General features: G+C 71.9%; 64 protein-coding genes, 2 tRNA genes and 1 riboswitch. Of the genes, 21 read left to right on the top strand and 45 right to left on the bottom strand.

Features of this window, described 5'->3' with window-relative positions; translation table 11 throughout:
* From BL253_RS18200 to BL253_RS18175, 6 genes are all read right to left on the bottom strand, one after another.
* A partial coding sequence (locus BL253_RS18200; protein WP_241834905.1) for a sugar transferase occupies nucleotides 1-1,329 on the bottom strand: 1,329 nt, incomplete at its 3' end.
* Nucleotides 1,330-2,740: 1,411 nt separating this feature from the next.
* Nucleotides 2,741-3,493, bottom strand: coding sequence for a type III pantothenate kinase (locus tag BL253_RS18195; protein WP_076818316.1), 753 nt, complete (start codon nucleotides 3,491-3,493; stop codon nucleotides 2,741-2,743).
* Nucleotides 3,493-4,503: a carboxylating nicotinate-nucleotide diphosphorylase gene (gene nadC / locus BL253_RS18190; protein WP_476644114.1), complete on the bottom strand. Its 1,011-nt coding sequence runs from the start codon at nucleotides 4,501-4,503 to the stop codon at nucleotides 3,493-3,495. The genes BL253_RS18195 and nadC overlap by 1 nt, the downstream gene beginning before the upstream one ends.
* Entirely contained in the window at nucleotides 4,500-6,203 is a 1,704-nt protein-coding gene (locus tag BL253_RS18185) for an L-aspartate oxidase (RefSeq protein ID WP_076818325.1), read from the bottom strand. Before BL253_RS18185 ends, nadC begins: the two co-directional genes overlap by 4 nt.
* A 71-nt stretch (nucleotides 6,204-6,274) precedes the next feature.
* Nucleotides 6,275-7,156: a pantoate--beta-alanine ligase gene (panC, locus tag BL253_RS18180; RefSeq protein WP_076818315.1), complete on the bottom strand. Its 882-nt coding sequence runs from the start codon at nucleotides 7,154-7,156 to the stop codon at nucleotides 6,275-6,277.
* Nucleotides 7,157-7,364: 208 nt separating this feature from the next.
* Nucleotides 7,365-8,783: a hypothetical protein gene (locus BL253_RS18175; RefSeq protein WP_158230372.1), complete on the bottom strand. Its 1,419-nt coding sequence runs from the start codon at nucleotides 8,781-8,783 to the stop codon at nucleotides 7,365-7,367.
* Nucleotides 8,784-9,325: 542 nt separating this feature from the next.
* Between BL253_RS18175 and BL253_RS18170 the strand changes: the two genes are divergently transcribed.
* Both BL253_RS18170 and BL253_RS18165 read left to right on the top strand, forming a co-directional pair.
* Nucleotides 9,326-11,875: an MMPL family transporter gene (locus BL253_RS18170; protein WP_076818313.1), complete on the top strand. Its 2,550-nt coding sequence runs from the start codon at nucleotides 9,326-9,328 to the stop codon at nucleotides 11,873-11,875.
* A 219-nt stretch (nucleotides 11,876-12,094) separates the two neighbouring features.
* On the top strand, nucleotides 12,095-13,489 hold the full coding sequence (locus tag BL253_RS18165) for a hypothetical protein (protein ID WP_076818312.1): 1,395 nt from the start codon (nucleotides 12,095-12,097) through the stop codon (nucleotides 13,487-13,489).
* Between the two features lie 10 nt (nucleotides 13,490-13,499).
* On the opposite strand, the gene BL253_RS18160 is transcribed toward BL253_RS18165, so the two are convergent.
* The 10 genes from BL253_RS18160 to fbaA all read right to left on the bottom strand — a co-directional run bounded on the left by BL253_RS18160 (nucleotide 13,500) and on the right by fbaA (nucleotide 25,841).
* Nucleotides 13,500-14,411, bottom strand: a complete 912-nt coding sequence (locus BL253_RS18160) for a phosphoribosylaminoimidazolesuccinocarboxamide synthase (RefSeq protein ID WP_076818311.1) — start codon at nucleotides 14,409-14,411, stop codon at nucleotides 13,500-13,502.
* A gap of 28 nt (nucleotides 14,412-14,439) precedes the next feature.
* A complete protein-coding gene (gene purB, locus BL253_RS18155) occupies nucleotides 14,440-15,747 on the bottom strand; it encodes an adenylosuccinate lyase (RefSeq protein ID WP_076818310.1) in 1,308 nt (435 codons plus the stop codon).
* The gene (gene purE, locus BL253_RS18150; RefSeq protein ID WP_076818309.1) at nucleotides 15,744-16,289 is read right to left on the bottom strand and encodes a 5-(carboxyamino)imidazole ribonucleotide mutase; all 546 of its coding nucleotides are present in this window, start codon (nucleotides 16,287-16,289) and stop codon (nucleotides 15,744-15,746) included. Before purE ends, purB begins: the two co-directional genes overlap by 4 nt.
* Before the next feature lie 94 nt (nucleotides 16,290-16,383).
* Nucleotides 16,384-17,754 (bottom strand): phosphoribosylamine--glycine ligase, encoded by a 1,371-nt coding sequence (gene purD / locus BL253_RS18145; RefSeq protein WP_241834899.1) that lies wholly within the window; start codon nucleotides 17,752-17,754, stop codon nucleotides 16,384-16,386.
* 206 nt (nucleotides 17,755-17,960) lie between these two features.
* On the bottom strand, nucleotides 17,961-18,944 hold the full coding sequence (locus tag BL253_RS18140) for a hypothetical protein (protein ID WP_338013725.1): 984 nt from the start codon (nucleotides 18,942-18,944) through the stop codon (nucleotides 17,961-17,963).
* A 192-nt stretch (nucleotides 18,945-19,136) separates the two neighbouring features.
* The gene (locus tag BL253_RS18135) at nucleotides 19,137-20,420 is read right to left on the bottom strand and encodes an adenylosuccinate synthase (RefSeq protein WP_076818307.1); all 1,284 of its coding nucleotides are present in this window, start codon (nucleotides 20,418-20,420) and stop codon (nucleotides 19,137-19,139) included.
* A gap of 167 nt (nucleotides 20,421-20,587) precedes the next feature.
* A complete protein-coding gene (locus BL253_RS18130; protein ID WP_076818306.1) occupies nucleotides 20,588-21,016 on the bottom strand; it encodes a DUF3151 domain-containing protein in 429 nt (142 codons plus the stop codon).
* Nucleotides 21,017-21,076: 60 nt separating this feature from the next.
* Entirely contained in the window at nucleotides 21,077-21,826 is a 750-nt protein-coding gene (locus tag BL253_RS18125; RefSeq protein ID WP_076818305.1) for a transglycosylase family protein, read from the bottom strand.
* Nucleotide 21,827: 1 nt separating this feature from the next.
* Nucleotides 21,828-22,006, bottom strand: a riboswitch (cyclic di-AMP (ydaO/yuaA leader).
* A gap of 652 nt (nucleotides 22,007-22,658) precedes the next feature.
* Nucleotides 22,659-23,453 carry a transglycosylase family protein gene (locus BL253_RS18120; RefSeq protein WP_241834898.1) on the bottom strand — a complete coding sequence of 265 codons (795 nt, stop codon included), beginning with the start codon at nucleotides 23,451-23,453 and terminating at the stop codon, nucleotides 22,659-22,661.
* Between the two features lie 1,353 nt (nucleotides 23,454-24,806).
* Nucleotides 24,807-25,841 (bottom strand): class II fructose-bisphosphate aldolase, encoded by a 1,035-nt coding sequence (gene fbaA, locus BL253_RS18115; protein WP_076818304.1) that lies wholly within the window; start codon nucleotides 25,839-25,841, stop codon nucleotides 24,807-24,809.
* Nucleotides 25,842-26,110: 269 nt separating this feature from the next.
* Here fbaA and BL253_RS18110 point away from each other — a divergent pair, with 269 nt between their 5' ends.
* From BL253_RS18110 to BL253_RS18095, 4 genes are all read left to right on the top strand, one after another.
* On the top strand, nucleotides 26,111-26,998 hold the full coding sequence (locus BL253_RS18110) for a DedA family protein (RefSeq protein ID WP_338013723.1): 888 nt from the start codon (nucleotides 26,111-26,113) through the stop codon (nucleotides 26,996-26,998).
* 224 nt (nucleotides 26,999-27,222) lie between these two features.
* Entirely contained in the window at nucleotides 27,223-28,461 is a 1,239-nt protein-coding gene (locus BL253_RS18105) for an NAD-dependent epimerase/dehydratase family protein (protein WP_076818302.1), read from the top strand.
* Between the two features lie 2 nt (nucleotides 28,462-28,463).
* On the top strand, nucleotides 28,464-29,000 hold the full coding sequence (locus tag BL253_RS18100; protein ID WP_420801683.1) for a GNAT family N-acetyltransferase: 537 nt from the start codon (nucleotides 28,464-28,466) through the stop codon (nucleotides 28,998-29,000).
* Between the two features lie 605 nt (nucleotides 29,001-29,605).
* A complete protein-coding gene (locus tag BL253_RS18095) occupies nucleotides 29,606-30,688 on the top strand; it encodes a nucleotidyltransferase domain-containing protein (protein WP_076818301.1) in 1,083 nt (360 codons plus the stop codon).
* Between the two features lie 216 nt (nucleotides 30,689-30,904).
* Here BL253_RS18095 and BL253_RS18090 read toward each other — a convergent pair whose 3' ends face one another.
* Complete coding sequence (locus BL253_RS18090; protein WP_241834903.1) at nucleotides 30,905-33,070, bottom strand: MMPL family transporter; 2,166 nt, start codon at nucleotides 33,068-33,070, stop codon at nucleotides 30,905-30,907.
* 640 nt (nucleotides 33,071-33,710) lie between these two features.
* Between BL253_RS18090 and BL253_RS18085 the strand changes: the two genes are divergently transcribed.
* The 5 genes from BL253_RS18085 to BL253_RS18065 all read left to right on the top strand — a co-directional run bounded on the left by BL253_RS18085 (nucleotide 33,711) and on the right by BL253_RS18065 (nucleotide 38,180).
* A complete protein-coding gene (locus BL253_RS18085; protein ID WP_076818299.1) occupies nucleotides 33,711-34,487 on the top strand; it encodes a hypothetical protein in 777 nt (258 codons plus the stop codon).
* A gap of 363 nt (nucleotides 34,488-34,850) precedes the next feature.
* On the top strand, nucleotides 34,851-35,252 hold the full coding sequence (locus tag BL253_RS18080; protein ID WP_076818298.1) for a hypothetical protein: 402 nt from the start codon (nucleotides 34,851-34,853) through the stop codon (nucleotides 35,250-35,252).
* A 248-nt stretch (nucleotides 35,253-35,500) separates the two neighbouring features.
* A complete protein-coding gene (locus tag BL253_RS18075; RefSeq protein WP_076818297.1) occupies nucleotides 35,501-36,289 on the top strand; it encodes a hypothetical protein in 789 nt (262 codons plus the stop codon).
* Between the two features lie 14 nt (nucleotides 36,290-36,303).
* A complete protein-coding gene (locus BL253_RS18070) occupies nucleotides 36,304-37,257 on the top strand; it encodes a hypothetical protein (protein WP_076818296.1) in 954 nt (317 codons plus the stop codon).
* Nucleotides 37,258-37,418: 161 nt separating this feature from the next.
* On the top strand, nucleotides 37,419-38,180 hold the full coding sequence (locus BL253_RS18065; RefSeq protein WP_076818295.1) for a hypothetical protein: 762 nt from the start codon (nucleotides 37,419-37,421) through the stop codon (nucleotides 38,178-38,180).
* Between the two features lie 167 nt (nucleotides 38,181-38,347).
* On the opposite strand, the gene BL253_RS18060 is transcribed toward BL253_RS18065, so the two are convergent.
* The gene (locus BL253_RS18060) at nucleotides 38,348-39,427 is read right to left on the bottom strand and encodes a pseudouridine-5'-phosphate glycosidase (RefSeq protein ID WP_076818294.1); all 1,080 of its coding nucleotides are present in this window, start codon (nucleotides 39,425-39,427) and stop codon (nucleotides 38,348-38,350) included.
* 238 nt (nucleotides 39,428-39,665) lie between these two features.
* Here BL253_RS18060 and BL253_RS18055 point away from each other — a divergent pair, with 238 nt between their 5' ends.
* Nucleotides 39,666-40,508, top strand: a complete 843-nt coding sequence (locus BL253_RS18055; RefSeq protein WP_131831515.1) for a hypothetical protein — start codon at nucleotides 39,666-39,668, stop codon at nucleotides 40,506-40,508.
* A gap of 189 nt (nucleotides 40,509-40,697) precedes the next feature.
* Here the strand turns inward: BL253_RS18055 and clpB are convergent, their stop codons facing one another.
* The 6 genes from clpB to BL253_RS18025 all read right to left on the bottom strand — a co-directional run bounded on the left by clpB (nucleotide 40,698) and on the right by BL253_RS18025 (nucleotide 50,368).
* Nucleotides 40,698-43,352, bottom strand: coding sequence for an ATP-dependent chaperone ClpB (gene clpB / locus BL253_RS18050; RefSeq protein WP_076818292.1), 2,655 nt, complete (start codon nucleotides 43,350-43,352; stop codon nucleotides 40,698-40,700).
* 449 nt (nucleotides 43,353-43,801) lie between these two features.
* A complete protein-coding gene (locus tag BL253_RS44770) occupies nucleotides 43,802-44,467 on the bottom strand; it encodes a heat shock protein transcriptional repressor HspR (RefSeq protein ID WP_076818291.1) in 666 nt (221 codons plus the stop codon).
* Nucleotides 44,468-44,600: 133 nt separating this feature from the next.
* A complete protein-coding gene (gene dnaJ, locus BL253_RS18040; protein ID WP_076818290.1) occupies nucleotides 44,601-45,770 on the bottom strand; it encodes a molecular chaperone DnaJ in 1,170 nt (389 codons plus the stop codon).
* 162 nt (nucleotides 45,771-45,932) lie between these two features.
* Nucleotides 45,933-46,682 carry a nucleotide exchange factor GrpE gene (grpE, locus tag BL253_RS18035; RefSeq protein WP_076818289.1) on the bottom strand — a complete coding sequence of 250 codons (750 nt, stop codon included), beginning with the start codon at nucleotides 46,680-46,682 and terminating at the stop codon, nucleotides 45,933-45,935.
* Nucleotides 46,679-48,517: a molecular chaperone DnaK gene (dnaK, locus tag BL253_RS18030; RefSeq protein ID WP_076818288.1), complete on the bottom strand. Its 1,839-nt coding sequence runs from the start codon at nucleotides 48,515-48,517 to the stop codon at nucleotides 46,679-46,681. The genes grpE and dnaK overlap by 4 nt, the downstream gene beginning before the upstream one ends.
* Nucleotides 48,518-49,138: 621 nt before the next feature.
* Complete coding sequence (locus BL253_RS18025; protein WP_076818322.1) at nucleotides 49,139-50,368, bottom strand: nuclease-related domain-containing protein; 1,230 nt, start codon at nucleotides 50,366-50,368, stop codon at nucleotides 49,139-49,141.
* 832 nt (nucleotides 50,369-51,200) lie between these two features.
* Between BL253_RS18025 and BL253_RS18020 the strand changes: the two genes are divergently transcribed.
* On the top strand, nucleotides 51,201-53,444 hold the full coding sequence (locus BL253_RS18020) for a (Fe-S)-binding protein (protein ID WP_076818287.1): 2,244 nt from the start codon (nucleotides 51,201-51,203) through the stop codon (nucleotides 53,442-53,444).
* A 162-nt stretch (nucleotides 53,445-53,606) separates the two neighbouring features.
* Here BL253_RS18020 and BL253_RS18015 read toward each other — a convergent pair whose 3' ends face one another.
* The 3 genes from BL253_RS18015 to BL253_RS18005 all read right to left on the bottom strand — a co-directional run bounded on the left by BL253_RS18015 (nucleotide 53,607) and on the right by BL253_RS18005 (nucleotide 58,129).
* The gene (locus BL253_RS18015) at nucleotides 53,607-54,548 is read right to left on the bottom strand and encodes a M4 family metallopeptidase (protein ID WP_158230371.1); all 942 of its coding nucleotides are present in this window, start codon (nucleotides 54,546-54,548) and stop codon (nucleotides 53,607-53,609) included.
* A 381-nt stretch (nucleotides 54,549-54,929) separates the two neighbouring features.
* On the bottom strand, nucleotides 54,930-57,299 hold the full coding sequence (locus BL253_RS18010) for a glycoside hydrolase family 65 protein (protein WP_076818285.1): 2,370 nt from the start codon (nucleotides 57,297-57,299) through the stop codon (nucleotides 54,930-54,932).
* The gene (locus BL253_RS18005) at nucleotides 57,296-58,129 is read right to left on the bottom strand and encodes a beta-phosphoglucomutase family hydrolase (RefSeq protein WP_081438427.1); all 834 of its coding nucleotides are present in this window, start codon (nucleotides 58,127-58,129) and stop codon (nucleotides 57,296-57,298) included. Before BL253_RS18005 ends, BL253_RS18010 begins: the two co-directional genes overlap by 4 nt.
* A 184-nt stretch (nucleotides 58,130-58,313) precedes the next feature.
* Between BL253_RS18005 and dcd the strand changes: the two genes are divergently transcribed.
* Nucleotides 58,314-58,910, top strand: coding sequence for a dCTP deaminase (gene dcd / locus BL253_RS18000; RefSeq protein WP_076818283.1), 597 nt, complete (start codon nucleotides 58,314-58,316; stop codon nucleotides 58,908-58,910).
* Nucleotides 58,911-59,209: 299 nt separating this feature from the next.
* The gene (locus tag BL253_RS17995; RefSeq protein WP_076818282.1) at nucleotides 59,210-59,914 is read left to right on the top strand and encodes a hypothetical protein; all 705 of its coding nucleotides are present in this window, start codon (nucleotides 59,210-59,212) and stop codon (nucleotides 59,912-59,914) included.
* A gap of 25 nt (nucleotides 59,915-59,939) precedes the next feature.
* Here the strand turns inward: BL253_RS17995 and BL253_RS43815 are convergent, their stop codons facing one another.
* The 7 genes from BL253_RS43815 to BL253_RS17960 all read right to left on the bottom strand — a co-directional run bounded on the left by BL253_RS43815 (nucleotide 59,940) and on the right by BL253_RS17960 (nucleotide 68,675).
* The gene (locus BL253_RS43815) at nucleotides 59,940-60,077 is read right to left on the bottom strand and encodes an SDR family oxidoreductase (protein ID WP_241834896.1); all 138 of its coding nucleotides are present in this window, start codon (nucleotides 60,075-60,077) and stop codon (nucleotides 59,940-59,942) included.
* Nucleotides 60,078-60,099: 22 nt separating this feature from the next.
* Nucleotides 60,100-61,770 (bottom strand): amidohydrolase, encoded by a 1,671-nt coding sequence (locus BL253_RS17985; protein WP_076818321.1) that lies wholly within the window; start codon nucleotides 61,768-61,770, stop codon nucleotides 60,100-60,102.
* A gap of 91 nt (nucleotides 61,771-61,861) precedes the next feature.
* Nucleotides 61,862-62,215, bottom strand: a complete 354-nt coding sequence (locus BL253_RS17980; RefSeq protein ID WP_076818281.1) for a VOC family protein — start codon at nucleotides 62,213-62,215, stop codon at nucleotides 61,862-61,864.
* Nucleotides 62,216-62,502: 287 nt separating this feature from the next.
* Nucleotides 62,503-62,573: transfer RNA gene (locus BL253_RS17975), tRNA-Gly, on the bottom strand.
* 190 nt (nucleotides 62,574-62,763) lie between these two features.
* Nucleotides 62,764-63,195, bottom strand: a complete 432-nt coding sequence (locus BL253_RS17970) for a Rieske (2Fe-2S) protein (RefSeq protein ID WP_081438422.1) — start codon at nucleotides 63,193-63,195, stop codon at nucleotides 62,764-62,766.
* Complete coding sequence (gene nirB, locus BL253_RS17965; RefSeq protein WP_076818280.1) at nucleotides 63,192-65,825, bottom strand: nitrite reductase large subunit NirB; 2,634 nt, start codon at nucleotides 65,823-65,825, stop codon at nucleotides 63,192-63,194. The genes BL253_RS17970 and nirB overlap by 4 nt, the downstream gene beginning before the upstream one ends.
* A gap of 12 nt (nucleotides 65,826-65,837) precedes the next feature.
* Nucleotides 65,838-68,675 carry a molybdopterin-dependent oxidoreductase gene (locus BL253_RS17960; RefSeq protein WP_076818279.1) on the bottom strand — a complete coding sequence of 946 codons (2,838 nt, stop codon included), beginning with the start codon at nucleotides 68,673-68,675 and terminating at the stop codon, nucleotides 65,838-65,840.
* A gap of 217 nt (nucleotides 68,676-68,892) precedes the next feature.
* On the opposite strand from BL253_RS17960, the gene BL253_RS17955 reads away from it, so the two are divergent.
* Entirely contained in the window at nucleotides 68,893-69,525 is a 633-nt protein-coding gene (locus BL253_RS17955; RefSeq protein WP_081438421.1) for a DinB family protein, read from the top strand.
* 114 nt (nucleotides 69,526-69,639) lie between these two features.
* On the opposite strand, the gene BL253_RS43810 is transcribed toward BL253_RS17955, so the two are convergent.
* The 6 genes from BL253_RS43810 to BL253_RS17925 form a co-directional block, all read right to left on the bottom strand.
* Entirely contained in the window at nucleotides 69,640-71,790 is a 2,151-nt protein-coding gene (locus BL253_RS43810) for an ABC transporter ATP-binding protein (RefSeq protein ID WP_476644113.1), read from the bottom strand.
* 278 nt (nucleotides 71,791-72,068) lie between these two features.
* Entirely contained in the window at nucleotides 72,069-72,695 is a 627-nt protein-coding gene (locus BL253_RS17940) for a lasso peptide biosynthesis B2 protein (RefSeq protein WP_241834894.1), read from the bottom strand.
* A complete protein-coding gene (locus BL253_RS42925) occupies nucleotides 72,692-73,300 on the bottom strand; it encodes a lasso peptide biosynthesis PqqD family chaperone (RefSeq protein WP_081438426.1) in 609 nt (202 codons plus the stop codon). The genes BL253_RS17940 and BL253_RS42925 overlap by 4 nt, the downstream gene beginning before the upstream one ends.
* Nucleotides 73,301-73,510: 210 nt before the next feature.
* Nucleotides 73,511-75,646 (bottom strand): asparagine synthase-related protein, encoded by a 2,136-nt coding sequence (locus BL253_RS17930; protein WP_076818277.1) that lies wholly within the window; start codon nucleotides 75,644-75,646, stop codon nucleotides 73,511-73,513.
* Between the two features lie 316 nt (nucleotides 75,647-75,962).
* A complete protein-coding gene (locus tag BL253_RS41140) occupies nucleotides 75,963-76,139 on the bottom strand; it encodes a lasso RiPP family leader peptide-containing protein (protein ID WP_116438868.1) in 177 nt (58 codons plus the stop codon).
* A 479-nt stretch (nucleotides 76,140-76,618) separates the two neighbouring features.
* The gene (locus tag BL253_RS17925) at nucleotides 76,619-77,566 is read right to left on the bottom strand and encodes an AfsR/SARP family transcriptional regulator (RefSeq protein ID WP_076818276.1); all 948 of its coding nucleotides are present in this window, start codon (nucleotides 77,564-77,566) and stop codon (nucleotides 76,619-76,621) included.
* 399 nt (nucleotides 77,567-77,965) lie between these two features.
* Between BL253_RS17925 and BL253_RS17920 the strand changes: the two genes are divergently transcribed.
* From BL253_RS17920 to BL253_RS17915, 3 genes are all read left to right on the top strand, one after another.
* Nucleotides 77,966-78,886 (top strand): class II glutamine amidotransferase, encoded by a 921-nt coding sequence (locus BL253_RS17920; protein ID WP_076818318.1) that lies wholly within the window; start codon nucleotides 77,966-77,968, stop codon nucleotides 78,884-78,886.
* Nucleotides 78,887-79,195: 309 nt separating this feature from the next.
* Nucleotides 79,196-79,330, top strand: a complete 135-nt coding sequence (locus BL253_RS45845) for an MTB12 C-terminal domain-containing protein (protein WP_476644115.1) — start codon at nucleotides 79,196-79,198, stop codon at nucleotides 79,328-79,330.
* 317 nt (nucleotides 79,331-79,647) lie between these two features.
* Nucleotides 79,648-79,734: transfer RNA gene (locus BL253_RS17915), tRNA-Ser, on the top strand.
* A 65-nt stretch (nucleotides 79,735-79,799) separates the two neighbouring features.
* Here the strand turns inward: BL253_RS17915 and BL253_RS43805 are convergent.
* From BL253_RS43805 to BL253_RS17890, 5 genes are all read right to left on the bottom strand, one after another.
* Nucleotides 79,800-80,573 carry a site-specific integrase gene (locus tag BL253_RS43805; protein WP_241834893.1) on the bottom strand — a complete coding sequence of 258 codons (774 nt, stop codon included), beginning with the start codon at nucleotides 80,571-80,573 and terminating at the stop codon, nucleotides 79,800-79,802.
* A gap of 98 nt (nucleotides 80,574-80,671) precedes the next feature.
* Complete coding sequence (locus BL253_RS17905) at nucleotides 80,672-81,568, bottom strand: nucleotidyl transferase AbiEii/AbiGii toxin family protein (RefSeq protein WP_076818275.1); 897 nt, start codon at nucleotides 81,566-81,568, stop codon at nucleotides 80,672-80,674.
* Nucleotides 81,565-82,140: a type IV toxin-antitoxin system AbiEi family antitoxin domain-containing protein gene (locus tag BL253_RS17900; protein WP_076818274.1), complete on the bottom strand. Its 576-nt coding sequence runs from the start codon at nucleotides 82,138-82,140 to the stop codon at nucleotides 81,565-81,567. The genes BL253_RS17905 and BL253_RS17900 overlap by 4 nt, the downstream gene beginning before the upstream one ends.
* 397 nt (nucleotides 82,141-82,537) lie before the next feature.
* Complete coding sequence (locus BL253_RS17895) at nucleotides 82,538-82,825, bottom strand: hypothetical protein (protein ID WP_076818273.1); 288 nt, start codon at nucleotides 82,823-82,825, stop codon at nucleotides 82,538-82,540.
* 59 nt (nucleotides 82,826-82,884) lie between these two features.
* Complete coding sequence (locus tag BL253_RS17890) at nucleotides 82,885-84,018, bottom strand: pentapeptide repeat-containing protein (protein ID WP_076818272.1); 1,134 nt, start codon at nucleotides 84,016-84,018, stop codon at nucleotides 82,885-82,887.
* A gap of 538 nt (nucleotides 84,019-84,556) precedes the next feature.
* Between BL253_RS17890 and BL253_RS17885 the strand changes: the two genes are divergently transcribed.
* Together BL253_RS17885 and BL253_RS17880 are read left to right on the top strand one after the other, a co-directional pair.
* Nucleotides 84,557-84,946, top strand: a complete 390-nt coding sequence (locus BL253_RS17885; RefSeq protein WP_076818271.1) for a MerR family transcriptional regulator — start codon at nucleotides 84,557-84,559, stop codon at nucleotides 84,944-84,946.
* A gap of 52 nt (nucleotides 84,947-84,998) precedes the next feature.
* On the top strand, nucleotides 84,999-85,312 hold a 314-nt coding region (locus BL253_RS17880; protein WP_338013722.1), incomplete at its 3' end, for a DUF6444 domain-containing protein.

Genomic DNA, 85,312 nt, shown 5'->3' with positions numbered 1-85,312 from the left:
CAGCCGGCGATGCACGTCGTCGGCGTACTTCGCGACCTCCCGCGGCAGCGGCGGGCGCGGGCCGACCAGCGACATCGTGCCGTTCAGGACGTTGAGCAGCTGCGGCAGCTCGTCGAGCGACCACTTGCGCAGGAACTTTCCGATGCGGGTGATCCGAGGGTCGTCCTTGGCCTTGTACATGTAGTCGTCCTCGCGGTCGTTGAGAGCGAGGACCTCGGCCAGCCGCGCCTCCGCGTCGACGTACATCGACCGGAACTTGTACATCGTGAACTCCTTGCCGCCCTGGCCGGTCCGGGTCTGCTTGAAGATCGCCGGGCCCCTGCTGGTCAGCCGGACGGCCAGGCAGAGCCCGAACAGCAGCGGCGAGAGCAGCGTCAGCGAGAAGAAGGCCACCCCGCGATCGAGGAGCACCTTCATCAGCCGGCGGGTGCCGGTGAGCTCGGGCTCCTCGATGTGCAACAGGGGCAGGCCCGCGACCGGGCGCAGGTGGATCCGAGGACCCGTGACGTCGGTCACCGCCGAGGACACCAGGACGTCGACGTTGGTGCCCTCCAGCGCCCACAGCGCCCGGCGCAGCCGTTCACCGTCGATCTGTGGGCTGATCGCGACGGTCGTCGCGTCGGTGAGCCGGATGGCGTCCTCCAGCGCGTCCGACGTACCGACGATCGGGACGCCGAACAGGTCGAAGCCCGCGCTCTCCAGGCGGTCGTGGCTGTGCCGGCCGGGCGCGCGGTCCAGGCAGACGCCGACGACCGACCAGCCGGCGCTCGGGTCACGGCGGGCCAGCCGCACCAGGGACGCCGCCGACTCGCCCGCCCCGACGACGAGGACCCGGTGCTGGCAGCGGCCGGCCTGGCGCATCCGGTGCAGCAGCGAGCGGGCGGCCCCGCGGCCGGCGAGCGTGAGGATCGTGGCCGCGGGGAAGACGATCAGGAGGTAGGCCCGGGCGATCTCGGCCTTGGTCGCGTACGACCCGACGGCCACGAGGGCGGTGAGCCGCACCGCGGCGTTGACGACCCGGCGGAACTCCTCCGTCCCGCCGCCGAGGAAGCGGTCCTCATAGGCACGGTTCAGCGACATCCCGGCGAGCCACGCGACGGGGAAGACGGCGCTGAGGATCAGGTAGGGCGTCGGCGAGACCGGCATCAGGTCGAAGTCGACGAGGCCGCCGAACCGCAGGACGTAGGCGAGCGCCGCCGCGAGCGCCCCCGCGGCCAGGTCCGCGCAGACCACCAGCCGGGTGTACTTGCCCTCCCAGGAGATGTGAGCCCGGTATGCCTGGTGCTCGGCGGGCTGGTCCGTCTCGCCGGCCGGATCGTCCGCCGGCATGCCGGTCGGCGGGGCGGCCCTGGGAGCGGGAACGGAGGCCACCGGCTCGGATGGCTCCGTCGCGAGACCGAGGCCTTCGAGACCGCCGGGCGGCAGCGGGAGGACCGTCGGCCCGGTGACCGCGCCCTGCGCCGTGCTCTCGAGGGCGTCCCGCGCGGTCCGGTCCGCCGCGGCGCCCGCGGGCGCCAGGCCCGCCGCCGCGGCGTCGTCCCTGGCGGCGTCGTCCTCGCGGGCGGCGGTGGCACCGTCCCGCGCGATGCCGTTCCTGGCGAGGGCTCTGGCGGTGATGCGCAGGGTGGTGTCGTCGTCGTCACCCGCGGCGGCGCGGCCCCCGGAAGCGTCGGCGGCGGTGGTGGGGCGCGCCGCGCCGACGAAGTCGTCGGCGGAGCCGTCGGCGGGAGAGTCACGCCTGGCCCGGCTGCCGGTGCGCGTCCCGCGGGCACCGGCGGTGTGTGGACCGGCCGTGCGCGGCGAGACCCGCGTCCACTGCATCGGGACCCGTACCGTCGCCTCCGGATCGGTGCCGGTGGGCTTGGAGGTGTCGTTGTCTACGGCGTTCTCGTCCATGGTGCTGGGCTCCACGGGACTCCGGTCGGCGGCATCGTCCGCCGCGACGCCGGTCGACGCGGCCGGCTCCACGGCGGCGGCGTGGCCCGCGCCGGGAGAGGACCTGGCGCCGGGCCCGTCGCCGGGCGATGAGCCGAGGCCGCCCTGACTCGGCTCGTCCGTTCTGGTGCCAACGTGCTCGGTGCTCGCGTGCTCCGCGCCGAGGTGTCCCAGGCCAGGGTGCTCCGTGCTCAGGTGTTCCGCGTGCAGGCGCGCCGTGTCCGGCGCCGCCGCGCGCCGGTGTGCCGTCTCAGGGTGCGGAATGCCCGGATGCTCCCTGACCGGGGCCTCCGCCCGCACGAATGGGTCTATTCCGTCGACCGTCTCCGTCACCGGTGGCCCCCGCCCCTTGCGTCTTCCGCCGTTTCGGCATGCCGGCGGATGATCGTCAGCCGCCGAGCCTAGCTGTACCTGCGTGCCCGGGTGTGTCGGCCGCCGGCCGCTCGATCAAAGACGCGATCGGGCGGCCGTTGACCTGATGATGGCCGAATGGAGATTCGGGCCGAATTCTAGCGGCGGGGCATAGTGTTATCGGTGTTGTTAGGGCAAATTCCGTCGCGCTGACTGGTCCGCCGCGGCCGGGTCGCATGGTCCGGAAGTGGTCCCGCCTGGGCACTTTTGCGTGTGGCGCGGGGCGTGGCTCGCCTGGCCGGACCACAGATCGCACTGTGTGACCGTGTGTACCGGCGTGGGCTGGCGCGCGAATTCCGACGAGACATGACCCTGGGTATATGTCGTGAAGTTGACTCCAAAAACAGGGCATTCTCCGCCAGAAAAGACCACTGGGGAGCGGTGCCGGTGGCGGTCAGATGTTCTTGGTGAACACCAGCCGCAGGCCGATCAGGGTGAGGTGTGGCTCGTGCACCTGGAGGGTCTCGCTCTCCTTGATGACGAGCGGGGCGAGACCACCGGTCGCGATCGCGGTCGCCTCCGCGCCGAGCTCGGCGCGGATGCGCCGGACCAGGCCGTCCACCTGTCCGGCCGCCCCGTAGATCATGCCGGACTGCAGGGCCTCGACGGTGCCCTTGCCGATCACCGACCGGGGTGGCACCAGCTCGACCTTGCGCAGCTGGGCGGCCCGGGAGGCGAGCGCGTCCAGCGCGATCTCGATGCCGGGCGCGAGCGCGCCGCCGAGGAACTCGCCGCGCGCGGAGACCACGTCGATGTTGGTGGACGTGCCGAAGTCGACCACGATCGTCGGCCCGCCGTGCAGGTGGTGCGCGGCCAGTGTGTTCATGATCCGGTCGGCGCCGGCCTCCTTGGGGTTGTCGATGAGGATCGGCACTCCCGTGCGGGTACCGGGCTCGACCACCACCACCGGCACATGCCGGAAGATCCGCGCCGCCATCCGGCGGATCTCCCGCAGCGCCGCCGGCACCGTCGAGCACACCGACACGCCGTCGATCTGGTGTTCGCCGAGCAGGCCGCGGTAGACCAGCGTCAGCTCGTCCGCCGTCGCGTTCGGCTGGGTGCGCACCCGCCACGAGTCGGCCAGCGTCTCGCCCTCGAACACGCCGAGGACGGTGTTGGTGTTGCCGATGTCGATCGTCAGCAGCATCAGTGCGACCGTTTTCCCTGCGTGTCGAGAGCGAGGTCCAGGCCCAGGTCGAGCGCCGTGACCGAGTGGGTGAGGGCGCCGACCGCGAGATAGTCGACGCCGGTGGCCGCCACGTCGGCCGCGACGGCCAGGGTGAGGCCGCCGCTGGCCTCCAGCAGTACCCCGGTCGGCCGGGCCAGCGCCACCGCCGCCCGAAGCTCGTCGGTGCTCATGTTGTCGCACAGGATCAGGTCGGCGCCCGCCTCGACCGCCTCGGCGACCTGCTCGACGGTGTCGCACTCGACCTCGACGGGCAGGTCGGGGAAGGCCCCGCGCACGGCGGCGAACGCGGCCGCCACCCCGCCGGCCGCGACCACGTGGTTGTCCTTGACCAGCGCCGCGTCCACGAGCGACATCCGGTGGTTCACGCCGCCGCCGGCACGCACGGCGTACTTCTCCAGCGCGCGCAGCCCCGGCATGGTCTTGCGGGTGTCCCGCACGGCGGCGCCCGTCCCGGCGATGGCGTCGACCCAGGCCCGCGTCCCCGTCGCCACCCCGGACAGGTGGCACAGCAGGTTCAGCGCGGTGCGCTCGGCCGTCAGCAGCCCGCGCACCGGGCCGCGCACCCGCAGCACCTCGTCGCCGGGCTCGACCCGGTCGCCGTCCGCGGCGGTCAGCGTGACCTCGACGGTGCGGCCGGCGACGGCCTCGAACACCGCCGCGGCCACCGGGAGGCCCGCGACCACGCCGCGCGCCCGGGAGACGATCCGGCCGGTGGCCACCAGGTCCGCGGGCACGGTGGCGGCCGACGTGGCGTCCACGCCGAGCCCGCTCGCCGCCGGCAGGTCCTCGGCGAGCGCCCGGGACAGCACGTCGGCGAGGCCCGCGGGCTCGAGGCCGGTCGCGGCCAGGGCCGATCTGGTCGCGTCCGACAGCCCGAGGCCCATCTCGCCCGCCGCGGCGGGGGCATCGGCGTCGGCGAGGACGTGGGCCGGAGCGACGGCGTGCCTCGCGGCGATCCTGGGGCTCACAGTGCCTTCTCTCCTTCGACGGGGGTCGCCCCGTCTGCCGCCGCGGGCTCGAACGTGACGCCGAGCGCCCCGTCCGGGTCCAGGCGGACCAGCAGGTGCCCTCGCCAGTCGTCGTCGGCCTCGGCGAAGTCCTCGCGCCAGTGCGAGCCGCGGGTCTCCGTGCGCGCCGTCGCGGCGGCGACCAGCGCCGTCGCGACGGTCCGCAGGTTGCTCATCTCCCAGGCGTCCGGCCCGGCGGTCACGGTCGAGCCGGTGACCCGGACGTCGCCGATGGCCGTCAGCGCCTTCGCGGCGGCCAGCAGGCTCGGCGCGGAGCGCAGCACCCCGGCGCCGTCGGTCATCACCCGGGCGAGGTCGCCGCGCTCGGCCGGGTCCGCGAGCCCGGCGGAGCCGCGCTCGACCACGGCGAGCGCCGGCACACCCGGCGAGGGCAGCCCGGCGGCCAGGTCCTCGGCGATCCGCGCCGCGAAGACCAGGCCCTCGAGCAGGCTGTTCGACGCCAGCCGGTTCGCGCCGTGCACACCCGTGCAGGCCACCTCGCCGCAGGCGTAGAGGCCGGGCACGCTCGTGCGGCCCCAGGTGTCGGTGCGCACCCCGCCGCTGGCGTAGTGGGCCGCCGGTGCCACCGGGATCGGCTGGGTGACCGGGTCCACGCCCTGGGCTCGGCACTGGGCGGTGATGGTCGGGAACCGGCGCAGGATCGTCGCCTCACCGAGATGACGGGCGTCCAGATAGAGGTGATTGACGCCCTGGGCGGCCATCACCCGCGACATCTGCTTCGCGACCACGTCCCGCGGCGCGAGGTCGGCCAACGGGTGTACGCCAAGCATCACCCGTTCGCCGGCCGCATCCACGAGGACGGCGCCCTCGCCGCGCATCGCCTCGCTCACCAGCGGCCGCTGGCCCACGTCGAGCGACTCGGCGCCGGGCGCCCAGAACGCCGTGGGGTGGAACTGGACGAACTCCAGGTCCGTGACCACCGCGCCGGCGCGCAGCGCGAGCGCCACCCCGTCTCCGGTGGAGACGGGCGGGTTCGTCGTGGACGCGAAGATCTGGCCCATTCCGCCGGTCGCGAGGATCACCGCCCTGGCGGTGACCGCTCCGACCCCGTCGCGGCTGCCCTCGCCCAGGACGTGCAGGGTCGCGCCGGCGACGCGGCCGTCCGCGTCGGTGAGCAGGTCGAGGACGAGGGCGTGCTCGATGATCTCGACGGCCTCGTCGGAGCGCAGCGCCGCGATCAGCGCGCGCTCCACCTCCAGGCCGGTGGCGTCACCGCCCGCGTGCACGATCCGGTCGCGCAGGTGGCCGCCCTCCCGGGTGAGTGACAGCTCGCCGCTCGCGGTCCGGTCGAACTGGGCCCCGAGCGCGGCGAGCTCGCGGACCCTGGCCGGGCCCTCGTCGACCAGCACCCGCACCGCCGCCGGGTCGCACAGCCCGACGCCCGCGACCAGCGTGTCGCGCAGATGGTCGTCGGGCGAGTCCTCGGCGGCCAGCGCCGCGGCGATCCCGCCCTGCGCCCAGCGGGTCGAGCCCATGTCCAGCAGTGCCTTGGTGACCAGCAGCACCCGGGCGGTCGGCAGCGCCGCGCGTACCCGCAGCACGGCGGACAGCCCCGCCACGCCCGAGCCGATCACCACGACGTCGGCGTGCCTGGTCCAGCCGGCCCGCGGCGCGCCGAGCCGCGCGGGCAGCACCGGCAACGGCGGCAGACCCGCCAGCGCGCGCGGCGCGGGCGGCGCCGAGGCCGAAGGTGAGGAGTCGCTGGTCATGGTCAGGCCTCTGGCTCGGCGGCGGGTGGAAGGACGAGTTCGATGTTGTCGATCAGGCGGGTGCTTCCCACCCTGGCCGCGACGAGCAGCAGCGCGGGTCCCGCCGTGGCGGGGCTGAGGTCGTCGGGCCCGGCGAGGACGAGGTAGTCGACCTCGATGCCCGGCTCGGCCGTGAGCACCGCGCGCGCGGCGGCGATGACCGCGTCGGGGCCGTCGCCGCTGGCCGCGAGGCCCGCCGCGAGCGCCCGCGAGAGCGCGAGCGCGGACACCCGCTGGGACTCGGTCAGGTAGGCGTTGCGGCTGGACAGCGCGAGCCCGTCCGGCTCCCGGACCGTCGGCACGCCGACGATCCGCACCCCGAAGGMCAGGTMCGAGACCATCCGGCGGATGCAGACCAGCTGCTGGGCGTCCTTGCGGCCGTAGAACGCCAGCTCCGGCCGGACCAGGTGCAGCAGCGTCGCGACGACCGTCAGGACGCCGTCGAAGTGCCCCGGCCGGCTCGCCCCCTCCAGCACGTCGCCGAGCGCCCCGGCACTCACGGTCACCAGCGGGGCCGGGTCGTGCACGAGCGCCGGAGCGAACACGACGTCCGCGCCCTCCCTGGCGCACACCTCGAGGTCTGCCTCGAGGGTGCGCGGGTAGCGGTCGAGGTCCTCGCGCGGGCCGAACTGCAACGGGTTGACGAAGATCGTGACGACGACCTGGTCGGCCTCGCGGCGGGCCGCGCGGATGAGGGTGGCGTGCCCCTCGTGCAGCGCGCCCATGGTCATCACCACCGCCCGGCGCCCGGCGGGCCGGGCGAGCAGCGCGGCGAGCTCCGCGCGGGTGCTGGCGAGTGCGGGCCGAGTCCCTGCGTCGGGATCGGCGAGCGGAGTACGGGGCATCGGGCCGTTCCAGTCCTCGAGTGCGGTACCGGACGTCGCGGACGACTGTAACCCCTGCGCAACCCCGGTGGGGGCCTGCTGTGACCCGGCCCAACCGGCCGCCCCAAGCCACGCCCGACCAGGGCCGAAGCGAAGGCCGCCGACGCGGTGACGCCGGCATCGCCGTGAAGACGCCAGCCAGACAACGCCGAGCCGGGCCTGCCCAGGCCTACGCGACGCCAGCCCCACCCGAGCGAGTCCGCTGGCGGGGACGGCCGTCCAGCACCTTGATCGGGTCGGTGCACAGGAGACTCAGCATCTGGCTCACGCGCGCCGGGTCATAGAGCCCGTCGTCGAACTGCGCCCGTACGTGCAGCACGCCCTCGAGCTCGACGTAGATGATCGAGATGCCCTCGTCCCTGCCGCCGGAGCGCGCGTTGGCGAAGAAGCGACCCTCCGGCGGGGCGAGCCACCGCAGACGCTCCAGCTCGGGCACCCGGCCCCAGCTGACCAGCCACGGCCGCAGGTCAGGCGACGCCGGCGCCGGCTCGGCCTGGCCGGCGGCGGTCTGGGGGGCGGYGGCCTCGCGCGGTCGGGGCCGTCGGGTCTTCGCGATCTGGATGGCGTGCCTGGCGAGCGGCTGGCCCAGCTCGGTCGCCCGGCGTAGTTCCGCTCCGAGCGACTCCGGTGACGTCGGGTCGTCCGGCCAGATGGTCAGACGCTCCACGAAGTTGCCGAAGTCCGGCGCGCCGGACCGCAGGTAGCGCCGCAGGTCGCAGGGCAGGTGGACGCCGTCGTCGGGTCGGGCGAGCCCAGCCGCGTCCGACGCGGCGAGGGTCGCCGCGAACAGCACGCTGTTCACGGACACGCCAGGGGCGTGCAGGTCGCGCCATTCGCGCAGCGTGGCCATGTAGCCCGCCTTGGAACGCTCGACCAGTCTGCTCACGCGTCCCGTCGCTGAGCGTGGCCCCGCCGCGGCATCGGCCGGTCGCCACTCGTCGAGCTCGGGCCGCTCGCCGCCCAGGAACCCCAGCCGGCTGGCTGGGACCGCGTGCTGTTCGCGCATCGACGCCACGAGGCCCCTGAGCAGGGCCGGCCGGCGGCCGTAGGTCTCGCCCAGGGCACGCGGCAGCGGGTAGCGCGCCCCGCGCTCCACCAGGTCGACCGGACGGGTGCCCGCCAGCGCGTGGCGCAGCACGCCCGCCCAGAACCTCAGGCAGGTGTAGTCGCCGAGAAGATGAGAGAACACGAGGAACGAGCAGTGCCGGCCGACGAAGATCCGGAACGGAAGGTCGCCGAGGCCCTCCTCGCAGAGCTCGGCCAGGCGGGCCATGAGAGGTCCGGGATCCTCGGCGGGATCGCCCACGGCGGCCGGGCTGTCATCAAGGCCGACGACGACGGCCGCCAGAAACCGCTCGCGCCGCACGAACGGAACGGGGACACGGGCCCCCCTGACCGCATCGATGCGGCGCAGGAACCGGCTGGCCGGATCGATCGCCGCGAGATGCCGGATCACCGCGCGCGCGGCCTCGACCGACGGCATCTCGGCCGGGCCGGTCGCGACCGCGAAGGTGCTCTCGACGTCGAGCCAGAGCCGGTCGCGTCGCGGGAAGTCGTTCCAGCGGAACACAGTCGCAGCCTTCGTCACGGGATTCCCAGGCCCTCCACCTGCCGGGCACAATAGCTGTACCTGTCGCTGGAACGGTCACGTTCGTCGCCCCACTGATCGGAGCCCCCGATTCCAGGCCCGCCGGGGAGGCACTCTAGGCCTGACCCGTGAGCGGCCGATCAGGAGCTTGCCCGGCKACCACCCGTCGGCCTTCCGAAGAACCGGCCTTCTGAAGGATCGACGCGCGTGGCCCGGCCGTTACCGAGACGGGAGCGGGCGCCGTCAGCCGGTTGTCGGCGAGCTGACACCCTTCCGTAGCGGGGGATTGCCCGCGGACGCCGCCTCCCGCCCCTTGTGAAGGGCACGCGCGCCGCGTCGTCCGCGTGCCGGGCACGTCGGCCGAAAGCGCTGGTCACGGGTCCGGCCGTGAATGGTTGGCACCCGGTGTGTCGGGCTGGGGGGTGGGGCTGGCCCCACCCCGGCCGGCGGTGGTGACCCACCATGGCCCACAGGCTGGCCTGACCCCAGGGTCGGCGGTTCGCTCCAGTGACCTTGCCTGCCCGTTCCGGGAACGTTGACGCATGCCCAGTCGCGCTCCCCACCACCCCGACGGCCATCGGGCCGATCACTCCGCCCAGGCCCTGGCGCGCTCCGCCGCCGGGCCCAACCGCCGGCCGAGCGGCGACGCGGGCCGCGTCAACGCCGACGGTCACGCCAACCACATCGCCGCCAGGGCCGCGCGCTGGAGCGTGCGGCACCGCAAGTTCGCCGTCGCCGGCTGGCTGGTCGCCGTCATCGCCGTGATCATGATCGGCAGCATGATCGGCACGAAGACCCTCGACGACGACGACATGACCCTCGGCGAGAGCGGTCGCGCGGAGCAGACGCTGAAGGACGCCGGCTTCGTCGACCGCGACAGCGAGAACGTCCTCATTCAGCTCCCGGCCGCGCCGGCCGGCGGCCAGYTGGCCGACCCGGAGGTCTCCGCGACGATCGCCGACGTCATCGCGCGGATCTCGGCCACGGGCGAGGTGACCGACGTACGGGCCCCGATCGCCGCGCGGGGCGCCACCGAGGACCGCGGCCTGATCTCCGCGGACGGCCGGTCCGTGCTGGTGACCTTCGAGCTCACCGGGGATCCCGACACCGCCACCGACCGGATCGAGCCGGTGATGGACACCGTCGCCTCGGTCGCCGCCGCCCACAGCGGGCTCACGGTCGAGCAGTTCGGCCAGGCGAGCGCCGACAAGGCCCTCGACGAGACGATGGGCAACGACTTCCAGCGGGCCGAGTGGTCCGCGATCCCGGTGACCATCGCCATTCTGCTGATCGTGTTCGGCGCGCTGATCGCCGCGCTGATCCCGGTGGCGCTGGCGATGACCGCGTTCGTCGGCACGCTCGGGGTGGTCGCGTTCGTCAGCCACCTGATGCCGACCAACGAGATCGCGACGTCGGTCATGCTGCTGATCGGCCTCGCCGTCGGCGTCGACTACGCGCTGTTCTACATCCGCCGGGAGCGCGAGGAGCGCGCCAAGGGCCACGGCCCCGAGCGGGCGCTGGCGATCGCGTCCGAGACCTCCGGGCACACCGTGCTGGTCTCCGGACTGACCGTCGCCGTGTCGCTGGCAGGTCTGATGATCACCGGGATGAGCGTCTTCACCGGGATCGCGGTCGGCACGATGATCGTCGTCCTGGTGGCGCTGCTCGGCTCGGTCACCGTGCTGCCCGCGCTGCTGTCCCTGCTCGGTGACCGGGTGGAGCTCGGCCGGCTGCCCTGGAAGCGCCCGGCTGCGCCGGACGCGCCCCGCTCCCGGCGGGCCCGGCGGGCGGCGCGCCGCACCGCGCGGCACTCGAAGCGGCAGTCCGGCGAGATCGCGGACGCGGCCATGACCGAGGTCCTCGGCGCCGCCGTCGCCGCGCAGCACGCCGAGCGCGTCGCCGCCGCCGAGCGCGCCGCGCTCCTCGACGCGGCCGGGCAGACCGGCCGGGTCCGCCTGCTCGACCGGCTGATGCGCCACCCCGGGATCGTCGCGACCGTGACCGGTGGCCTGCTGATCCTGCTCGCCCTCCCGACGCTGGGCATGCACACCGCCGAGCAGGGGCTCGACGACCTGCCCCAGGACATCCCGGTCATGAAGACCTACCACCGGCTGACCGCAGCCTTCCCCGGCGGGCCGACACCCGCGGTGATCGTGGTGTCCGCGCCCGACGTCACCTCCGCGCCCGTGACCGCGGCGATCAACGACCTGCGGTCGAAGGCCGTCGCGGCCAAGGTCGGCTTCGAGCCCGTCATCGTCGACGTCAGCGCGGACAAGACCGTCGCCCGCGTGCTCATGCCGATCGCCGGTGGCGGCACCGACGACGCGTCGATGGACGCGGTCCACACGCTGCGCGACGACCTGGTGCCCTCGACGATCGAGAAGATCCCCGGTGCGCGCGCCGACGTCAGTGGCATGGCCGCCGGCTCGCTGGACTTCAACGACCAGCTCGGCGGGCGTACGCCACTCGTGATCGGGTTCGTGCTGCTGCTGGCCTTCATGCTGCTGCTGACGGCGTTCCGCAGCGCCACGGTGGCGGCCCTCGCGGTCGGCCTGAACCTGCTCTCCGTCGGCGCGGCCTACGGCCTGCTGGTGCTGATCTTCCAGCACCACTGGGCGGACGGCCTGCTGAACTTCACGGCCACCGGCAGCATCGCCAACTGGATGCCGCTGATGCTCTTCGTGATCCTGTTCGGCCTGTCGATGGACTACCAGGTGTTCCTGCTCTCCAGGGTCCGCGAGGCCCGGGAGGCGGGGCTGGACATGCGGTCGGCGGCGCTCGCCGGCCTGCGCCGCAGCGCCGGCGTGGTCACCAGCGCGGCGGTCATCATGGTCGCGGTCTTCTCGATCTTCGCGACGCTGTCCCAGGTCAGCATGAAGCAGCTGGGCATCGGTCTCGGCTCGGCCATCCTCATCGACGCGACCGTCATCCGGGTCCTGCTGATGCCCGCCATGCTCACCCTGCTCGGCGACCGCATCTGGCGCCCCAAGGCCGGCTCCACCCCCACCGGGCCTGACGCGGGCGACATCCCCGCGGCCGTCCTCCCCACCCAGCAGACCCGGCCGCTGCGAGCCCACTCCCACACCAGCTGACCCAGCGGCCCTGACACCGCCGCTGCCCCGTCCTGTGCCCGCCCTGCCGTCCCCCGCGGCAGGGCGGGCACAGCCATGCCTGGCGACGTCCTTCTTTTCTCTAGAGCGTGATTGCCTGCTAGAACGTGATTGCCTGTGTGGCCCGCGTGGCGATGAGCGTGGCCGGTCCACGCGGGTACAATTTCTGTACTTGTCGGGTGGGGGGAGCCTGGTAGTCCCGTGGCCAAAACTGCGACTGTCTTCCAAGAGAACGACTTCCCGCGGCGTGACTGGTTCTGGCTCGATGTCGAGAGCACCTTCGCGATCGCGACCGGCCCGGCCGAGATGCCGTCGGTCGAAGCCGTGCGCGCGGTGATCCGGTACCTCGCGGTGGCGGATCCGACCAGCAGATTCACCCGGCGCATCGATGCCGTCAGGCGAACCCGTGTGCCCGTTCCGCTCGCGGAACGCGAGGAGTTCCTGTCGGCGGCCGTGGTCGGTCTTGACGACAGCCCGGCGGCCCTGGGTGAGCCCGCCGAGGATTCCGGGCCCCTGCTGGCCCGCCTGGCCGAGCTCTGCGAGGAGGGTACGGGTGACCTGCCGTTCCGGCTTTTCGTTGGCCAGCGCTGCTCGATCATGGTGTTCTCCCATCTCCTCGGCGACTACACCGGCCTGAAGTTCTGGGCGGGCCTGCTGCGCTACGCGCTGGACGGCGGCCGTCCGGTCGATCTGATCGAACATGGGACGCGGCACCCGCTGCCGCGTGCCCTGGGCGAGACCTACGGCCGACGGCCGGCGCTGCTCAGGGACCTCGTGGTGTCCATCCGAGGCGGGCGCGGTGGCCCACCCGGCCAGCCGGGTGTCCGCGCCGGCGAGCCGCCCGCGCTCGGTGAGCGCCGGCCTGCGCCCGTCGCGGCGCAGTGGCGTCCGGCGGCGGGGGCGGGGGCGGGGGGCGTTCGCAGGCTGCTCGAGCGTTCCAGGGCGGGTTACATGGCCACGCTGCGCGAGTGGCGGGACCAGCACGCTCCCGGCGCGTCCGTGATCAGCGTGCTGTTCGCGGCGACCCTCGCCGCGTCGGAGACGGCTGGGCTCGCCCTCGCTGACGACGGCATCCACCTGCCCTGCGACCTGCGGCGCTATCTGCGGTCCGGCGGACCGGACTTCGGCAACTTCGTGGAGCGCGTGACCATCTGGCCGGACGACCCGACGTCACCGGAGTCGCTCGGAGAGGAGATGCGCCTGGCGACCGAGCTGGGCCAGCCGCTGGTCAGGCAGGCCATCCAGGTCGCGAAGACCTGGCTGCCCCGACCGCGGCACCACGAGGGCGCCGCGTCACCGTCGTCGCCTGACCTGCGGCCGTGGCTGGTCAGCTGGGGCCGGGTGCCCGAGCTGGAGCGTCTGCGGTGGCTCGCCCCGCCGGAGGGTCGCTTCTTCGCCAACGCGCGCTCCGGCGGCAGGGACGAGGGCATCTCGATCATCTACGTCGAGCTCGAGGGCGTGCTGCACGTACGGGCGCAGTTCGACGACGGGCTCTATGACCCGGCGCGCGTGAGCCAGATGCTGAGTCTCCTGTGCACCGACCCGATCAAGGTGCTGGACGGCCGTCCCCGCCAGCGGACTCGCTCGGGTCAGTGACGGCCTTCGCTCAGGAGGTCGACAGGTAGTCGTCGAACGAGATGCCGGTCAGGCGTTCGTACGCCTCGACGTAGCGCGCCCTGGTCGAGACGACGACGTCGTCCGGCAGCTCGGGCGCGGGGGTGTCGCGGTCCCAGCCGGAGTTGACCAGGTAGTCCCGGATGAACTGCTTGTCGAACGACGGCTGGGCCCCGCCCGGCGACCACAGGTCCGCCGGCCAGAACCGCGACGAGTCCGGGGTGAGCACCTCGTCGCCGAGCCGCAGCACGCCGGCCGGGTCGTGGCCGAACTCGAACTTCGTGTCGGCGAGCAGGATGCCGCGCTCGGCCGCGAGGTCGCTCGCCCGGCCGAAGATCTGCAGCGTGAGCTTCTCCAGCTCGGCGGCCAGCTCGGCGCCGATCCGGTCCGCCGCGTCCGCGCGGCTGATGTTCTCGTCGTGCTCGCCGATCGGCGCCTTGGTCGACGGCGTGTAGATCGGGTGCGGCAGCTTCGAGCCGTCGACGAGCCCGTCGGGCAGCGGGTGGCCGCTGACGGCACCGGTGCGGTTGTAATCCTTCAGGCCGCTGCCGGTCAGGTAGCCGCGGGCGACGCACTCGACCAGGACCATGTCCAGCCGGTGGCACAGCATCGACCGGCCGCGCAGCTGCTCCTTGTAGGGAGCGAGCTCGGCGGGGTACTCGTCGACGTTCGAGCTGATGACGTGCGACGGGACGAGATCGGCGAGCTGGTCGAACCACCACAGCGTCAGGCCGGTCAGCACCGCGCCCTTGTCGGGGATCTCCGTCGGCAGGATGACGTCGAACGCGGAGATCCGGTCGCTCGCGACGAGCAGCACCGCGTCGTCTCCGACGGCGAACAGCTCGCGGACCTTGCCCGAGCCGAGGTGGGTCAGCCCGCCGAACTCCTCATGCGTAAGTGGCACTATCTCTCCAGGTTCCTGGCTAACGCCGTCAGCTCAGCGCCGCGAGTCGGTCAAAAACAGGGGCCAGYCGCTCGACGTAGCGTTCGGGGCGGCTTACCTCGTCGAGGCGGGCCTCGTCGAGGGGCAGGCCGCGGTCGGCGGCGTGCTTGCGCAACGTCTCCCGGAACGGGACGCCGGTCTGCCAGGTCTCCATCGCGGCGGCCTGCGTGATGGCGTAGGCGTCCTCCCGGGACAGGCCGGTCTCGACCAGTTCCAGCAGCACGGCGGAGGTGTAGACCAGCCCGCCGGTGGCGTCGAGGTTCGCCCGCATCCGGTCCGCGTCGACGACCAGGCCGGTCACCAGCCGGGTCGTCAGGTTCAGCAGGTAGTCGACGCCGGCGGACGCGTCCGGCAGCGCGATCCGCTCCGTCGAGGAGTGCGAGATGTCCCGCTCGTGCCACAGCGGCACGCCCTCGAGGACGGGGACGTACTGGGCACGCACGATCCGGGYGAGCCCCGCGATCCGCTCGGACATGATCGGGTTCTTCTTGTGGGGCATCGCGGACGAGCCCTTCTGGCCCTTGCCGAACGGCTCGGACAGCTCGCGCACCTCGGTGCGCTGCCCGTGCCGCACCTCGAGGGCCACCGCCTCGCACACCGTCGCGATCCCGGCCAGCGCCGCGACCCAGCTCGCTATCCCGTCGCGCAGCACGACCTGGGTGGCCACCGGCGCCGGGGTGAGGCCCAGCTTCTCGGCGACGTGGAGCTCCACGTCCGGGTCGATGTTCGAGTACGTCCCCACCGCTCCGGAGATCTTGGCGACGGCGACGTCGGCGCGGGCGGTGCGCAGCCGGTCGCGGCAGCGGGCGACGCCGAAGGCCAGGTCCGCGACCCGGTGGCCGAAGACCGTCGGCTCGCCGTGGATGCCATGCGTGCGCCCGACCCGCAGCGTCGACCGGTGCGCGAGCCCGAGGTCGCGCAGCGCCGCGACCAGCGCGTCCGCCTTGGCGAGCAGGATGTCGGTCGCCTCGACCAGCTGCAAGGCCAGCGCCGTGTCGAGCAGGTCGGACGACGTCATCCCGAAGTGGACGTAGGCGGCGGCCGAGCGGGGCTCGGTCTGGTCGGCCCAGGCGGAGAGGAACGCGATCACGTCGTGCTGGGTGACGGCCTCGATCTCGGCGACCGCCGCCGGCGTCGGTGCTGGCGCCGCGCGTACCGGCTCGACCGCGTCGGCGGGAATGCGCCCCGCGGCGGCGTGCGCCTCCACGACGAGCACCTCGACCTTGCACCACAGCTCGTACTTGTGCGCCTCCGACCAGACCCGGCCCATCTCGGGCAGGGTGTAACGCTCGATCATGCCGACGCGCCGGCGGGGGAGGCGGCAGCCACGCGGGCGAGCCCGTCCGCCGCGGCACGCTCGAAGTCGTCCTTGTAGGTGACCAGCTTGCCGGCGAGCTCCTGGTCCGAGAGCGCCAGGATCTGGACGGCGAGCACGGCCGCGTTCGTGGCGTTGTTCAGGCCGACCGTGGCCACCGCGACGCCCGGCGGCATCTGGGCGATGGCGAGCATCGAGTCCATCCCGTCGAGCGCGCCCCCGGAGATCGGGACGCCGATCACCGGCAGGGTGGTGAGCGCGGCGACAGTGCCCGGCAGCGCCGCGGCGAGCCCGGCGCCGGCGATGACCACCTGGATGCCGCGGCCGCGCAGGCCCTCCACCCAGTCGGCCAGCGTGCGGGGCGCGCGATGCGCCGAGAGCACGGCCTCCTCGTGGGCGACGCCGAACCGCGAGAGGGTCGCGCCGGCCTTGCTCATCGTCTGGGCGTCCGAGGCGGACCCGTAGACGACCGCGACCCGCGGGCGGGCGGTGGGGGATTCGGGGGTGTTGGAGATGCTGCTCACTTCGCTCCTCGTCGTCGGGGAGGACTCCGGCTCGACCGCCGGCGTGTACTCCCGGGCGGCTGTACTGCTCGGGACTGCTCGGGGCGGCGGCCGCCTAACCAGGCTCGCCCGGCCGGCCGGGTTCGCCCGGCCCACCGGACACGCCCGGCCCCCCCGGGCCGTCGGCCGGCCCGGGCTGGTCGGTCCGCTGGGTGACCGAACCGGCGCGGCGGACGTCCGCGGCGTGGCGCAGCCGCGACGGGTCGCCGATGTCGGTCCGGTACCGCGCGCCGGGCAGTGAGATCCGGCTGACGGCCTCGTACGCCGATCCTCGCGCGGACTCGAGGTTGGAACCGATCGCCGTGACGGACAACACCCGCCCGCCGGCCGAGACCACCCGCCCGTCCGCGTCGAGCCTCGTCCCCGCGTGCAGGACGTCCACCCCGGTGAGCCCCGCGGCGGCGTCGAGGCCGCGAATCGGGTCGCCGAGCCGCGGCGTGCCCGGGTAGCCGGCGGCGGCCAGCACGACGGTGACCGCCGAGCCCGACCGCCACACCGGCGCGCGGCGGCCCGTCAGCACGTCGGTCAGCGGCGTCGTGAGCAGGGCGAGGATCGCCTGCGTCTCCGGGTCGCCGAACCGGGCGTTGAACTCGACCACGCGCGGCCCGCGCGCGGTGAGTGCCAGGCCCGCGTAGAGCAGGCCCGTGAACGGGGTGCCGCGGCGGGCCATCTCGGCGACCGTCGGCCGGATGACCGTGGTGACCACCTGGCCGGCCAGCCCGCGTGATGCCCAGGGAAGGGGAGCGTAGGCGCCCATACCGCCGGTGTTCGGCCCGGTGTCGCCGTCTCCGATCCGCTTGTGGTCCTGGGCGGGCAGCAGTGGCACCACGGTGCCGTCCTCGGTGACGACGGCGAACATCGACACCTCGGGGCCGTCGAGGTACTCCTCGATCACCACGCGGTCGTCCGGCCCCTGGAGGCAGCCGCGGACCGCCGCGACGGCGGCGTCGCGGTCCTCGGTGACCGTCACCCCCTTGCCGGCGGCCAGCCCGTCGTACTTGACGACGTAGGGCGGACCGAAGGTGTCCAGGTCGGCGAGCGCCGGCTCGATCTCGGAGTGGTCGCGGGCCGCCGCCGTCGGCACGCCCGCGGCCCGCATGACGTCCTTGGCGAACGCCTTGCTGCCCTCGAGGCGCGCCGCCGCGGCGGACGGCCCGAAGCACGGCAGGCCGCGGGCGCGCAGCTCGTCGGCGGCGCCGGCCACGAGGGGGACCTCAGGGCCGATGATCGTGAGATCGGCGCCGACGGACTCGGCGACGGCGGCCACCGCCTCCGGGTCGGCGACGTCGAGCGGGCGGGGCTCGGCGATGTCGACGGTGCCGGCGTTGCCGGGCGCGCAGACGATCGAGCCGACGCGGGGATCACGGGTGAGCGCCCGGCACAGCGCGTGCTCCCGCCCGCCCGAGCCGACCACAAGGACCCTCATGCCCACGCCGCCACCTCTGGTAGCACCCGGCCAGGCGGTCGTGGGCGTCGTACGCCGTGTGTCATCGGTCCGTCGGTCCTTTGCCAGTCGGGGTGCGGCCGCCGCGGGCCGCCCCTGGGGACCGGTGACGCCGGTCGGCGGGGGACCTGGGCCCGCGCCGCACCATACCCGGAAACCGACCTGTCCCCCGATTCCCCGACGCTCGCCTAAAGCCCGACGCCCGCTCGCCACAGCAACCTGGCCATCCCGTCTACCAGGTGGAGGGCGCAGCGGCGGGCGTCGACCTCGGCCATGCCCTCGACGATCGACGGGGCGTCGACCGGCCAGACCCGTACCTGCCGGCCGACGACGGTCAGCGGGGCCGGCAGGTCCCGGCCCTCGAACGTCCGGCCGCCGGGCTCGACGAACAGGTGCAGCGACCGGCCGGCGGAGGGGAAGCTCTCGCAACGCCAGTAGAGCAGCGGCCACGCCGCGAGCTGGTTCCTGCCGTGCCAGTGGTTGGGCCGCCCGTCGGTCGGGGGGTGCAGGTCAGGGCGGTCGGCACCCCGCGGGGGGTTCCCGGCGTCCCTCCCGGATCGGCGAGGGCCGGGGGTCCTGCCGGATCGGCGGACAGGGTCCCTGCTGGATCGGCGGAGGTCGTGGTCTGGGAGGTCGTGATCCGGGAGGTCCGCCGACTGGTGGGCCGGAGAGTCTGTCGGCGAGTCGGCGGCCGACCGGGCCGCTCCCGCCGGATCGACCAGCCCGAAGGGGATGGCGGGGTCGTCGGCGGTGCGCAGTGAGGCGCGTGGCCGGCCCTCGGCGCGATGCCTGGCTCCCGCCAGCCGCGGAACGTCCCGCACCACCCGCATCGTCACCGGAGGCACCAGGTCGGCCTCGGCGCACAGCCTGAGGAACGCGGCCAGCTGCGCCTCGACATGGGTGGCGATGGCGGCCGAACGCTCCCGGCGCTCCGCCTCGGCCCGCTGGGCGCTGCGCACCCAGTGGCTGCCGCGCAGCAGGACGTCGGTGAGGGCGTCGGGCAGCGCCTCGCCCGTCGGGGAGAACCCGACCGGCCAGGCGTCGGCGTCCACGTCAGCGCGGTAGCTGCCCGGCCCGACCTGCCAGAGAAGTTCGGCGGGCCCGGCGGAGACCCCGTCGCTGGCCCGGACGGGGCTGGTCCCGCGTTGGCGGCGGTCGGTGGGGGCCAGCACCGCCGGTGCGCCGGAGGGAGGCCTGATGCCGGCTTCCCTCCGCGCTTCCGGCGGTCCTGGAGTGGGTTGCGGCTCCTCGGACGGGCGGGCGACCACGTGATCCACCTCCCGGCGACTGCGCAGCGTGACCAAGGAAGCGTGACCCGTCACGAGCCGTGCCGCAACCGGGGCGGGCGTGGCGCCGATGATCCGTTAGAGGAGATCTCGCAGGACGAGCGTCTGGTCCCGGCCGGGGCCGACGCCGATCGCGGAGATCGGGGCGCCGGACATCTCCTCCAGCGCCCGGACGTAGTCCCGCGCCTCGGGCGGGAGCTGGTCGAACGACGTGGCGGCCGAGATGTCCTCGTGCCAGCCGGGCAGCTCCTCGTAGACGGGCTTGGCGTGGTGGAACTCGGTCTGGGTCATCGGCATCTCGGACATCCGCGTGCCGCCGACGTCATAGGCCACGCACACCGGCACCGTGTCGAAGCCGGACAGGACGTCCAGCTTGGTCAGGAACAGGTCGGTGAGGCCGTTGACCCGCACGGCGTAACGGGCGATGACCGCGTCGTACCAGCCGGTGCGCCGGGCGCGGCCGGTCGTCACCCCGAACTCGCCGCCGACGCGGCGCAGCTCGTCGCCGACCTTGTCGTCGAGCTCGGTCGGGAACGGGCCCGAGCCGACCCGGGTGGTGTAGGCCTTGATGATCCCGATCACGCGGGTGATCCGGGTCGGGCCGATGCCCGCGCCGGTGGCCGCGCCGCCGGCGGTGGGGTTCGACGAGGTGACGAACGGATAGGTGCCGTGGTCGACGTCGAGCAGGGTGCCCTGCGACCCCTCCAGCAGGACGACCTTGCCGGCGCGCAGCGCCGAGTCGAGCACGAGCCCGGTGTCCGCGATGTGCGGGCCGAGCTGCGCGGCGTACTCCAGGTACTCCTCGACCACCGCGTCGACCTCGATCTTGCGGCGGTTGTAGACCTTGGCGAGCACCTGGTTCTTCTCGCGCAGCGCCAGCTCGAGCTTCTGGCGCAGGATGCCCGGGTCGAGCAGGTCCTGCACGCGGATGCCCGTACGCGCGACCTTGTCGCCGTAGGCCGGGCCGATGCCGCGGCCGGTCGTGCCGATCCGGGCCTTGCCGAGGTAACGCTCGGTGACTCGGTCGAGGGCCCGGTGGTGCGGCATGATCAGGTGGGCGTTCGCGCTGATCATCAACCGGGATGTGTCGATACCACGGGCGCGGAGCCCAGCCATCTCTCCGAGCAGCACGCCGGGGTCGATCACGACGCCGTTCCCGATCACCGGGATGCAGTCGGCACGCAAAATTCCGCTGGGGATGAGGTGCAGGGCGTACTTCTCGTCGCCTATGACCACCGTATGGCCGGCATTGTTGCCGCCCTGGTAGCGCACGACGTAGTCGACGGCGCCGCCCAGAAGGTCGGTCGCCTTTCCCTTACCCTCGTCGCCCCACTGGGCTCCGATCAGGACAAGCGCAGGCACGGGGCAAGACTGTACTAAGAACGAAGCCCAACCTTCCTCACCGATTGGCTGAGTGACGGCCCGGTGCCTGGCTGTGCGTTCGATGCCCGACCCGTCCACCGGTCGCTAGTCGGTGAARACCCCTCGGGCAGCTCGGCGCGGAAGCCTCGGCCCCGCGGGCCCGACGATCAGCTGGGCTGCCCGAGTTGACCAGGCGCGGTCGGGTCGCTGTCGGCCAGGAAGGTCCCGATCCGCTCGACCTCGGCGGTCTCACCGATCGCGGCGGCGGCCTGCCCGAGGGCGGCCAGCGCGCGCAGGAATCCCTGGTTCGGCTCGTGCGACCAGGGCACCGGCCCGTGCCCGCGCCAGCCCGAGCGGCGCAGCGCGTCGAGACCGCGGTGGTAGCCGGTGCGCGCGTACGCGTACGCCTCGACCGGGCGGCCGCCGTCCAGCGCGGTCTCCGCCAGCGCCGCCCAGGCCGCGCTGGACGTCGGGAAACGGGCGGCCACGTCGGTGGCCGCCGCACCCTCGGCGAGGGCCGCTGACGCGGGGTCGAACGGCAGGAGGGTAGCCGGCGGCCCACCCAGAAGATCGGCACGCCCGGACGGAGTCGTCATACCCCAACCGTAAACGCCGCGACCCGCCGCCCACGGACCGGGCCGCGCCGCGCGTTCGTACTAGCCCTGAACTGTGGCGTTCCAGATGTTCTCGCCGACGACGCCGGGCTGACCGTCGCTGACCTTGGTCAGGTACGAGTAGAGCGCGGCGACGCCCTGCGACTGCGGGCCGAACTTGCCGTCGACGGTGAGCGAGAAGCTCTGGTCGCGCATCTGCTGCTGCCAGACGTACGCGTCGGCGCGTACCTTGCCGCCGTCGGCCGAGGAGATCGTGCCGTGGAAGCCAGACTGCTGGACCTCGGAGCGTGCCCGGTCGAGCGTCATCGGGGGCTCGACGGGCTGGACCGCCTGCTGGACCGAGCCGCTGGAGGCGGACGACGAGACGCCGCCGACCGGCCCGTTGTTGCTCAGGCCGAGCTTCTTGGAGCAGGCCGGCCACGGGGACCAGCCACGGGAGTTGTACAGCCGGTATGCCGCTTCGTCCTGAACGGCCGGGGGCGCCTCGCTGGGCAGCCCGGAGTAGCCAAGGCCCTGCCAGGTCCGCTTGTCGAACTGGTAGGCGCCGTAGAAGCCGTTCCCGGTGTTGATCGAGTAGTTGCCGCCGGACTCGCACTGGCGCAGCTTGGCGAAGTCGTCCGGGGTGGCGGCGCCGGCCGGTATCGCGGTGACCGCGAGGCCGCTGCCCACGAGCGCCGTGACCGCGCCGGTGGTGCGCAGCAGGCGGGCGGTCGACGACGGGCCCTGCTGGGCGCGGTGCCGGCCTCCCGTCCTGTGGGCGGGCCGGGCATCGCCGGTCTGCTCAGACGGCATGTCGATCCTTCCCTGCGCCTGCGGGGTGAGCTGTCGGGTTCGGGCTGGGAATGCCCGGCCGGTCGTCTCCTCGCGCTCCGCCGATGGCGTCGCGTCCGGCTGACCGGCTTCACCCCAAGGACACGACCGTCGCCGCGTCCGGAAATGGGTCCCCCGCTCCTGCCCAAGCGGATCCGTGCCCCGCGAGAGAGGGGCCATCTCCACACGCGGGTGGGGGCAGGACTTGGCGTCCGCCCGCGCGACTCACCCAGGTCGGGCAAGTAGCACCGGACTGTAGCGAGCCCGCATCCTTCGCCGCAAACCGGGGTCGCCCTGATGAACGGGGCGGCCCCGGTTCGCGACTGCTCCAGCGGTGGCGCCAGCCGCTCGCTGACGCCGCCTGGCCGGCACGCCGGCCGGCGGCCGCACGATCATGATGAGGCTCGCGCGGCTTTCAGCCTGGTGGCCGGCGTGGCGGCCCAGCGGCGAGGCAGCGGCCGGTCGTCTACCGCCAGATCCCCTTGCCCCACCGACCAGCTGGCGGGTCAGGGCCGCACGCCTCCGGCTGGCGGCCAGAGGCGGGGTGGGAAAGGGGTCCCGTCGCCGACGTGGCAGCGGTCGGTGGGGGGCCGATCGCGACGAGGTTCCAGCGGCGGCGGGTCGACTGACCTGGCGGGGCCGGCCCGGGAGGGAGGTGCCGGGCGGGTGGCCCAGGCCGAGGCGCTTCCTCGGGGATCGGCGTCAGCCGATCTCCGAGCGCTCCGTCGGCGACAGTGGCGATGCTCTGTGGCGATGCCCTGCGCGGCCGGAGGCCTCGGCAAGAAGGTCAGACGGGCGGTGACGCCTGACGTGCTCAGGCGAAGGTGGCTGCCCAGGTCTTTGGACCGACGACGCCGTCGACGGCCAGGCCCTTGGCCCGCTGCAGCGCGCGGGCGGCCTCGGCCGAACGCGACCCGTAGTGTCCGTCGGTGGCGAGCGAGTAGCCGATCTTGTTCATCTGGGCCTGCCAGGACTGGACGTCGGCGCGGAACTGGCCGGCCAGTGCCGTCGTGAACGGCAGGCGCGCCGTGGTCGAGGAGATCGCCTGGGCCACGAGGGGCTTTCTGGGAGCCGACCGGGAGGCCTGGCCGGCGCCGGCGGAGCTGGCGCCGGGCGCGAGCTGGTCCGGGCCCATCCCGCGGCCGCAGTCCGGCCACTGGCCAAAGCCGGAGCGCTGCGCGAGCCGCAGCGCCGCCTCGTCCTGAACCGCCGGCGGCGCGTTACTGGGCAGGCCCGAATACCCGAGGCCCTGCCAGGTTCTCTGCGAGAACTGGTACGCGCCGTAATATCCGTTGCCGGTATTGATGGAATAGTTTCCGCCGGACTCGCACTGGCGCAGTTCTGCCCAGGTGGATGAGGCGTTCGCGGGTGTCGCGATGGCAAGCGTGCCACCCACGGCCGCGGCGATAACGGGAACCGCCGCAAGGGACTTGCGTAGCCGGCGTGCCGGGGACGTGATGGCCCGCCAGGGCTCCCGGGACTCCCGGGGGGAAACCTGGCGAACCGGGTCCGCCAATTCGGCGGGTTCGGGGCTTACGGAGACGCGCACGCTCGTGGTGCCGTCTGGCGGACAGTCTGCCGATGGCGGAACAAAACGCCCGCCGGGCATGCGATGTCGACCAGGGGTACTTGCTTCGGACATGCGTGGTTGCCCTTCCCCACGCCTGCGAGGTGAGCTGTCGGGTTCGGGCTGGAAAGAGATTGCCCGGCCGGGCGACATGTTCGGCTGCTGTGCTGACGCGCTCGGTCCGGCGGGTCAACGAGTGCAGCGAAAGTCGGTCGGCTTCACCCCAAGGACGCCTGTCGAGGGCGAGGCTGGCGTGGCGCGCTGTTTGGCCACGCAGGCCGTCGCCCTATTGAGCCTTTTCCGTCACCACTTCGGGTCGGCGGGTCTCGTCGGCCCGGTCTGGCTGGGTGGAAAAGGCCACTGTCCAGGATCTCTGGTCAGGCGTCCGGATTCGGTTCCCCCGTTCCTGCCGCTGGTTAAAAACTCGCCCGGGCGGGGGCAGGATTCGGCGTGCCGCCCGGTGGGTGCCTGTCCTGTCGCCAGGCACGGCGAAGACCATAACCACATTCCTCGGCGTGCCGGCAAGCATTGAAATAGGCACGTGAAGAAGGCCACATCGGCGTGTCGCTGCTTGAAATCTCCCCGAAACGATGTTAGCGCGCGCGTAGGCGCGCTCATCTTTCCTACCCGGTGCCGTGGTCGGGAATTTCTTGCTCCGCGTCGAAGATCTGCTGGCTGGCGGTTTCGCCCCACAACGGGCGGGACCATCCGTGCCGGAGGGCCACGCGCGGGTCTGGTGTCGTCCGCGTGTCGCGTCGAAAATGAAATCTATCATTCTGCCGCCCGGACGGCACCTTCGATACATACCCGGGCGAAATGCGATCCTCGCAACATTCGTACCGAGTGGCCCGGTTTGTGAGCAGATGGTAGTCGAATGAGTGCTCTTGGTTCACTTTCGCGAGGCCGGTCCGTCCTGGCGTGATGCCGTTCGTGTCTGACTGTGGCCCAGCTGTGGTGACGATAAGTAGTCTTTTTGCAACCTTGGGTAATTGATGGTGATATCGACCTCTTCGCCCACTCGCGGGTGGACCCGCCGGTCCGAACGGACCGGCGGCGCTCCCGCGAGTTCGGCCAGCTGCCCCGGCGCCGCCCGGCCGCGGCGGGCCCGCCGCGGCCGGGCATCCATCGGGATCCGGACAGCGATGGACATTGGTGATGGAGGTCACGCCGGACGCGGACGGCCCGGGGCCGCCGCGGTGGCGGCCCCGGGCCGGGGAGGTCGTGCGTGCCATGTCACCGATCCGCTTGGGCGGGACGGGACGGGGCAACTGGGCTCAGCGTCGGCCGAGCTCGGCGTCGTCGTGAGCAGTAAGGAGTAGTAAGGAGCAGTTGCGCGGACGCGGGCAGTCGTGAGCGGTCGGGCGTATCGGCGGGAGGCCGAGTCCGCTCGTGCTGTCAGGCGCCGATGGCCTGGCCGGCGCTGCGGAGGTCCTCGCAGGCCTGCGCGACACGCTTCGCCATGTTGGCCTCGGCGGCCTTGCCCCAGGTGCGGGGGTCGTAGGACTTCTTGACGCCGACCTCACCGTCGATCTTCAGGACGCCGTCGTAGTTCTTGAACATGTGGTCCGCGACCGGCCGGGTGAACGCGTACTGGGCGTCGGTGTCCACGTTCATCTTGACGACGCCGTAGTCCAGCGCCTCGCGGATCTCGGAGAGCTCCGAGCCGCTGCCGCCGTGGAAGACCAGGTTGAACGGCTTAACGTCGGGGCCGAGTCCCAGCTTCGCGGCCACGTGCTGCTGGCCGTCGCGCAGGATCGTCGGGCGCAACTTGACATTGCCCGGCTTGTAGACGCCGTGCACGTTGCCGAAGGTGGCCGCGAGCATGTACCGGCCCTTGTCGCCGGTGCCGAGCACCTCGGCCGTGCGCCACATGTCCTCGGGCGTGGTGTACAGCTTCTCGTCGATCGCGCCGACGACGCCGTCCTCCTCGCCGCCGACGACGCCGATCTCCACCTCCAGCACGATGTTCGCGGCCTTGCAGTCCGCGAGCAGCTCCTCGGCCAGCTTGAGGTTCTCCTCCAGCGGCACCGCGGAGCCGTCCCACATGTGCGACTGGAACAGCGGGTCACGGYCGGCCCGTACTCGTTCCTTGGAGATGGCGACGAGCGGGCGCATGTACGTGTCGAGCTTGTCCGCCGGGCAGTGGTCGGTGTGCAGGGCGATCTGTACCGGGTAGGCCTTGGCGACGTGGTGCGCGAACTCGGCCAGTGCCTCGGCTCCGAGCACCATGTTCTTGACCGTGGGCCCGGACAGGTACTCCGCCCCGCCGGTGGACACCTGGACGATTCCGTCGCTGCCGGCCTCGGCGAAGCCGCGCAGCGCGGCGTTCAGCGTCTGTGACGACGTGACGTTGATGGCGGGGTAGGCGAAGGCGTTGGCCTTCGCCCGGTCGAGCATCTCGGCGTAGACGTCTGGGGTCGCGATGGGCATCGAAAGCTCCTGTCAAAGGCGTCGGGCCACCGAGCGGGCGGACACGGCCGGCTAACCGGCCGGCGGCCGTCATCCCCTGGCGAGCCGGGCAGGGATGGACGGCGCGCACCGGGGCGTGCCGGGACCGCGCGTTGCGGGCTGTGTTGCGCGAAGGGTATGACGCGAGGCGGCCGGGAGGGAGCCAGTTGCCGTCGACATCGCCCGCGCCACCGGGACTCGTGACTACGTACCCTTCGATCCGTCATCTTGGCAGTGGCCACGCCGGCCGGGTGCCGAGCGGCCCGCCGCGGCGCGTCCACCCGGCGCGGACGGGTCGCGCTCGTCATATCTGGCCCATTTGTGGGACATCCGCCCAGATCGCCCGCAAGGGCAACCGTTCTCCCATCCATGCCCGGATTCGACCCCGGCGCGCAGCGTCCGACGATGGGGGCGCTCGGCGCCCCCGTCAGACTGAGGTCATGGATGTCGACCGTCTATCCGGCCTGACCCTGTATCTGACCGTGTTCGCGATCGTCTTCCTTGAGAGTGGCGTGCCGATCGGGTTCTGGCTGCCGGGAGACGCCATGTTGCTGGCGACTGGGCTGATGGCGGCGGATCCGGCACACCGGGTAGCGCTACCGGTGCTTGYGGCCGGCGTGACCGTGATGGCGGTCGCGGGAGTCTGTGTTGGCTATGTCACCGGGCGTCGGCTCGGCCGGCCCTGGATGGAGCGCCGGCACCGAAAGCTGCTCGAACAGACAGAGGCGTTCTATGAACGCTTCGGTCCGGTGACGCTCGTGGCCGCCCGGTTCGTGCCGTGGGCGCGCACGTTCGCTCCGATCCTTGCCGGCGCGGTGCGGATGCCGTGGTCGCGTTTCCTGACGGCGGCCGTGATCGGCGCGGTGATCTGGGGGACCGGGCTGCCCGCTCTGGGTTATGCCGCCTCGTCGCTGCCCGGGCTGAAGGACTCGGCCTCGTGGCTCGCGCCGGCCGTCGTGGCCGTCTCGGTCGTGGCCGGTCTGTCCGGCGAGCTGCTGCGGCGCCTGGCCCGGCGCCGCGCGACGGTGGTCGGGACCGCCGAGGAAGAAGAAGGAGAGAAGGAAGCAGAAGGAAAGAGAGAGAGGAAGAAGGAGGAGCCGGCCAGGCTCGCGCCCGTCGAGGGCGGCGGCCGGTCGTAGCCGCTCCGGCTCTCCGCCGCCGCGGACGGGCGCCATCGGCGGCGGCCCCGGGACGACGGTGGGTGGGCATCGTCCGTGYGGTGTGCCGGGTGCCCTGCGTGCTGAGATCCGGGTGTGCTGTCATGCTGCATGCTGAGACGTGATCCGGACTCCGGCCGCGGGCACCGCGTGCACGGGGAGCCGGGATGGCCTCGCCTGCGAGGTCACTGTCAGGAGGGCTGACGTTGGCTCGGGTGGTGGTCACCGGCGCGGCGGGGTTCGTCGGCGGGGCGGTTGCCCATGCCCTGCGTGGTCGCGGGGATGAGGTGGTCGCGCTCGACGCGGCCCGCGGCCCTGGCGTGGTCGCCGCGGATGTGAGCCGGCCGGGCGCCTGGGAGAAGGAGTTCGCCGGCGCGGACCTGGTGATCCACGCGGCGGCGGCCGGCATGGGCGGGGTCGGCGAGCTGCCGCCGATCCGCGACGGCCGGCCAGTGGGCAGCCCGCGAATTCCGCTGGCCCGGATGCGCCAGGTCCTGCTCGGCGGGACGGCGATGGTGCTCGACACGGCCGCCCGCGCCGAGGTGCGCCGGGTGATCCATCTGTCCTGCGTGTCGGTGCTCGGCCCGGACATCGCCGACGGCATCAACGAGACCGCGCCGGTCGGGCTGACCGGCGACCCGCGCGCCGACACCCTGGCCGCCGCGGAGCAGTCGGTGAGCGCGGCGACGGCGTCCGGCCTGTCGGCGACCGTGCTGCGCCTCGGCGACGCCTATGGCCCGCGGGCTGGCCGGTGGACGGTATGGCCGGTGCTGCTGCTGCGCTCGGGTCGGTTCGTCCTCCTCGACGGCGGTACCGGATGGCTCAACCCCGTCCACATCGACGACGTGGTCGCGGCGGTGATCTCCGCCGCGGACTCGCCGCGGGCGGGCGGCGAGATCCTGCATGTCACGGGCCCGGCGCCGTGCACGGTCGCCGAGTTCGTCGGCTACTACAGCCGGATGCTGGACCTGCCCGCGCCTCGTTCCGTGCCGGCCAGGATGTACGGCGCGCTGGATGAGGCGACCGTGGCCGTCGGGCGCCTGCGGGGCAGGGTCGAGTCACGCCGTGTCCCGCGGCCGGGCTCCGCGGCCGCCGCGCTCGACGAAGCCAGCCGAGGCACCCAGCCGGCCGGCGGCGCGCGGGAGCCCCTCGGCGCCGCCGCCGGCGGCCAGACGCTCGGCCCGTCGGCCGGCGCGGCGGCCCTGGGGATCGTGCGCGGCCTTGGTGCCCGGCTGGTCGCCGGTGTCGACCCGCGCGGCCGGATGGACCTCGGGCCGCTCACCGTGGCCGACGTGACCAGGACCGGGCGGTGGTCCGGCGATCGGATCACGGCGCTGACCGGCTGGGGCCCGCGGGTCGAGCTCACCGACGGTATGAGCCGCACGGAGGCATGGCTGCGTGAGCGCGGCCTGCTCGGCGTCCGTGAGCCATCTCGGCGTGGGTGAGTGTGGGTGACGACGGCCCGACGCTGATGACGCCGCGGCTGCAGGCGTTGCCGGTGACGTTGTGGAACGCCGGCTACGTCGCGGAGGAACTGGCGCGCAAGGTCGCGCTCGCGGCGCGCCCGGCTCCGGGGCTCGGAGTCGGCGGCCTGTTCGCCGGTCCGGACGCGCGCGGGATGGCCGAGCCGGCGGCGTTGCGCCGCGAGCTGCGCCATCGCGCGGGCGCCGGCCGTGCCGCGTGGACGTGGGTGGTGCGCGGTCATGACGGCGCGGCCGTCGGCCTGCTCGGCGCGGACACCCGGGCGCGCCGGGCCGCGATCGCGGTGGTGATCGACCCGGACGAACGCCGGCGCGGATACGGCTCCGAGATCGTCCGGGCGTTGGCCAGCTGGCTGGAGTCGCATCGCCTGGCGCTGGTCGAGACGCGGGTGCGCGCCGATGACCCCGCGTCCGAACGGCTGGCGATGGTGACGTCCTTTCAGCCCACCAGGGTCGTGCTCGCCATCGGCTGGCGGCTCTGGTGCCGTCCGCCGTCCCGTTGATCGCCCACGGCACCGGCACTGGCACTGGGCGCCCGCCGCCGCGCGCGGCGGCCTGGTGCCGCGCGCGGCGGCGCGCGGCTGACCCTCGTGGGCGGCACATAGGTATAAGGCCCTGGCGACGCGGGCGCGCGGCGCCTCGTCCCTCGGGTGACGGTCGCCCCAAGGTGCCGGAGGTCCTGAGCTCGCACCGACAGGGACAGAAATCCCGTGACGGAGCGTAACTTCGAGTCGAGGGTACGGAGCTCGCCCGCACCCTTCGCTCATGGGACGCGGCACAGCGCGAGAGGCCCGGCCCCCTACGTCATTGCCGCAGGTCAACGCCGCGTTTCCCAATTGTTCTTTGGCCTGCGCGCAGGGGGTGTGCGCTGCTAGGTTGTCGGCTACCCGACAACGTTTGGGGTCTTGTTTCGTCGCCGATGCGTAGCTTCTGGCCACTCGTAGGGTGTCCCGGCTGTTCACGCGGTGACGGTCTGAGGCACCATGGCAGTGATGTCACGACCGGACAGGCTTCCATCGTCCGGTCGGATATCCGCGTCGATGAGCACGTCGATGTGTGTCCGGGAGGGGAGCCCGACGGTCGGYGCCATGCGCCGGGGAGGTGCACCATGAACGTGGATTCCCCACACCCGGTCTCGTCGCAGACCCCGCCAGCCGAGGTCACCTACGACCATCTGATCATCCCGCCGCACTGGCGTCGGCCCGACGAGTCGATGCCCGGCGCGCCGAACTCGCTCTTCCCCGTCGACGCGCCCCCGRCGCCGGCGCAACCGACAAGCGGCCCGCACCCGACCGGCCCGCACACGGGCGCCATGACCGGCCCGCTGCTGGTCGGCACGACGGCGCGCGCCTTCGCCAAGCTCGATGACATGATCCGGCTGAGCTCCGAGGACAAAGCCGTGATCGACGCGCGCAGGGACGAGGCCGAGCGCGCGCTGCGCGCGATCTTCCCGCCGCGCTGCGCGCTGCCGCTCGTCGGCGTCGCCACCATCGGCTCGGCCGGCCGGGACACGATGATCCGCCCGCTGGACGAGGTGGACATCTTCGCGGTGTTCAGCGCCGCCGCTGGCGCCTGGAAGCGGTTCCGCTGGGACTCGCGTGACCTTCTGCTCTGCGTGCGGGGCGCGATCGGTGGCGACCGGGTGCAGACCATCGGTACCCGCGGCCAGGCGCTGCGCGTCGTCTACGACTCGCCGCCGGACGTGCACCTCGTCCCCGCGTTCGACCATCCGCGGGCCGGCTATGTGATGCCGGACCGGGTCGGCGGCTGGCTGCCGACCCGCCCCGAGCGGCACGCCAGCTGGACCGAGGACCTGGGCCCTCGGGTGATCTCCGCCGTGCGGCTGCTGAAGGCGTGGAACCGGGTCTGCGGCAGCCATCTTCGTTCGTTCCACATCGAGGCGCTGGCCGGCACCGTGCTCGCCGGCCGCGGCCTGAACACCCGCCAGGCGCTGACCACCGTGTTCCGGCACATGGAGGACGTCGGCCTGTCGGTGGCCGACCCGGCGGACGTCGGTGGCGACATTTCGACCTACCTACGGCCGGACGACCTCGTCGCGCTTGGCCAGTCGATCAGGCTGGCGCGTTCCTACGCGGAGAAGGCGGTCCTGGCGGAGGCCGACGGCCGCCACGAGGAAGCCGTCGCCTTCTGGGCCACCATCTTCGGCCCGGAGTTCCCCACCTTCGGCTGAGGTGGTCCGTCGGCGTCGGACGGGGGCGGCCCAGGGCCGGCCCCGGGATGGTGACGTTGCAGCGGGACGTAACCGTGCTGGCCCGGAGGCGCGCCTCCGCGGAGGCCCGGCCCCGGAGCGCGCCGCCCGGACGGAGCGAACCGGAAACAACCTTCCCGCCCGGCCCGGTCCGACCTTCCCGCCCAACCCGACCTGGAACCTGTTCCGAAGCGGCCTCTATCGGTGGTGGGTGGGGCATGATCGTTTCTGGTCGTCGGAGGAGGTGACGGGGGGCAGGTCGGGCGTTGACACGTCCGGCGTTCGGCGGCCCAGGCGGCTGGGCCACCACATGGCGGCACCGATGTCCAGGGCGAGGGCCGGGACCAGGATCGAGCGCACCACGAGGGTGTCGAGCAGGACGCCGAAGGCGACCAGGAAGCCGAGCTCGGCGAGCTGCACCAGTGGGAAGATGAACAGCACCGAGAACGTGGCCGCGAGCACCACCCCGGCCGACGTGATGACCCCGCCGGTGACGGCGAGCCCGCGCCGCACCCCGGTCCGGGCGTCGGTGCGGGCGGCCTCCTCGCGGACCCGCGTCATCAGGAAGATGTTGTAGTCGACCCCGAGCGCCACCAGGAAGATGAACCCGAACAGCTCCAGCGACGGGTCGGAGCCGGGAAAGCCGAAGACGTGGGTGAACGCCACCGCCGACACCCCGAGCGCGGCGAGGAACGACAGCACGACAGTCGCGATCAGCACCGGCGGCGCGACCACGGATCGCAGCAGCAGCCCGAGGATCACCAGCACGACGGCGAGCACAAGCGGGATGATCAGCTGGCGGTCGCGCACCGAGGCCTCGTGGACGTCGAGGTTCACCGCCGTGTTCCCGCCGACGAGCGCGTGCGCGCCCGGCACGGCGTGGACCCGGTCTCGCAGCCGGTCGATCGTCGCGAACGAGGCGGCGCTGTTGGGCGAGTCCGAGAGCACCACCAGGAACTGCGTGAACCCGCCGCCGCTGTTGCTTTCCACCGAGGCGGCGACGCCCGGGGTCGCGTCGATCGCCGCGCCCAGTTCGTCATCGACGCTGGAGGCGCCGATGACATAGGTGGGCTCGCTCGCGCCTGGCGGGAAATGCGCCTCGACGATCCGCTGTCCGACGACCGAGTCGGTGGACTTCCGGAACGCGTCCTGCTGGCGAAGCCCGGTGTCGAGCGCCACGATGCCGACCGCGAGCCCCGCCAGCACGGCGACCGTGACCAGCCACACCAGCCGCGGGCGGCGGGCGATCAGGGCGCCGATCCGCGCCCAGGTGCCGGTCATGGACATGTCCACCGTGTTGGTCCCGGCCACGGCGACGGCCAGGGCCACCCCACCGGCCACCTCGGTCGGCACGGCGGCCAGCCTGGGGACGAACGGCCAGAACAGCCGCCGCCCGCAGATCACCATCGCGGCCGGCAGCAGCGTCATGATCGTGATGAACGCGATCGCGATCCCGACGGCGCCGACCGGGCCGAGCCCGCGGTCCGAGTTCAGCTCGCCGAGCAGCAGGCAGAGCAGGCCGATGATGACGGTGCCGGCTGAGCCCAGGATCGCCGGGCCGGCGCGGTGCACGGCGACCCGCATCGCGTCGGCGGGCGCGGCGTACCTGGTCAGCTCCTCGCGGTAGCGGGCGATCAGCAGCAGGGCGTAGTCGGTTCCGGCGCCGAACACCAGCACCCGCAGGATTCCGGCGCTCTGGCCGTTGACGGTCAGGCCGGCATGGCGGGCCAGCAGGTAGGTGGCCGCCCCCGCGGTCTGGTCGGCGGCGCCGACCGCCAGCAGCGGCACCAGCCAGAGGAACGGGCCGCGATAGACGATCAGCAGGATCACCGCGACGACGCCGGCCGTGACGAACAGCAGCGTGCCCTCGACGTCGCTGAACAGCGTGTAGGTGTCGACGATGACGCCCGCGGGGCCGGTGACCGACGTCTCGAGGCCCGGCGGGGCCAGCCCGCGCACCGTCGAGCGCATCTGGTCGATCCGGTCGGCGAACTTGTCGGCGTCCTTCGACTGTTCCATCGGGACGATCAGCAGCGAGGCCCGCCCGTCCGGGGAAGGGACCGGCGGGGGGAGCTGGGTGGTCCCGAACGGCGCGAGTTTGGCCGCCGTGGCCTGGATCGCGGCCTGGTCCCGCGTCGTCAGCGGGCCGTCCGCCCGGGCGAACACCACCACCGCCGGGATCGCGTCCCCGCCGGGCAGGTTCCGCTGGGCGGTGAGCACCTTGGTGGACTCCGCGTTCGGCGGCAGGAAGGCCGCCGCGTCATTGGTCTGCGCGTCGCCAAGGCGCGAGGCCAGCGGAGTGGCCACCAGGGCGAGCGCCAGCCACAGCAGGACGATGACCCAGCGCGTCGCCCGCCCGGTCATCAACCCCACCAGGCGCTCGACGCGCCCTGTTCGCGTCTCGTCGGTCGCCGACGAGACCTCAGGGTGAGCCAAGCCCCCCGACTGGCGCATCCCAAGACCCCCCTCGAAGCGCCCCCACCCGAGCTACCCGAGCTACCCGGGCTGGCCCGAGCGCCCCGGCCGCGTCACCCGGTGCCTCCTCGCGCGGCACGTCACTGGCCGTTCCGACATTTTGCACAGATCGCCGGACCCGTTCGTCGTGCGGTGATCCGTGGACAGTGCATCGCCGACCACAAGGCGACACGCCGCTCCGAGGGAGGATCGTCGCAGCACCGCGCCGTCCGCGCCGCCTGATGTTGCCGGCCGCCTACGTACGCGGCTCGCCCGGCTCGGCCGGGTGATATCCGGTGCGCGAGCAAACAGACTGYTGTTGCCCATGCAACGACGAGGAAGACCGCGAATACCTGAGAGAACGGTCAACTGGGCAACATCGGTCGCCCAGGATTTGGCTGGCGGAGTGGTATTGGCGCACTGGAGTCAGCTTTTACTGCGCCATGGATCCACCGAGGTCGCGGATAGTCCCACCTGCGCCGTTACGGTCATCGTCCGTGCTGTGTTCGGATCGTCTGGACACGCGACGTCGGGGGAGAAGGACCGTAAAATGATCATTCTGTCGATCCGGACCAGACCACGCGCACCGCGAGCCAGATGGGTCGCCACTGGCCTCGGCGTCGCGACGGCGCTCGCGCTCGGCGRCTGCGCCTCCACCGACGACGACGGCGCCGTGACCACTGGCGCGACGTCGGCCAAACCCACCACGGCGGCCACCGCGACCACCACGCCGCCGGAGAGTCTGAGCACGGTCGACTACGTCTACACCCAGGGCACCGAAACCGCCGACTTCGAGGTGGACGAGTCGGACGCGGGTCCAGCCGACCCAGCCGACCGCGACGAGGATCTGTATGCGGACATCGAGGAGTGCGCCGGATTCCAGTACGAGGCTCCGATCGCGGTGGCGGCCGGAGCCCAGTTCAATAATCACGACATTGTCACAGTCTCCTCCGGTGCTCAGTTCGTGACGCCGGTCCTCCATGACCGCCACGTCACAGAACTGAAAGACCCACGCTTCGGCGCCTGTGTGAGACAGGTCATTGTTGGCCAGTTCGCAGAGGGTGCCCAGGATGAAACCACCGAATTCGGCGAACTCGCGGACCGGCGGATTCCTGCTCCTCCCGGAGCGCTGGCGCGGTGGTCCTATGTGGTGCCGCTGGTCGACAAATCGACGAAACTCACGCTCGCACCCATCTATCTAGACGTCGTGTTTCTCGGGTCCGGCCATGTGGAGAGCGAGCTGATCACGATCGCGGCATCGAGGCCGGTCGACGAGCTGGTGGACGCGGCCACCGCCCAGCTCGTCACAAAGCTTAAGCGGCAGTAGCACCATGTCGGCCGACAGACTTCTTACCGTGTTCGTCACGGGTCTCGCCGCGGCCGCACTCGTGGGCTGCGGCGGCTCCGCCGAATCGACGCGGTCGCCGTCGCATCCCCGTCCGTCGCGGCCACCACCACCACGGAACCGGCGCTGAACGCGCGTGACTTCGTCCTGACGCAGGAGGAAGGCCCCGCCGACCCGGCGTTCACCGCCCAGAGCCTGGGCGGGACGTCGGCGGGAGCCGGGACGAAAACCGGCGAATTCGGTGCCGCGGGCAGTGTCAGCGGTGAGATGTCGCGTTGTCTGGGATTCGATCTGGGGAAGCCTCTCGACGAAGCGAACGGGCCGCCTTTCCAAAGACCACGGCCCGTGGCCGTCGCTGGTTCGAACGCGCAGATCCTCGCGTCGGACCAGTTCGCGACGATCATTCCTCTCCTGAAAACCCAGAAGTTCGGCGACTGCACCCGGCAGACGCTCGTCAGCACGATGAGAGTCACCTTCGCCGCCTTGCCCGACTTCAAGAACGTCGAGATCACGGACCTGGGTGCGGTGCCGGTCACGGTTCCCGCGGGMGCCGCCGGCCTGCTCGCCTTCAACGTGAGGCTCGAAGTTCCCGAAGGTGAGGGGACGATACTCATCGACGTCGTCTACATGGCCGAGGGCGACGTTCTTTCGACCTTGACCCTTGAGACGGTCCAGGCCTCGGATGACGAGGCACTGGTGATCGAGCTCCTGCCGCGGCTGGCCAGCAAGCTGCCGGTGAGGTCGTAGGGCGCGGCCTCGGACGGCCGCGGCGGGGCCGCCACCGACCGGTCGTCGCGCGTCGTCCCAGCGCGCGGTGGCCGCGACGGCCGGCCGCGGCTGTCCAGGGCCGTCCGGGGCCGCGGCCGCGGAACCCGGGCGAATCCGATCCGGGGCGGCTCCCTACGCTTCGGCCGGGGGCATTTTGCCAGGGGACAGGCGGTCCTGACGGGAGCGGCCGATCTCACCGGCCGGGGTATGGGGATGGGAAACGGCTGATGCGGTCGGGTCGGGAACGGACGCGGGTCATGGCGGCGGCGGGCGCGGCGGGGCTGGTGCTGGCGTTGGCGGGGTGCGGGCTGATGGGCTCGGACTCCAACGACGACGCGGCCGCGACGGGCCAGCCGTCCGCCCCGATAGTGAGCGACAGCCCGGCCGCGGTGGTCACGACAGCGGCCGCCGCGCCGCTTCGGGCGGCGGACTTCACCCTCACCAACAGCTCAGGATTCACGGGGTTCTCACCCGCGAACGGCGCGACGGGCGCCGATGCTGGCGCCGCGCCGTTCGCCGCGTTGGCGTCCTGCCTTGGGATATCGGCCGCCGACGCGACGGACAGGTCGACTGACCGCGCCGAGAGCACTCACCTGACCAACAGCGGCACGGGCACCACTATCTGGTCGGACGCCCAGATAGTGTCGGCCGTCCAGTTCGACCGGGACACCGGCCTGCTGCGTCACCCGCGCTTCGCCGACTGCGTGACCGCCCAGGCCAAGAAGGACGCCGACGCCGCGTTTCTGGCGAAGTACGGCGCGGACGGGGTCTTCGACGCGGAGGCGGTGACCCGCGACGACGCGCCCCTGCCCGCCGGCGCGCTGGCACGTACCTCGGTGGTCGTGATCGCCGGTACCGCGAACGGTGGCCAGGCCCAGCTGTTCTACGACACGATCTACCTCGGATCGGGCCAGGTGGAGGCACAGCTGCACCTGGTCAGCTCCGTGGATCCGCCCAGCGAGGACCTGGTCAGCGTGGCCGCGGCCCAGCTGGCGGCCAAGCTCGGCCAGAGATAGGTGGGGAGGTCGCCGTGGCTGAAGCGGCAGGAACACGACCATCGGGACGCGCGCGGCGTGTCGGCTGCCTCGCCGTCGCGCTGATTGTCCCTCTCGTCCTGGCCGGGTGCACGGGCGGGCGTTCACCCGGTGACCTCGCCAGGCGGCAGACGGAAAGCTCCGCGCCGCCCCCGCCCTCCGCGTCCGCGTCCGCGAGCGCGAGCGCGTCGACGGAGGCCGGATCCGGCTCGCGGCTCGACCCGCGGGCCGTCAACTTCGTGCTGACCGCCGGGCCGGACACGCCCGGCTTCGTCTCGGAGCCCAGCTCCAGGGACGACTACCAGGAGACGCCGGACGACGACCTCGCCAGGTGCCTGGGGATCGCGGTCGGCGACCTCAAGGACACGTCCACCGACACGGCGTACGGCCCCCAGCTCACGGACGCCGCCACGGGTCTGTCCATGAGCTCGATCGCCTCGATCATCCCGGCGGGCACGCTCGACCGAGACGTGAAACTCCTACGCAACCCGCGTTACCCCCGGTGCGTCGCCGAGTCGTTCCTGGCGCAGGCGCGTGCCGACACCCCGTCCATGGAGATCGTCTCGGCCGGTGTCGGGCCCGAGCTGCCGGGCGTCCTTGGTAGCACCTCGTTGGTCTTCCGGGTCAAGGTCGAGGACCTGGCTCGCGCCGGGGGCGGGGCGGGTGGTGGTGGCGTCGTCACCGCGTTCAGGCCCAGCGCTACCGGCGCCGCTGGCGGTCCTGACGGTCTCGTTGGTACGGCAACGGACGACGGCTCCGCCCCCCTGGCGGCCCGCCCGGCGGCCGAGCGCGCACCGCTGACCATCGAGATCTACTACGACGTGTACTACGCAGGTAAGAGCAGGGTGGAGACGATGATCCACGTGCTGGGCTACGTGCACCGACCTGACCCTGGACGGATCGCGCCCGCGGTAGCCCAGGTCGTCAACAAGATCGACCGGCAGAGCTGACGCGACCGCCAAAGCCGCGTCCGCCCCGCGGGCATCCGCGCCCTGCATCTGGCCAGTTCGGTGGATCCGCCGAGCGAGGACCTGGTCAGCGTGGCCGCGGCCCAGCTGGCGGCCAAGCTCGGCCAGAGATAGGTGGGTGCGCCGTGTCTGGAGCGGCAGGGATGCGACCTTCGGGACGCGCGCGGCGCGGCGGCGGCCTCATTGTCGCGTTGATCGTTCCCCTCGTCCTGGCCGGGTGCGCGGGCGAAAGCCTGAGTTCGCTCGGTGACGACGCCACGCCGCGGGCCGGAGGCTCCGCGCCTCCGTCGTCAACCGCATCGACCGAGGCGGGGGCCGGGCCCGGCCTGCACGCCGTCAACTTCGTGCTGACCGCCGGGCCGGACACGCCCGGCTTCGTCTCGGAGCCCAAATCCGAGGACGACTACGGGCAGCCGCCGGAGGGCGACCTGGCCAGGTGCCTGGGAATCGCGGACGCCGACCTGTCGGACGCCACCACCACCGACACGGCCTACGGCCCCCGGCTGACGGACACCACCACGGGCCTGTCGATCGCCTCGGTCGCCCCGGCGGGCACGTTCGACCGGGACCTGAAGGTCCTGCGCGACCCGCGTTTCCCCCGGTGTATCGCCGAGTCCTACCTGGCGGTGCAGCGCGCCAGGAGGCCCTCCATGGAGATCGTCTCGGCTGGCACGGGGCCCGAGTTGCCCGGCATCCTGGGCAGTGCCTCGATCGTCTTCCGAGCGAAGGCGGAGGATCTGGCGCGGCGCGAAGGCGGAAGGGTCGAGTTCCACTACGACGTGTATTACACCGGAAAGAACAGGGTGGGGACGGCAATCCACGTGCTGAGCTACCTTCGGCCGGACCAGAGCCGGGTCGCGCTCGCCGTCGCCCAGGTCGTCGACAAGATTGACCGGCAGGGCTGACGCGACCGGCCAGAGCTGCGCCCACCCTCGCGGGCGTCCGCCTCGACTGTGGCCATGATCGTCGTTCAGCCCTGCGGTTGTCACCACGCGCTCAATCACGGCCACTGGAGGGCCACATCGGCGATCAAGGTAATGCCGGAACGGGGCGAACCCTGGTAAGGGCGGCACTAGGCGGCGTTTTCGCGCTGCCTGGCCCAGGCGGTCGCGAGCTCGGTGGCGACCCGGACGTTGCCGCGGACCACCGAGAGGTTGACCTCGAGGCTCCTGCCCGCCGTCTCGCGGTGGAACGCGGAGAGCAGGAATGGGGTGACGGCCTTGCCGCGCAGCCCGGCGCGTCCCGCCGCGGCGAGCGCGTCGGTGAGTACCCGGTCATGCAGCTCGCGGTCCAGCGCGTCGGCCTCGGCGACCGGGTTCGCGACCACGACCGCGCTTGACGCGCCTAGCCGGTCGGCGGCGGCCATCACGGCGCTCACCTGTTCGGCGTCGTCGACCCGCCAGTCCAGTGGGTGGCCGGAGCTTGGTAGGTAGAAGCCGGGGAAGTCGTCCGTCCGCCAGCCGAGAACGGTGACGCCCAGCGTCTCCAGCCGTTCCAGGGTCGCGCCGACGTCCAGGATGGACTTCACCCCGGCGCAGACGACGGTGATCGGGGTCGCGGCCAGCGTCGGCAGGTCCGCTGACTCGTCGTAGCTGACGGCGCCAAGCCCGTTGGGCGGCCCGTCGTCGCCGGCCCCCGCCGATCGGCCGAGGGCCTTGCCCGATCTCCCACCAGCCTCGCCCCCGCCGGCGTTGTGACCGGCGCCCTCGCCGGCGTCACGGCCACCGGCCTGGTCGCCGCCGGCCTCGGCGCCCGCGGCGCGGTGCACCCCGCCGAGGCCGCCGGTCGCGAACACCCTGACCCCGACCCGCGCCGCGAGCCAGGCCGTCGAGGCGACCGTGGTCGCGCCCGTCCGTCCGAGGGCGCCCGCCGGGGCGAGGTCACGCACCGACAGTTTCAGCACCTCGGACCCGTCGGCGGTGATCCGCTCCAGGCCGGCGGTGTCGAGCCCGACGGTCGGTACGCCGTCGAGCACGGCGACGGTCGCCGGTACCGCCCCGCCCGCGCGGACCAGCTCCTCCAGCTCGCCGCCGACCTCCCGGTTCCGCGGCGCCGGGAGCCCATGCGCGAGCAGCGTCGACTCCAGCGCCACCACCGCCCGTCCGTCGGCGAGCGCGTCCTGTACCTCGGCGGACACCTTGATAGCGGGCATGGCCCGACCATAGTGGCTGGTTCCGGTGGAAGCACCCCGGACGGCCGATACTGGCGGGGGACCGCGTCGAACTCGTGGTGACTGGTGCCGGGTATTCGTGGTGGCACCATTGTCGGGTCGCCGAATTTCTTCCAGGTATTGGCTTCGGGAGGTAGGAGGAAAACCGGCTCCCGCGCCCTGACCTGCCGAATCTCGACGATCAATCAATTCATGGCGAAGGGCGGACGGCCATGTCCAGGTGCTGACACCGGCGTCGGGCGAGCGACAACAGAAAAGGGTCGGTTTTCTCGTCGACGCCATTACCTTTAATGGCATGAACACAGCGGTTATGAGTGGCCGCCACCGTAAGGGGCGGCGTTTTATTCCGGTCGCGCTGACCGCCGCCGCGGCGGTGCTCGCGACCACCCTGGCCGCGTGCCAGGGCGGCGATCCCTCGGTGGTCACCCCGGCCAGCGCCGGCGCGTCCGCCAGCGCGGTGCCGACGGCCGCCGCCACGCCGTCGCGGGCTCCGCTGCGCGCGGCCGACTTCGCTCTCGGCGCGGGCCCGGCGACCAGCGGCTACACGATGGAGCCGGACCCCGACCAGGGTGAGAACTCGATCGTCGGCGGCCCGGTCGCCGAGTGCCTCCAGCTGACCCAGGCCGATCTCGGCCCGGTCGCCACCGATCACGCCAACGGCCCGGTGTTCACCGACGACGAGGTCGGCACGAACATCCGCTCGTTCGCCTCGGTGTTCGCGGCGGTCGACACCGTCGCCGCGCACCGCGAGCTCATCCGGAACGACCTGTTCCCGGGCTGCTGGGGCAAGGCGCTCGTCGACGAGACGGACTCGGACGACTTCGCGGCGACCCTGACGCACACGCAGACCGCGCAGCCACCGGCCGGAGCGACCGACCGTRTCCAGATCGTCCTGGACACCTATTCGGACGGCCAGGAGATCATGATGTACTGCGACATGGTGATCATTTTCACCGGTCGCGTGGAGACCGCGATCTTCGTCGTGAACCCGTTCGAGCCGATCGACGAGACCACCCTGACCGCCCTGACGTCGCAGGTGGAGCAGAAGGTCGCCCAGCAATAGGGCGCGGTACCCGGCGATCAAGCTACCCGGCGACGACGCGGGGTGGCGCGGGGCGACGCGACGCGGGGAATGACGCGGGTGATGGTGGACCTGCGCCGGCAACGACGCCGACGCTCACGGGCCGGTGGGACAGCGTCGTCCCACCGGCCCGCGGCCGTCTCGGGCCAGCCCGCGACCGGGCCTGCCCGGTCAGAGAGTCTTTCCGGACGTTCCGGACGCTCCCGTCGTGACCGCCGGGTGGACCGTCAGGCCACGGCCGTCGGCGGCCACGTCGACGACGACCTCGTCGCCGTCGTGCACCTGGCCGCCCAGCAGCTCGCGCGCCAGCTGATCGCCGATCGCGGTCTGCACCAGCCGGCGCAGCGGGCGGGCGCCGTAGACGGGGTCGTTGCCCTCGTCCGCGAGCCAGCCCTTGGCGGCGTCGCTGACCGTCAGCGTGATCCGCCGGTCGGTCAGCCGCCTGCGCAGCCGGTCGAGCTGCAGGTCGACGATCCTGGTGAGGTTCTCCTTGTCGAGCTGGTCGAAGATGAGCACCGCGTCGAGCCGGTTGACGAACTCCGGCTTGAACGCCTCGCGCACCGCCATCTGGACCATGTTCGCCCTGGTCTCCGGTGACAGCGTCGGGTCGGCGATGTACTGCGAGCCCAGGTTGGACGTGAGCACGAGGATCGTGTTGCGGAAGTCGACGGTGCGGCCCTGGCCGTCGGTCAGCCGGCCGTCGTCGAGTACCTGCAGCAGCACGTCGAAGACGTCCGGATGGGCCTTCTCGACCTCGTCGAGCAGGATCACGCTGTACGGCCGGCGCCGGATCGCCTCGGTCAGTTGGCCGCCGGACTCGAAGCCGACGTAGCMGGGCGGAGCGCCGATCAGCCGGGCCACCGAGTGCTTCTCGGCGTACTCCGACATGTCGATGCGCACCACCGCGCGGTCGTCGTCGAACAGGAAGTCCGCGAGCGCCTTCGCGAGCTCGGTCTTGCCGACGCCCGTCGGGCCGAGGAACAGGAACGAGCCGGTCGGCCGGTCCGGGTCGGAGATGCCGGCACGGGCGCGGCGCACCGCGTCCGAGACGGCCCGCACGGCGGCGTCCTGCCCGATCACCCGGGCGTGCAGCTCGTCCTCCATCCGCAGCAGCTTGGCCGTCTCGCCCTCGAGCATCCGGCCGGCGGGGATGCCGGTCCAGCTCGCGACCACCTCCGCGACGTCGTCCGGCCCGACCTCCTCGTTGAGCATCGGCTCGCTGCCCGCCGCGCCGGTCCCAGCGCCGTCCGTCTTTCCACCCAGCGCCCCGGTGGCCTCCGCGAGCCGCTTCTCCAGCGCCGGGATGGTGCCGTACCGCAGCTCGCCGGCACGCGCGAGGTCGAGGTCGCGCTCGGCGATCTCGGTCTCCCGCCGGGCGTTCTCCAGCTCCTCCTTGACCTTCTGCACCTCGCCGATGGCGTTCTTCTCCCGCTGCCAGCGGGAGGTCAGCGCGGAGAGCTCCTCCTTCTTGCCGCTCAGCTCGCGGCGCAGCCGGTCGAGCCGGGCCTTGGAGGCGTCGTCACTCTCCTTGGTCAGCGCCATCTCCTCGATCTCGAGGCGGCGCACCGCCCGCTCGAGCTCGTCGATGGCGACCGGCCGGCTGTCGAGCTCCATCCGAAGCCGGGACGCGGCCTCGTCGACCAGGTCGATCGCCTTGTCCGGCAGGAAGCGCGCGGTGACGTACCGGTCGGACAGGGCGGCGGCGGCGACCACGGCGGCGTCCGTGATCCGCACTCCGTGGTGGACCTCGTAACGCTCCTTGAGGCCGCGCAGGATGCCGATGGTGTCCTCCACCGACGGCTCACCCACCAGGACCGGCTGGAAGCGGCGCTCCAGCGCCGGGTCCTTCTCGATCCGGGTGCGGTACTCGTCGAGGGTGGTCGCACCGATCATGCGCAGCTCGCCGCGGGCGAGCATGGGCTTGAGCATGTTGCCGGCGTCCATCGACCCCTCGGCGGCGCCGGCGCCCACGACGGTGTGCAGCTCGTCGATGAAGGTGATGATCTGGCCCTCGGCCTCGCGGATCTCGTTGAGAACCGACGTCAGCCGCTCCTCGAACTCGCCGCGCAGCTTCGAGCCGGCCACCATCGAGCTCAGGTCGAGCGAGACGATCCGCCGGCCGCGCAGCGACTCGGGCACGTCGCCGGCGACCACGCGCAGCGCGAGGCCCTCGACGATCGCGGTCTTGCCGACGCCCGGCTCGCCGATGAGCACCGGGTTGTTCTTGGTCCGCCGCGAGAGCACCTGGATGACCCGGCGGATCTCGGCGTCCCGGCCGACGACCGGGTCGAGTTTGCCGGCGCGGGCGCGCTCGGTCAGGTCCAGGGAGTACTTCTCCAGGGCGCGGTAGGAGCCCTCCGGGTCGCGGCTGGTCACCCGGCGGGCGCCGCCGCGGACCTTCTCGACGGCGCCGCGCAGCGTGTCGGCCGTGGCCCCGGCGGAGACGAGAACACGCCCCGCCTCACCGCCCTCCTCCGCCAGCGCGACCACCAGGTGCTCGACCGAGGTGTACTCGTCGCCCAGGCGGGCGGCCTGACGCTCGGCGTTGTCGAGCACGGTGATCAGCTGGCGGGACAGCTGCGGGGGCGAGACGCTCGCGCCGGTGGCGTGCGGCAGCCGGCTGACCGCGCTCTCGGCTCGCTGGCGGACCGTGTCGACGGGCGCGTCGGCCGCGGCGACCAGCGCGCTCGCGACGCCGTCCTGCTGTGCGAGCAGCGCGGTGAGCAGATGCAGCGGGTCGACGAGCGGCGAACCGTCGCCGGTGGCACGGGCGATGGCGGAGGACAGCGCCTCCTGGGAGCGGGCGGTCAGCCGGTCAGCGTTCATCTGTTTCTCCTGTGTCTCTGGTTCGCTCCGTGCGGGCGGCGCGCTACGGCCCCGTACTCGCTTCGCTCCCACGGGACCTCCGCGCGCCGTCCTCCTCCGCTCACGGTCACCCGCCGCTGCACGTCACCAAATCCAAGCCCAGCCCATCCGCAGGCCACTTCGCCTCGCCCCGTGGCCGGGCCTCCGCGCCCAGCACGGTCACCCGCCGTCGCACCTCGCCCAGCCCAATCCGAGCCATCCGACTGGGGCCACGTCGCTTCGCTCGTGGGTCAGGCCTCCGCGGAGGCATGCCTCCGCGCTCGCCTGGTCACCTGTCGCCTCGCGTCACCGTACGTTGGCACTCGTATGTCCGGCGTGTTGTTTACTAAACATACTTGACTCTACCCGGCTCAACGTTGTGGAGTGAGCTGGTGTTCCGCTGGCGGGAATGACCAGTGATCTGATGCGGCCTAGCGGCGGGGGCCGGGGCGCCAGACGACGATCGCGCCGCGGTCCACCGGGACCAGGTCGCGGCGGTGGCTGGCGTGCGCCTCCGCGACGCGGCGGTCGGCCTCGATCCGCGTCTTCGCCAGTTCCTCGTGTAGCTGGCGGACCTCGGCCTGCAACGCGAGCACCTGGGAGCCGAGCCGGAGGATCTGGCGAATGCCCTCCAGGTTGACGCCCTCCTCCTGGGAGAGCCGCTGGACCTCGCGCAGCAGCGCGACATCGCGTGCGGAGTAGCGCCGGCCGCGCCCGGCGGTCCGTCCCGGAGTGACCAGGCCGAGCCGGTCGTAGGACCGCAGCGTCTGCGGGTGCATGCCCGCGAGCTCGGCCGCGATCGAGATCACGTACACCGGCGCGYCGTCGTCGTGCGCCGGGCCGGGAATGCCCGCCAGCGGATAGGGCGGCCGCTCGGCGGCCACGCGGTCTGTCGGTGGGCCACCGGATACCGAGCCGGACCGCGGTCCGCCATGGGCAGCGGTACCACCGTGGAAGCGTTGACGCCCGGCACCCCTGCCGCCCCGGCGGCCGGCCGCGCCAGGGCCGTCCGTGCCGGTCTCGTCCCCGCCGGTCGCGTGGTGTCCAGGGACACCGGGCGTCGGCGGGTCGGAGGTGCGGTGCGCTCGTGAGTTCATCTGCCTGCCTCACTTCCCCCTGGTCGACGGGCGCCGTCGACCGAAGTGCCTCCCCCGGGGACTGGCAAAAATCACCTGGCCGTGCCCACCCCCGTGGGCACCACCCATGCGTCGCGGCCTGCTCGGCCGCCGGTCAGATCTGGCCGAACTGCTCGAGAAGGGCCTCACGCGGGTCACCGGGGTGTGCCAGCGCGAACTCCTGCAGAGCGGTCCTGGCCTTCGGGGACAGATCGCTGGGCTTCGGGACCGTCACCTCGACGGTGACGATCAGGTCGCCGTGACCGCCGTCCGTCTTCGGCACGCCGCGTCCCTTGGCCCGCAGCCGCCGCCCGCTGGAGGTGCCGGGCGGCACCTTCACGGTCAGCGGCGCGCCGTCCAGCGTGGGCACCTTGACCGACGCCCCCAGCGTCGCCTCGGAGAAGGTGATCGGCAGCGTGATGGTCAGGTTCGGGCCCTCGCGGCCGAAGACCGGATGGGGCTGGACGTGCACGGTCACCTCGAGGTCGCCCGGGCTGCCGCCGCGCTCGCCCGGGCTGCCGCGACCCCGGACCTTCAGCCGCTGGGCGTCGGCGACGCCGGCGGGGATCCGGATCCGCTGCTCCCGGGCCCGACGTCCACTGCCGTGGCAGTCCGGGCACGGGTGTTCGATGATCTGGCCGACGCCCCGGCACTCCCGGCACGGCTCGGAGAGCGCGAACCCGCCCTGCGAGCGGGAGATCACGCCGAGCCCGCGGCAGACCGGGCAGGTCCGCGGCATCGTCCCCGGCCGGGAGCCGACACCGTTGCAGGTCGCGCAGGTCGCGGCGCCCGGGATGCGGACCGTCGCCTCCAGGCCGGTCAACGACTTCTCGAACGAGATCGTGACCTCGGCCTCGATGTCGGTGCCCCGGCGCGGCCCGCGGCCCTGCGAGGACCGCTGGAACATGTCGCCGAAGCCGCCGAGCAGGTCGTCGAGGTTCACCCCGCCCTGGGCGCCGAAGCCGCCGGGGCCGCCGAAGCCACCCGAGCCGCCGAAGCCGGAGCCGCCCGGGTTGGGGCCGCCTGAGCCGCCGGGGAAACGGCCGGACTGGAACAGTGCCCTGGCCTCGTCGTACTCGCGGCGGCGGCGCTCGTCGGAGAGGACGTCGTAGGCTTCGGAGATCTCCTTGAAGCGCGCCTCGGCCTTGGCGTCTCCCGGGTTCTTGTCCGGGTGCAGCTCGCGGGCGAGCTTGCGGTACGCCTTCTTGATGTCCGCAGCCGGCGCGTCCTTGGGAACGCCGAGAGCGGCGTAGTAGTCCTTCTCGACCATGTCGCGAACACTCACGGCGCCCCTCCTCTCTTCATGAGACGGGGCGCGGGGCGCCCCGTCGTCGGACGCCCCACGCCCGACCTGTACCTACCGGCAGACCCGCCGGACCGGCGTGGCCGGTCCGGCGGGAACCCCGGGGCTCCGGAGAGGCCGAGGGCGCGGGCTGCCCGATCTCTCTCACCTGTCAACGCTGGGGCCGCCGCCCCCCGGACCCGGAACGCTGCCCGTGTCGTCAGGTGGCGGCGCGTCCGCCGCGTCCGCGGCCGCCGGCTCGGCCGGCGTCTCGGGTTCGTCGACCGGCTCGGCCACGGCGACCTGTGCCACCCGCAGGACCCGGCCGCCGTACGAGTAGCCGGCCCGGAAGACCTCGACGCAGGTCGGCGAGCTCACGTCGCCGCGGTACGAGTGCATCAGCGCCTCGTGCTGCAGCGGGTCGAACTCGTCGCCGGCGGCGCCGAACCGCTCCAGCCCGACCCCCTCCAGCGCGGTCTCGAGCGACTCGGCCACCGCCTTGAAGGGCCCCTCCAGATCGCCGTGGTCACGGGCGCGACCGATGTCGTCGAGGGTGGGCAGTATCGCGCCGAGCACCCGGCCGGTCGCCTGCTCGGCGATCAGCTGGCGGTCCCGCTCCACGCGGCGCCGGTAGTTGTCGTATTCGGCCTTCAGCCGCTGCAGGTCCGCGGTGCGCTCCCGCACCGCGGCGTTCAACGAGTCGACCAGCGCCAGGGTCTCGGCGTCCGGACCGGGCGTGCCAGCCCCGCCGGCGGCGGAGGCCGCCGCTGAGGGACCGGTGCCCGCGCCGCCCGTGCCCGCCGCCTGGGGACGGATCTCCCCGCTGTTGGGGTCGATGCGCCGACGGTCCCGGACCACGACAGGAGGCTCCTCGTCTCGGCCCGAGGCCCGGCCCGCGTCGTGGGCAGAGCTCACTGCTTGCCCTCCTCGTCGACGATCTCGGCGTCCACCACGTCGTCGTCGGCCGCCGGCGCGCCGGCCGCCGACGGGCCGCCGGCCGCCCCGCTCGCCTGGGCCTGCTCGTACATCGACTGGCCCATCGCGGTGCTGGCCTTGCCGAGCTCCTCGGTCGCCGTCCGGATCGCGGCGATGTCGGTGCCCGCGACGGCCCCGCGCAGCGTCGCCAGCTTCTCCTCGACGTCGGTCTTGATGGTGGCGTCGATCTTGTCACCGTTCTCGGCCAGGAACCGCTCGGTCGAGTAGACCAGCGACTCACCCTGGTTGCGGGTCTCGGCCTCCTCGCGGCGGGCGCGGTCCTCCTCCGCGTACTGCTCGGCGTCGCGGATCATCGTCTCGATGTCGTCCTTCGGCAGCGCGGAGCCGCCGGTGATCGTCATCGACTGCTCCTTGCCGGTGCCGAGGTCCTTCGCCGAGACGTGCACGATGCCGTTCGCGTCGATGTCGAAGGTGACCTCGATCTGCGGCACGTTGCGCGGCGCCGGCGGCAGGCCGGTGAGCTCGAACATGCCGAGCTTCTTGTTGTAGACCGCCATCTCGCGCTCGCCCTGGAAGACCTGGATCTGCACGGACGGCTGGCTGTCCTCGGCCGTCGTGAAGATCTCCGAGCGCTTCGTCGGGATCGYGGTGTTGCGCTCGATCAGCTTGGTCATGATGCCGCCCTTGGTCTCGATCCCAAGCGACAGCGGGGTGACGTCGAGCAGCAGGACGTCCTTGACCTCGCCCTTGAGCACGCCGGCCTGCAGGCTGGCGCCGACGGCGACGRCCTCGTCCGGGTTGACGCCCTTGTTCGGCTCCTTGCCGCCGGTCAGCTCGCGGACGACGTCGACGACGGCCGGCATCCGGGTGGAGCCGCCGACGAGCACGACGTGGTCGATCTGGCTGACCTTGATCCCGGCGTCCTTGACCGCCTGCTGGAACGGGATCTTGCAGCGATCGATCAGGTCCTGGGTCATCCGCTGGAACTCGGCCCGGGTCAGCGTCAGGTCCAGGTGCAGCGGGCCCTCGGCCGAAGCGGTGATGTAGGGCAGGTTGATCGAGGTCTGCGTCGACTGCGACAGCTCGATCTTGGCCTTCTCCGCGGCCTCGCGCAGCCGCTGCAGGGCCATCTTGTCCTTGCCGAGGTCGACGCCGTGCTGGCCCTGGAAGGTCTTGATCAGGTGGTCGGTGACCCGCTGGTCCCAGTCGTCACCGCCGAGGTGGGTGTCGCCGTGGGTGGCCTTGACCTCCACGACGCCGTCGCCGATCTCCAGCAGGGACACGTCGAACGTGCCGCCGCCGAGGTCGAAGACCAGGATCGTCTGCTCCTTCTCGCCCTTGTCCAGACCGTAGGCGAGGGCGGCCGCGGTCGGCTCGTTCACGATCCGCATGACGTTGAGGCCGGCGATCTCGCCCGCCTCCTTGGTCGCCTGCCGCTGGGCGTCGTCGAAGTACGCCGGGACGGTGATGACCGCGTCGGTGATGGTGTCGCCGAGGTAGGCCTCGGCGTCCCGCTTGAGCTTCTGCAGGATGAAGGCGCTGATCTGCTGGGGCGTGAAGTCCTTGGTGTCGACCTTCATCTTCCAGCTGGTGCCCATGTGGCGCTTGACCGACCGGATGGTGCGCTCAACGTTCGTGACCGCCTGCCGCTTGGCGACCTCGCCGACCAGGACCTCGCCGTTCTTCGCGAAGGCCAYGACCGACGGGGTCGTGCGCGAGCCCTCGGCGTTCGCGATGACCGTTGGCTCACCACCCTCAAGCACGCTCACGACGGAGTTCGTGGTGCCGAGGTCGATACCGACCGCTCGTGCCATGTCTGTGTGCCTCTCGATCTGATGGCACCGCCGCACGGAGTTCCTGCCGGATCAGAAAAGACGATCTCGGAGGTCGTGCCGTGTGCGGAGCCGCCGTTAAGTGTGCTGTTGTACTTGCCRTCCGCGGACGAGGCCCTTGGGCGGCCGAGTCCCTGACCGGGCGTGGCCCGACGCCGGGTGCCTCGGGCGGTCGAGCCGCCCGCGGCGAGGGCCCGGAGCCGCGCCCGGTTGGGAGCCGCGGCCGTCGAAGCCGACTGGGTGTCAGCTAACACGGTGAGCCACTCGGGTCAGGTGGGTTGAGTGTAGATGACTCAGGATCGGCGTAGCCAGAATAGCTCGTCGAAGCTGAGTCATATCGGCTCAACCTTACGGAGTCGACTTCTCTTCCCGGCCCGCCGACCTGGCGGACCCGGCCCGCCAGACGCGCGACGGCGCGCGGCCGGAGTGGCCGCGCGCCGTCGTAGGGCTCAGAGCCCTGGACCGATGAGAGTCCGGATCGCTGGGAGTCCGGATCGCTGGGAGTCCGGACCGCTGGGAGTCCGGACCGCTGGGAGACCGGATCGCTGAGGGGCTCCGGACCGCTGGGAGTCCGGAGCCCGAGGACCCAGGGCCGAGACTGGCCTACCCCTTGGTGGTGTCCGAGCCCTTCTGAGGAGCGGGCGGCTCCTGCTCGGGACGGACGGTGGCGAGGCTTCGCCGGCCGGTGGGTGGCCGGGGGGTACGGGCTCGCCTGGCGGACCGCAGCGGCGAGACGATCCCGTCCGACTGCTCGGTGGCGTGGGGGCGCGGGGACGAGGTGTCGTCGGTGGTGCTGATACCGATGTCGTACGCGCCGGAGTCGTCGTCGAGCAGGCTCAGGCCGCCGTCGAGCTCGTCCCCGCCAGGGGCGATACCAGTCCTGGTGAAGCCGTCGGCCTGGCGGGACAACTGCGCCTCCAGTGAGGCCAGCCGGTCGAGCAGGTCGGAGGCGTCGCCGTCGCGTTCCCGGATGGTGTGCAGCGTGTCCATCAGCATCAGCCACTGGTCGCGGTGCAGCGTGACCTGCTCGATGGACCCGTTGTCGATGAACGCGGGGAACAGCGTGYGCGCGGCCGCCACGACCTGCTTGACCTCGGCCGGGTTGAGCCGGCGCGGCCGGCCACGGGCCCAGTCGACGATCGAGCGGATGCTGATGATCGTGACCCCGTTGACCGCGCCGTCCTTCCACAGCACGTCGGCCTCGGCCATCACCAGGACCGGGTGCACCGGGATCTTCACCAGCGGGACCTCGGCGCGCAGCTCGGTCTTKATCTGCTCGGCGAGGAAGGACGCCCGTTCGATCGCCCCGGTGAGCGGATCGCCGTCGATGCTGGCGATCTTCTTGGTGTACCGGACGACGCCCTTGCCGGCCTCGCTGCCGAGGATCAGCACACCGGCGGGGCCGACGAGCAGGTGGCCGACGACCGCGTCGGCGCTTGGCACCCGCATGTCGTGCATGACCACCCAGCCGTGCCGGCGCAGCCGGGCAAGGGCCCGTGCCGTCTTGCGTTCCGCCTCGGCGCTCAGGCGCAGAGACTCGCTCTCGCTGTCACCGCCGAAYGCGGACAGGACGATGACCGCGCTCCATCCGAGGACGATCAGTACGAAGACGCCGAACGCGAAGCCACCGGGCAGGCCGACGCCGAACGCCAACACCAGGCTGACCAGCAGGGCGACCGGTACGGATTTGGCCAGCGAGCGCGGCAGGACCCGGCCGAGCCGGTCGCGCCGCACCAGTGCCCGATGCTCGCGGGCACGTCGATATTCGGAATAGAGGAACTGACCGGGGCGCCCGGTCGTGTTCGCCGTCGCCGCCCTGGTGATCGTCGCCATCGTGCCCACCGTGGTTCGCAGGGGTGTTCAGCAGGGGTGTTCAACGGAGTTGGAACGCGCGTCGGCGCCCGGCACCACATGGCCGGGCAGCACGCAGCCGAACAGCACGCCGCTGGCGTGGTTCATCTTGCGGCCCGTGGAACTGCGCGCACAAGCCTCATCTGGCAGGAACAAGGTGCGCCAAGAGTCGAGGTGTCGCCGCGCCGAAGGCTATCGCCACCAGGGCCGGCGGTCGTGCCGGCTGGCTGCCGGCCAGCTTGGCACCGGTCAGCGACCATGGCCCCGTTCCCTCCCTGAATCGCAGCCTCTCCCTGAGTCGCCGCCGCCCCGATGCTGACCCGGACCTACCAGATCGCTGATCCGGCAGGCGCTCCGAGGGCGCGGCGTCGCGCGAGCCGCGACCGTGGGCGACTGGCCCCGGTTCACGGCGGACCACGACCCGGCGGCCCGCACGCCGACGGCCCGGTGCCGTTGACGGTCAGACGCGCCACGTGGCCAGGGTGGGACGGTCAGTGCAGAGAGTGCTGATTTCGGGACTTCTGTGCCACCGAGCGTAGCAGCGGGCCGAGGGGTGGCGTGGCGGAACAGGAGAAGGGGGGGCAGGCGCCCTTCTCCTGTTTCCGCCCGTCGGGCGMGGAGCGCCCTCACACATGGGACTAGGTCCCGATCGGCCGGGAAGGGAACTCGTGCCGGACGGACCACGGCGTGGCAGGGTCGGGGATAGCGGGGTGGCCGCGCGGTGAGCGGCTGGTGGCGCGGGACACTCTGGAACACAAGTTACCGAGCAGTACGAGTAGGCTACGGCCCGTTCCCGGAGCCATAGGAGGAGCTAGTGAGAATCGCGATCGGTGGGGCGATCACGCTGATCGCCCTTGCGGTGGCCGGAAGGCGATTCTTCTGGCTGTTCAAGCTGATCCGAACCGGGCAGCCGGCCCAGGGTCGCCTTGACGACCTTCCGACCCGGATCTGGAGCGAGATCAGCGAGGTCGGCGGCCAGCGCAAGCTGCTGAAGTGGTCGGTGCCCGGGCTCGCGCACGCCTTCACGTTCTGGGGCTTCACCGTCCTGATCCTGACGATCATCGAGGCGTTCGGCGGCCTGTTCGACGACAACTTCCACATCCCGCTGTTCGGGCACTGGGCCGGCATCGGGTTCCTCGAGGACTTCTTCGCCGTCGCCGTCCTGGCCGGCCTGCTCACCTTCACGATCATCCGGATCCAGCGGGCCCCGAAGCGCCTGGAGCGCAGGTCGCGCTTCTACGGCTCGCACCTCGGCCCGGCCTGGGTCATCATCGGCATGATCAGCGCGGTCATCATCACCCTGCTGATCTGCCGCGGCGCCCAGTGGAACACCGGCAACCTGCCGCAGGGCCAGACAAAGTGGGCCTTCGCCTCCTACGCCGTCAGCCGCGCCTTCTCCGGCCTCTCGCACGACGTGAACGAGGGCATCGAGACGGCGTTCCTGCTGCTCAACCTCGCCGTCATCATGGGCTTCCTCGTGCTGGTCGCCTACTCCAAGCACCTGCACATCTTCCTGGCGCCGATCAACGTCATCCTCAAGCGGGAGCCGAAGGCGCTCGGTGYGCTCGGCACCACGCCCGACATCGAGACGCTGATGGAGGAGGACGAGCCGATCATCGGTGCGGGCAAGGTCGAGGACTTCTCCTGGAAGGCGATGCTCGACTTCTCGACCTGCACCGAGTGCGGCCGCTGCCAGAGCCAGTGCCCGGCCTGGAACACCGGGAAGCCGCTGTCCCCGAAGCTGCTCATCATGGACCTGCGCGACCATCTGTTCGCGAAGGCCCCGTACCTGCTGGCCGGGAGCACCGCCGAGGAGCGCGACGCGGCCGCGGAGAAGCTCGCGGAGAAGAAGGCCGTCACCGGCGTCGCCGAGGACGCGTCCGAGGAGCACACGGTCCACCACGTGCCCGAGTCCGGCTTCGGTCGGGTTCCCGAGCCAGGCAAGGCCCAGGCGGAGCGCCCGCTCGTCGGCACGGAGGAAGAGGGCGGGGTCATCGATCCCGACGTCCTCTGGTCGTGCACGAACTGCGGCGCGTGTGTCGAGCAGTGCCCGGTGGACATCGAGCATGTCGACCACATCGTCGACATGCGCCGCTACCAGGTGATGATCGAGTCGGCCTTCCCCTCGGAAGCCGGTGTGATGCTGCGCAACCTGGAGAACAACGGCAACCCGTGGGGCGTCTCGCCGCGCAGCCGCACCGAGTGGACCGATGGCCTGTCCTTCGAGGTCAAGGTCATCGGTGAGGGTGAGCAGATCCCGGAGGACGTCGAGTACCTCTTCTGGGTCGGCTGCGCCGGCGCCATCGAGGACCGGGCGAAGAAGGTCTCCCGCGCCTTCGTCGAGCTGCTCGACATGGCCGGTGTCTCGTTCGCGATCCTCGGGTCGCAGGAGTCCTGCACCGGCGACCCGGCGCGCCGCCTCGGCAACGAGTACCTGTTCCAGGAGATGGCCAAGGCCAACATCGAGCTGCTGAACTCCACGGGCGTCAAGAAGATCGTCGCGACCTGCCCGCACTGCTTCAACAGCCTGTCGAAGGAGTACTCGGCGCTCGGCGGCAACTGGGAGGTCATCCACCACACCCAGCTGCTCGGCAAGCTCGTCGAGGAGAAGAAGCTCGTGCCGCTGACGCCGGTCGAGTCGTCGGTGACGTACCACGACCCGTGCTTCCTCGGCCGGCACAACAAGGTCTACACCCCGCCGCGGGAGATCCTCGAGGCCATTCCGGGCCTCCGTGGCCAGGAGATGCACCGCTGCAAGGACCGCGGCTTCTGCTGCGGCGCCGGCGGCGCGCGGATGTGGATGGAGGAGAAGATCGGCACCCGGGTCAACACGAACCGGGTGGAGGAGGCCCTCGGCCTCGACCCGGACGTCGTGTCGACCGCGTGCCCGTTCTGCATCGTCATGCTGTCCGACGCGGTGACGGAGCAGAAGCTCGCGGGCAAGGCGAAGGAGACCGTCGAGGTCCTCGACGTCTCCCAGCTCCTCGCCCGCTCCCTGGCGGCGCCCGCCGCTCCGGCCACCACCGGCGACGGGACGGAGCCCGCACCCGTCGGCTGACCCCGGGGCAGCCCAGCTCGGTCAGATGTCGTGCCGCCGTCGACGGCGGCACGACATCTGACCGAGCTTGAAACCGGGAGATCGCCGCGTCCGTGTCGCCATCGTCGTGGATGCGGCGAGATCGCGACGCTGGTGACACGCTGGCGGTGATCAAGGTGGGCGCTACCAAAAGCCCTGCTGACGGGCGGCGGAGCGGACGACCTGGGCGGACTCGGCGGGGACCTGCTTGTTCTCGGCGAGGATGCGGGCCTGGGCGGCGGCCACGATGGCGGCGTCCTTGAACAGGGCGGTGGGCCACAGGTTCTGGAGCGTCTGGTACATGATGACGGTTCCGGCGTCCATTCCGATCTCCTTGCAGATCAGGTAGAACCACCGGTTCGGGATGCCCGACATGATGTGCGGGTCGTCGTCGTGGTAGCCGCTCATGTCCCGGGGCTGCGGGTCTCTGCCGAGAGTCGGGTTGTCGTACGCGGTTCCGGGCTCGGCCATGTTCCGCAGCGCTTCGCCGTAGAGGTCGTCGGCCATGATCTCCGCGCYGATGAGCCAGGTGTGCGTGTCGGCATCCCGCTTGTTCGCCCAGGCGTCGATGGCCGTGCCGATCATGTCGCTGAACGACTCGTTGAGCGCTCCGCTCTGGTCGTTCGAGTAGTTGAGCGCCGACGTGTACTGCGTGACGCCATGGGTGAGCTCGTGCGCGGGCACGCTGATGTCCCGGGTGAAGTTTTTGAAGATGACATCGTCGCCGTTGCCGAAGACCATGCGCGTGCCGTCCCAGAACGCGTTGTCGAAGTGGTCGCCGTAGTTGACGTTGGCGACGATGTTCAGACCCGCGTTGTCGATGGAGTTACGCCCGAGCTTCTCCTTGTAGAACTCGCGGACGAGACCCAGGTCGTCATAGGCGTGGTTGGCGGACTCGTCACGGACGGTCGGGTCCCCGTCGCCGCGGACCAGCTGGACGTCGAACTTCTCCTGATGCTGATCGTCGTAGATGAGCCGGCCGGCGGATCCGGTCGCGGGGATGGTCAGRCCCTTCGGGCCAGTCACGGGTGCCGCCGGCGCGGCCGCCAGGGTGAGCGGCGCGGCGTTCTCCCGTGTGCGMCGCACCTGCGCGGAGATCGCGGCCGACCGCTGTGCCGGCGTCGGAGCGAGACCCTCCCGCGCGTGGACACGGGATATGTTGTCGAGCATGTGCGGGGGAACGAACATGCAGAAATGGCGCATTTTCTGACTCGCTTTCGACGGATTAGACCGGAAAATTTCCGGTCTTTATGTCGGCGTGACGACTTCCCTCATAATCGGCCGGGAACGTCGCTGGCGAGTCTAGGGCGCGCGGGGCGGGCGATCAGTAAAACGTGGGGTGTCGAAACGCTGTCAGGTCAATGACACCGGCCGTTTTGGGGTTTATCCGCGAGAACCGCGCGAACGGCTCGCATTTCGCGGGCGCTTCTTGAACTTCTGGGAACTTCTGGGCTGACGGCGGCGCCGTCAGTCCTCCTCGGTGGTACCTGGGCGGTGGAAGAAGAGCGGCTCACGGCCCGCGGGCTGATGGGGCTGCTCGGTGGGGCCGATGGGCGGAATCGGGAAGGTGGCCGGCTTGTCCGGTTCCAGGCGGAAGGACTCGCCGTGGTGGGTGAGGGTGATGCCCTCACCGTCCTGGACGGTGTAGGTCGCCGACGTGCGGTGGACCTCTACGCGAAGGTGGCGGCCGCGCACGCACACGCCGAAGGACAGTCGGGAAAGGCCCTCGGACAGGCGCGGGGCGAAACCGAGGACGCTGCCCTGGTCGCGCAGCCCGCCGAACCCCTCGACCAGGACTATCCACGCGCCCGCGAGCGACGCCATGTGCAGGCCGTCGGACGTGTTGTGCTCGATGTCGTGCAGGTCCATCAGCGCCGCTTCCCGCAGGTAGGCGTGCGCGAGCGCCAGATGCCCGCACTCCGCCGCGAGCACGCCCTGCACAGAGGCGGACAGCGACGAGTCCCGGACGGTCAGCGCCTCGTAGTACGCGAAGTTGCGCAGCTTCTCCTCGCAGGTGAACGCGTCGCCGCACCGCTGCATGGCGAGCACCAGGTCCGCCTGCTTGACGACCTGCTTGCGGTACAGGTCGAAGTACGGGAAGTGCAGCAGCAACGGGTACTGGTCCTGCGCGGTGTGCTGGAAGTCCCAGATCTCGTGGCCGGTGAACCCGTCCGACTGCGGATGGACACCCAGGTGGTCGTCGTACGGGATGTACATGTCCTCGGCCGCGTCCCGCCAGGAGGCGGTCTCCTCGGCGTCGACGCCGAACTCGTACGCCCGGTCGGGATGCCGTTTGGCCGCGTCCGCCGCCGCGCGCAGGTTCCGCTGGGCCATCAGGTTCGTGTAGACGTTGTTGTCCGCGATCGCCGAGTACTCGTCGGGCCCGGTCACCCCGTCGATCCGGAACCGGCCGTCGAGGTCGTGATGGCCGAGCGAGCGCCACAGCCGGGCGGTCTCGACCAGCAGCTCCAGCCCGACGGCGTTCTCGAAGCCATAGTCCTCGGTGACGTTGACGTACCGGGTGACGGCGTCGGCGATGTCGGCGTTCACGTGGAAGGCCGCGGTACCGGCCGGCCAGTACCCGGAGCACTCCGCGCCGCTGATGGTGCGCCACGGGAAAGCGGCGCCGCGCAGGTTGAGCAGCTGGGCGCGCTCCTGTGCCAGCTTCAAGGTGGAATGTCGCCAGCGCAGCGCGTCGGCCGCCGCTCCCGGCTGTGTGTAGGTCAGCACTGGCAGCACGTAGGTCTCGGTGTCCCAGAACGCGTGGCCGTCGTAGCCCGGCCCCGTCAGCCCCTTCGCCGGGATGGCGCGGCGTTCGGCGCGCGCGCCGGCCTGCAACAGTTGGAACAGCGCGAACCGGACGGCCTGCTGAACCTCGGCGTCGCCCTCCACCTCGACGTCCGAGCGCCGCCAGAACTCGGCCAGGTAGGCGCGCTGCTCGTCGAGCAGGCCGTCCCACCCGGTCTCCTTGGCCGCGACGAGTGCCGCCGCGGCCTGGTCGCGCATGGCGGGCAGCGACCGCTGCTGCGACCAGCCATACGCCATGAACTTCACGATCCGCAGCTTCTGCCCTGGTTTCAGCACGCCGGTGACGGTCACCCGCCCCGAGTTCGGCTCGCTCTCCGACTGCACGCCCAGCGCGCCGGGGCCATCGATGACGTGATCCATCGCCGCGGCGATTCTGATCTTGCTGTGTTGGGTGATGTGCACCAGCTCGACGGAGCAGTCCCGGGCGAAGTGCAGCTCCGGCACGAGCGGGGACTCGAGTACCGCCGCGGCGCGCGGGTCGCCGGTGTGCGGGGGAAGCGTCTCGTTGGCCACCAGCTCGGACTGCACGACCACCCGCGGTGCGTCGGTGATGGACTCGACCTCGTAGCAGATCGCCGCGACCGCTCGCTGGGAGAACGAGACGAGCCGCCGGGAGACCACCCGTATCACCTGGCCGGCYGGCGACTCCCACTCGGCCCCGCGTACCAGCACTCCGTCGCGGAAGTCGATCGAACGCCGGTGTGAGCGCAGTTCGCCATAGCGGACGTCGAGCGGCTCGTCGTCGACCATCAGCCGGATCAGCTTGCCGTTGGTGACGTTGATGACGGTCTGCCCCGACTCGGGATAGCCGTAGCCGGCCTCGGCATACGGCAGCGGGCGCAGCTCGTGCACCGAGTTCAGGTAGGTACCGGGCAGGCCGTGTGGCTCGCCCTCGTCAAGGTTGGCGCGTAGGCCGATATGGCCGTTGGAAAGCGCGAACAACGACTCGGCGCGGGCCGGATCTTCCATGTTGAGACCGATCTCGCGCAGCCCCCACGGGTCGACCGTGTATCGGGCGTCCCCGATCATCGACCGCGTCCGGCCCGCGACGTGGCCCTGCCCCGGCCGTGGCCACCGGCCGCGTCCGTCGCTGGCGGTGGTGATGGCGGGTAGGCGTCGGCGAGCAGGTCGCCGAGGTCGGTGACCACCACGTTCGCGCCGTGCGCGCGCAGCGCGTCCGCGTGGCCGTGCCCGACCCGGTCGAGCCCGACGACGTAGCCGAAACCGCCGGCCCGCCCGGCCGCGACGCCGGCCTCCGCGTCCTCGAAGACCGCCGCCCGCTCGGGTGGCACGCCCAGCTCCCGGGCCGCGGCGAGGAACGTGTCGGGCGCCGGCTTGCCGGCAAGCTTGCGCTCCGTGATGGTCTGGCCGTCGACCCGCACCTGCAGCAGGTCGGCGAGCCCGGCGGCCCGTGCCACCTCGCCGGCGTTCGCGCTGGACGAGACGAGCGCCCGTGCCTTCCCGGCGCGGGCGCAGGCCTCCAGGTAGGGCCGCGAACCCGGGTATGGCTGGACCCCGTCCTCGGCGATCTTGTTCAGGACGAGGATGTTCTTGCGGTTCCCGAGAGCGTGGACGGTGAGGGCTGACGGCGGGTCCCCGTCCGTGCCCTCGGGCAGGTGGATGTCGCGTGACGCCAAGAAGGACCGCACCCCGTCGAGCCTCGGCAACCCGTCCACGTAGCTCTCGTAGTCCCGCTCGATGTCGAAGGGTTCCTCCGGGTCGCCGGACCGGGAGGCCCAGTTCTCCAGGAAGTCGTCGAACATCTCCTTCCAGGCTCTCGCATGGACCTCCGCCGTGCTCGTGAGCACGCCATCGAGATCGAAGAGGCAAGCGTCGATGTGAGGGGGTAGCCCGAGCAGGGACCCGGCCGCGGCCCCGGTTTCGCGGCGCCGCAGCCGCGCGAACGGCAAACGCATGCTTGCCGTCTACCCCACTGGCGCCGGTCGCTACCGCGCCAATCTGGACGAACCTCGCCCAGGACCGCGAGCCCACCCGCACGGTGTGGGCGCGAGCCCGCCGCGCGGGGCAGGTAGTTTGTAGGACGTGTTGTTGTCCGACCGGGACATCCGGGCCCAGATCACCGCCGGCCGCGTGTGCCTCGACCCGTACGACCCGGGTCTGATCCAGCCGAGCAGCGTCGACCTGCGCCTCGACCGGGCGTTCCGGGTCTTCCAGAACCATCGGTACAGCCACATCGACCCGGCCATCGAGCAGGAGGACCTGACCGAGCTCGTCTCCCCCGAGGGTGATGAGCCGTTCGTGCTGCACCCGGGCGAGTTCGTGCTTGGCTCTACCCTCGAGGCCATCACGCTGCCGGACGACCTGGCCGGCAGGCTCGAGGGCAAGTCCAGCCTCGGCCGGCTCGGCCTCCTCACCCATTCGACGGCCGGCTTCATCGATCCGGGCTTCTCCGGCCATGTCACGTTGGAGCTCTCCAACGTCGCGACCCTGCCGATCAAGCTCTGGCCCGGCATGAAGATCGGTCAGCTCTGCCTGTTCCGCCTCTCGTCCCCGGCCGAGCACCCGTACGGAACCGCCATCTACGGCTCCCGCTACCAGGGACAGCGCGGCCCCACCCCGTCGCGCGCGTACCGCGACTTCACCCGGTCCCCGGTCCCTCCGGTAGACGGGCAGGCCTGAACCGGGGCGAGCCGGGTATCCAGGTATCCAGGGATCCAGGGATGACGAGGGCGACCGAGAACCGTCGCCCGCCGAGTTCGGGACGGGCGACGGGCTGGCCGTCCACGTGGACCAGCCCGGTGGCCCGGCCAGACCCCGACACTATTTCAGACCCGATTTCAAATAATTGGTAAAGAATCGGTCGCGCACCCGACAGTGCTCTTTGTGGTGAAATTTATGTCGGGTTTCTAGCCTTCTTTCCCATGACCACAAGGAACGAAATCGAACCCCGCCCGAATGGGCGTGTTATCCGGGCGGCCGTGAGCGTCACCGCGACGGCGGCGGCGCTCGTCATGGCGCTGGCCGCGTGCGGGAGTGGCGACTCGCCGGACCCGGCGAGCGCCGTCGTCGGCGCCGCGACCGTGTCGGCGCCCCCGGCCGCTCCGCTGCGCCCCGCCGACTACGTCCTCGTCGCCGGGCCCGCGACCGGCGACTACTCGATGGAGGACAACACCGACACCTCCGAGAGTTCCGTCTTCGAGGACCCGGTTCCCACCTGCATGCACCTGTCCAGCTCTGATCTGGGACCGGCGTCCACCGACCACGCGAACGGCCCCGTCTTCAGCGACGACGACGACGGCACCACGATCCAGTCCGGCGCGCGGGTGTTCGCGAGCGCGGACACGGTCACGGCGCACCGAGCGTTGACCCAGCGCCGGGACTTCCCCGGCTGCGTGGGCGAGGCGATCGTCAGCCAGCTGTCCAACAGGGACAGGGAGACGACGGCCGTGACGGTGAGGAGCGCTCAGGCCGGCACGCCCCCGACCGGCGCCACCGCCCTGACGCGGCTCGACCTCGCGGTCAACTCCGACGGCCAGAACGTTGAGGTCAACGTCGACCTGGTCAGCGTCTTCGCCGGCCGTGTCGAGTCGGTGATTCTCATCGTCAGTCCGGCGGGACCGGTCGACGACGGCGAGCTGAACGGCCTGACCAGCCAGGTGGTGGCGACACTCGCCAAGCAGTGACCTGACCGCCCCGGCCCGGCCCCGGTCAGCCGCCGGCGGTCCAGCCGCCGTCGACGACGAGGTAGGAGCCGGTCATGTAGGAGGCGTCGTCGGAAGCGAGGAAAGCGGCGCGACGGACGCCGAGGTCGGGCCGAGGTCGGGCCGAGCTCGGAGGAGGTGCCACCCGCGACGGGGAGCCCGCCAGGTTACGCGTCGGGCGCGGCGTGGACCCTGGCCCCGGCGACGAACGTCTGCAGCACCCGGGTGTTGCCGATGTCGGCCGGCGGGCCGGCGAACGGATCCCGGTCCAGCACGACGAGATCCGCTCCCTTGCCGACGGTGACCGTGCCCGTGACGTCGTCGAGGTGGTTCACCCACGCCGACCCCGACGTGTAGGCGGCCAGCGCGCTCGCCAGATCGAGGCGCTGCTCGGGCAGGAAGACCTCGTGCTCGCCGCTCGGCGCCGCCTCGGTCGGCGCGGGAGTCCGGTTGACGGCGACATGGATCGCGGCGAGCGGGTTGGGCGTCGAGACCGACCAGTCGCTGCCGGCCGCCAGCACCGCCCCGGTCTCCTGCAGCCGCCGGAACGGGTACTGCCACGAGCCCCGCTCAGGGCCGAGGAAGGGCAGGTTCAGCTCGGCCATCTGAGCCTGGAGCACCGCCCACAGGAACTGCAGGTTCGCCGCGACCCCCAGCTGCCCGAAACGCGGCACGTCATCCGGATGGACGACCTGCAGGTGGGCGATGTGATGACGCAGGTCGCCGCGGCCGTTCGCCGTGATCGCGGCCTCCACGGCGTCCAGGCAGTCACGGACGGCCCGGTCGCCGATGGCGTGGAAATGCGTCTGGAAGCCCGCGGCGTCGAGCGCCGGCACGGCCTCGAGAAGCAGCTCGCGCGGGAAGAAGGTGATGCCGCGGCCCTTGCCGCCGCCGCCGTTGCCGCATCCGCATGGCGACAGGTAGGGGTCCAGCATCGCGGCGGTGAAGTTCTCCGGCACGCCGTCCTGCATGATCTTCACGCTGGTCGCGCGGAACCGTCCATGGGTATACGTCTCGCGCCGGTGACGCAGGTCGTCGAGCTGCTCGACGCCCCGGTCTCGCTCGAACCACAGCGAACCCACCACCCGCGCGGTGAGCTCGCCTGACGTCGCGCACGCCAGGTACGCCGGCGCGGGGTCTCCCGCGTTGCCATACGTGCCGACGATGGCGTCCTGCCAGGCGGTGACGCCGAACGAATGCAGATACTCCTGTCCCCGCAGCAGCGCCTGGACCATCGTCTCGGCGGTCACGGGCGGCAGCAGCCGGTTGACCAGGGAGATCGCGCCTTCGTGCAGTGTCCCGGTCGGCACCCCGCTGGCGTCACGCTCGATCCGCCCGTCGGCCGGGTCGGGTGTGCGCGCGTCGATGCCCGCGAGCCCGAGCGCCCGCGAGTTCACCCAGGCCCCATGACCGTCGCGATTCATCAACATCACGGGCCGGTCCGGCACCACCGCGTCGAGGTCGGCCGCCAACGGAGTCCCACCGGGGAACGCGGGCATTCCCCAGCCGCCGCCGATGATCCATGCGACGTCCGGGTGGGTCCGGGCGTACTCGGCGACCAGGGCCAGGTAGCCCACCCGGTCACCCGCGGACCGCAGGTCACACCGCAGCAGGTCGAGCCCGCCCCACACCGGGTGCACGTGGGCATCCTGGAATCCAGGCACGAGCAGTTTCCCGGACAGGTCGACAACATCCGTCGACGGCCCGACCATCGCTTCGGCACCGCGCCCGACCGCCACGATCCGCCCCCCGCGCACCGCGACCGCATGCGTGCGCGTGCGCGCGGCGTCGGCCGTGAACACCGGCCCACCCGCGAAGACCAGATCCGCGTCCGTCATCGGGGTGCCCACACCTCCAGCATGGCGCCGAGCCAGCCACGGTCACGCCCGGCGCGCACAGGATGACGCCCTCAGCGGCGAAGGCGCGCGGTCAGGCGGGCTGCCACAGTTCGACCCGATTGCCCGCGGGATCGATGACCCAGCCGAATCGACCGACGCCCTCCATGTCCTGCGTCTCGTCGGCCACGTCCGCGCCCTTGGCACGCAGTTGCGCGAGCATCGCGTCGAGGTCAYGGACCCGGAAGTTGAGCATGGTCTGCTGGGCGCGGGACCCGAAGTAGTCGGTCTCGGACTCGAACGTCGCGAACACCGTCGGCCCGTCTTCCTGCCGCCACAGGCCGTGCTCACCGGCGTCCAGGCCCAGGAAATCGCGGTACCACGCGCTCAAACCCGCCGGGTCGGCGGCGCGCATGAAGTATCCACCGATTCCAAGCACACGTTCCATGCCGCCATCCTGCCAGGACGACGATCAGGCAGGCCGACACCGCACCATCGCCCAGGGGGTGGAGCCGCCTGGTCGTGGGGTCCGGGGCTCGGCCCCGGGGTGGGATAACGGGCCTCGGCGAAGATGACCGAAGGTCAGCAAGCGTGGAAGGCCGCGACGAGCGGGGATGGTGTTGGGGTCCAGGGGGTGGAGCCGCCTGGTCGTGGGGTCCGGGGCTCGGCCCCGGGGTGGGATAACAGGCCTCGGCGAAGATGACCGAAGGTCAGCAAGCATGGAAGGCCGCCGCGAGCGGGTGACGGGAATCGAACCCGCGTTGCAAGCTTGGGAAGCTCGTGTTCTGCCTCTGAACTACACCCGCATGGTGCTGCCTTCGCATCCTAGCGGATCGCTCGGGTAGGGGGTGGGCGGGACATCGTCCGGCGCTGGAGTGCGCGGGCCAGTTGGACAGATCGTCGTCAGCGCAGGTCGGCCCGCGCGGCCTGGCAGCGGCGTGGCGGTCGGTCGGGACCCGGGACACGTCGCCACGCCGCTGGTCGGCCCGCGGCTTCTTACAGGGTGAGTTCGATCCTTCCGTCGGCGGCGAGACGGACCGGGTGGCAGCCGATCGGCGGCGCCCCCGAGGAGGACTCGCCGGTGGCCAGGTTGAAGACGTGGGAGTGCAGCGGGCAGATGACGACCTCCGCGTCGGCCTGGCCGTCGGCGAGGGGGCCGCCCGCGTGCGGGCAGACGGCGTCAATGGCCCGCAGGACGTCCCCACGGAGTCGAAAGACGGCGATCTGTGCGTCGCCGACGGCGTATGTCCGTGCCTCGCCAACCGGGATCTCGTCGAGAGGGCCGAGCCGATGTACGGCGCCGGTCGAGGCCGGCGCCAGTCGCTCCGAGTTCGTCGCGGTTCCCACTGGGCCGCCGTTGTCTCGGCCCGAGCTGGCGGCCTCTGGGGCGGCGGCCGAGGCCACGGCGACGGTGCTCCGCGCGCTCATCGGACGGGGACCTGGGGCAGGGCCACCAGGGGCAGCGAGGTGTGGAACTGGCCGGGGGTCACCGGCTCCGCACGCTCCAGCCAGGGGTCGACGTAGGCGTCGATCGACTCCTGGACGCGGGCGTCGAGATCGGCGGCGATACCCTCCGCGTCGTCGACGATGACGGCGCGGACCTTCTCGATGCCCACCCGGGGGACGAACGTGTACGTCCGTTCCAGCCATTTCGCGTTCTCGCGGTAGTACTGCAGGAACCGGCCCGTGAGCGTCATGACYTCCTCGGGACTCTCGACGGTGGCGAGCAGGTCACCCTTGCGGACGTGGGCGCCCCCGGCACCGCCGACGTAGATCTCCCAGCGGCCGCCGTCGATCGCGACGACACCGACGTCCTTGATCAGGCCTTCGGCACAGTTGCGCGGGCAGCCGTTGACCGCGAGCTTGAGCTTGCCGGGGCTTTCCAGACCGTTGTAGCGCTTCTCGATCGCGACACCGAGCGCGGTCGAGTCGCCGACGCCGAAGCGGCAGAAGTCCTTGCCGACGCAGGTCTTCACCGTGCGGAAGCTCTTGCCGTAGGCGTGGCCGCTGGGCATGTCCAGATCGGCCCAGACCTTCGGTAGGTCCTCCTTGCGCACGCCGAGCAGGTCGATGCGCTGCCCGCCGGTGATCTTCACCATCGGGACGTCGTACTTCTCGGCGACGTCCGCGATCCGGCGCAGCTCGGCCGGGCTGGTGACACCGCCGGCTATCTGCGGGACGACGGAGAAGGTGCCGTCCTTCTGGATGTTGGCGTGGACGCGGTCGTTGATGAACCGACCGTCACGCTCATCGATGAAGTCGCGACCCCAGACGATGCGCAGCAGCGACGTCAACGCCATCTTGCTGGCCGCGTCCTCCTTGCCGTCGGGCGCGAGGGCGGCGAAGACCGCCGACACCGACCGTAGGTTCCGCTCACGCACGGCCGCCAGCAGCGCCGGCTTGTCCAGAGGAACACCGGGGACGTACCAGTTCGCCGAGAGGTCCTCCTCCACCTCGCCGTCGRCCGCCCACTCGACGATCTCCTTGACGAGCAACTTGCACGAGCCGCAGCCCTTGCCGGCGCGGGTCGCGTTCATGACGCCGGGGACGGTCTTCATCCCGCCCTTGACGCAGGCGACGATCTTCCCCTTGCTCACACCGTTGCAGTTGCAGACCTGGGCGTCGTCGGCCATCTCCGCCGCCCCGACCTCGGCCGCGGGCAGGCCGATGTCGAACAGCAGCTGCAGCCGCTCGTCCGGCAGTGGCAGGCCATTGTCGAACGCCTGGATGAGCGAGGCCGACTTGGCCGTGTCGCCGAGCAGGGTGGCGCCGACGAGCTTTCCGTCGCGAATGATGACGCTTTTGTAGACGCCCCTGCGTGGCTCGACGAACCGGACGACCTCGTCGTCGGGGTACTCCGCCTCCTTGAGGCCCATCGCGGCGACGGCCATACCGGCGACCTTGAGCTTCGTGGCGGTCTTCGAGCCGTGGTAGGCGGCGTCTGGGTTCACGCCGGTGATGTGCTCGGCGAGTACTGTCGCCTGCTCCCACAGCGGGGCGACCAGGCCGTAGACCTGGCCACGGTGCTGCGCGCACTCGCCGACCACGTAGATGTCGGGATCGTCGACCGAGCGCATCTGGTCGTCGGTGACGATGCCGCGCTCCACGGTCAGCCCGCCACGTAGGCCGATGTCGACGTTCGGCCGGATCCCTGCCGCCACCACGATCATGTCGACGTCGAGCCGTGTCCCATCCGCGAACTCCAGACCAACCGCCGTGCCGAGGCCGGTGCCCTCGCCAGTGTCGACGCCGGTCTCGGTCTCGTCGTCGGTGAGCAGGATCTGCGCGGTGCGGGCTCCTGGATGCACGGTGATGCCGAACTCCTCGACACCGCGCAGCAGGATGGCGCCGGCTTCGGAGCACAACTGCTGGTTCATCAGCGTCGGCGCCGCGTCGATGACGTGCACCTTGAGTCCGTACGTCTGCAGGCCGCGGGCGGCCTCCAGGCCGAGCAGACCGCCGCCGATGACCGCCGCGGTCCGGCGCCCCTCGGCAAATTCGATCATGGATCGGCAGTCGTCGATCGTGCGGAACGCGAAGACGCCGCCGGGAAGCCGGCCGTCGGGGTGGGCCAGACCCTTGATGGGTGGGATGAACGAGCGGCTGCCGGTGGCGATGATCAGTTTGTCGTACGGGGTGACGGCGCCGTCCTCGGCGGTGACGACGCGCGCGTACCGGTCGAGCCCGGTGATCCGCACGCCGGCGCGCAGCTGGATGCCGTTGTCCGCGTACCACTCCGGCGTGTTGAGGAAGATCTCGTCCTCGGTGTCGGCGCYGGCCAGCACGTTGGAGAGCAGGATCCGGTTGTAGTTGCCGTACGGCTCGTCGCCGAACACGGTGATCTCGAACGGGTCGCCGCCGTGCCGGCCGAGGATCTCCTCGACGGCCCGCATGCCGGCCATGCCGTTGCCGACGACGACGAGGTGCTGGCGCCCGCTCGCGGGTGCCTGGCCGTGGACCCGCTGAGCCGGAACGACGCCGGTCGAGGCAGACGCGGTCGACGCGGTGGTGTCGGTGGCGGCGGGGGGCGTGTTCGGAATGTTCTGGATGATGGTCATGGTCGCGCTCGCTCAGAACTCGATCAGGCCGAAGTCGATGATCACGGTGCCCTCGACGCCCTCCGGGGCGGCGAGATGCAGTTCGATGCGGGTGTCGCCGAGAAGGTCCTCGACCACGCGCAACGGGACGTGCACGTCGGCGCGGGCGCCGATCGGGAAGTAGCGCATCGGCGCGCCATCCCGGACGAGCAGCACGTAGACCAGCTCGTCGGAGGCGTTGCCGCCACGGAAGTACACCGGCTGGGTGGTCGTCCCGGGTGGGACCGTGTAGGCCAGCGACGGGTCAAGGAATGTCGGCTTTTTCAGCCCCTGCCCCTCGAACGAGAAGACGCCCTGCAGAAAGCGGGGTGTGCTGTGCATGCGACGGTCCTTCCGGTGTGACGCGGGCGTGGTGCCTTCCGCGCGGTCGGAGCCAGCCCGGGCAGAGCTGGCTCCAGGTGCTGTGGAGGTAGTGGCGGGGACGGTCCCCGTCGGCCCGGCGAGGCCGGGTAGGACCGGTGAGCCCGGTCCCGGTAGGCCGGTGAGAGCCGGCGGCGGGGCGCCGGCACCGTCCTGCGCGGGAATGGCGGACAGCGATGGGTCGCGTGGGCGGGACCACCCGGTGGCCACCGGGACAGTCGCCTCGGTCGGCAGGGCGGCGCCTCCGTCGGGAAGACGGCCGATCGGGCGCAGCGTCACCGCGCACGCCTTGAACTCGGGCATTCGCGAGATCGGATCGAGCGCCGGGTTGGTCAGCAGGTTGACGGTCGAGTACCCGCCCCAGTGGAACGGAGCGAACAACGTGTCCTGGCGGATCGTGTCGGTTACCCGGGCGCGGAAGATCGCCAGTCCGCGCCGCGACTTCAGCTCCACGAGATCGCCGGCGGTGATCGCGTGCCTGGCGGCCAGCACCGGATGCAACTCGACGACAGGGTCGGGATCATCGGCGACGAGCGCCCGGACCCGCCGAGTCTGTGTTCCCGACTGGTACTGGCGCATCGTGCGGCCGGTGGTCAGGTAGTAGGGGAAGTCGCGATCAGGCGTCTCCGCCGCGCCCCGATGGCGCACCGCGACGAAGCGCGCTCGCCCGTCCGGTGTGGCGAACCGCTCGGCGAACAACCGCGGCGTGCCCGGGTGAACCGCCTCGCCCGCGGCGCTCTCGCCGGTGACGGGGGCCGGGCAGGGCCAGAAGACGCCCTTCTCGGCCTCGATCCGCTCGTAGCTGATGCCGGAGTAGTCGGCGAGCCCGCCGGCGCTCGCCCGCCGCAGCTCCTCGAACACCACCCGCGGCTCGGCGGGAAACGCCTCGGCCGAGCACCCGAGGCGGGTGGCGAGCTCCGCGATGACATCCAGGTCGGTGCGCACCCCGGGCGGCGGGGCGAGGGCACGGCGCCGGCGCAGCACCCGACCTTCGAGGTTCGTCATCGTGCCCTCCTCCTCCGCCCACTGCGCGACCGGCAGCACGACGTCGGCGAGAGCCGCCGTCTCGGAGAGGAAGAAGTCGGAGACGACCAGCAGGTCGAGGGCCGCGAGCCGGTCGGCGATCCGGTTCGCGTCCGGGCCGGACACGATCGGGTTGGAGCCGAGCACCCACATGGCCCGCACGCCGCCCTCGGTGCCCAACGCGTCGAGCATCTCGAACGCGGACACGCCGGGCGGCGGCAGCTCGTCCGGTGAGACGCCCCAGATCGCGGCGATGTGCGCCCGATCGGCCGGGTCGGCGAGCTTGCGGTAGCCGGGCAGCTGGTCGGCCTTCTGCCCATGCTCTCGGCCACCCTGGCCATTGCCCTGGCCGGTGATCGTGCCGTAGCCGGAGAACGAGCGCCCGGGCAGGCCGAGCGCGAGCGCGAGGTTGATGAAGGCCTGCGCGGTGTCGGTTCCGGAGGCGTGCTGCTCGGCGCCGCGGGCGGTCAGCACGATGGCGCGTTCCGCGTCGGCTAGCAGTCGGACCGCCTCGCGCAGCTGTCCCTCGGGCACCCCGGTGATCCGTTCGACCCGGCCGGGCCAGTAGGCCGTGACAGCTCGGCGAACCGCGTCGAACCCGGTGGTGCGGCTGGCGATGTAGCCGGTGTCCACCAGCCCGTCGCGGATCGCGATGTGGAGCAGGCCCGCGGCCAGCGCGAGATCGGTGCCCGGAGTGGGCTGCAGGTGCAGGTGCGCCCCGCGCGCGGTCGGGGTGGCGCGCGGGTCGACGACGATGTGTCTGGCGCCCTTCGCCCGGCCCGCGTCGAACCACTGCATGATTGGCGGCATCGTGTCGGCCGGGTTGCCGCCGACCAGCAGAATGACGTCGGCCTCGGCGATGTCGCTCACCGGAAACGGCAGGCCGCGGTCGATTCCGAACGCGCGGTTGCCGGCCGCCGCGGCCGACGACATGCAGAAGCGACCGTTGTAGTCGATGGACCGGCTGCGCAACGCGATCCGGACGAACTTGCCGAGCGCGTACACCTTCTCGTTGGTCAGTCCGCCGCCACCGAACACGCCGACGCTGTCCAGGCCATACCGGTGCTGGCAGCGCCGCCAGCCGGTGACGATCCGCTCCAGGGCCTCGTCCCAGGTGGCCGGGCGAAGGTCGCCGGGAGTGCCCGCGGCCCGCCGGTCGCGCAGCAGCGGAGTGGTCAGCCTGTCGGGGTGGTCGAGTAGTCCGGCGGCCGTCCAGCCCTTGGAGCACAGGCCGCCACGGTTGGTCGGAAAGTCGTCCCGTGGGGTGAGGTCGACGAGGCCGGGCCGGGGCCGCAGCTCGATGCCGCACTGCAGCGCGCAGTACGGGCAGTGCGACGGCGTGACGGCCCGGCTCGCCGCCGCGTCGGCGCCGGAAGCGGCAACCAGAGCGGCGACGTCGGCCGTGGCCGGGGCTCGGTCGGGGGACACAAGCCCATGCTGGGATCTTCGTGTTTCGCCAGCCGCCTCCCGACGCATTCAGCCGGTTACTAGGCACTCACCCCGAGAAACGCCACCCTGTGAGGTCTCTGGTGCTGGCATACCCGACGATGTGCCTCCGGGCGGGGACGCACGACCGAGGCCGTCCATGTGCGGTGCCTGGGTCGGCCGGGAGAAGCCGGACCGCGGCAGAGGCTAGGGTGAGACCGTGACGACCGAGAGCCAGGACGCTCCCGCCGCCGCCGCCGCCGCCGCCTCCGCCGGCCGGGCCGTGGCCGCCGACGCCATCGCGCCCGACGACAAGGACTGGACCTGGGTCCTGGAGCGTGCCTGCCCGGAGTGCGGGTTCGACGCGGCGGCCTTCCCCGCCGCCGACGTCTCCGGACTGGTGCTGCGCGTCGCGTCGGCCTGGCTCGCCGTGCTGGCGGACACGCCGGATGAGGAGCTGCGCCGCCGGCCGTCACCCGACCGGTGGTCGACGCTGGAGTACGCCTGCCACGTGCGCGACGTCCTTCGCCTCTACGACGAGCGGCTCCAGCTGATGCTCACGCGGGACAATCCCCTGTACCCGAACTGGGACCAGGACGAGACCGCCGTGGCCGACCGCTACGGCGAGCAGGATCCGGCCCTGGTCGCCGGCGACCTCGCGGGCGCGGCGGCCAGGATCGCCGCCCGGTTCGCGACCGTCTCCGGTGCCCAGTGGCAGCGGACCGGCGAGYGGTCCGACGGCGCCCGCTTCACGATCAGCACCTTCGCCCGCTACTTCGCGCATGATCCGGTGCATCACCTGCACGACGTGAACGGGCTGCCACAAGGCGGGGTCATCACAGCCACGAGCTGAGACGTCACCCCGCTCCCGCTCGCGCGGGCGGGCAACCGCCCGCCGCGCGTGTCGGCGCCCGAGCGGCGACCGGATGGCCGGCCCATACCGGCCACCCCACAGGCACAGCCGCTGTCAGGTCGCTGGTTCGGTGGTGCGGGCCGGTGTGGCCGAGCCGAGGTCCGTGGCGGACAGGCGGCGGTAGAGGGGGCAGGTCTCCCGCAGCTCCTCGTGGGTGCCCGTCGCGAGCACCCGGCCCTCGTCGAGCACGATGATCCGGTCCGCGGCCCGCACGGTGGACATCCGGTGGGCGATGACCAGCAGGGCGCGCTCGGTGGCGATGTCGCGCAGGACCTGCGCCAGGGCGCGCTCGTTGACGCTGTCCATCTGCGACGTCGGCTCGTCGAGGAGCAGCACCGCCGGCCGCGCGAGCAGCGCCCGCGCGATCGCCACCCGCTGGCGCTCCCCACCGGAGAGCAGCACGCCGTGATCGCCGACGTCGGTCCAGACACCGTGCGACATCCGCGCGACGAGCTCGCCGAGGCGCGCCGTCTGGACGGCGTCGTCGATCTCGGCCTCGGTGGCGTCCGGAGCGGCGTAGGTGATGTTGTCGCGCAGTGAGCCCTGCAGCACCGGCGCGTTCTGCTCCACCAGGTTCACCCAGCCGCGCGCCGCCTCCCGCGACATCGCGCGCACGTCCACGCCCCGCAGCAGGATCTCGCCGCGGTCGGGGTCGTAGAACCGCTCCAGCAGCTCGAACGTCGTCGACTTGCCCGCGCCGGACGGCCCGACCAGCGCGACGTGCCCGCGCGACGGGATCGCGAACGAGACGTCGCGCAGCACCGGCCGGTCCGGCGTGTAGCCGAACCAGACGTCGCGGAACTCGACGGCCGGCGCATCGGGCCGGGGCGTCACCCGCTCGGAGCCGGGCGTGCTCGCGGCCGTCTTCGGATCCGGGGGCCGCGCCGCCGCACGGGTCCCGCCCGCGCCGCCGTCGCCTCTGGTCCCGTGGCCGTCTGTGGCTCCGTGACCGCCCGCGCCGCCGCCGCCGGCCGCGACAACGCGATCGGCTGACGTCTCGTCCGGGGTGGCGGCGCCGTTCCCCTTGGGCACGGTGGACGGAGCCGTGGGGATGATGCGGACCAGCTGCCTGGCCGCCTCGTCGGTGTCGGTGTCGGTGCCGATGCCCTGCGCTCCGGCTCGCCCGTTCGGCGGGCGGCCGTTCGGCGGGCGGCCGTCGGTGTCCAGGCCAGGGGCGAGGTCGACCTCGCGCGGAAGGTCGAAGACGGCGTCGACGCGGTCGAGCGCGCCCATCCCACGCTGCATGATCCCGGTGGCCTCGATCAGCTGCGAGAGCGGCATGACCAGGTATGTCGCGTAGAGCAGGAACGCGACCAGGGAGCCGAGCGACGTGACCCCGTGCGCGACGAGCACGCCGCCGACGAGCAGGACGACGAGCACCGAGCCCTGCACGGCCAGCTCCATCGCCGGCGCGATCACGGAGTTCAGCCGCGCCATCCGCACGCCGAGCCGGTAGGCATCGCGTGCGTGCACGGCGATCCGCTCGTCCTCGCGCGCCTCGGCGCGGCTCGCCCGGACGGTACGGATCGCGGACAGCGAGCGTTCCAGGTCGGAGGTCATCCGCCCGACGCTCGCCTGGCCCTCCTCGGAGGTGGACCGGATCCGGCGCAGCGCCGACAGCACGCCGACGCTGGCGATCAGCACGGCGACGACGACCAGCAGGAAGAGACGCACGTCGATGTAGATCATCAGGGCGATCGCGCCGAGGGCGCCGACGATGCTGGTCAGGAACGCGGCGAAGCTGTAGGCGACGGCCTCGCGGACGACCACCGTGTCGGTGTTCGCCCGGGAGATCAGATCGCCCATCCGCCGCTCGTCGTAGACGCTGATCCGCAGCCGCAGCAGATGGCCGACCAGCCGGGTGCGCAGGCCGAGGATGATGCCCTGGCCGGTGCGTTCCAACAGGTAGTGGCCAAACGTCTCGACGAACGCCTGGGCGACGAACAGCGTCAGCAGGCTGAGCAGCAGCCAGCCGGGGATCCCGCCGTGCTGGGCGCCGTCGATCACCCGCTTCACCAGGAGCGGCTGGACGACCCCGAACAGCGTGCCGAGGGCGGTGAGCGCGATCCCGACCATCACCGGCCGGCTGTGCCCGTGCATCAGGCGCCACAGCCGGCCGAGCGGCCAGCCGCCGGCGCGGTGCGTGAACGGCGGCCCGCCTGCCGGCGGCGGCCCACCGCCCGGCATCGGACCGGGGCCCGGCATCGGCCCACCGCCCGGCATCGGGCCGGGGCCGGGGCCACGTCCGGGCATCGGCCAACGCCGCCCGGGCGGCGGACCAGGCGGCGGACCAGGCGGCGGACCGGGACGCGGGCCGACCGGGCCACCGGGCGGGCCGGCCCATGGTGGTTCCTGGAGGCTCGCCGGCAGGTCCGCCGACGCGCTGAACACGGCCGTCGTCGTCGTCGGCGGCGGTGTCGGTACCGGCGGTGCCGACGATTCGGGCGTGTCGCCTGGTCGCGATCGTCCCCACCCCATGCCGGTCACCTCGCCGCCGCCGGGAGGCCGCCCGTGGGCGGCCCCGCCGGTCCAGTTGATGTCGCCGGTCCGGCCGGCCCCGCCCTCCCCGCCGGACCGGCTGGGGCGCCGTTCGGCGGCCTGACCGCGCCCGCCATGGGAACCGCGGCCGGCGAGGCGGGGCCACTGGCCACCGTCGTCACCCTGGCCCCTGATCGCGCCGGCCGGCGCGGCTCCACGGTCAACAGCGGCCGGAAGCAGCCCGCCGGCACGTCCTCGCCGACCATCAGCCCCTCGGCCTCGACCCAGGCATGCGCGGCGAACGGCGCGACGGTTCGTACCCCCACGCACCACGTCGGCCACGTTCCCGACATCCGGCACAGCAGCGCCGTCGCCACCGACCGCGGGACGCAGCCGCGGGACCCCCGGCAGACCATGCTGACCGCGGTCACGTCGTCTCTGGCCGTCTGGGCCCGCTGCCGGCTGGCCGCCTCGGCGCCGCGGCTGGTCGTGGCGAGCACGGCCCGGATCCTGGCCGGCGGCTGGGTCGCGAGCGCGCGGGCGGCCGCGACCGCGAGATACGCGCGCAACCGGCGGGGCAGCAGCGGCGCCGGTGGTCGTCGGCGCGGCGACATCGGCGTCGTCATCGTCATCGACCTCCCTCGTGTCGGTCGTCGCGCTGGTCGATCGGCCGCGCGTCGTCTCGCTGCTGGTCGTCTCGGTGCTGGCCGACCCGCGGGCTGGCCTTTCGCCTGCTGTGCCGGCCGCGCGGCGCCTCGGCCGGACGCTGCCGGAAGGGCAGGCGGACCCCGCGCGGCGCGCTGGCCCGCAGGCCGGGCGGCGTGACTGTCCCCTGGCTGGTGGCCGGCTCCGCGCCGGGCTCGGCCCCTGGTCCGGTGCCCGGCTCGGCCCCTGGTCCGGTGCCCGGCTCGGCCCCTGGTCCGGTGCCCGGCTCGGCCCCTGGTCCGGTGCGCGGCTCAGCTCCTGGTCCGGTGCCCGGCACGGAGCCGGTCACGAGGCCCGCCGTGCGCAGCTGGTCGACGAGCCGGTCGACGTCGGCGCGCGCCGTCTCCGGCTCGACGTCGAACCTGTCGAGCAAAACGCGCGCGGCGTTCGGTGGATCTCCGCCGTCCAGCAGCACGCGCAGGATGAGGGTGGCTGTCGGGTTCAACGTCCAATACCGGCCGGAACGCTGGTCCAACAGCGCCGTTCCGTAGTCGGTGTCCGTCGAGACGACCGACCCGCTCAACGTCAGCATCTCCACTCCAGCGCTCCTTCCCCCCAATGGGCTGATCGAGGGCTTGGCGTGCGTCCGCGCGTGCGGCCTGGTTCCGTTCGGCGACTCATGGCCGACCTGCCGACAGATGGGCCGGCGCGGGCCCCCGGATGGGGACGCTCGCCCGGGAGGTCGCCCGCGTCGCCGGGGCCGGCCTCGCCGGGGCCGGCCTCGCCGAAGGTTCCCGACGGCCTATCGGACATCCCGTGCGCGTAACCAGGCCTCGGTGGCGGCGGTCTGCTGCAGTGCCAGGTGAGGCAGGTCGGGCGCCGAGGAGTACCGGCAGGCACGCAGCAGCGCCTCCTCGTCCACGAGCCCGAGCTCGGCCAGCCGCGACCCGGTGAACAGCGAGCGCAACGCGGCCTGGTTGGCGCGCAGCCCCACCTGCTCGTCGACCGAGCCCTCCGCCTTCGTCTCCCGCCGCAGGCACTCGGCCGGCACGTGAAGGCGCAGCGCCTCCTTCAGGAGCGGCTTGTACTCCCAGGGTGTGCACCGCTCGGCCGGCCGGACGGCGAGCGCCGCCTCGACCACCCGGTCGTCGTAGAACGGCGTCGTCAGCCGCGGCCCGGTGGGGGCGGCGAGCTGCGCGAAGCCGCGCGCCACGGCCGCGCCCACACGGATCGCGAACAGGTCGGCGTGCCGGTCCCGGGTGGGACCGAGCGGCTCGGCCGCCTCGACCGCCTCGGCGAGCGCGGCGTGCAGCAGTTCACGGGCCTCGAGGGTCAKCCACGCTGGGATCCGCGGCGGCATCGACCAGTCGAGCTCGGCGACCGACCTCGCCGAGAGGCGCCGGCGGCGAGGCGTGACGCCACGGCCGTGGCGGTCGCCATTCTGGTGGCCGCCGTGGCCGCCGTGGCCGCGGTCGTGGCGGGGCGGCGAGCCGAGCAGGTCGGCGAGCCAGGCCCGGTAGGAGCGCGGGCGCAGCGTCCAGACGCTGGCGGCGAGCGGCCAGCGGCCCTGCGCGCGCAGGGCGCGTAGCCGTGTGAAGGCGGCCAGCGGGTGGACGAGGGCGAGGCAGGCGAGGCAGTTCGGCGAGCCCTGCGCCACCTCGTCGCCGCCGAGGCCACACAGGTGCAGCCTGGGCCGGTGGCGGCCGGCGAGGCCCAGCCCGGCGAGCAGCTTCGCGCGGTCGATCACACCGATGAACGGGCGGTCGAGTGGCTCGTCGGCCAGGCCGATCCCGTCATAGATGAGTGGGACCAGCTCGCGGGGCAGCAGGTCGAAGGCGGCCGGTCCGCCGCCGGCCGCGCCCGGCAGCGCCGCCCGCGCCAGGGCGGCCCAGGCGGCGTCGTCGTCCGCCGGGTCGCGTCCCACCCCGGTGTACGGGATGACGGTGGCCGGCCCGGCGGCGGCGAGGAAGCACAGCGCGGTGGAGTCCAGCCCACCGGACAGGTCCGCGGTGATGGTGCCGCCGGCCGCCGTGCGCAGGCCCACGGCCTCGACCAGGGCGCCCCGCAGCGCCGCGGCGCCCGCGCGTCCGTCGAGCTCCGGCTTCGGCGCGTGCCACCAGCGCCGATGCGTCGCGGCCCCGCCCGCGCGGCCCGCCGCGTCGACACGCAGCCAGTGGTCGGGCGGGACGGCCGTCAGCCCCCGCCACAGCGGCCGGTCGTCGAGCGGATAGGGGGCCACCGGATCGACCAGGCAGAGCGCGAGGGCGGTGAGATCGAGATCGGGGTGTTGTCCGCTGAGGGCCGCGACGACGTCCGCCCGGTCACCCGCGACGACCTGCCCGTCAGGACCGCTTCCGTCGAGGTAGCTCGCATCGGGGGAAGCGCTCAGCTTGGCGTGGAACACGCGGCGCAGGCCCGAGGCCGTGCCCTGGATCCGGCATCGGCCGTCGATCTCGGCGACCAGGTGAAAGCTTCCGGGCAGCTCGTTCGCCAGCCGGTCCAGGTCGGCGACATCCCTGGCGCGCGCGAGCCGGTCCGCGAGGTAACCCGGGCCGATCGGAACGTCGCCGATCAGCGCGAGCCGTGACCGGCCGACAGCCGCGCTCACGATGCCGTCCGTGCGGGTTCCGGTGCCCTCGGCGCGGCTGATCCCGCCAGCGACGGTGGCGCCAACAGGCCGCCCTTCGGTGCTGGTGCTGGTGCCGGCGCCGGCAACGGCGGCGGCGTCAGCGCTGGCGGCATCGCCGGTGCCGGCCCATCGGCCGATCAGCCAGGGCCGGCCGGAGTCGCGTCGAACCATCGCGACGGTGTCGTCCGCGGCCATCACGGCGGTGCCAAGGGCGGCGCCGKCGGGTGTGTCCGGAAGGGCGACGAACCACGGCGCGCCGGGCGCGAGCACCCTGGGCGCTTGCGGCACCGGTCGGATCACAGTCGTCATCTGGTCGTCAGCCAATCCTTTCCGGGCCGGTCGTCCTCGCGTGTCTGCCGGCACGTGTCCGCACGGCTCGAATTCCTCGCCGACTTCGTCTTCGCGCCAACTCTTTCATTCCCTCTAATCCGGGGGAGAGCTCGCGCGGCCCGGTGGAATCTTTCGCTTCCTGGAGAGGCTCGAGGGAGAGTAATCGGGACCTGAAGACGGTTTCTGGTTCCGTTGGAACCGCCGCGAAAAAGCTGACGGGCCTGCCTCGATGGCCGGCCCGCCAGCTGAGGGCAGGTTCCGTGGTGTCAGGCGTCGCCCGCTACGGCGAGGCCGGTCACCAACCCCAACCTCCGCCCCCACCACCGATGATGATCACGCCACCGCCTCCGCCGGGRCCACCCCCCCAGAAGCTGCGCCACAGCCAGTCGCGGCCCCAGCCCCATCGGCCGCCGGTCACCTCGGCGAACGAGCCGGCACCGTCCAGCGCTGGCGTCTCGTAACAAGCCTTCATAGGGCGAACTCCCATCGATCGGAATCGGGGCCTACCGGGATCTCGTTGTCCACGTGATGCCCGGTGGTACGGCCGCGGTGGGCGGCCCGGAATCGGTCCATATTTGTTCGATATACATGACCATTTGGTCGATATGTATGTGAGCCGCCTGGCAGTTCTCTGGAGCGGTGGGCCTCTGCCCTTTGGCCTGGAAGGATCACTCRCCCGGGCCGTTCGCCAGAACGCCGGTTTCCTGAACTGGCGGCGACGGTCCGGCTCGGCGTGAGCTTCAGTACTCACCGCGTCCGCCGCGCCCTGGCCCCGACACCTGGCGAGGGACTTCGCTCCTCGCCTCTCCGGCAGCCCCGGGGCATCGGCGGCGCTCGCCGTGCCCTTCCTGTGCCCTTCCTCCAGAATCACTCGTGAGTTCCGCGTCCAGATCGCCACGTCAGCGGCTCAGGTATCCATTTCCCGGCACCGGTTCAGGCGCGGTTCACTACTCACGGTGGCGACTCGCGGCGGTGCCGCCTGGCCGGTGGCAGGCCGGTGTGGGCAGGCCGGACACCCGCGGGCTCCGTGGCGGCCTGCCCGCCGATGCCGCGCAGGATTCGCTGGTGCAGGGCGCGCAGGTCCTCGCCCGGCTCGATGCCAAGCCGTTCGGTGAGCGTCCGGTACACCGCCTGGTAGGCGCGCAGCGCCTCCGCCCGCCGTCCGTCCTGGTCGAGCGCGACCAGAAGCTGGGCCCACAGGCGTTCCCTGGTCGGATGCTCGATGGTGAGCGCGCGCAGCGCTGGCAGCACCAGGCCGTGCTGGCCGAGCCGCAGGCGAGCGTCGACGAGGTTCTCGCAGACGTTCCAGCGCAGCTCCTCGAGCCGAGTGGTCTCGGCGACGGCGATGTCGGCCGGCAGGTCGTCGTACGGCCGGCCACGCCAGAGCTCCAGCGCCTGCTCGAGCAGCCGGGCCGCCTCGGCGGGCCGCCCGCCGGCCAGGGCCTCGCCGCCGCCGCGGGCCCGGGCGTCGAACAGGTCGACGTCGAGCTCGCCGGGCGCCAGCCGGATGGCGTACTCGCCGTCCCGGCTGGCTATGCGGCCAGGCCCGTGGCCCGCGATCGGCGGATCGTGACCCGGCGGCGTGCTCGCCAGTGGTGGCAGCGGCGGCAGGGCATGACGCAGTTCGGAGACGTATGTCTTGATGTTGCCGAGCGCTGAGCGCGGCGGGTCGTCCTCCCAGAGCGCCACGCCGATCTGCTCGGTGCTCACCCAGCAACCGGCGCGCAGAAGGAGCAAGGACAACAGGCGCCGCTTCTTGCGCTGGCCGATGAACACGGGCGTTCCGTCGGACGTCGTGACCTCCAACGGCCCCAGGGTGCCGAACCGGGCCACGTCCAGACCGACCTCCGCGCCGACGTCATCGCCGACGACGGTGGCTGCGGTCGCGGCAGTACTCATCGGCGCTATCCTCCCAACCCGCATCGAAAACGACGCGAATACAGTTGGTCACGCATTGTGGTCACGCTGCGCTGTCTACCCGCTCCTGCAGCCGCCAGACGGCCTCCTCGACTCGAAAACGACCATCGTCCGCAGAGGGTGGCCAAGTGGTCCCGCTAACAGAGTGGGTGACACCGGACAGCTCTGGGCACATCGACTGCCAAGCGCCTGAGCTGCCAGAGGCTGCATGCTGGTACGTGAGCGGAGGCCCGGCGGACGGRCACCGCGCGGGGCGGGTTGCCGGGAGGCGAAACTCGCGCCGCACCGCCCCTGGCGGCCCGCGCCGCGCCGTCAGGCGCCGGCGGGCGGCGATGGGTGGCGGAGGTCCATGTTGGGTGACGGCGGTCGGTGGAGGGCAAGATGTGCCAGATGTTCGCGCTGACCAGCGGAGCGCAGCCGATCGAGGCGACGTTCTGGCTGCTTGACGCTCCGGACAGCGAGCGGGCGCGGACCGCGCGCTCCCCTGACGGCGCCGGCATCGCCACGTTCGCGCCGGATGGCACGCCCCGCATCATCAAACAACCGATCACCGAGCGCGCCGGCGCGGACTTCGCGCACCAGCCGCGAACCGTCGTTTCGTCGACGTTCATCGCCCACGTGCGACACGCGTCGACAGGAAGCGCCAGCCTGGCCAACACCCACCCCTTCCGATACGAGAATCGGGTGTTCGCCCACAACGGAGTGATCGAGGACCTGGACCGGCTGGACGCCCATCTCGGCGACGACCGCGCGCTCGTCCAGGGCGACACCGACTCGGAGCGATACTTCGCGCTGATCAACCGGGAGATCGCGGCCGCGGGCGGCGACGTCGGATCGGGCATCGTCGCGGCCGCCCGGTGGATCGGGGCGAACCTGCCGCTCTACTCGATCAACATGGTCATGGCCACCGCGGACGAGCTCTGGGCACTGCGCTACCCGGACACGAACCACCTTTACGCGCTGTGCCGCGAGCCGGGTGGTCGCCACCAGCGCCACCTCGACCACGCGAGCCCGTTCAGCGAGATCAGGGCCCGGTCCTTCGACCTGGCCGACCGGCCGGCGGTCGCGGTGGAAAGCGAACGGATGGACGAGGACCCGGCCTGGCGCCTGATGGCTTCCGGCGAGCTTCTCCATGTCGCTCCCGACCTGACGGTCACCTCTCGGGTGGTGCTGTCCATCCCGCCGGCGCGCCAGCTTTCCCTCGACGACCTGCGCCCCGAGGCCGCCTACTCCCAGATCGTCAACGTCCCGCCGATCGAGGACGAGACCGGGGCCGAGGCCGAGTCGGCCATGACGGCGTAGTCAGCGCCGCCTTGACCTCGATGCCAGCCGCATCGAGGTCAAGGCGGCGCTGGGATCAGCGTGCAACTGGAAACGGATTCCAGCCGACACTTCCGGGGGCGGAGTCCGCGGTCAGAGCGGCGTACGCGCAGGTCTTCACCAGTGGGCAGGACCCGGAACACGCTCTTGCCGCGGCGCAGAACGGTCCGGCATTGGCTGACACACTCGCGTGGGCCATGGAGAACTTCTTCCAGGCGATGTCCACCGCCACGGCGACCACGAGCGACATCGTCTTGACCAACCCCGTGGAACGCGTCGCTCCGCTTCCACATCTCCTACCAGGGCGGTATCGACTTCGGCACGCAGAACGGCACCGCCGTGGCCGTCAATGGCCACTGGAAGGTCAGCCGGCAGACCTTCTGCACCGTCGTGAGCTGGGCCGGGGCCACCCGCCCGGCTCCCTGACGCGCCCTTCGCGCCTTCTGGGTGTAGCCGCGCCGGGCGGCGGCCATGGCAGGCCGTCGCCGGCGCGCGGGCGATCCTGCGGCTCGTCGGGGTCCTGCGCCGCATCGACGGTCCTGCGCCGCGTCGGAGGCGCGCCGAAAGGCGGCACAGCGGCGTCGGACCGGGCTCCGGCGGGTAAGCGGACGGGGCCTGGGACAGACCGGAGCCGCGACTGGGATACTGGGTGCCGACCAACCGTCGCCCATGCGCCGACGGTTCGCGGGACAGCGACCGGCACCGAGCATGCTCGACAGCCGGCCACGCGGAACCGCTGGTCGGGAGGGCTCGCCTAGTGGCCGATGGCGGCGGTCTTGAAAACCGCTATGGGGGCAACCTCATCGTGGGTTCGAATCCCACGCCCTCCGCTCGTGACCTGCATGTTTGCCCGCCGGGCGGACTACCCGGAAGTGCCTGAAGATCGTTGTGGGCGTCAGGTGGGCGTGGCGACGCGGACGGACCGGGGGACGGCGTTCGCCACGGCGACGGCCGCGTGCTGGCCGGCCGGGCGTAGCAGGTGGGCGTACAGCGCGCCGGTGATGGCGGGCGAGGAGTGGCCGAGCCGCTTCGACACGAGCGCTACGAGCGCTAGGTCGATGCCCTCCTGAAGCTGGATCGACGCGGACGCGTGCCGGAGGTCGTGTAGCCGCCGGCGCGAGAGCAGGCCGCGGCCGAGCTCTGTTTCGGTGGCGACGTCGGTCGTGAGTGGCTCGGCCAGGTCCAGCCGGGACCGGTTGCCGCGCAGCCTGGTCACGGCGGTCACGGTCACCGTGCCGGCGGGCTCGCGGTTGACGTACAGCGTCCGCTCGCCGATCGGGTCGCGGTCGCGCTGGAGCGCTCCGACTATGACGTGATCAGCCTTCGCCGGGGCAGGCACTCGGACGGTGGCAAGCAGGCCCGCCCGCCGGGCGATCGTCTGCATGCGCTGCGAGACGTGTTCGGGCGGCAGGTAACGCCCGTCGGGTCGGGTGAACATCAACCCCGAGAGTTCGACCGGTTTGCCGTGCTGGTTCGGCAGCGTCCCGTTGACCCACGCCCCGCCGGCCTTCTCCCGCTCGGCGTCCTGCGTCAGGCGGTGCGCCAGCATCGACTCCAGCGTCGTCGGGTCGAGGTCGATCTTTCGTTTGCCCGACCGGGTCTTGGGTGGCCACACGCCGTGCGTGCCGCTCGACTCCGTGATCTGCTGGGAGATCGTCAGTACCGACATGGTGGCGTCGAGACCGGCCAGGCCGCGCCGCAGGCCTCGCCCCGGCGCACACCGCGCAGCGCGATCAGCTCCCACATCGCGGCCAGTGAGAGCGACGGTCAGATCGGTCGCCAGGTGTCGTCGTGCCAGATGTGGTGGGAGGCCTCGCCGCGGATGACGGGGTCGGCGATGGCGCAGCACACCTTCACAAGGTCGTCGAACTGTTCAGGTGAGGTGGCTTCGAGCCGTTGGCGGCGTCGCCAGGCTCRCCATTTTGGCTGGGCGTAGGCGCCGAAGCCGGTGAGCACCGGGCTCAGCGGGGTGAGTGTGAGGCGGCGGTGCGCGGCGACGACGCGGAGTGCCTGTTCGAGGTCCGCGCCGATGATCGGGGTGCGGTTGGCGATCGTGGCGATGTCGACGAAGTCGCGCCAGCGGGTGTTGACGGTGCCGCGTTCCAGGGCGGTGGCGATCTTCTCGGCGAGGACCATGTGGGCCGGGTAGCCGAGAAGGTTCATCTGGCCGCCGAGCAGAAGCGGTAGGGCGATGGTGACCGGGCTGGGCCAGATCGGGTCGCCGAAGTTGACGTCGAGGTGGAACGGGATGGTGGCGGTCGCGAGCCGGGTGGTGATCGAGACGCGGACGCCGGCGTACTGGTCCTCGTCGCGGATGTCGCGGCCGGTGATCGTGGCGAGGTCGAAGGCGAGGCCGTCGTCGCGGGGCTGCGCGGCGATCTCGCGGGCGACCGGCACGATCTCGTCGACTTCGTTGGACAGTCTGGTGGCCTGCAGGTCGATGTCGCGGGTGGGCCGGCGGGCGGCGTAGGCGGCGAGCAGGACGCCGCCCTTGAGAATGAGATCCTGGGCGTACGGAGACTGGGCGAGGCGGGCGAGGAAGCCTTCGAGCGCGTAGAGGGCGAGGTACTCGGCGGTGTCGCGCCCCGCGCGGCGGGCGGCGTTCTGCAGGTCCAGGTAGGCGCGGCCGTCGGCGGTCGCCCGGGTGGGTCGGCTCGGGGTCATACGAGGATCTCCAGGGTCCGGCGTAGGCGGCGCAGGGTGGCGGGGAAATGACCGGCGATGGTGAGGAGGCCGGAGGGATGGTTTCCCGGCTGGCGGAGCCATCGCTTGAGCGCCTCGACCGCGGTGTCCTCGCCTTCCCGGTAGCTGAGGCGGAAGACGTCGACGATCGTCCGCTCGGGTGAGTAGGTCGCCGTGTCGACGCCGCCGATCGACAGTGCGATCCGGCCGATGTCGAAGGTCTCCGGGGCGAAGTGGTGCCAGGTGACGTGGGAGAAGCCCGCGGGTGGCCGGGCGTTGCGGGGCAGCGCGATGTCCTGGGACGAGGGGATGTCGTCGGACAGGCCGTGGCGCGCCAGCGCGCTGGCCAGGCACAGCGTGGCGCGCGGCTGGCGGGTGGCTGCCCCCGCGAGCGACGCCAGCGCGGGATCGACAGCGCCTGGCTGTGCGTAGACGCCCCGGCCGAGCTGATCGAGATCGCCGGCCGCGTGCAGGCGGCTGATGGTCTGCCTGGGGAGGCCCGCTGCGACGGCCTGGTCGACGCGGAACACGGCGGGCAGGGCGTCGAGACCCACGGCCTGCTCCTAACTGTCGTCAGCACCATGCTAGCTGTGCGCAGTTAGTCCTATCAACGGCAAGATCATTTTGGGCGTCAGGTGGGCGTGGAGTCCCCGGTACGACGCGAGACGGACCGACACCCGACGGTCCGTCCAACGCGCGATCATGCTGATACGCAAGGACTTCGTGACACCCGGCGATCCGCGCCGGCCGAGCGCGACACACCCGCTGACCTGCGGTTTTGCGTCTTGAAAACCGCTATGGGGGCAACCTCATCGTGGGTTCGAATCCCGCGCCCTCCGCGTTGTGACCAGGCGAAAGACGCTGTGCCGCGGCGAATTTCGTCGCTCTGTCGGGATCGCGCTGGCACCCCGTGGAAGCTGGCCGTTCGCGGCTGTTGCCGCCGACAGCCGGTCATCCATGATGGAAAATCCGTCTGGATGACCTAGCGCTGACCGCCACCTCGCGGAACTCGGCAACGAGAACGGCCGCTGTGAGTTCTTTCGACTCATCAGCGGAGCCATCGACGGYGGTCTTGGCCTGGACCTCCCGGCCCTCTGCCTCGCGCAGGCGACCGCGATCCGGCCGGCCGTCAGTAGCCACCTCGCCGAACTCATCGTGCGGGTAGCTGAAGGGGCGATCATGGTCGGGGCGGTTGCCCGTACCAGCCGGCTTGACCTGCTCAAGGCTCTCAAGCAACACCGTCTCGGCCCCGGCTTCTYATCGCGTGAGTTGCCCAGGCACGAGGTGGGTCCCGGCCGTCAGAGGGTGAGCGCGCGGATGGTGAGGTCGGTGGGCCTGAGCGGGGACGCATCGGAATGGGTCCGGATGTGCTGGGCCAGGGCTGGAGTCGGCCAGCGGGTCGTCTCCGGCCAGTCCGGAGACTGCGACCAGCGGACGCCRTCGAGTCGCACCCCGGTCAGGTCGGCGCCGGTGAGGTCCGCACCGACGAGATCGGCCCGGTGGAGGTTCGCGCGCGTGAGGATCGTGCCGACGAGGCGGGCCTCGCTGAGATGGGCACCGGTCAGGACGGCGTCGTCGAGCTGAGCGCCTGTCAGGTTGGCGTTGGCGAGGTCCGCGTCGCCGAGGTTGGCCCGGGACAGGCGGGCCCCGGCGAGGTCGGTCGCGGTGAGCTTCGTCTTGGTGAGTACCGCCCCGGTGAGGTCCGCTCCGGTGAGGCGGGCCGCCACGAAGTCGGCGAACGTCAGGTCCCGGCCGGCGAGGCGTGCGCCGACGAGTTGGGCCCCGGGGTAGTGGGCGATGGTCCAGTCGATGATCTTCTCGACGCGTTGCGGTACCAGTTCCGTGGGCTCGTCGCTGACGGGAGGTGGTGCCCAGTCGGCGCGGCATTCCGGGTAGAAGACAGGGAGCGGACCGCCTGGGACTGGCCGCGGGCCGCGGGCGAGCTCGTCATCGGCGCGGTGGACGGCCTCGGGCGCGGGTGGTGCCGGCCAGATGCTCACCGTGTGTTCTTCGAGTGGTGGGTCGGCGTCGAAGCAGGCGGTGCCGGCGGCGCGCGCGGCGTCGCGTCCCCTCGCCCGTACGCGAACCCGGTACCAGCCAGGACCGCCGGGCGTCAGGTTCCACAGCTCGGGCGGCCCGCCCGTGTCCATGTCGCCGAGCCAGGTCCGGCCCGTGTTGCTGTGATGACTGATGTCCACGACCATGGGCCAGCCGTCGGAGGCAGCGGTGGGCTCGTCGTCGCGGACGTCGACGGTGATCCGGATCCGCCCACTGTGGGTCCCGCAGACCACGGCCAGGTGCCCGCCGCCCGCACCGACGAGTGAGTTCCCCYGAAAGGCCTGGCTCAGTCCCACACTCTCGGGGATCACGTTGTAATCGCACAGGTAGTACTGGCTGTAGTCGACGCGGAAGTCGTCGGTCGTCCACCTCATCAGTCGATCATCGCAGCCACGATCGATCGCCGAACACACCCGCACCGCTCGACCCGGACCAGCGAGGCCAACAGCGGGCCGGTCACCACTCTTCCTCTGGTGCATGTGGAGATTGTGGCTGCGCCACAATCTCCCAGGAATTCCCTCCCGTCGGCTACCGCGCAATCCGGCGACGACGTCGACGGCCCTCGGCCGGCCGAGGCTGGGCGAGTGCGTGCCTGGCAGGTCGTGCTCGCGGCGTGATTCGCGGCGGATCGCGTCCTGTTGCACGACCGCCGCCCTGTGCTCGACTGCCAGGCGGGCGGCGAGCGCGGTCGTGGTCTTGCTGCTGCAGGGCGGGCCGCGCGGCACGACGAGCGACGGCGGCTGGTCCGGCCCAGGGATGGTGGGCACAGGACGTGGCCCGGATGACTGCGTCCGCTCGGGCCCGCCACACCTGCCCGCCCGACTCCGAGGCGTATGGCTGCCAAGGCATGGCGAGGCCACAATCGAACGAAACGAGCGTGCCACTCGTATCGACTATCTTTGGGGGCGCCTCATGACCACGCCAGCGAGAAGCGAACCGCTGCGCGACGAGACCTACCTGCTACAAGAGGGCAGTGGCGAGATCATCGACTTCCTGCGTGCCCTGCGTGACCGCGGCCGACAGGCCGTTGAACCGCGCCCACGGCTCACGGGTGCCGATGGGCGCAGTGTCGAGCTGCCCGAGCCGATGTTCGAGGTTCTTCTGCAGGTCGCGGTGGCGATGGAGGCGGGCCTGGCCGTCACGGTTGCGCCGCACCACCTCACGCTGTCGACTCAGGAAGCAGCCGACCTGCTCCGCGTCTCCCGGACCACGCTGGTGCGATTGTTGGAGACCGGTGCGAGTAAACATTCAGGTGCTTTGTTGATGTTGCTTTGGGTCGCTGGCTTCGGAGCCAGGCGCTGATGTTGGTGGTCGCGTGGCGTGCCAGGTCTGGTGCGTGTGGTGAGGTAGGGGCATGGCGCCGGTCGAGGAGATGCCCCCTGAGGGCCTCCTCGCGGTGGTGCGCGCCCAGGCGGAGCTGATCGCGGAGTTGCGGGCGACGGTCGCCGAGCAGGCCCGGCAGATCGCGGAGCTGACGGCGAAGGTCGCTGACCTGGAGCGGAAGGCGTCGCGGAACTCGCGGAACTCGTCGTTATCGCCGTCCAGCGACGGCGCGATCCCGGGTCGGAAGCCGCCCGAGCCGCCGGCGGGCGGTGGCGGGGCGGGGAAGAAGAAACGCGGCAAGCAGCCGGGCGCGGACGGGTTGACGCTGGCCTGGCGGGAGGACCC

The organism is Pseudofrankia asymbiotica (genome assembly GCF_001983105.1).
Classification (GTDB): Bacteria; Actinomycetota; Actinomycetes; order Frankiales; family Frankiaceae; genus Pseudofrankia; species Pseudofrankia asymbiotica.
This window is presented reverse-complemented; position numbering and strand designations above follow the sequence as displayed.

What these genes read in the sequence shown, in the direction of transcription:
- BL253_RS43810 (WP_476644113.1), bottom strand. Translation starts at nt 71,790, where the DNA reads ATGCCGGGCCCCGGTCCGATGCCGGGCGGTGGGCCGCCGCCGGCAGGC.
- purD (WP_241834899.1), bottom strand. Translation starts at nt 17,754, where the DNA reads ATGAGGGTCCTTGTGGTCGGCTCGGGCGGGCGGGAGCACGCGCTGTGC.
- BL253_RS17940 (WP_241834894.1), bottom strand. Translation starts at nt 72,695, where the DNA reads ATGACGATGACGACGCCGATGTCGCCGCGCCGACGACCACCGGCGCCG.
- BL253_RS17970 (WP_081438422.1), bottom strand. Translation starts at nt 63,195, where the DNA reads ATGAGCGCGCGGAGCACCGTCGCCGTGGCCTCGGCCGCCGCCCCAGAG.
- BL253_RS18120 (WP_241834898.1), bottom strand. Translation starts at nt 23,453, where the DNA reads ATGCCCGGCGGGCGTTTTGTTCCGCCATCGGCAGACTGTCCGCCAGAC.
- BL253_RS42925 (WP_081438426.1), bottom strand. Translation starts at nt 73,300, where the DNA reads ATGCTGACGTTGAGCGGGTCGGTCGTCTCGACGGACACCGACTACGGA.
- BL253_RS18130 (WP_076818306.1), bottom strand. Translation starts at nt 21,016, where the DNA reads ATGACGACTCCGTCCGGGCGTGCCGATCTTCTGGGTGGGCCGCCGGCT.
- BL253_RS17885 (WP_076818271.1), top strand. Translation starts at nt 84,557, where the DNA reads ATGACCACGCCAGCGAGAAGCGAACCGCTGCGCGACGAGACCTACCTG.
- BL253_RS18090 (WP_241834903.1), bottom strand. Translation starts at nt 33,070, where the DNA reads ATGACCGGGCGGGCGACGCGCTGGGTCATCGTCCTGCTGTGGCTGGCG.
- BL253_RS18065 (WP_076818295.1), top strand. Translation starts at nt 37,419, where the DNA reads ATGCGACCTTCGGGACGCGCGCGGCGCGGCGGCGGCCTCATTGTCGCG.
- BL253_RS17925 (WP_076818276.1), bottom strand. Translation starts at nt 77,566, where the DNA reads ATGAGTACTGCCGCGACCGCAGCCACCGTCGTCGGCGATGACGTCGGC.
- BL253_RS43805 (WP_241834893.1), bottom strand. Translation starts at nt 80,573, where the DNA reads ATGTCGGTACTGACGATCTCCCAGCAGATCACGGAGTCGAGCGGCACG.
- BL253_RS18195 (WP_076818316.1), bottom strand. Translation starts at nt 3,493, where the DNA reads ATGCTGCTGACGATCGACATCGGCAACACCAACACCGTCCTCGGCGTG.
- BL253_RS18060 (WP_076818294.1), bottom strand. Translation starts at nt 39,427, where the DNA reads ATGCCCGCTATCAAGGTGTCCGCCGAGGTACAGGACGCGCTCGCCGAC.
- BL253_RS18075 (WP_076818297.1), top strand. Translation starts at nt 35,501, where the DNA reads ATGCGGTCGGGTCGGGAACGGACGCGGGTCATGGCGGCGGCGGGCGCG.
- BL253_RS18125 (WP_076818305.1), bottom strand. Translation starts at nt 21,826, where the DNA reads ATGCCGTCTGAGCAGACCGGCGATGCCCGGCCCGCCCACAGGACGGGA.
- BL253_RS17985 (WP_076818321.1), bottom strand. Translation starts at nt 61,770, where the DNA reads ATGACGGACGCGGATCTGGTCTTCGCGGGTGGGCCGGTGTTCACGGCC.
- BL253_RS17920 (WP_076818318.1), top strand. Translation starts at nt 77,966, where the DNA reads ATGTGCCAGATGTTCGCGCTGACCAGCGGAGCGCAGCCGATCGAGGCG.